The sequence below is a fragment of the Chryseobacterium sp. JV558 genome (assembly GCF_033712365.1).
Taxonomy (GTDB): Bacteria; Bacteroidota; Bacteroidia; order Flavobacteriales; family Weeksellaceae; genus Chryseobacterium.
The window spans coordinates 57,672-173,014 of sequence record NZ_WJHU01000006.1 but is presented as its reverse complement, the minus strand read 5'-3'; the positions used below and the strand labels follow the sequence as shown (position 1 = coordinate 173,014).

106 protein-coding genes and 17 tRNA genes (2 of these 123 cut by a window edge) are annotated in these 115,343 nt (G+C 36.5%); 47 read left to right on the top strand and 76 right to left on the bottom strand.

Features of this window, described 5'->3' with window-relative positions; translation table 11 throughout:
- Window positions 1-324, bottom strand: partial view of a 4-hydroxy-tetrahydrodipicolinate synthase gene (dapA, locus tag GFU89_RS19345; protein WP_318848681.1) — the 5' end (the start) only. 549 nt of this gene lie to the left of the window's left edge; only the first 324 of its 873 coding nucleotides appear in the window; it begins with the start codon at window positions 322-324; its stop codon lies off the left edge, out of view.
- Between the two features lie 107 nt (window positions 325-431).
- Between dapA and GFU89_RS19340 the strand changes: the two genes are divergently transcribed.
- From GFU89_RS19340 to recO, 4 genes are read left to right on the top strand one after another with little or no spacing between them, the layout of a single operon-like run.
- On the top strand, window positions 432-1,190 hold the full coding sequence (locus tag GFU89_RS19340) for a 5'-nucleotidase C-terminal domain-containing protein (protein ID WP_318848680.1): 759 nt from the start codon (window positions 432-434) through the stop codon (window positions 1,188-1,190).
- Window positions 1,190-2,140: a metallophosphatase gene (locus GFU89_RS19335; RefSeq protein WP_318848679.1), complete on the top strand. Its 951-nt coding sequence runs from the start codon at window positions 1,190-1,192 to the stop codon at window positions 2,138-2,140. Before GFU89_RS19340 ends, GFU89_RS19335 begins: the two co-directional genes overlap by 1 nt.
- A gap of 1 nt (window position 2,141) precedes the next feature.
- The gene (locus GFU89_RS19330; RefSeq protein WP_318848678.1) at window positions 2,142-4,397 is read left to right on the top strand and encodes a T9SS type A sorting domain-containing protein; all 2,256 of its coding nucleotides are present in this window, start codon (window positions 2,142-2,144) and stop codon (window positions 4,395-4,397) included.
- A 3-nt stretch (window positions 4,398-4,400) separates the two neighbouring features.
- Window positions 4,401-5,087 (top strand): DNA repair protein RecO, encoded by a 687-nt coding sequence (recO, locus tag GFU89_RS19325; protein WP_318848677.1) that lies wholly within the window; start codon window positions 4,401-4,403, stop codon window positions 5,085-5,087.
- Window positions 5,088-5,113: 26 nt separating this feature from the next.
- Here recO and GFU89_RS19320 read toward each other — a convergent pair whose 3' ends face one another.
- From GFU89_RS19320 to GFU89_RS19305, 4 genes are all read right to left on the bottom strand, one after another.
- Window positions 5,114-7,783 carry an MGH1-like glycoside hydrolase domain-containing protein gene (locus tag GFU89_RS19320; protein ID WP_318848676.1) on the bottom strand — a complete coding sequence of 890 codons (2,670 nt, stop codon included), beginning with the start codon at window positions 7,781-7,783 and terminating at the stop codon, window positions 5,114-5,116.
- Window positions 7,784-7,877: 94 nt separating this feature from the next.
- Window positions 7,878-8,687 carry a glucose 1-dehydrogenase gene (locus GFU89_RS19315; RefSeq protein WP_318848675.1) on the bottom strand — a complete coding sequence of 270 codons (810 nt, stop codon included), beginning with the start codon at window positions 8,685-8,687 and terminating at the stop codon, window positions 7,878-7,880.
- A gap of 73 nt (window positions 8,688-8,760) precedes the next feature.
- Entirely contained in the window at window positions 8,761-9,234 is a 474-nt protein-coding gene (locus GFU89_RS19310) for a GNAT family N-acetyltransferase (protein WP_318848674.1), read from the bottom strand.
- Between the two features lie 4 nt (window positions 9,235-9,238).
- The gene (locus GFU89_RS19305; protein WP_318848673.1) at window positions 9,239-9,856 is read right to left on the bottom strand and encodes a DUF1684 domain-containing protein; all 618 of its coding nucleotides are present in this window, start codon (window positions 9,854-9,856) and stop codon (window positions 9,239-9,241) included.
- 131 nt (window positions 9,857-9,987) lie between these two features.
- Here GFU89_RS19305 and GFU89_RS19300 point away from each other — a divergent pair, with 131 nt between their 5' ends.
- The gene (locus tag GFU89_RS19300) at window positions 9,988-11,568 is read left to right on the top strand and encodes a GMC family oxidoreductase N-terminal domain-containing protein (protein ID WP_318848672.1); all 1,581 of its coding nucleotides are present in this window, start codon (window positions 9,988-9,990) and stop codon (window positions 11,566-11,568) included.
- A gap of 2 nt (window positions 11,569-11,570) precedes the next feature.
- Here GFU89_RS19300 and GFU89_RS19295 read toward each other — a convergent pair whose 3' ends face one another.
- The 3 genes from GFU89_RS19295 to mqo form a co-directional block, all read right to left on the bottom strand.
- Window positions 11,571-12,437 carry an AadS family aminoglycoside 6-adenylyltransferase gene (locus tag GFU89_RS19295; RefSeq protein WP_318848671.1) on the bottom strand — a complete coding sequence of 289 codons (867 nt, stop codon included), beginning with the start codon at window positions 12,435-12,437 and terminating at the stop codon, window positions 11,571-11,573.
- Window positions 12,438-12,443: 6 nt separating this feature from the next.
- Window positions 12,444-12,842: a hypothetical protein gene (locus GFU89_RS19290; protein WP_318848670.1), complete on the bottom strand. Its 399-nt coding sequence runs from the start codon at window positions 12,840-12,842 to the stop codon at window positions 12,444-12,446.
- A gap of 67 nt (window positions 12,843-12,909) precedes the next feature.
- Window positions 12,910-14,415, bottom strand: a complete 1,506-nt coding sequence (gene mqo / locus GFU89_RS19285) for a malate dehydrogenase (quinone) (protein WP_318848669.1) — start codon at window positions 14,413-14,415, stop codon at window positions 12,910-12,912.
- A 510-nt stretch (window positions 14,416-14,925) separates the two neighbouring features.
- Here mqo and GFU89_RS19280 point away from each other — a divergent pair.
- From GFU89_RS19280 to GFU89_RS19270, 3 genes are read left to right on the top strand one after another with little or no spacing between them, the layout of a single operon-like run.
- A complete protein-coding gene (locus GFU89_RS19280; protein WP_318848668.1) occupies window positions 14,926-16,032 on the top strand; it encodes a hypothetical protein in 1,107 nt (368 codons plus the stop codon).
- Between the two features lie 14 nt (window positions 16,033-16,046).
- Window positions 16,047-16,868, top strand: a complete 822-nt coding sequence (locus GFU89_RS19275; protein WP_318848667.1) for a hypothetical protein — start codon at window positions 16,047-16,049, stop codon at window positions 16,866-16,868.
- A gap of 59 nt (window positions 16,869-16,927) precedes the next feature.
- The gene (locus tag GFU89_RS19270; RefSeq protein WP_318848666.1) at window positions 16,928-17,650 is read left to right on the top strand and encodes a hypothetical protein; all 723 of its coding nucleotides are present in this window, start codon (window positions 16,928-16,930) and stop codon (window positions 17,648-17,650) included.
- Window positions 17,651-17,733: 83 nt separating this feature from the next.
- On the opposite strand, the gene GFU89_RS19265 is transcribed toward GFU89_RS19270, so the two are convergent.
- Window positions 17,734-18,774: an NAD(P)H-dependent glycerol-3-phosphate dehydrogenase gene (locus tag GFU89_RS19265; protein WP_318848665.1), complete on the bottom strand. Its 1,041-nt coding sequence runs from the start codon at window positions 18,772-18,774 to the stop codon at window positions 17,734-17,736.
- A gap of 225 nt (window positions 18,775-18,999) precedes the next feature.
- Here GFU89_RS19265 and GFU89_RS19260 point away from each other — a divergent pair, with 225 nt between their 5' ends.
- Window positions 19,000-20,028: a M23 family metallopeptidase gene (locus tag GFU89_RS19260; protein WP_318848664.1), complete on the top strand. Its 1,029-nt coding sequence runs from the start codon at window positions 19,000-19,002 to the stop codon at window positions 20,026-20,028.
- Between the two features lie 57 nt (window positions 20,029-20,085).
- On the opposite strand, the gene GFU89_RS19255 is transcribed toward GFU89_RS19260, so the two are convergent.
- From GFU89_RS19255 to GFU89_RS19230, 6 genes are all read right to left on the bottom strand, one after another.
- Window positions 20,086-20,769: a hypothetical protein gene (locus tag GFU89_RS19255; protein WP_318848663.1), complete on the bottom strand. Its 684-nt coding sequence runs from the start codon at window positions 20,767-20,769 to the stop codon at window positions 20,086-20,088.
- 126 nt (window positions 20,770-20,895) lie between these two features.
- The gene (locus GFU89_RS19250) at window positions 20,896-22,068 is read right to left on the bottom strand and encodes an MBL fold metallo-hydrolase (protein ID WP_318848662.1); all 1,173 of its coding nucleotides are present in this window, start codon (window positions 22,066-22,068) and stop codon (window positions 20,896-20,898) included.
- 17 nt (window positions 22,069-22,085) lie between these two features.
- Window positions 22,086-22,739, bottom strand: a complete 654-nt coding sequence (locus GFU89_RS19245) for an NAD(P)-dependent oxidoreductase (RefSeq protein WP_318848661.1) — start codon at window positions 22,737-22,739, stop codon at window positions 22,086-22,088.
- Window positions 22,740-22,798: 59 nt separating this feature from the next.
- A complete protein-coding gene (locus GFU89_RS19240; RefSeq protein ID WP_318848660.1) occupies window positions 22,799-23,209 on the bottom strand; it encodes an Rrf2 family transcriptional regulator in 411 nt (136 codons plus the stop codon).
- Window positions 23,210-23,273: 64 nt separating this feature from the next.
- Window positions 23,274-24,224, bottom strand: a complete 951-nt coding sequence (locus GFU89_RS19235) for a hypothetical protein (protein ID WP_318848659.1) — start codon at window positions 24,222-24,224, stop codon at window positions 23,274-23,276.
- A 143-nt stretch (window positions 24,225-24,367) separates the two neighbouring features.
- Entirely contained in the window at window positions 24,368-24,802 is a 435-nt protein-coding gene (locus GFU89_RS19230; protein WP_318848658.1) for an FKBP-type peptidyl-prolyl cis-trans isomerase, read from the bottom strand.
- Between the two features lie 226 nt (window positions 24,803-25,028).
- Between GFU89_RS19230 and GFU89_RS19225 the strand changes: the two genes are divergently transcribed.
- Window positions 25,029-26,036 (top strand): catalase, encoded by a 1,008-nt coding sequence (locus GFU89_RS19225; RefSeq protein WP_318848657.1) that lies wholly within the window; start codon window positions 25,029-25,031, stop codon window positions 26,034-26,036.
- A 227-nt stretch (window positions 26,037-26,263) separates the two neighbouring features.
- On the opposite strand, the gene GFU89_RS19220 is transcribed toward GFU89_RS19225, so the two are convergent.
- From GFU89_RS19220 to GFU89_RS19180, 9 genes are all read right to left on the bottom strand, one after another.
- Window positions 26,264-26,677, bottom strand: a complete 414-nt coding sequence (locus GFU89_RS19220) for a nuclear transport factor 2 family protein (RefSeq protein WP_318848656.1) — start codon at window positions 26,675-26,677, stop codon at window positions 26,264-26,266.
- 3 nt (window positions 26,678-26,680) lie between these two features.
- Window positions 26,681-27,208: a TetR/AcrR family transcriptional regulator gene (locus GFU89_RS19215; protein WP_318848655.1), complete on the bottom strand. Its 528-nt coding sequence runs from the start codon at window positions 27,206-27,208 to the stop codon at window positions 26,681-26,683.
- A gap of 355 nt (window positions 27,209-27,563) precedes the next feature.
- The gene (locus GFU89_RS19210) at window positions 27,564-28,607 is read right to left on the bottom strand and encodes a TerC/Alx family metal homeostasis membrane protein (protein WP_318848654.1); all 1,044 of its coding nucleotides are present in this window, start codon (window positions 28,605-28,607) and stop codon (window positions 27,564-27,566) included.
- Window positions 28,608-28,692: 85 nt separating this feature from the next.
- Complete coding sequence (locus GFU89_RS19205) at window positions 28,693-29,301, bottom strand: TerD family protein (protein WP_318848653.1); 609 nt, start codon at window positions 29,299-29,301, stop codon at window positions 28,693-28,695.
- Window positions 29,302-29,374: 73 nt separating this feature from the next.
- Window positions 29,375-30,322: a hypothetical protein gene (locus GFU89_RS19200; RefSeq protein WP_318848652.1), complete on the bottom strand. Its 948-nt coding sequence runs from the start codon at window positions 30,320-30,322 to the stop codon at window positions 29,375-29,377.
- A gap of 16 nt (window positions 30,323-30,338) precedes the next feature.
- Entirely contained in the window at window positions 30,339-31,514 is a 1,176-nt protein-coding gene (locus GFU89_RS19195; protein ID WP_318848651.1) for a toxic anion resistance protein, read from the bottom strand.
- A 2-nt stretch (window positions 31,515-31,516) separates the two neighbouring features.
- A complete protein-coding gene (locus GFU89_RS19190; protein ID WP_047382292.1) occupies window positions 31,517-32,074 on the bottom strand; it encodes a TerD family protein in 558 nt (185 codons plus the stop codon).
- Window positions 32,064-32,888, bottom strand: a complete 825-nt coding sequence (locus GFU89_RS19185) for a phosphoribosyltransferase family protein (protein ID WP_318848650.1) — start codon at window positions 32,886-32,888, stop codon at window positions 32,064-32,066. Before GFU89_RS19185 ends, GFU89_RS19190 begins: the two co-directional genes overlap by 11 nt.
- Window positions 32,889-32,896: 8 nt before the next feature.
- A complete protein-coding gene (locus GFU89_RS19180) occupies window positions 32,897-33,565 on the bottom strand; it encodes an HAD family hydrolase (protein WP_318848649.1) in 669 nt (222 codons plus the stop codon).
- A gap of 616 nt (window positions 33,566-34,181) precedes the next feature.
- Between GFU89_RS19180 and fusA the strand changes: the two genes are divergently transcribed.
- Entirely contained in the window at window positions 34,182-36,248 is a 2,067-nt protein-coding gene (fusA, locus tag GFU89_RS19175; RefSeq protein ID WP_318848648.1) for an elongation factor G, read from the top strand.
- A gap of 130 nt (window positions 36,249-36,378) precedes the next feature.
- Here fusA and GFU89_RS19170 read toward each other — a convergent pair whose 3' ends face one another.
- A complete protein-coding gene (locus GFU89_RS19170; RefSeq protein WP_318848647.1) occupies window positions 36,379-37,917 on the bottom strand; it encodes a SulP family inorganic anion transporter in 1,539 nt (512 codons plus the stop codon).
- 622 nt (window positions 37,918-38,539) lie between these two features.
- Here GFU89_RS19170 and GFU89_RS19165 point away from each other — a divergent pair.
- Entirely contained in the window at window positions 38,540-38,968 is a 429-nt protein-coding gene (locus GFU89_RS19165; RefSeq protein ID WP_318848646.1) for a transposase, read from the top strand.
- 44 nt (window positions 38,969-39,012) lie between these two features.
- Window positions 39,013-39,315 (top strand): helix-turn-helix domain-containing protein, encoded by a 303-nt coding sequence (locus tag GFU89_RS19160; protein WP_318848645.1) that lies wholly within the window; start codon window positions 39,013-39,015, stop codon window positions 39,313-39,315.
- Between the two features lie 434 nt (window positions 39,316-39,749).
- On the opposite strand, the gene GFU89_RS19155 is transcribed toward GFU89_RS19160, so the two are convergent.
- The 3 genes from GFU89_RS19155 to GFU89_RS19145 all read right to left on the bottom strand — a co-directional run bounded on the left by GFU89_RS19155 (window position 39,750) and on the right by GFU89_RS19145 (window position 44,031).
- Entirely contained in the window at window positions 39,750-40,589 is an 840-nt protein-coding gene (locus GFU89_RS19155; RefSeq protein WP_318848644.1) for a hypothetical protein, read from the bottom strand.
- A gap of 1,098 nt (window positions 40,590-41,687) precedes the next feature.
- The gene (locus tag GFU89_RS19150) at window positions 41,688-42,350 is read right to left on the bottom strand and encodes a hypothetical protein (RefSeq protein ID WP_318848643.1); all 663 of its coding nucleotides are present in this window, start codon (window positions 42,348-42,350) and stop codon (window positions 41,688-41,690) included.
- Between the two features lie 163 nt (window positions 42,351-42,513).
- A complete protein-coding gene (locus tag GFU89_RS19145) occupies window positions 42,514-44,031 on the bottom strand; it encodes a TROVE domain-containing protein (RefSeq protein ID WP_318848642.1) in 1,518 nt (505 codons plus the stop codon).
- A gap of 404 nt (window positions 44,032-44,435) precedes the next feature.
- On the opposite strand from GFU89_RS19145, the gene GFU89_RS19140 reads away from it, so the two are divergent.
- Entirely contained in the window at window positions 44,436-44,888 is a 453-nt protein-coding gene (locus GFU89_RS19140) for a VOC family protein (protein WP_318848641.1), read from the top strand.
- A gap of 144 nt (window positions 44,889-45,032) precedes the next feature.
- Here GFU89_RS19140 and GFU89_RS19135 read toward each other — a convergent pair whose 3' ends face one another.
- From GFU89_RS19135 to GFU89_RS18960, 36 genes are all read right to left on the bottom strand, one after another.
- Complete coding sequence (locus GFU89_RS19135) at window positions 45,033-46,376, bottom strand: SWIM zinc finger family protein (protein WP_318848640.1); 1,344 nt, start codon at window positions 46,374-46,376, stop codon at window positions 45,033-45,035.
- A gap of 3 nt (window positions 46,377-46,379) precedes the next feature.
- Entirely contained in the window at window positions 46,380-49,076 is a 2,697-nt protein-coding gene (locus GFU89_RS19130; protein ID WP_318848639.1) for a DUF6493 family protein, read from the bottom strand.
- A gap of 91 nt (window positions 49,077-49,167) precedes the next feature.
- A complete protein-coding gene (locus tag GFU89_RS19125) occupies window positions 49,168-49,962 on the bottom strand; it encodes a DUF6493 family protein (RefSeq protein ID WP_318848638.1) in 795 nt (264 codons plus the stop codon).
- Window positions 49,963-50,473: 511 nt separating this feature from the next.
- Window positions 50,474-51,025 carry a 3'-5' exonuclease gene (locus GFU89_RS19120; protein ID WP_318848637.1) on the bottom strand — a complete coding sequence of 184 codons (552 nt, stop codon included), beginning with the start codon at window positions 51,023-51,025 and terminating at the stop codon, window positions 50,474-50,476.
- Between the two features lie 81 nt (window positions 51,026-51,106).
- Window positions 51,107-51,649, bottom strand: a complete 543-nt coding sequence (locus GFU89_RS19115; protein WP_318848636.1) for a 3'-5' exonuclease — start codon at window positions 51,647-51,649, stop codon at window positions 51,107-51,109.
- 94 nt (window positions 51,650-51,743) lie between these two features.
- Complete coding sequence (locus GFU89_RS19110) at window positions 51,744-52,307, bottom strand: metallophosphoesterase family protein (RefSeq protein ID WP_318848635.1); 564 nt, start codon at window positions 52,305-52,307, stop codon at window positions 51,744-51,746.
- Window positions 52,308-52,474: 167 nt separating this feature from the next.
- Window positions 52,475-53,419, bottom strand: coding sequence for an MBL fold metallo-hydrolase (locus GFU89_RS19105; RefSeq protein WP_318848634.1), 945 nt, complete (start codon window positions 53,417-53,419; stop codon window positions 52,475-52,477).
- Between the two features lie 172 nt (window positions 53,420-53,591).
- On the bottom strand, window positions 53,592-54,608 hold the full coding sequence (locus tag GFU89_RS19100; RefSeq protein WP_318848633.1) for an RNA ligase, Rnl2 family: 1,017 nt from the start codon (window positions 54,606-54,608) through the stop codon (window positions 53,592-53,594).
- 6 nt (window positions 54,609-54,614) lie between these two features.
- Window positions 54,615-54,986: a cyclic-phosphate processing receiver domain-containing protein gene (locus tag GFU89_RS19095; RefSeq protein WP_318848632.1), complete on the bottom strand. Its 372-nt coding sequence runs from the start codon at window positions 54,984-54,986 to the stop codon at window positions 54,615-54,617.
- 54 nt (window positions 54,987-55,040) lie between these two features.
- Window positions 55,041-55,526, bottom strand: a complete 486-nt coding sequence (locus tag GFU89_RS19090) for a ribonuclease H-like YkuK family protein (RefSeq protein ID WP_318848631.1) — start codon at window positions 55,524-55,526, stop codon at window positions 55,041-55,043.
- A gap of 77 nt (window positions 55,527-55,603) precedes the next feature.
- Window positions 55,604-55,674, bottom strand: a tRNA-Trp gene (locus GFU89_RS19085).
- A gap of 97 nt (window positions 55,675-55,771) precedes the next feature.
- Window positions 55,772-55,844: transfer RNA gene (locus GFU89_RS19080), tRNA-Phe, on the bottom strand.
- An 89-nt stretch (window positions 55,845-55,933) separates the two neighbouring features.
- A tRNA-Leu gene (locus GFU89_RS19075) sits at window positions 55,934-56,006 on the bottom strand.
- Window positions 56,007-56,082: 76 nt separating this feature from the next.
- Window positions 56,083-56,156: transfer RNA gene (locus GFU89_RS19070), tRNA-Leu, on the bottom strand.
- 367 nt (window positions 56,157-56,523) lie between these two features.
- A tRNA-Glu gene (locus GFU89_RS19065) sits at window positions 56,524-56,595 on the bottom strand.
- Window positions 56,596-56,676: 81 nt separating this feature from the next.
- Window positions 56,677-56,760 (bottom strand) — tRNA-Tyr (locus GFU89_RS19060).
- 131 nt (window positions 56,761-56,891) lie between these two features.
- Window positions 56,892-56,973 (bottom strand) — tRNA-Cys (locus tag GFU89_RS19055).
- 225 nt (window positions 56,974-57,198) lie between these two features.
- Window positions 57,199-57,270, bottom strand: a tRNA-Asn gene (locus GFU89_RS19050).
- Between the two features lie 4 nt (window positions 57,271-57,274).
- Window positions 57,275-57,348: transfer RNA gene (locus GFU89_RS19045), tRNA-Ile, on the bottom strand.
- A gap of 5 nt (window positions 57,349-57,353) precedes the next feature.
- A tRNA-Glu gene (locus tag GFU89_RS19040) sits at window positions 57,354-57,425 on the bottom strand.
- A 6-nt stretch (window positions 57,426-57,431) separates the two neighbouring features.
- Window positions 57,432-57,503 (bottom strand) — tRNA-Pro (locus GFU89_RS19035).
- Between the two features lie 68 nt (window positions 57,504-57,571).
- A tRNA-Asp gene (locus GFU89_RS19030) sits at window positions 57,572-57,643 on the bottom strand.
- Between the two features lie 5 nt (window positions 57,644-57,648).
- A tRNA-Arg gene (locus GFU89_RS19025) sits at window positions 57,649-57,773 on the bottom strand.
- A 3-nt stretch (window positions 57,774-57,776) separates the two neighbouring features.
- A tRNA-Lys gene (locus GFU89_RS19020) sits at window positions 57,777-57,853 on the bottom strand.
- A 68-nt stretch (window positions 57,854-57,921) separates the two neighbouring features.
- A tRNA-Ile gene (locus GFU89_RS19015) sits at window positions 57,922-57,995 on the bottom strand.
- Between the two features lie 8 nt (window positions 57,996-58,003).
- Window positions 58,004-58,071 (bottom strand) — tRNA-His (locus GFU89_RS19010).
- A gap of 62 nt (window positions 58,072-58,133) precedes the next feature.
- Window positions 58,134-58,259: a hypothetical protein gene (locus tag GFU89_RS19005; RefSeq protein WP_318848630.1), complete on the bottom strand. Its 126-nt coding sequence runs from the start codon at window positions 58,257-58,259 to the stop codon at window positions 58,134-58,136.
- 387 nt (window positions 58,260-58,646) lie between these two features.
- The gene (locus tag GFU89_RS19000) at window positions 58,647-58,775 is read right to left on the bottom strand and encodes a hypothetical protein (RefSeq protein ID WP_047382249.1); all 129 of its coding nucleotides are present in this window, start codon (window positions 58,773-58,775) and stop codon (window positions 58,647-58,649) included.
- Between the two features lie 459 nt (window positions 58,776-59,234).
- On the bottom strand, window positions 59,235-60,263 hold the full coding sequence (locus GFU89_RS18995) for a hypothetical protein (RefSeq protein ID WP_318848629.1): 1,029 nt from the start codon (window positions 60,261-60,263) through the stop codon (window positions 59,235-59,237).
- Window positions 60,250-61,944 carry an APC family permease gene (locus GFU89_RS18990; RefSeq protein WP_318848628.1) on the bottom strand — a complete coding sequence of 565 codons (1,695 nt, stop codon included), beginning with the start codon at window positions 61,942-61,944 and terminating at the stop codon, window positions 60,250-60,252. Before GFU89_RS18990 ends, GFU89_RS18995 begins: the two co-directional genes overlap by 14 nt.
- Window positions 61,934-64,312, bottom strand: coding sequence for a hypothetical protein (locus GFU89_RS18985; RefSeq protein ID WP_318848627.1), 2,379 nt, complete (start codon window positions 64,310-64,312; stop codon window positions 61,934-61,936). Before GFU89_RS18985 ends, GFU89_RS18990 begins: the two co-directional genes overlap by 11 nt.
- Window positions 64,303-65,046 carry a hypothetical protein gene (locus GFU89_RS18980; RefSeq protein WP_318848626.1) on the bottom strand — a complete coding sequence of 248 codons (744 nt, stop codon included), beginning with the start codon at window positions 65,044-65,046 and terminating at the stop codon, window positions 64,303-64,305. Before GFU89_RS18980 ends, GFU89_RS18985 begins: the two co-directional genes overlap by 10 nt.
- Window positions 65,019-66,152 carry an AAA family ATPase gene (locus tag GFU89_RS18975; RefSeq protein ID WP_318848625.1) on the bottom strand — a complete coding sequence of 378 codons (1,134 nt, stop codon included), beginning with the start codon at window positions 66,150-66,152 and terminating at the stop codon, window positions 65,019-65,021. The genes GFU89_RS18980 and GFU89_RS18975 overlap by 28 nt, the downstream gene beginning before the upstream one ends.
- Window positions 66,153-66,164: 12 nt before the next feature.
- Window positions 66,165-66,746: a DUF4919 domain-containing protein gene (locus tag GFU89_RS18970; protein ID WP_318848624.1), complete on the bottom strand. Its 582-nt coding sequence runs from the start codon at window positions 66,744-66,746 to the stop codon at window positions 66,165-66,167.
- Entirely contained in the window at window positions 66,733-67,389 is a 657-nt protein-coding gene (locus GFU89_RS18965; RefSeq protein WP_318848623.1) for a hypothetical protein, read from the bottom strand. Before GFU89_RS18965 ends, GFU89_RS18970 begins: the two co-directional genes overlap by 14 nt.
- A gap of 266 nt (window positions 67,390-67,655) precedes the next feature.
- Window positions 67,656-68,045, bottom strand: coding sequence for a VOC family protein (locus GFU89_RS18960; RefSeq protein WP_318848622.1), 390 nt, complete (start codon window positions 68,043-68,045; stop codon window positions 67,656-67,658).
- A gap of 261 nt (window positions 68,046-68,306) precedes the next feature.
- On the opposite strand from GFU89_RS18960, the gene deoD reads away from it, so the two are divergent.
- On the top strand, window positions 68,307-69,017 hold the full coding sequence (deoD, locus tag GFU89_RS18955) for a purine-nucleoside phosphorylase (protein WP_309434035.1): 711 nt from the start codon (window positions 68,307-68,309) through the stop codon (window positions 69,015-69,017).
- 58 nt (window positions 69,018-69,075) lie between these two features.
- On the opposite strand, the gene GFU89_RS18950 is transcribed toward deoD, so the two are convergent.
- From GFU89_RS18950 to GFU89_RS18940, 3 genes are all read right to left on the bottom strand, one after another.
- Window positions 69,076-69,861 carry a TatD family hydrolase gene (locus tag GFU89_RS18950; RefSeq protein WP_318848621.1) on the bottom strand — a complete coding sequence of 262 codons (786 nt, stop codon included), beginning with the start codon at window positions 69,859-69,861 and terminating at the stop codon, window positions 69,076-69,078.
- Window positions 69,862-70,116: 255 nt separating this feature from the next.
- Window positions 70,117-70,767 (bottom strand): hypothetical protein, encoded by a 651-nt coding sequence (locus GFU89_RS18945; RefSeq protein WP_318848620.1) that lies wholly within the window; start codon window positions 70,765-70,767, stop codon window positions 70,117-70,119.
- Window positions 70,768-70,769: 2 nt separating this feature from the next.
- Window positions 70,770-71,483 (bottom strand): DUF434 domain-containing protein, encoded by a 714-nt coding sequence (locus tag GFU89_RS18940; RefSeq protein WP_318848619.1) that lies wholly within the window; start codon window positions 71,481-71,483, stop codon window positions 70,770-70,772.
- A gap of 268 nt (window positions 71,484-71,751) precedes the next feature.
- Here GFU89_RS18940 and GFU89_RS18935 point away from each other — a divergent pair, with 268 nt between their 5' ends.
- Entirely contained in the window at window positions 71,752-72,591 is an 840-nt protein-coding gene (locus GFU89_RS18935) for a DUF4822 domain-containing protein (RefSeq protein ID WP_318848618.1), read from the top strand.
- 307 nt (window positions 72,592-72,898) lie between these two features.
- On the opposite strand, the gene GFU89_RS18930 is transcribed toward GFU89_RS18935, so the two are convergent.
- The 4 genes from GFU89_RS18930 to GFU89_RS18915 all read right to left on the bottom strand — a co-directional run bounded on the left by GFU89_RS18930 (window position 72,899) and on the right by GFU89_RS18915 (window position 78,243).
- A complete protein-coding gene (locus GFU89_RS18930) occupies window positions 72,899-73,948 on the bottom strand; it encodes an MBL fold metallo-hydrolase (RefSeq protein ID WP_318848617.1) in 1,050 nt (349 codons plus the stop codon).
- Window positions 73,949-73,960: 12 nt separating this feature from the next.
- Window positions 73,961-75,541: a Na+/H+ antiporter gene (locus GFU89_RS18925; protein WP_318848718.1), complete on the bottom strand. Its 1,581-nt coding sequence runs from the start codon at window positions 75,539-75,541 to the stop codon at window positions 73,961-73,963.
- A 133-nt stretch (window positions 75,542-75,674) separates the two neighbouring features.
- Complete coding sequence (locus GFU89_RS18920; RefSeq protein WP_318848616.1) at window positions 75,675-76,238, bottom strand: hypothetical protein; 564 nt, start codon at window positions 76,236-76,238, stop codon at window positions 75,675-75,677.
- 253 nt (window positions 76,239-76,491) lie between these two features.
- Window positions 76,492-78,243 (bottom strand): alkaline phosphatase D family protein, encoded by a 1,752-nt coding sequence (locus GFU89_RS18915; protein ID WP_318848615.1) that lies wholly within the window; start codon window positions 78,241-78,243, stop codon window positions 76,492-76,494.
- 234 nt (window positions 78,244-78,477) lie between these two features.
- Between GFU89_RS18915 and GFU89_RS18910 the strand changes: the two genes are divergently transcribed.
- Entirely contained in the window at window positions 78,478-78,984 is a 507-nt protein-coding gene (locus GFU89_RS18910) for a hypothetical protein (protein WP_318848614.1), read from the top strand.
- Window positions 78,985-79,033: 49 nt separating this feature from the next.
- Here GFU89_RS18910 and GFU89_RS18905 read toward each other — a convergent pair.
- Window positions 79,034-79,107 (bottom strand) — tRNA-Ile (locus GFU89_RS18905).
- 62 nt (window positions 79,108-79,169) lie between these two features.
- Window positions 79,170-79,568, bottom strand: a complete 399-nt coding sequence (gene mce, locus GFU89_RS18900; protein WP_047377770.1) for a methylmalonyl-CoA epimerase — start codon at window positions 79,566-79,568, stop codon at window positions 79,170-79,172.
- A gap of 93 nt (window positions 79,569-79,661) precedes the next feature.
- On the opposite strand from mce, the gene rbfA reads away from it, so the two are divergent.
- From rbfA to GFU89_RS18855, 9 genes are all read left to right on the top strand, one after another.
- Complete coding sequence (gene rbfA, locus GFU89_RS18895) at window positions 79,662-80,021, top strand: 30S ribosome-binding factor RbfA (RefSeq protein ID WP_318848613.1); 360 nt, start codon at window positions 79,662-79,664, stop codon at window positions 80,019-80,021.
- 3 nt (window positions 80,022-80,024) lie between these two features.
- The gene (locus tag GFU89_RS18890) at window positions 80,025-81,230 is read left to right on the top strand and encodes an ABC transporter permease (protein WP_318848612.1); all 1,206 of its coding nucleotides are present in this window, start codon (window positions 80,025-80,027) and stop codon (window positions 81,228-81,230) included.
- Window positions 81,231-81,310: 80 nt separating this feature from the next.
- Window positions 81,311-83,101 (top strand): endonuclease, encoded by a 1,791-nt coding sequence (locus GFU89_RS18885; RefSeq protein ID WP_318848611.1) that lies wholly within the window; start codon window positions 81,311-81,313, stop codon window positions 83,099-83,101.
- A gap of 61 nt (window positions 83,102-83,162) precedes the next feature.
- A complete protein-coding gene (gene aroE, locus GFU89_RS18880) occupies window positions 83,163-83,900 on the top strand; it encodes a shikimate dehydrogenase (protein ID WP_318848610.1) in 738 nt (245 codons plus the stop codon).
- Between the two features lie 74 nt (window positions 83,901-83,974).
- Window positions 83,975-85,777 (top strand): DUF349 domain-containing protein, encoded by a 1,803-nt coding sequence (locus GFU89_RS18875; RefSeq protein WP_318848609.1) that lies wholly within the window; start codon window positions 83,975-83,977, stop codon window positions 85,775-85,777.
- 63 nt (window positions 85,778-85,840) lie between these two features.
- Entirely contained in the window at window positions 85,841-86,866 is a 1,026-nt protein-coding gene (gene ribD / locus GFU89_RS18870) for a bifunctional diaminohydroxyphosphoribosylaminopyrimidine deaminase/5-amino-6-(5-phosphoribosylamino)uracil reductase RibD (protein ID WP_318848608.1), read from the top strand.
- A 60-nt stretch (window positions 86,867-86,926) separates the two neighbouring features.
- Window positions 86,927-87,091: a bacteriocin-like protein gene (locus tag GFU89_RS18865; protein ID WP_318848607.1), complete on the top strand. Its 165-nt coding sequence runs from the start codon at window positions 86,927-86,929 to the stop codon at window positions 87,089-87,091.
- A 33-nt stretch (window positions 87,092-87,124) separates the two neighbouring features.
- Window positions 87,125-87,307, top strand: coding sequence for a bacteriocin-like protein (locus GFU89_RS18860; protein WP_318848606.1), 183 nt, complete (start codon window positions 87,125-87,127; stop codon window positions 87,305-87,307).
- 65 nt (window positions 87,308-87,372) lie between these two features.
- Window positions 87,373-88,032: a YigZ family protein gene (locus tag GFU89_RS18855; protein WP_318848717.1), complete on the top strand. Its 660-nt coding sequence runs from the start codon at window positions 87,373-87,375 to the stop codon at window positions 88,030-88,032.
- Here GFU89_RS18855 and GFU89_RS18850 read toward each other — a convergent pair.
- Window positions 88,029-88,739 (bottom strand): zinc metallopeptidase, encoded by a 711-nt coding sequence (locus GFU89_RS18850; protein WP_318848605.1) that lies wholly within the window; start codon window positions 88,737-88,739, stop codon window positions 88,029-88,031. The genes GFU89_RS18855 and GFU89_RS18850 overlap by 4 nt on opposite strands.
- Before the next feature lie 105 nt (window positions 88,740-88,844).
- Here GFU89_RS18850 and GFU89_RS18845 point away from each other — a divergent pair, with 105 nt between their 5' ends.
- From GFU89_RS18845 to GFU89_RS18755, 19 genes are all read left to right on the top strand, one after another.
- On the top strand, window positions 88,845-89,975 hold the full coding sequence (locus GFU89_RS18845) for a GTP cyclohydrolase (RefSeq protein ID WP_318848604.1): 1,131 nt from the start codon (window positions 88,845-88,847) through the stop codon (window positions 89,973-89,975).
- A 187-nt stretch (window positions 89,976-90,162) separates the two neighbouring features.
- Complete coding sequence (locus GFU89_RS18840) at window positions 90,163-90,339, top strand: hypothetical protein (RefSeq protein WP_318848603.1); 177 nt, start codon at window positions 90,163-90,165, stop codon at window positions 90,337-90,339.
- Between the two features lie 67 nt (window positions 90,340-90,406).
- On the top strand, window positions 90,407-91,453 hold the full coding sequence (locus tag GFU89_RS18835; RefSeq protein ID WP_318848602.1) for a T9SS type A sorting domain-containing protein: 1,047 nt from the start codon (window positions 90,407-90,409) through the stop codon (window positions 91,451-91,453).
- Window positions 91,454-91,568: 115 nt separating this feature from the next.
- Window positions 91,569-91,940, top strand: coding sequence for an NADH-quinone oxidoreductase subunit A (locus GFU89_RS18830; protein ID WP_047377762.1), 372 nt, complete (start codon window positions 91,569-91,571; stop codon window positions 91,938-91,940).
- Between the two features lie 91 nt (window positions 91,941-92,031).
- Window positions 92,032-92,592, top strand: coding sequence for an NADH-quinone oxidoreductase subunit B (locus GFU89_RS18825; protein WP_002983540.1), 561 nt, complete (start codon window positions 92,032-92,034; stop codon window positions 92,590-92,592).
- A gap of 6 nt (window positions 92,593-92,598) precedes the next feature.
- Window positions 92,599-93,093, top strand: coding sequence for an NADH-quinone oxidoreductase subunit C (locus tag GFU89_RS18820; protein ID WP_047424001.1), 495 nt, complete (start codon window positions 92,599-92,601; stop codon window positions 93,091-93,093).
- 60 nt (window positions 93,094-93,153) lie between these two features.
- Window positions 93,154-94,377: an NADH dehydrogenase (quinone) subunit D gene (gene nuoD / locus GFU89_RS18815; RefSeq protein WP_103234090.1), complete on the top strand. Its 1,224-nt coding sequence runs from the start codon at window positions 93,154-93,156 to the stop codon at window positions 94,375-94,377.
- Between the two features lie 104 nt (window positions 94,378-94,481).
- Window positions 94,482-94,991 (top strand): complex I 24 kDa subunit family protein, encoded by a 510-nt coding sequence (gene nuoE, locus GFU89_RS18810; RefSeq protein WP_047377758.1) that lies wholly within the window; start codon window positions 94,482-94,484, stop codon window positions 94,989-94,991.
- Window positions 94,992-95,093: 102 nt separating this feature from the next.
- Window positions 95,094-96,452: an NADH-quinone oxidoreductase subunit NuoF gene (nuoF, locus tag GFU89_RS18805; RefSeq protein ID WP_318848601.1), complete on the top strand. Its 1,359-nt coding sequence runs from the start codon at window positions 95,094-95,096 to the stop codon at window positions 96,450-96,452.
- Window positions 96,453-96,458: 6 nt separating this feature from the next.
- On the top strand, window positions 96,459-97,370 hold the full coding sequence (locus GFU89_RS18800; protein WP_318848600.1) for a hypothetical protein: 912 nt from the start codon (window positions 96,459-96,461) through the stop codon (window positions 97,368-97,370).
- A gap of 41 nt (window positions 97,371-97,411) precedes the next feature.
- Window positions 97,412-98,410 carry a 2Fe-2S iron-sulfur cluster-binding protein gene (locus GFU89_RS18795; RefSeq protein ID WP_318848599.1) on the top strand — a complete coding sequence of 333 codons (999 nt, stop codon included), beginning with the start codon at window positions 97,412-97,414 and terminating at the stop codon, window positions 98,408-98,410.
- An 89-nt stretch (window positions 98,411-98,499) separates the two neighbouring features.
- Window positions 98,500-99,564, top strand: coding sequence for an NADH-quinone oxidoreductase subunit NuoH (gene nuoH / locus GFU89_RS18790; RefSeq protein WP_124530867.1), 1,065 nt, complete (start codon window positions 98,500-98,502; stop codon window positions 99,562-99,564).
- A 153-nt stretch (window positions 99,565-99,717) separates the two neighbouring features.
- The gene (locus tag GFU89_RS18785) at window positions 99,718-100,275 is read left to right on the top strand and encodes a NuoI/complex I 23 kDa subunit family protein (RefSeq protein ID WP_040996950.1); all 558 of its coding nucleotides are present in this window, start codon (window positions 99,718-99,720) and stop codon (window positions 100,273-100,275) included.
- Window positions 100,275-100,772 (top strand): NADH-quinone oxidoreductase subunit J, encoded by a 498-nt coding sequence (locus tag GFU89_RS18780; protein ID WP_318848598.1) that lies wholly within the window; start codon window positions 100,275-100,277, stop codon window positions 100,770-100,772. The genes GFU89_RS18785 and GFU89_RS18780 overlap by 1 nt, the downstream gene beginning before the upstream one ends.
- Before the next feature lie 4 nt (window positions 100,773-100,776).
- On the top strand, window positions 100,777-101,106 hold the full coding sequence (gene nuoK / locus GFU89_RS18775; protein ID WP_047494345.1) for an NADH-quinone oxidoreductase subunit NuoK: 330 nt from the start codon (window positions 100,777-100,779) through the stop codon (window positions 101,104-101,106).
- 2 nt (window positions 101,107-101,108) lie between these two features.
- A complete protein-coding gene (gene nuoL / locus GFU89_RS18770; protein ID WP_318848597.1) occupies window positions 101,109-103,022 on the top strand; it encodes an NADH-quinone oxidoreductase subunit L in 1,914 nt (637 codons plus the stop codon).
- A 2-nt stretch (window positions 103,023-103,024) separates the two neighbouring features.
- On the top strand, window positions 103,025-104,518 hold the full coding sequence (locus GFU89_RS18765; RefSeq protein ID WP_318848596.1) for an NADH-quinone oxidoreductase subunit M: 1,494 nt from the start codon (window positions 103,025-103,027) through the stop codon (window positions 104,516-104,518).
- Between the two features lie 151 nt (window positions 104,519-104,669).
- Window positions 104,670-106,049 carry an NADH-quinone oxidoreductase subunit N gene (locus tag GFU89_RS18760; RefSeq protein WP_318848595.1) on the top strand — a complete coding sequence of 460 codons (1,380 nt, stop codon included), beginning with the start codon at window positions 104,670-104,672 and terminating at the stop codon, window positions 106,047-106,049.
- Window positions 106,050-106,334: 285 nt separating this feature from the next.
- On the top strand, window positions 106,335-108,647 hold the full coding sequence (locus tag GFU89_RS18755) for a GAF domain-containing protein (RefSeq protein WP_318848594.1): 2,313 nt from the start codon (window positions 106,335-106,337) through the stop codon (window positions 108,645-108,647).
- Window positions 108,648-108,656: 9 nt separating this feature from the next.
- Here the strand turns inward: GFU89_RS18755 and GFU89_RS18750 are convergent, their stop codons facing one another.
- Both GFU89_RS18750 and GFU89_RS18745 read right to left on the bottom strand, forming a co-directional pair.
- Window positions 108,657-109,580, bottom strand: a complete 924-nt coding sequence (locus GFU89_RS18750) for a bestrophin family protein (protein WP_318848593.1) — start codon at window positions 109,578-109,580, stop codon at window positions 108,657-108,659.
- A gap of 21 nt (window positions 109,581-109,601) precedes the next feature.
- Entirely contained in the window at window positions 109,602-110,777 is a 1,176-nt protein-coding gene (locus GFU89_RS18745; protein WP_318848592.1) for a Pycsar system effector family protein, read from the bottom strand.
- Between the two features lie 26 nt (window positions 110,778-110,803).
- Here GFU89_RS18745 and GFU89_RS18740 point away from each other — a divergent pair, with 26 nt between their 5' ends.
- Complete coding sequence (locus GFU89_RS18740; RefSeq protein ID WP_318848591.1) at window positions 110,804-114,520, top strand: metallophosphoesterase; 3,717 nt, start codon at window positions 110,804-110,806, stop codon at window positions 114,518-114,520.
- Between the two features lie 311 nt (window positions 114,521-114,831).
- A protein-coding gene (locus tag GFU89_RS18735) for a hypothetical protein (protein WP_318848590.1) crosses the window boundary here: on the top strand, window positions 114,832-115,343 show its 5' portion. It continues 211 nt past the right edge of the window; only the first 512 of its 723 coding nucleotides appear in the window; its start codon is at window positions 114,832-114,834; the stop codon falls past the right edge of the window.

The following is a 115,343-nucleotide window of genomic DNA, read 5'->3' as shown; positions in this document are numbered from 1 at the left end:
GTAAGGAGATACTGAAAGTACTGCTTCAAATGCAGAAAGATCTGCTTCTTCAATCTGTTTCTTGACGTCAAGAGTATCGTTGCCGCCAATTCCCAAAACCAAAGGAAGACGTTTATTATTCACCTTAATGATATGCTCAATTACCTGTTTCTTTTCCTCTGCAGAAAGCGTTGCGGCTTCTGCCGTAGTACCCAATACTACCAAATAATTGGTTCCGTTTTCGATATTGTATTCAACAAGTTTTGTTAAACTGTCGAAGTCAACGGATAAATCTTCATTAAAGGGCGTTACCAATGCAACACCTACTCCTTTTAAAATGCTCATCTGTTAGAATTATTTTTGTCAAATTTAATAATTTACAGTAAGAATTTGTAATAAATAATAATGTTTTATTATACATATAGTTATATTTGCATATACTAAAAGATATTATGAAAAATAAATTCTTGTTAATAGGAATTGCCCTGGTAACCCTTACAGCATGCAAAACAGCTTCTACGCTGCAACTTGCGGATGTAAAGACCCAGAAAAATATTTCTATTAATAATGAGCTAAAAAATGAGGAGGAGTTTGTAAAATTTATTGAGCCTTATAAGCAAAAACTGGATAAAGAAATGAACCAGAAGATCTCTCACACCAATGTGGATCTTACCAAGCAGGGCGACAACAGCAATCTGGGCAATCTTTTAGCTGACTATACGTTTGAAGGAGGTAATGAATGGATAAAAACTCATCTTAAGCAAAATGTAGATGCTGCATTGATCAATATCGGAGGAATCCGTACCACTATCGGAAAGGGGGATATTTTACTCAAAAATGTATTTGAAGTAATGCCTTTTGAAAATGAGGTAGTTATTGTGAAAATGAAAGGAGCAGATTTACAGGGTCTTTTTGAGTATTATGCAAAAACGCAGGTCAACAACCCTGTTTCTCACTTATATATTGAGACTAATAACGGACAGGTAATCAAATCCCTGATCAACGGAAAAACAGTAGATCCCGCTAAAGACTATTATATCGCCACTTCAGACTATCTTGCACTGGGAGGAGACAATATGAAGTTCTTTGCCAAAGGAGAATCTATCTCAACAGGAATTAAAATGAGAGATCTGTTTATTGATTATTTTAAGAAAACTCCTGAAGTTGTAGTAAATTCAGATGTTCGTTTAAATTTTATCGGGAAGAAGTAATGGATAGAAAAAGTTTTTTAAAAGCAATAGGAGGCGGATCTTTGGCAATGGCTTTAGCTCCCAATATGATGATGGCGGAAGAGTTGAAAATTCTTGACTTAAAATCTGCAAATAAACTGACTATTCTCCATACCAATGACCAGCATAGCAGAATAGAACCTTTCGATGCAAGCTATACAAAAAATCCTAACCAGGGAGGCTTTGCAAGAAGGGCAAGCTTAATTCAGCAGATCAGAAATCAGGAAAGTAATGTACTGCTTCTTGATTCAGGAGATATTTTCCAGGGAACTCCTTATTTCAATTTCTTTGGAGGAGAACTGGAGTTTAAATTAATGTCCATGATGAAATATGATGCCTCTACCATGGGAAATCATGATTTTGATAATGGTCTTGATGGATTTTTAAAAGTACTTCCAAATGCGAAGTTTCCTTTTATCTGTTCCAATTATGATTTTAAAAATACGATTCTTGACGGGAAAACTTCCCAGTATAAGATCTTTAACAAGAATGGGATCAAAGTAGGAATTTTCGGGGTGGGAATTCAGCTGGACGGCCTTGTAGGTAAAAAACAGTATGGAGAAACCGTTTATTCCGATCCTATTGAGGTAGCACAGCATTATTCAAATTACCTGAAAAAAGATCAGAAATGTGATCTGGTGATTTGTCTTTCACACATCGGTTATGATTACAAAGATGAACCGAATAAAATAAGTGATAAAATTTTAGCGGCCAGTACAGAGAATATTGATATTATCTTAGGAGGCCATACTCATACATTCTTACCGGAACCTCAATCTTATACCAACAGACAGGGCAAAAATGTACTTGTCAATCAGGTAGGATGGGCAGGTCTTCTTTTGGGTAGAATAGATTTTTATTTTGATACAAACAAAAACGTACAGCATATTTCCTGGAACAATCAGGCAATAGACAGCAGCATAACCGCATAATATGAAAAAACTCTCTATAATTTCTCTTGGTATCTTAGCATCTCTGCAGTTTACAAAAGCACAGGTCATTTCATCAAAAAAATGGGCAGATCTATTTTCCTACAACAAAGTCTTAGCTATGAAAGAAGACAATGGGAAAATCATTGCAGCTACAGAAAACGGAATATTCTATTATACAATATCAACAGGAGAAATTACGAAGTTGTCCAAAGCCAATGGTCTGCATAATATTGGAATAACAGCCTTTGATTATAACCCACAGACTAAGATAGGACTCATAGGGTATGAAAACGGTTCTATGGATGTTATCACTCCACAGGAAATTAAATATATTGTTGATATTCCTATTGCTACCGGCTATAATGGGAATAAAAAAATCAATCATATTTCCATAACAGGAAATCAGGCTGTCATTTCTGTAGGCTATGGACTTTCTATATTTAATCTGAACAATAAAGAGTTTGGAGATTCTACATTTTTCCTTACTGGCGGAGTTTATGAAGCGAGTAATGAAGCTACTATATTCGGGAATAAAGTATATTCTGTAACCAATACAGGACTGAAGAGCCATCAATTGAATACTACCTTCCCAGTGTACTCCACGTGGACAACAGAAGCTCCCGGAGCATTCAAACATATAGATTCAGAATCTGAGCTGGTATATTCATCAGCTACAGCCGCCTATTTTTACAATAACGGTACTCCAACGCAGCTTCCTACAACTTTCGAAAATATCCGTGATCTCGTTATCACATCGAGTAATATTATTGTTACTGACAGCAGAGTGTATACCTACGGAATAAACGGAGTCTCACAAAATGCAGTAAGTCTTGGAGAAGAATGTAACACCGCAATAACCGCTGGTGGAAAAGTCTTTGGAGGAACTGTATTATCAGGGATAAAGGATGAAAACAATAATACCTTTAAACCATCGGGTCCTTACTTCAATTTTGCTTATAATATCAATCTTTTCGAGAATAATCAGCTTTTAGTTTCCTCTGGTGCCAGAGCAAATAACTACAACCATCCGGTTATTCTTCCGCAAGGCCCAGGTTTTTACTATTTCAATGGTACAGAATGGATCTACCCTTCATTCTTTGTGAAAAATCCGCCAACCTTTGTTAATGTTCTGGATGCTATAATAAGCCCTTACAACAATAATGAAGTGTTATTCACCAATTATACAATGTTGGATAATGGAGTTTACAGAATGAAATATAACGCCACAAGCAAAGATTTTGAGCTGGTAAAATATTATAACCTTGGCGCACAGCCTTATTACAGACGTCCTGTAGGTTTTGCTACAGATACTCAGAACAATCTTTTTGTTTCTTTTGGATTCAATGACGGAAATCCTTCTATGGGAATTTATGATAAAGCAGCTGATGATTTTATCATCAAAAAAATCGTTCTTGCCAGTGATGGTATACAAAAGACTGTTTTTCACGAAAATATGTTGTGGACTCCACTGCCGAGATCTAATAACTTTTGGGTATATGACTATAAAAATGCAACCAATCTTTCCGATGACACAGATTATATTCTGGGTACTTCCAATGGATTTAATAGCTCAGGGGGAATCTTATCTGTAGCGTTTGATAAGTCCGGGGATGCATGGATTGGTACAGACGGAGGTTTAAGAATAATGCCTAATGCTGCATCTGAAATAAAAAAACCACAGCCTGAAGTAGAACCTATAGTAATAGAGCAAAACGGACTGGGTGAAGAGCTTTTCAGAGAATCAGCTATTCTTCAGATCGCAGTAGATGAAGGAAATTACAAGTGGGTTTCCATTGATGGTGGTGGTGTCTACTACCTGTCTGCTGACGGCCAGAGAACAATAAAACATTTTACTAAAGAAAATTCACCTCTTCCTACAAACAGTGTTACAGATATAAAAGTTGATAAGAAAACCGGAAAAGTATATTTTGTAACCTATAATGGTATTGTAACCTACCAGGGAGATGTTGCTGATGTAACTTCCAATTTCGGGGATGTTATGGTATATCCTAACCCTGTAGTTTATTCTAATTTTAAAGGAAAAGTTACCATTAAAGGTCTTGCAGAAAAAACAAACATAAGAATTGTAGATGCAGCAGGAAACGTTGTCCATTCTGCAGTAGCAAGAGGAGGTTATTATGAATGGGATCTTAATAATCAGAAAGGGGTAAGAGTAGCATCAGGAATTTATTTTGTACTGATGACCAATGAAGACGGATCTGATAAAGCTACAGCCAAAATAGGAGTAGTCAATTAATTAATGAATTCACAAAACGGTTTTTTACTTTCGTTTATAAAATACGGAGAAAATGATGCTGTACTGCATTGTTTTACAGAAGAAGAGGGTTTTCAAAGCTATTTTCTAAAAGGAATTTATTCTAAAAAGAACAAGAAGAAAGCCCTGCTGCAGCCACTGAACCAGTTAAATTTCTCCATAAATCCGCTCCGTGGCAATGGTATACCTACTGTTTCAAAGTTTGAACTGGTAAAAAACAATGACATCTATACAGATATAAGAGTCAACACCGTTATTTTCTTTGTTTCAGATTTCCTGAGTCATATCCTCAAATATGAGGATAAAAATATTCCTATCTATACCAGTATTGATCATTTTATCAATGAACTGACAAACAGAAATTATCAGGCACATCTGCTCTTTTTACTGGCTGTTTTAAAAATTCAGGGGGTTGCTCCGTTATTGAGTGATGGTAAGTTTTTAGATCCAGAAACCGGAACTTTTTCCTTAGGAATCTGCCATCAGCAATTCAATGAAGAAATCTCTGCATTATGGAAAGAAGCACTCTATGCCGAAAATCTGTATGCTATAAAAATCCGTTCTTCATTAAGAAAAGATTTCCTGGACAGTCTTCTGGTCTACTATCATTACCATATCACAGACTTTAAAACGCCTGCTTCATTGGAAATTATCCAGCAGATATTTGAATAGATATATTCATAACTGTTAGATTTTTTTTAAGTCTCTTTGGTTTTTTCGACATCTTCAGGCATTTCAGTTTCAGATTCTGCTATTTCTTTTTTGGAGAATCTTGGCTGCAGAATCTTGGCAATCAACCCAGTCCAGCCTGTCTGATGGGAAGCTCCTACTCCACGTCCGTTGTCCCCATGAAAATATTCATAGAACAGAATATAATCTTTAAAATCCGGATCGGTCTGAAATCTTTCATACTGCCCGTGAACAGGTCTTTTTCCATTTTCATTCTTTAAAAAAATCTTTGCAAGCCTTTTATTTAAAGCATCTGCTATCTGATCAAGGTTTAAATGGTTTCCACTTCCAGTAGGATATTCCACCAAGAAGTCGGGGCTGTAATAGAAGAAAAAACGCTGAAGACTATCGATAATCAAAAAATTGATGGGAAACCACACCGGCCCGCGCCAGTTGCTATTCCCTCCGAACAGCCCGCTGTCACTTTCTGCCGGAGTATATTTTACACTATAATCCGTTTCATTCAGAGTTAATGTATAAGGATTATTTTCATATTCTTTTGATAATGCTCTTACCCCGTAATCACTTAAAAACTCCTCCGGATTCAACATTCTGTTTAACAATCTTTTCAAACGGTGTCCGCGAAGCAAAGACAAAAGGTGCTTGGAATCCTGACCCTTAACTTCCCATCTTGAAACCAGAGAAGCCAGTTCTGGCTTATTCTCCAATACCCATTTCATCCTTTTCTTAAAATTGGGCAGATTTTCAATCATTTCATCATCTATAACCTCAACGGCAAACATCGGGATCAGCCCTACAATAGTTCTTAATCTTAAATACATATGCGTTCCATCATTAGAAGCTATGGCATCATAGAAAAACTCATCCTGTTCATCCCACAAACTGAACTCTTCATCTCCCATATTATCCAATGAATTGGCAATTGCCAGGAAATGTTCAAAAAACTTCATCGCCATTTCTTCGTACACATTATTATAAAGTGCCAGTTCAAGGGCAATCCGCATCATATTCAGGGCAAACATCGCCATCCAGCTCGTTCCATCTGACTGTTCCAGCTGTTCTCCGTTTGGTAAAACAGAATTCCGGTCGAAAACACCAATATTATCAAGTCCTAAGAAACCTCCTTCAAAAATATTGTTGCCGTTGGTATCTTTTTTATTGACCCACCACGTAAAGTTCATCAATAGTTTCTGGAAAGCACTTTCTAAAAATTCCAGGTCAGGCTTGCCTTTTAAATATTCATCAATTTTAAATACCCTGAAAACCGCCCAGGCATGTACCGGAGGATTCACATCACTAAAATTCCATTCATAGGCGGGAAGCTGCCCGTTAGGATGCATATACCATTCAAACAGGAAAAGCTTCAGCTGATGTTTTGCAAAGTCCGGATCTATCAGGGAAAAACTGATGGTGTGAAACGCCAGATCCCAGGTGGCATACCAAGGATATTCCCATTTGTCCGGCATGGAAATAATATGTTCATTATTAAGGTGCTTCCAGTCGTAGTTTCTTATTTTTTCCCGCGACTTTGGAGGAGGCATTTCAGCTGGATCACCTTTCAGCCATTTTTCAACATTGTAATGGTAAAACATTTTATTCCACAACATTCCTGCAAAAGCCTGTCTTTGCACCAGTTTTTCATCTTCAGAAGTAATTCCTTTCTGGATTTCAGCATAAAACTCGTCTGCTTCTTTCTGTCTTTGATTAAAAAGGGTGTCAAAATCACCGAATGGCTCTCTCAGGTCTTTATCTGATAGTCTGAATTCAAATATTTTGGACTCCCCAGCTTTGAAATCTTCGTCAATGAAAAAAGAGGCTTTGGTTCCAAAATTCTTTGGATTCACTAACTGAGAATTTCCGGTCATCACAAAATTATTGATTCCGTCTTTGCTGTACTTTGATTCATTTGGAGACTGATAGAGCCTTTCATTATTAGTTTCATTGTTACAGAACAGCGTCTTTAAAGATTGTTTTGCATACACATTTTTGATCTCAATATCCTGCTGATTCACTTTAATGCGGTCTGCATCTTCAGCATACAGTTGTGGTTTATAGTCGTCATATCCCCAATTCCACGTATTCCTGAACCAAACCGTCGGCAAAATTACAAGAGAGGCTTCTTTAGCAGATTTGTTGACAATAGTGAGTCTGACCAGAATATCATTTTGGCTTTCTTTTGCATATTCGATAAAGAGGTCAAAATATTCATTGTTATCAAAAATTCCGGTATCGATCAATTCATATTCCGTTTCATCTTTACCTCTTGAAGCATTTGTTTTTACAAGATCTTCATAGGGAAAAGTATTTTGAGGATACTTATACAGCATTTTCATGTAGGAATGCGTAGGTGTAGAATCCAGATAGTAAAAATATTCCTTTACATCTTCACCATGATTTCCCTGTCCGTTGGTCAGTCCAAAGAACCGTTCTTTCACCATTTTATCCTTTTTATTCCAGAATCCGACAGAGAATACTAGCTTCTGAAGGTCATCACAAATTCCACATATCCCTTCCTCGCCCCAACGGTAAGTCTTGGCTTCTGCAGTATCATGACTGGTATAATTCCAGGCATCTCCGTTTTCACTGTAGTCTTCACGAACAAGCCCCCATTCTCGGTTACTTACATAGGGTCCCCATTTTTTCCATGAAATATCTGAAATTCTCTGTTTTTCTGACATAAGCGATAATTATAAGTAATGAATAATAAGCAATGAGTAATACTTGCTCTCGGTGAAAGCTATGAGAACAGCCTCAAAAACTACCTTGAACCTCTTAACCTCCCGTAGAAAAACTCTCAAACGTAGTCATTCCACCATCTACGAAGATGCTGGTTCCTGTGATATAATCAGCAAGATCACTCGCCAGAAAAGCGGCTAAATTCCCGATATCCTCCGGCTGTCCGATTCTGTTATAAGGAATAAGGGTAAGAAGAGAATTGAGTGCTTCAGGAGTATTCCATGCATTTTGATTAATAGGAGTCTGAATCGCTCCAGGACAAATAGAATTGACCCTGATTTTGGCTGCACCATATTCCTGTGCAAGGGTTTGCATCAACATTCTGATGGCTCCTTTGCTTGATGCATAATTGGCATGTCCGGCCCATGGGATAATTTCATGTACAGAACTGATATGAATAATCTTACCACAGGCAACAGAACGTGAAGGATCTATTCCACGCCATAGAAATTCTTTAATGGCTTCTCTGGCACATAGAAACTGTCCCGTCAGGTTGACACCAATGACTGCATTCCATTGGTCCATGGTCATTTCTGTAAATTTCGCATCCTTTTGAATACCTGCATTATTCACCAGAATATCTACAGTTTGAAATTCGGAAACAACATCCTGAAACATTTTGATTACCTGATCTTCTTTGGAAACATCACATGCGTAAGTTATTCCTTTTCCTCCGGCATCCATAATTTCTTTCAAAACAGCTTTGGCTTCTTCTGCAGATCTTTCCGAAGAATGATTGACAATGACTGTTGCTCCTGCTGCAGCTAATGATTTTGCAATTCCTGAACCTATTCCGCTGGATGCTCCTGTAACCACAGCTACCTGATTTCGAAGTGATATTTCCATGTTTTGTAATTTGATGTTACTCAAAGTTATGGAAAGATATCAGCAGATAAAAAATTATGATTTTAAAATTTTATTAAAGTTTTTTGTACATCAGGTATTGTGGGCCACTTCTTCCGATTCTGGTTTTGCCGTCAAAAATATATCCTGACTGAAGATAAATATGGTAAGCGGAATCATTTTTCTGGTTGACGGCCAGTACAATTTCTTTACAATCTCCGAAATGGTTCTTGACAAAATTCCCAACCTCCAACATAGCAATTTTCCCTATTCCTCTCCCCTGCATCTGAGGATTTACAGATAATGAACGCAGTAACACTGAAGTTTCATCATCGGTAAGTTCAAATTTATCTTTCCCAAAATCAAGTACAAAAAAACCAACAACCTGATCATTTTCAAATATTGTCACTGGAAATGCGTCATCATCATCTCGTTCACTGATACTTTGCAAAGCCTGTTGAGCTGTCGCAGTAAAGCGCATCTGATTTTCATCCAAAGCATAACTGACTCCGGAAAGATCTTCTGGTTTAAAAAATTCTAAATGTATCATACTTTTAGTGATGGTAAATATCTTCATACATTACTCCTGCACGGATTTCCACCGGAAGTTTATTCTCCTCAGGAACAACAGGGCAATTGTAATCGTAGGCGTTATAGGCACAAAAAGGATGATATGATTGGTTAAAATCAAGCACAATAGTATTTCCTTTAGGAATCTTCAGATCCATATACTTCCCTCCTCCATAGGTTTCTTTTTCATTGGTAGTATCACGAAACGGAAGGAAAAGATAGTCTTTGTATTTATCCTGTTTAATCAAGGCCAGGCTTTGGTATAAAGTGACCGTATAGGGTTTACCATCCAGGATAAATGTGGCTTTCCCATACTCCTGATACGTTTTTGTTTTCCCTGAAGAAGTGGGAAGTTCAAAGGGTTGTGTATCTTTTGATTTAACAAATTTCGCGGTTACTCTATATTTGGTATCGAAAGGAAAGAAAGGGTGTCCTTTAAAGTTTTTAAAGTTATCTCCCCTTAATGGAGTCTCTTTTGGATTAAAATATTCAGCATTAAGTTCTTTCTGAAATTTCTGTACCTCTTTCTCTTCCTTTGAAACTGTTTTCTGAGAAAAAGCCCACAGTGGAAGGAGTAAAAAGAGTACTATATATTTTTTCATGAGTATAAAATTATAAGTAAAACTATGAATTTTAGAAACAACAAAAGTTAAAATTCTAATAAAAAAATATAATCTGTTTTAAATACAATAAGTACCGGCTGATCTAGCATACTTTTTGAAAAGCAAAGGTCATGGACAGAAAAAATTTCATCAGAACCAGTGCATTGGCGATATCAGGTTTCTATTTTCTTCAATCCGAATTATTCCGGGCTGCAGAAAGAAAAAACAGCCAGATAACAGAAAATACTGATGTCCCTATTGTGATCATTGGCAGCGGATATGGAGGAGCTGTATCGGCATTACGTCTTTGTGAAGCCGGGAAAAAAGTAGTCTTGCTTGAAATGGGTCTTAATTGGGAAAAAGCAGGAATTCCGTTTTCCAATCTTTTGAAACCCGGAAAAAGTTCTGCATGGCTGAAAAAGAAAAGCATTGCACCTTTCATGAATATTTTTTCTTTGACTCCTTTTACCGGAATATTAGACCGTCTGGATTTTGAACATATCAATATCTGGGTAGGAAGAGGCGTTGGCGGAGGTTCTCTTGTGAATGGAGGTATGGCCGTAACTCCAAAAGAAAGCTATTTCAAGGAAGTTTTTCCCGATCTTGATGCTGAAAAATTTTACAATCATTACTTTCCTCTGGTACGGGAAGAACTGAAGGTAAATGTGATTGATGAACAGTTTCTGAAAGACTGCCCTTATTATAAATTCACACGGGTAGGTGAAGAAGAGGCTCATAAAGCTGGTTTTAAAACCATGCGAGTTCCGAATGTGTATGATTTTAAGTATATGGAAAAAGAGTTCCGGAATGAGGTTCCCCGTTCTGCTCTTAATACCGAGGTAATCTATGGCAACAATTATGGAAAAAACAGCTTGGATAAAACTTATCTCAAAAAAGCGCTGGAAACGGGAAATTTAGAAATCCTTGATCTTCATCGTGTACAAACGATAAAACTTAATGATGATAAAAGCTATACATTAAATGTTCAGCAGATTGATACATCAGGTATCTTAGTTGTTGACAAAGTTTTCAACTGTAAAAAGCTGATTCTTTCTGCAGGAACAATGGGAACTTTACAGCTTCTGCTACAATCTCATGCACAAAATAATTTCCCTGTTCATGAAAATGTCGGGAAAAAATGGGGAAATAACGGAAATTTTATGACCGGAAGAAACTGGGTAAAACCTTTGTCTGGCGGTACAGGAGCCAAGCAATCTACTATTCCGGTAGGTGGTATTGACAACTGGGATGATCCTGAACACCCGTTTTTCACAGAGATTGCCCCTTTACCAATGGGAATGGATGTCGCTACTGCTTTATATCTGCTGATCAATAGAGTTGATAAAAAAGGAGAAGTTGCATACAATAAAGCCAGCCAATCCCTGACTTTGAACTGGGATGAAAGCAATACTGTCAAAATGAAAGAAAATGCCCAATATTTTATCCGGAAAATGAATAAAGCCAACGGTGGTACGAGAAGCCATCTGCTTTTCAATAATGGTTTTGGGGCTGATATCTGTTATCACCCGCTTGGAGGATGTGTTTTGGGTGAAGCTACCAATGAATATGGAAAACTAAAAGATCATGAAAACCTGTATGTTCTGGATGGATCATTGATTCCCGGAACTATTGGGGTCAATCCGTTTGTTACTATTACTGCGATTGCAGAATACTGTATTGAAAACCTCATCAAAGAGAATGAATTTGCTTAAAATCAATGCATTGATTGTAGTTCCGTAAGATAGTTGCGGATATCATCTTCCAGCTTCATTGGATAGATAAAATGAAGTTTTTCGGCCAAAGAAGTACCCAGTTCATGTACCAGATCAGCACAGGCAAGCAATGCTTTCCAGTTTTCCTCAATATCATTTCCGGAGAAAGTAGCCTCCACTTTATTCCATAAATCGGAGGATAAATATTGTTTGAAAAGTCTTCCGTGTTTATTGGTCGTAATAGTATTCCAATCATGACTTTCGGCAATATACCATTCAATCAAAGGAACAAGATAATCTGTACGCAGGACATTTTCAGACATAAATTTGGCATAAAAAATATCACCGCGTTTAAGGCATTTTGCCACATAGGTTGTATCCCACCAAAAATCATTAAACAGCTGTTGAAATTCTTTTTCCGTAGGCTGATGGATCATGATTGATTGATACGTTGGCGGTTTCATATTTTTTGTAAGATGATCCTTGTCTATTAAAACCCGATATCCTACATCCCAATCTTCGGGAAGGTTTTCTTCATTGATTTCTTCAATAAATTCCGATACCTGATACAGCTTAAAGTCAACTTTCACATGGTCTTTATACAGAACCATTTTCATGGCATGTTTTCCCTCAAAAACACTGTCATTTTCTTCAATCATGGAAATAGGATCACCAAAAAGCCTGATCCATTCATTTCCGGATTCATAAAATGCTCTGTTTTCAAAAACGAGTTCTACATCCAGATCGCTTAAATCATCTACGGGAGCATAAGGGTTTACCAATGAACTGGTCAGAAGCACAGCACGGATATCAGGATTGCTTTCAGCCCAATAAATAATCTGTTTCAGTTTTTCCTCCCTTACTTTCATCTTTAATTAGGATTCTAAAATTTTTACCCGATATACATCGGAAGAATTTCTTTTGATTGATTCTACAAAAAAGCCGCCTTCTTCAGGAATGACTTCTTTTAAATCAAAACTTTTACAGCCTTTTGGAAGCCCCGAAAATATCAGAGTAAACCAAAAATCCTTCATAAAAGGAACCGGAGTCCAATAGGGAGAAATTGAAATATTTTCCGCATGAATCAATTTGCTTCTATGCTCAGACTGGTTGTCAAAAAGATAGGTTGAATGCCAGATCCTTATCAGGTTTCCTAAAAATGGCGATGCCGGAAAACAACAGTGTATGATTACCTGTTTCTCCTCTTCCGTTTTCGCCTTAAGAGATTCCAGGATTTCCTTTGCAATAACAGGTTTTACAATTACTTCTTCCACCTTTTAATAAGTAATAAATAATGAGCAATGAGTAATAGATGCTGCTACTCATTGCTCATTATTGGTATTAATATTCTAATTCTAATTTTTCTTTTGTATAATTTCTCACTTCATTGGTCAGTTCAGCATTTCCAGCCAGTTTTTGTCCATAGGAAGGAATCATTTCAAGCAGTTTTCCTTTCCACTCGCCATGAAGTTTTTCCGGGAAGCATTTTTCCAGCACATTCAGCATAGCATATACTGCTGTAGACGCTCCTGGTGAAGCTCCCAACAAAGAAGCAATTGTTCCGTTCTTATTCACAACCACTTCAGTTCCGAATTCCAGTTTACCTCCTTCTTTTTCATCTTTTTTGATGACCTGAACCCTTTGGCCGGCTACTTTCAATTCCCAGTCGTCCTCTTTGGCATCCTTGATGAATTCTCTTAAATGCTGCATTCTCTGAGATTTCGTCATTGCAACCTGCTGAATAAGATATTTCGTCAAAGGAATATTATGCCACCATGCTCCAAAAAGTGATTTCAGGTTCTTGGTATTTACACTTTCAGGAAGATCAAGATAACTTCCTTCTCTCAGGAATTTGGTGGAGAACCCTGCAAAAGGGCCAAAAAGAAGAGCCTTCTTACCATCAATAATTCTAAGGTCAAGGTGTGGAACAGACATTGGAGGAGCATCTACCGTAGCCTGTGTATACACTTTAGCCTGGTGTTTTTCTACCAATTCCTGATTATGACTTACCAGCCACTGTCCGGAAACCGGGAAACCTCCGTATCCTTCACTTTCTTTAATATCCGAACTATCTAATAACGGAAGTGCATATCCTCCTGCACCAATAAATACAAAGTCTGCAACCACTTCCTGTTTATGACTGTTGATTCTGTCTTTCACCTTCATTTCCCATTTCCCGTTTTCTCTAGGATCAATATCTTTCACTTCGTGGTATAGGAACACCTCCACATTGGAATCTTCCAGAAGGTGTCTTCCCATTTTTCTTGTCAGTGTTCCGAAGTTCACATCTGTCCCCATATCCATCTTCGTGGCTGCCATTACTTCAGACTGATTTCTTTTGCTCATTACCAAAGGAATCCATTCTCTCAGTTTATCATGATCTGTAGAAAATTCCATTCCCGAGAAAAGTACAGATTCTGCCATTTTATCATGACGTTTTCTAAGGTATTCAGCATCTTTTTCTCCGAATACCAGACTCATATGGGGGCAGGAATTGATAAATTCTTTAGGCTCATGAATATAACCTTTGGTAAGCAGATAAGCCCAGAACTGTTTTGAAATTTCAAACTGCTCTGCAATACTTTCTGCCTTGGTAATATCAATAGATCCGTCTGGTTTTTCCGGGGTATAATTTAGCTCACAAAAAGCGGAGTGCCCTGTTCCGGCATTGTTCCATGCTGCTGTACTTTCTTTGGCAAATCTTCCGAGTCTTTCGAAGATTGCGATTTCGAGATTTGGATCAAATTCATGAAGCAGCGTTGCTAAAGTGGCGCTCATGATTCCGCCGCCTATCAGTACAACGTCATATGTAGGTTTCGGTGTTCTGCTTGTAAGCGATTGTGACATAATTTTAAATTTTACTTCAAATTTCGGGAAAAGTTTTAAAAACAGGAACGCGTTTAACGATTTTAACATGTTATTTTTTGTGGTAAAAACACTTCTTTAGCACACAACAAAAATTCATGGAAAATTTCAATAGACCATCATTGAAATGATTGATAATATAAAACGTTTATTTAAAAAAATATTAAAATTTCATCTTTTTTAATTCACTGAATGGTAAATAATTAAGAGCTTTTTTAATGGTTAAATTTTATAAAAACTTAAGTTTATTTAAGTTCATCAAACAAAATACTGCAATCATAACCTTTTACGTCAATGTCTTTTATCAACAATAAGTGATAAATCATTATATGTAATTTACAAAACATCACTTATTATTGATAAATATATAATTTTATAGATATAATTCTATACATAACATATTTAATTGGCGATTTTTTTACGTACCTTTCAATTGATTTAATACATATTCCAATAAGTATTTAATTAATTATTTCGTAAACATAGTAAAAGATGAAAATTATTAACTTCGTTAGTACATTTTTCGCAACAGTGGCATTTGCCCAAAGCGGAAGTGTAGGAATCAACACGTCCACACCGGACCCCAGTGCTATTCTGCACATTGAGAACTTCAGTGGAACACCGGCCACAGCTACTGCAACCATTTCAGGAGGGGCAGTTACCGGTATTACAATCAGCAATGGAGGCAGCGGTTACACGTCTGCACCCACAATTAATTTCTTTGGAGGAGGATCCATTGTAAACGGAGGCTCAAAAGCCCGTGCTACAGCGGTTATTTCCAGTGGTCAGCTCACCGGCATAACACTCAACAACGGAGGCAGCGGTTATACAACAGCACCTACGGTAACTGTTTCAGGAGGTAATAAAGGGGTATTATTTTCCAATCTGAACATTGCAACTCTGAACAGTACAACGACCCCGGTTGCCTCTCCAGCCAACGGACTTATTGGGTTTAATGGCGGGAGCAACAGCAACAACAAAGCTCTACATTTTTTCAATAGTACAGGCAGCACGTGGCAAAGCACAATTGATGCAGAAAATACACCAAAAGTTGCTTATCTCGATTTTACAGGGTCGTTATCTGCATTGGATAATGCTGTAGCAGGTGCCAGTAATCTGCTTATAGTAAATAACCCTGCTATTTCCGGAGTATCTAATATCAGCGGATTTAAAGTTGTTCAGAATACCGTTTCAGGAGGATATTCACTGATTCTTCCACAGGGAAGTTATCTGGTAGAAGTCAACCTTAATCTAAACTCACCTCAGGAAAGCCCTGCCGGCCAGGGAGGAACTGCTCCGCTTTCCGGAAGTTCCTATTATCTGATGGGATATTTTATAGATTTCATCAACGATACGTACAATAATTCGACGAACTCCTTTACCGGAGGAGGTGCTACCAGAAAGGAAGTTCCTATTGTATCCAAAGTGAGTACCAACCACCTGGCTACCTGGTCCTATTATTATACTGTTCCTGCTAATGCGAATGCGAATATTATTGGAGGGCTAAGATTAAATCTGGGAAGAATGCAGAACAGTACATTCTATGATCTTGTAAATGTGATCCCCACCGGTTCTTACATTAAAATATCTCAGCTATAAAAAACAATCAACATATGAAAAAAAGTTATATCCTGCTATTATTGATTATAGCGCAGACCATATATGCACAGGTTGCGATTGGAAAATCTTCAGTTAACAGTTCTGCTGTTTTGGAAGTATCACAATCAACCAATAAGGGAGTTCTTCTTCCAAGAGTGGATATTGTAGATATACTGAGCAATACATCTCCGGTAAATAATCCGGCAGAAGGACTGGTTGTATACAATAAAGGAAATTCAATCAGTCCGGGTGTTTACATCTGGAAAAACAATAGATGGACGCAGCTGTCTGACACTTATAATCTGGTAAGCTATATGATGCTTCAGCGTACTACGGATTATCCTGTATTAGGAGGATCAGCCAACGGTACTTACAAAAATTTCAATGATGTGGCCTTTACAGTTGTATCTAATGACATCGGAGCATTATACAATACTTCTTCAGGAGTTATCACTCTTCCAGGAAACAGTGGTTATCTGGTGAATGTATGCCTGAATATAAGAACAGCTCTTGAAAGCACAACAGCCGGAATCGGAGGAACTCCCCTTCATCTGCATCAGTATCTTGTAAAACTTGTAGATCCCGTGAGCGGAAACCAGTATGGTAAAACAATCAGCATCAACGCACAATCTATTGCCAGCAATAAAACCCATACGCTGAATATAAGTTTTTCCTTTGTCACCACTTCGGCAAGTCCTATTCTTTTAGTTCCTGCCATTGCTCATGATGCGGGAGGAACATATCAGTCAGGATCCGGAGGAACTGCTCCTAATAACGGAGAGATCATCATTACCAATGCTAAAGTTGATATTCAAAGATCAGCACTTAATCAATAATCAATTGCACAATGAAAACATCTATTTATATTGTCTGTATGATACTATTCAACATTTGCATGAATGCACAAGTTGGTATTAACACAAACACTCCTAATGCAAGCAGTGTCATAGACATCAATTCGTCCAACAAAGGGGTTCTTTTTCCTCAATATGACCTTATTGTTCTCAACAGTACTTCAACTCCTGTTGCTAACCCAGCAGACGGGCTTATTATTTACAACAGCGGAGGAGCTTCCAGTTTCCCAAAAGGCTATTATGTATGGGTCAGAAATCAATGGCAGCGTATTATTGTTTCCGGTTCTGAACCTCAGGCAATGTCTCTGCTTATTACTTCAGGGGTACTGATTCCTACCGGAAGCACGAATAATACTCTAAATAATTTTGCAGTAACATCCAACAAAATTACCGGAGCATCGCTTGCAGCAGATAAGTCTACGATTACCTTACCTGCAGGAACTTATATCGTCCGTTATTCTGTAGACTCCAGTAATGCCAATAACAATAATGGAACTGCTAATACACAGTATCTTTCCCAGAATTTTACGTGTACACGTTCTTATCTGATTAATGCTGCTACCAGCGCAGTTATTACAGAAAACAACAAAATGTGTCAGCTGTCAAGTTCTTTCACATTTTATCAGGGAAGTTATTTCTTAACACTGGCTTCTCCCACAACTATTCGCCAGAAGTTTGAATTTGATACAGGAAATGGTTTTACGGCCAGCAATCTTAATATCAGATCATCATTATCTCTTGTAATCACCAAGATGAGCCAATAAAAAAACTTAAGCATTGAAATGCTTAAGTTTCTTTCGGTTACAATATTTTACAAACAAGGTTTTAGCAATAAAGCCTTGTTTTTTTAATTCAATTTTGCGGTTAGTTTTTTAAACTGTTTTTCAGCATTTTTACCTTCATAAAGGATGGCGTATACTGTATCTATAATTGGTAGTTTAAGATTTTTCTGTTTTGCTGTTTTATAAATAGAATCTGCTGCATAGTATCCTTCTGCCACCATATTCATAGATTGAATGGCAGATCTCACTGTATATCCTTTTCCGATAAGATTTCCAAGGTTTCTGTTTCTTGAGAAAAGTGAATAAGCAGTCACCAGAAGGTCACCCAGATAAGCACTTTCGTTTACATCTCTTGGTGCTTCATAGATTGCTTCCAGGAAAGCTTCCATTTCACGGATTGCATTGGATACAAAAACTGCAGTAAAGTTATCCCCATACCCTAGTCCACTTGCTATTCCCGCTCCTATCGCAAAAATATTTTTAAGAATAGCACTGTATTCATTTCCTAAAATATCCTTACTTGTCTGTACTTTAATAAAGTCTGAGCTGAAGATTCCTTCAAGTTTTTCAGCTGTTTCATCTTCTACTGCCGCAATGGTAAGGTAAGAAAGTCTTTCCATCGCCACCTCTTCTGCATGACAAGGTCCTGCAATAACCGCCTGATTTCTGAACCCTATTTTAAATTCATCACGCAAATAATGAGCTACTACATCATTTACTTTAGGAATAATCCCTTTAATTGCAGAGATAAAGATCTTCTCTGAATAATCACAGGTCATCTTATCAAGTGTATCAGACAGGTAGATAGACGGAGTTGCCAGAACCACAACATCACAGGCAGAAACTAGTTCATTGATATCTGTTGTTAATTTTAAGCTTTTCAGATTAAAGTGAGCGGCTGTAAGATAAGTTGGGTTGTGCCCACGAAGCTCAATGGCTCCTTTTACAAATTCACTTCTTACACACCAGTGTACAACTTTGCAGTTTTCAACAAGCATTTTTACGATCGCGGTTGCAAAACTTCCGCTCCCTACAACTCCTACAGAAATATCCTTTTTATTCTTTTTTGGATTCGAAGATTCTGAAATAATTTTCTTTTTAGCCATAATTGGAATGTGAACTGCAAAGATATTAAAACAAAGACGTAACGAAGGCTTTGAAACTATGATAAACACCATTTTCTGAAAAAATTAACACTTCAACACAATTAAATAGCTAATTAACCGTTAAATACAAAAAAAACTGAATTTTAATTAAAAATAACCCTCAAAGCTTATTTTTAATTAAATTTGCAGCTTCAAAACCGTTTTAAATTTACTAAGAGAAGAAATATGAAAAAATTTCTAAACAGCAAGAAGAACGTAAACATTCTCCTGGGAGGACTTTTGCTAGTAGTTTTTGCACAAGGTGTCTTCATTGCGAAGCTATTTTCTGAAAGAGACGACAAAACCTACGAAGTCAACCTTGTAAAAATAAACACTGAAAAAGACAGTGTAGATTATCTAAAAATGAAAACTGATCTTACACTCGTAGATCAGACAGTGGGCCAACTTAACTCCTTCCTGAAGTCCAAAGACATTACCAACGAAAAACTGATGATGCTCAACCAGGACAGTATCTCAAATTCTATTTATCTTTCCAAACAGGCGAACCGATACAGCCAGTATCTGATGAATCTTCAGAAAAAACTGATGCAGGTTCCCTTAGGTATGCCTACAGACGGATATATTTCCTCTAATTTTGGAGTGAGAAAAAACCCGATTCCATTCAAAACTGTTTTCGCTTCGGTAAAAACAAGTGCAGCAACGGAAGCAAAACCGACAGTGGCTGCAGCTCCAAAACCTGAAGTAAAAGCTGAACCTGTTGAAAAAATTATTGAACTTACAGACAGCTATGGAAATAAAAGGGAAGTGAAAGTAATGGTTACTCCAAAAGCGGCTCCAGTGGCTGCTGCATCAGCTCCATCTACAACAAAAGCTGTGGCTGGGACTACAACTACGACTAAAACTGCTGCTGAAAAAAACAATCCACCTGCTGAAGCTGATCAGATGCAATTCCATAAAGGACTGGACATTGCTGTTGCCTATGGTTCTGATGTAAGAGCTGCGGCTGCCGGAACAATTATTTTTTCCGGACAGAAAGGAGGCTATGGAAACTGCGTGATCGTTTCTCACGGAAATGGACTGGCTACGCTGTACGGACATTTATCTCAACTTGTATCTAAGGTAAATGATAAAGTAAAAGTAGGTCAGGTGATTGCCAAATCCGGAAATTCAGGACGTTCTACAGGTCCTCATCTTCATTATGAAGTACACAAAAACAATACTCCGATTAATCCGAAATTGTTTATGAATCTATAAAAAGAAAAGGCTGTTCACATAGAACGGCCTTTTTTATTTAATCCTGGAGATCTGTTTTTACGGGAATTCAATATTCAACAGTTTTTTTGTCTTTCTGTCAAATGCAAGATTGATAAAAGGAAACAACTGCTTTCTCTGCCCCACTTCTCTTACTAAAATGATATGTCCTAAATTGGAATCTTCAAGAAATTCAAATCCCTGAAACTGTATTTTTGTTATCGGGCCTAATTGAGAATCCATTCCTGAAAGTGTTTCTTTGACTACTTTCTCTTTAGGTTTAAATTTTGAATCAAACATTTCAAAAATTCCGCTGTAGTTTTTATTAATCAAAAATGAATTGATCTTATCAATTTCCGGATATATATTTTTTACTTCCTGCAGTTCTTTTTGAGTGAATGATTTTGTAAAACTGGCCCCGTCAGCTAAAAGTAATTTTGTTTTAATAACATCATAGGCTCCAGGTTTTTGATTCTGAAAAGCTATAAATGCAATATTGGAGGCATTTGATATCGCTCTTTGAGGTTGATTATTGATCAGTTTACTGTCTTTAATCTGTACTTCAAAAAAATCACTGGAATTTCCATTCAGCGTTTCTACACCTTTCATTGTTTCAACATACCCTCCGTAAAACTTAAGAACTTCATCAACAGATTTTTTATCTTCAGATGTAGTTGCCAGTTTACCACAGCTGAATAAAAATAAAGTCAACAACAGATAAGGCAGAATTTTAATTGATTTCATTAGTTATTATTTGATTTTAAAAATAAATTACAGATCCTCTTCTCCTTTTTAAAAGAATGATTTTCTGCAAATCAAATATAACAAAAAGTACATGCAAAAATTTACATGTACTTTTGATTCTTATCATTATTTCAAAATCTTAAGAGTTCCTTTCGGATGGGTGAACGTACCGTCTGGACCTGCAATATTTGAGTAAATAATATTTTTATTATAATCCTGAATATGGGTTACATTGAAACCAAGATGTGGTTCATGCCAATACACCATAAAAACATTCTTCGCGACTTCTACAGCGGTATACTCTACAGTATCTGTACTGTTTTTTGAACTTCCGGCTGTTCCGGTGAAGGTCATTGTTTTATTATCTTTAAAATCAAGAAGGAATTTTACGGTTCCAAAATCAACTTCAACTTTATGGCCTATGGCCGGGTATGGAGATTTCAGATCCCAATCCATTTCTTTAAGATAAACTTTCACTCCCATTTCCAGTTCTTCTTTTCCTGGAAGATTGGGGTATTTTTTAACCATAAAATCCACAATGGCAGATGAAGTCTTATTTGCTGTAACTGCTTGTTTATAGTTTTCCAGATAGTTTTTTACAAAATCCAGAGATTGTGGAGAGGTAGAAAGTTCTGCAAAATGGGAAGGAATTACCTGCTCCGGTTTCAAAGCTTTCATTGCATCAATCTGCCCAATCCATTGATCAATTGCTTTTGCATTCTGCGTGTCTGCCATCCAAACATGTGAACCTACAGAAACTGAAATCCCGCCTGCAATGGTTTTAATGGAAGGAATCCAGAGAAAACTATGTGCAGGATCTTCAGGGTTCTGTCTGATTTCAATTTTGTTTCCTTCAAGGTCTGGAATTGATGCTGCAGCTTCAGGAACAATAATTTCTGATGGAGCATCTGCTTTCAACTGTGGTTTCCATACTGCGAGTTTATCATCTTTGGAAGCCGATATCAAATAGGCTGTCTGAGCTGTGGAAATAATCTTTGCATTAGGAAATGCTTTTCTGATAACATCCAGTCCAAAATAAAAATCAGGATCACTGTGAGAAATAAAAACTGTTTTCAGGTTTTTTCCTGTTGCTTTTATTTCTTTCACAAGCTGCTCTGCATATTGTTTCTGAAATTGAGCATCCACAAGTATGGCATCTTTATCTCCATAAATAATAGTGGAAGTAATTGGGAAAATAGCTTTGGTTCCCGGATTATACACTTTCACTTTAAGGTTTCCCGCAAATATGCTGATAAATCCCAACAGCATCAATAACGACAATAATTTTCTTTGTATCATTTCTGTCTTTTTTATAATTAGTACGCTGCGGTAAAACGTTCTCTGATATGGTTGTTCTGTTCCAGTTCATCTACCAAAACTACGGCTACATCTTCTACAGACAGACGGCTTCTTCCATTTTCATCAAATACAGGAGTTTCTAATGATGTTCTGTATTTTCCTGTTCTTTCTCCTACATTCGCCTGGTTCATTTCCACTGCAGGGCTGAAGAACGTCCAATCCAGAGTATTGTTTTCTTTGATTTTGTTCAGGTAATCTCTTGCTGCTGTAGCACCTGGTTTGTAAGCATCCGGGAAATCTGGAGTATCTACGATTTGTATATTATCCGGAGTATAAAGGCTTCCTGCTCCTCCTACTACAATAAGTCTTTTTACACCAGACTGTTCTACTGCTTTTTGAATATTCTCAGAACCATTCAAAAAATCGTTGTAAAGATTAGGGTTAGTCCATCCTGCATTGAAGGTACTGATGACAGCATCGCTTCCTTTTAATGCTTCAGCCAATTCATCTACATTGTTTACATCAACGCTTTTTGCCGTTACATTTTCCTGTGATTTCACCTTAGATGAATCTCTTACCAATGCTTCAACAGCATATCCTCTGTTTGCTAATTCTGCTACTACGTGTGCTCCTACAAATCCTGTTGCACCAATTACTGCTACTTTTTTCATAATGTCTTATTTTTAATTAAATTGTAATAAATTTTGTTACATTTAAAGTTAAAAAATTTTTATTCGAACTGATCAGCGAATGTCTGTAATGACTTGTCTCCTAAAAACTTTACTACCAAATGGTCTGTTTCTTCAAATAATGTATTTAAATGAACGTTAATTTCCTTTCCAACACTGCATGCCGGATTAGGATTCTGATTTTTCTTACCTAATACTTCAGTATTTTTTACGGCTTTATAGATCTCAGAAATGGTGATCAACTCCGCATTTTTGCCAAGCTGGCTTCCTCCTTCTTTTCCCTGTCGGCTGACAATCAGACCTGCTTCTCGTAATACGCTGATTTCTTTTCGGATAATCACCGGATTTACATTGATACTACCAGCTATCCACTCGGAAGTAAGCCACTCCTGAGGGCTCTTCGCCAATAAGGTCATAATATGTATTGCCGTAGCAAATCTTGTATTGTTCATTGTAATTACTCTGCAAATATACACATTTTCTAAATGTAACAAAATTTATTACAGTTAATTTTTCTTAAAGAATTAATTTATCCAGATCAAGCAGCAAATAATTGATGTTTTGATTGATTGTACGGGTTGCCGACTGCATTTGATTGAGCATAGCAGCACGGTTATTGAGATCATCTGCTCTGTAAAACCCACCATCACTGAAGATCACAGACTTATCTGCGGCTTCTTTCACATCATCAAACTGATAATGGAGCCATCTCTGTTTCATATTTCCTATGATAGAATATTCTTCTTTATTGGAAAATTTTTTCTCGGTGTACATATACCAGATGAAAGGTGGGAAGTTCGGAGACTCCAGTTTTTCTTTCCAGATATCCCTCAAAAGATTTCTCTGATGGATAAATTCTACTTTTTTTCCTTTGGGATTAAGGGTTGCCAAACCAAACCCTGCTCCCAAAATACCTCCTCCGATACCTATTGCATTATCCCAGCCGTCACTTTTCACAATTCCTCCGGCAATGGATGAAGCCGCTCCGGCTATGATAGAGTATAAAATCAGTTTATTATTTCGTGAAGCATTCAGATTATCCACATAGCTTCCGATCTGAGCTACTCTTTCTCCTTCACAATCAAATTCCGCGGCCACAGCATCAAGTTCTGTTAAAGCAATGGTAATTCTGCTGTTGATTTTGGTTTTAAGCTGCAATATTTTCACTTGTGAAGTGAGGGAAGAATCTTTTTTAAGCTCGATGATTTTGTGAACATCATTAAGATTACCCAGTGCATTTAAAATTAAAATACTCTGATCGTTAAACATTCCGTTAAGATCTTTATTGGCTGCTAAAATAGAATCCGAATTATAAGACGGAAGTTTATTATTGTAATTATATTTAAAGGGAGCTTTACAGTAGCTGTCTTTAAGGGTAAGAATATTCTGCTGGATCGCCTGATTTTTCTTGGAAACACAGGACACCAGTAAGCTTGCCACAGCGAGAAGGTAGAAGAGTTTTTTCATTCAGTCATATTTTTGTGTTACCGGACGTATTATAAAACAATCTTTCCTGTCACCTTTGTTTTACAATTTACTACTACGAATATAGTACAAATAAAAAAATTTACCTGAAATTAGGTAAATTTTTAATCTATTTTTAAGAAGGATTATTTAATATCCAGCAATTCAACTTCAAAAACAAGCGTACTGTTTGGCCCAATTTCTTTGCTGATCTCCTGATCTCCATACGCTAAATGTGGTGGAATGATCAGTCTCCATTTGCTTCCAACAGGCATCAACTGAAGTGCTTCTGTCCAACCTGAAATCACTCTGTTTAAAGGGAAAGATGCAGGTGTACCTCTTTTTACAGAGCTGTCAAATACTTTACCGGAAATAGTGGTTCCGTGGTAGTGGCATTTTACAGTAGACTTAGGTCCAGGTTTCTGACCCTCTCCTTCCGTAATGATTTCATACTGTAAGCCGCTTGGTAACTGCACAACGCTTTCTCTCTTACCATACTCTTCCATATATTCTTTACCATCTTTCAGGTTCTTTTCTGCCAATTCTTTTTTACGTTTAAATAACATATCTGCTACTCCCATATTATAAATTTTTTACAAAGATAAGATTTGTTGATGGAAGTAAGAAGTAAGAATTATTAAGCATTAAAATTCAACAACTTAAACAGGTTATCAATTAAAATAAGACAACCATATTTACATACTTTTCGTGATAACAAGTCTCTTTATCAACAAAATTCAAATAATTGTAATACTTACTTAACACAGATTTCGAAACTTGGCGTTATAATTGAATTTTAAAAACTAAATGCCAAATCCATTAAAATATAATAAGAAGTTTGATGAACTGAATGAAGAGGAAAAAAAGCTTCTGGAAATCAATAAAAAAACAATAGCGGATTTTGTTGAACAATCCTCTTCCATCAGTGACGTCAATTATGCTACCCGAAATGCCCATGCTAAAACGTATGCGGTAGCAAAGGGAACATTCTGGACTGAACCCGACATTCCGGAATCACTGCAGCCTTTTTTTGATAAGGAAAAATTTGATCTGACCATTCGGTTTTCCAATGCTCAGCTGAAAATTAAAAACTCTAAAAAGGATATTCCTGCTTATGGGTTTGCTGTACAGATCAAGGATGAAAATGGTGGATTGCTTGCTAATTATCCATTGGTGAATTTTCCTTTGTTCCCGATTAATTCCGTTTCTACTTTTTTGAAACTGTTTACTGCTGTCAATAAGTTTTACAGTAAGAAATGGAGAAGCCTGTTTTCTATGCTTATTCAGGTTATCAAAATGATTCCTTCTTTAGTAACAGGTGATATGGTTCGTAATATCATCAAGTTGATCGGTAGAAGAAATGATTTTATCCTGTCTTTTGATTATTATTCTGTAGGTGCTTACCGATTGGGAGATCAAATTATTAAAATAAAGCTATGTCCTAAGAATGTGGATAAACATACAGGCAGAAAACAGCAGATTAAAGACTCCCTAAAAAATTATCTGGAGACTCATGATTTTACTGCTGATATACTGATACAGCTATGCTACGATCTTCAGGACCAGCCGGTCAATAAACTGAATGTTGAATGGAAAAATTCTCCTTTCATTAAAATAGGTGAGGTAAAAATAACTAAAGATTCATTGCTGGATTCCCGTAATTGTACGAATGAATTACTTTCATTCAATCCTTTTGAAAGTAAGATCTTTTTTCAGCCCGTAGGAAAAATACAGAAGCTGCGTGATGAAGCTTATAAAGTATCTGTACAGACAAGAAGGAAGATTAATAAACTGCTGCATGGGAAGAACAGTTAGATGAATGATAAATTATGAATTATAATTTATTGACCGGATGTTTCAGTTTTAATAAATCTTAAAACTGACGAGATTATCTCAAAAGTCAAATAATTTGCTTTTGTCATTGACTACGTCGAATCTTGGATTTCTGACGAAGGAAGAATCTCATTGATAAACTGAAACATGAGATTCTTCACTACATTTCATTCCGTTCAGAATGACACTTTTGAGACAGCCTCTTTATTTTATCTGAATTTTCTTTCTTCTTCTTTGATCGCCAGGTCATTAATGCTTGCATATCTTTTAGCCATCAAGCCGTTTTCATCAAATTCCCAGTTCTCATTTCCATACGCTCTGAACCAATTTCCGTCTTTCGTTTGATATTCATATTCAAAGCGAACGGCGATGCGGTTATCAGTATGCGCCCAATATTCTTTCTTAAGCTTATAATGAAGCTCCTTATCCCATTTTTTCTGTAGAAATGCTACAATATCCTCTCTTCCATTCACGAAGGTATTTCTGTTTCTCCATTCGCTGTCAATGGTATATGCTTTGGAAACCTTTTCAGGATCCTGACTGTTCCAGGCATCTTCTGCCAGTTGAATTTTTTCCAGTGCCGTTTCTAATGTGAAAGGCGGAAGCGGATGTTTTTGTTCCATAACTTATTGTATTAAATTGGTGGCTATTTTTTTTGATTTTTCAATTAATTCATTAGATTTGAAAAGCTGGCTTTCTATAATACTGCTTTCAAAAAGCATATAGATGTGGTCAGAAAGAGTATCATCACTCAGTAATTCTAAAAAAAAGTTTCTGAGGTCAGCTTTATGGGATTGAATTGCGCTCAGGATTTTAATATTATCCATTGGTATTTCTGATAAAATATTCAGGAAACTGCACCCACGGAAATTTTCTTTTTTATTCATATATACCAGAAAATCGAAAGCTTTGGTCGTTTTAGATTTCGGGTCTTTTTCCTTTGATAAAAAATTGTTGAATTCGTTGAACCAGTATTCATGTCTTACTTTCAGAAATTCCACACATAGGTCTTCTTTGGATTTAAAATACTGATAAAAGCTTGCTTTGGCTACTTCTGCCTCAGAAATGATCTGGTTGATTCCTGTAGAATTATAACCTTGTTTTGCGAACAACTCAAAGGTGGTTTCTACAATTCTTTCTTTTGGAGATTTCATATTGCTTTTCTTTTCTGGAACAAATGTATGAAAAAAAACAAACAGACAGACCAGTATGTCTGTTTATTTTTTTAAATAATTTATTTTTGAAATGTTGGATAACGCAAAGGCGCGAAGTTTTTATGAAAATAATGTGTTGAGGCGCAAGAATTTTATCTTCGATAAAATTTAATACCGCTAATAATATTGTGCCTTGCTGTAAATCTTATATTGAGCGAAGCAGAGATATTCTTGCGTCTTAAAAGCAGGAATTATAATTATCTCTTTGCGTCTTTGCGCTTCCCAACAAAAACTTTATCAATAAAAAAGCCTCAAGAATTAAATTCCAGAGGCTTTATTTTTATTTTAAATATGATTATTTTTCTTCCAGTTCTTCTTTCTTCTCTTCTTCTTTTTCAGGGAAGATAATGGATAAAAGAACAGAAATCACCAATACTCCTCCAACGATTCCCAAAGAAACCGGAGACGAAATATGAATCCATGGCGCAATAAGCATTTTAACTCCAATAAAGGATAGGATAATCGCCAATCCGTATGGAAGTTTGCTGAACATATGGATAAAGTTCGCCAACAGGAAGTATAATGATCTTAATCCTAAAATCGCGAAGATATTTGAGGTATAAAGGATAAATGGATCATTGGAGATCGCAAAAATAGCCGGAATGGAATCTACCGCAAAAAGAACGTCAGTAAACTCAATAACCCCTACTACCACTAAAAGAGGAGTTGCCATTTTGATCCCGTTTTGAATGGTGAAGAATTTATCTCCATCATAGTTATCCGAAACTTTCCAGAAGCTTTTGATCAGCTTTGCACCTGCGGTATTGCTGTAATCTTCATCGTCATCATCACCGCCATCGCCCCAGGATTTGATCCCGGCATATACCAGAAACAATCCGAATAATGCCATCACAATATTGATCTGTACTGCTTTACCAAAAATATTCATTTCAGGAAGATAAGTCAGATTGATCAATCCTACCCCTGCAAAAATAAATATCGCTCTGAAGATCAGTGCACCAATGATTCCCCAGAAAAGAACCTTGTGATGAAGGTATTTCGGAACCTTGAAGAATCCGAAAACCAGAATAAATACAAATAAGTTATCTACAGACAGGGCTTTTTCAATCCAATAGGCCGCCTGATACTGTGTGAATTTCTCTACTGCCAAAGCATGGCTTTCCGGACTTCCATCGGTATTAAATGCCCAATATACCACCCCTGAAAATATCATGGAAAGTGAGATCCATACAATAGACCAGATGGTAGCTTCTTTGGAAGAGACTTCATGACTTTTTTTATTAAATACCCCTAAGTCCAGGAGCAGCATGATAACAACCGTTACCGCGAATCCCCACACCAGGCCTGGGTGCAGTTCTAAAATACTTTGATGTTCCACTTGCGTTATGTTATTATATGATAAAAGCAATAGATGCACAGAGTACAAATATTGCTATTTTATTTATCTTTTGATTTACAATTGATTATAGGTAATTCATCTGAACCGTCTGAACCGTCTGCTCCAGTTTTTTGTCAGCAGTAGGATCTCCGATCGCATTGAATTTCCACTCTCCGTTTCTCTTATAGAAAACACCCATTACCATGGCAACGTGTCCGCTGAAAGAAGCATCATTTGCAATATCATATTTTGCAAAAACTTCTCTTACATTGGTAGGTGATCCCTCATAAATACGGATAGAAGCAAAAGGAATTGTTCCGAAATCCTGTCCTCTGTAGCTGTTCAATACCATTGCAACATGTTCCACATTAGGTTCCAGTTGGCTGAAATCTACAGTGATTACCTCATTATCCAATCCGTCATCTCCGTCTACGTCACCAGTAAGATCATCTCCACTATGTTTTACGGATCCGTTTCTGGATTTAAGATTCCCAAAATAGATTACTTCTGTAACGTTTTTGTTTGAATCGTATAAAATACAGCTTCCATCTAAGTCTACTGCTTCTTTTTTAGTTCCAAAAAATCCTTTCTTTTCAATTGCTCCCCAGTTGATTCCTACACAAGCCTGTGAAAGTTCAGCACCATTTTCTTTTTTAAGGTTGATTCTCTGACCTTTTTGTAAGTTGATAGCCATATTTCTATGTTTAGTTGTTATTTACTTTTTTAGTACAAAAGCCGATTTGCTTGTTATATTGCAATTCTGCCTTTTAGTTATTATTCAAATTCAAATTAAGCATTGCCCGCAGAATATTTGTTTCTTCGTCAAAATCAAATATTTTGCTCATAATATCTATATTTTCCAGGTTTTTAATATAATCTTTCAAAACACCTTCCACTTCAGCCGGTAAAGCACGCTTTCTTTCGTTCATACTATTCTCCAACTGTTCATTTTTATTTCTCAGCTGATCGATAATGGAACTCTGGTTAGACTGATTTTCTGTCATATCCAGCTTATCCAATTCTTTGTCAAAAAGATACATTTTTTTTTCGTCTACACTGAAAATAAAATAATCATCAGACTGAAAGATTTTGAAAAGTTCATAATCATGGGTTCCGAAAAGGTATCCACATACAAAACGGACTTTAAATCCTTGTATATTGAGCCTTCCCAACAGCTTTCTTTCAATGGAATACTCTTTATACTGATAAGCCGGAAAAGAATCGGATTTCAGCAGTGTTTCATCTGCTTCCGTCCTGTAAAATTCCTGGGCATATTTTTTATGAAAGTACAGTACATTATCCCAATTGGCCGTAAAGCTATCTTCCGTAAGGTCTTTATACAAAGTTTTCAAATGCTGGGAAAATACACCGCTGTACATTTTCCTGTCTGTCTGAAAGCTGTCTACCCGTCTTTCTTCAAAACCTGAAATATATTTACTGTTGATATTAATTTCATTGATGACAGCCAGCATATCATTTTCCTTCTGTCTCTTAATTTTAGTCAGAAGTTCTATGAGACTGTCTGTATACTGCAGGTGGAAAAGTTCCAGTTTATTGTAATCTAAAGCCGTATTTTCCTGGAACAGATTGTGGATAATATCTGTTTTGATGTAAATAGATATTATGTCAATATGTTCAAAAAAATTCGCAAGAAGTTTAAGCTTTGTTAATCTTCTTTTGCTTTGCGACAATATGGTTGCTGCATCATCCCCCACCTTAGTATCCTATAAATTAACCTCTGACATTAGCTTTAAGTTCATGCTCCAATGTCTGAAGATCCTGATCCAGTTTTCTTCTGTTATCGGCTCCCTGTTTCTGGATTTGTTTCACTTCATTCAATGTATTGATAAGCATTGATGTTGTTTCTTTCAATGTTTCTACAGATACAATAGTCTGCTCATTAGCTCTAGCAACATTTATTGAGTTCTGCCCAAGACGCTCTGCATTCTTTCTTAAGATCTCTTCTGTAGTGGAAGATACTTTTTGTTGGATTTCAATATTCTGCTGTTGTCTGTACATCGCTACAGCAAGCGAAAGCTGGTTTTTCCATACCGGAAGTGTGGTGGTAAGAATAGTCTGTGCTTTTTCAGCAATAGAAACGTTGTTATTCTGTACCAGCCTGATCTGTGGAAGTGACTGCATCATAATCACACGCACCACTTTAAGATCAGCCATTCTTCTGTCTAATCTAGCAATGAAATCTCTTTTATCAGCAATCTGATAATCCTGAAAATCCTGAGGGCTCGTCTCCATTTGAGCAAGCTCCACTGCAGCTCTTTCCATTCTTATATTTCCTGCAATCACAAGACCTTCAATCTGCTTGATAGAGTTCACATTACTTTCAAAAATAGTCTGCAGTACCGCATTATCTTTTGTAGAAGTGATGATTCCTGCATTTACTTTGTAAGAGATCTGCTCAATATTATTGATGATCTTATCGTATTTTGTAAACAAGTTTTCCACCTGAGTGATCACCTTCTTCATGAATGGCAATTTACTTAGGAAGCTTTTTACTTTATTGCTGTTAAGTTCTTCTACATCTACATAGTTAAGCTCTACCAAAAGATCATTGATAAGCCCTCCTACTTCTCCGGAGTTTGATCTTCTTACATTTCCTAAGAAACTGTCACTCTGGTTGGTTAATGTTTTCTGAAGTTCCGCTCCAAAATTTACAATTGAACCCGGGTTAGCTTCATCAATAGAGTTCGCAAGAACTTCATATTTCTGACGTTCTTCTGACTGCAGCTGAGTCAGATTTACATTTCCTTCTCTGTCCACAAGAACTGCCGGCGCTGCATTTTGTACAGGCTGAGCCGGAGTTGGAGGAACCATTGGAGTAGGTTCAAAGGTTTTAAGAGGTTCTATTGATCCTAGTGGATCTATGGGTTGATTTTCCTGATTGTCCATGATTACTTTTGATAAATTGATACAAATTTGTCAAGGCCGTCTCTCTGCCCTGCTCCTACAGCTTCAAATTTCCACTCTCCGTTTCTGTTGTAGATTCTTCCGAATTCTACGGCGGTTTCGATGGAGAAATCTTCGTCTAATTCATATTTTAAGATTTCTTCATTCGTATCTGTATTGAAAATTCTGATGAAAGAATTTCTTACCTGTCCAAAGTTTTGTTTTCTTGACTCTGCTTCGTGAATAGTTACTACTACAGTAATTTCTTTGATTGCATCATCAATTTTTGTTAGATCAATTTTGATCTGCTCATCGTCACCAGATCCTTCACCTGTAAGGTTATCTCCTGTATGAATCACAGATTTGTCCGGAGACTCAAGGTTGTTATAGAAAATAAAGTGATTATCTGAAACTAATTTTTTGTCGTCTCCAAGCAAAAATAAAGATGCATCAAGGTCAAATCCTGTTCCTGTAGAAGTATTATTGATATCCCATCCTAAACCTACAGTAAATTTAGGTGCGTTAATGTTTTCTCTTTGTCCTTTTTGTAAGTTAATAGCCATAATATAATTCCGTTTGTGTTAAAGTATTGATGTTATTTTCGTATTCTTTTATTAAATGATAATTGTTGCTGATGGCCAGCTCCAAAAGCAGATCCATCTGTTCTCTTTTTACTTTAGACGTAAGATAATCAAAATTACTTGATTCCAGGCCTAAAATATATTTTACAATCCTTGTATTGAACTCAAAACTCTCTTTATTCATCACTTCTGCAACATGTTTTACATTTTTTACGGCATAGTAATTGAAAAAGTTTTCAATCTTAGGATCAAGTTCAAAATTCATCAACTCTGCGTAATACAGGAACATAAAGTCTGCCTCTACGCTGTATTCATTCAGAATTCTGTTGACTGTATATTCATGACTTCCCGTGATTTTTATATCGTCTATAAAAATACAAAGTTTTCCTCTCAAAAAATCCTTATCGATATAATAAGTATCATTTGCGATCAGATTTTTGCGGTCTTCAAAATTAAGGTTCCCATAATCTGTAATATAGGTATGGTTACGATTGATTTTAGATAAAATACTTGACTTTTTTCCTTTTTTAAACAGATAAAAATCCAGATGCTTCTTAAAGAAAAAGCATAAAAAATTGGAGGCCGTAGGAATTGCCATATATGGGCTTGGAAGTACTACAATCTCTTTGTCACTATCTAAAAGTGCTTCATTTCCGGAAATAAATCCTTCGAATAATTCTCTCGCAAATTTTTCAGCATACGACTTATCGCCATACTTGAAATAGCTGTATTCTGCAGGTGAGAATGTAAACTCATCTGCGGAATGAATGTGGTGTAAGCTGTATCTTGTATTCATGTTTATTTTTAGTGTTTAAGTAAATGGGCACTGAAACCAAAGGCTTTGGCTCCCTGATAGTCTGCCACCGGATTGTCCCCGATATGCAGGATCTGATGCAGTGGTAAATCCTGATCTTTGATCTTATTCTTCACTTCCTGAAAAATAAGCGGGTTCGGTTTGGAACAGTTAATTTCATCAGAATAAATATGAAAATCTATGTACTGATCCAGGTTTTCATGAATCAGAAATTTTCTCATTGTTTTTCCTTTGATAAATCCTGTATTGCTCAGAATATTGATTGTTTTGCCTTGATTTTTGATATTCTCAAAAAAATCATGAATATTTTCAAAAATCACCACAGGTCCGTATTCCAGAAACAGGTTTTCACTCTTTGTGTAAAACTCATTGAGTTTTTCTTTACTCAAATCTTTTATATCCACGTTCAGAGAACCAAGAATCATCAGATAAATCTCAAAAGTATCTATATTTCCCCCTGTTACTTCATTAATGGTATTGCAAAGATCATCATAATATTTTACGATTTTCGCAACCTCCTCTATAGGTTTATCTACGTTAAAAAATGAGGAGAACAGCTCAACTCTTTTTGCTTTAAATTCAGGATGAGATTTGATTAAGGTAAGCCACAGGTCAAAGGAAAAATGACAGTGGTTATGAATGTCGATATCTGTTTTCAATAGTTTTAAGTTAAAAGTTTTATCTAGCTTTCTTGAAAAAGATTTAATTATTTTTAATCATCAACAAGTGTTTACAATACTATTCTTCCCAAAGATAAAATTTTTATCATAAATGCATTACGTTCATTATCTGTTTTAAGATATTTTTATGACAATCCACGAGTTTGACGGATTCACAGAAGATGATTTATCAAGCGTTTAAAAAAAATATTTTCAAAAAATTCTTTGGAAATCAAAAAAAAAATTATAATTTCGCAACCGATTAACAATCAACAATGTCAACAAAAATGATAAATATTATAACTTTAATCAACCCTGTCAGAGCTGTGTTCTTTGGCAGCACTGAATATTTATCTGAATAGTTCTATAGATCTTTTATACCCAAAAATATATTGAAGACCTATCTATTCGGATAGGTCTTTTTTGCTGCCCTAATTTCAGACTTTAACAATTCAAACAACTTCTGTTATTTGTTAAGATCTCTGAAAATTTCCCTTTGATACGAAATACAAAAAATGTTTTGCCGGCTTTATAAGACCGGAGAGTATTTTGTGCTCATTTTTTTCAGAACCTTTCTAAATACAGATCTAAAAATCAACAATTTAAACAAAACAAAATGAAATACGACACACGAAATATAGGGATCATAGCACATGTAGATGCAGGAAAAACAACTTTATCCGAAAGACTTTTGTATTACACAGGACTCATTCATAAAATCGGGAATGTAGATGATGGAAATACCACCATGGACAAAGACATCCAGGAAAGAAACAGAGGGATTACTATTTCTTCAGCCGCAGTTTCAACGCAATGGAAAAAAGATCATACCGTTTATAATATCAACATTATTGATACTCCGGGACACATTGATTTTGCAGTGGAAGTAGAACGTTCTCTAAGAGTTCTGGACAGTGTAGTCGCAGTTTTCTGTGCTTCTTCAGGGGTTCAGCCACAGACTGAAAATGTTTGGTTCCAAGCCGAAAAACATGGCACTTCCAAAATTTGTTTCATCAATAAAATGGACAGAATTGGGGCAGACTTCTTTGCTGTTCTTCATGAGATAAAAACCAAACTGAATGCTGTTCCTCTTGCTCTTCAGATTCCAATTGGAGCTGAAGTACATTTTGAAGGCGTTATTGATCTTGTACAGATGAAAGCATTATACTGGGAAGATGAAAACGGAGAAACCATTATTGAAAAGGAAATTCCTTTGGTATCACGTACTGAAGCTGATGAATACAGAATAAAATTACTGGAAACTCTTGCAGAATATGATGAGACATTCTTTGAGATTTTTATGGATACTGAACAAACAGTCACCGTTGAAATGATTACAGAAGCTATACAAAGAGTCTGCAGATCCGGATCAGCTGTTCCCGTTCTTTGTGGCTCTGCGTTTAAAAACAAAGGGATACAGCCTCTTCTTGATGCCGTAGTAAAGTATCTTCCAGCTCCAGATCAGCTTGCTGACCTGCAGGGAAGAGATCCTCAAACAGAAGAAATGGTAACGCTGGAAAGAACTGAAGCTGCTGATTTTTCAGGACTTGTTTTCAAAGTCGTGATTGATAAGCATATGGGAAGGCTGGCCATGCTCCGTATGTATTCCGGAATGATAAAACCCGGAGATACTATACTGAATGTAAGAACAGGTGAAAGCTACAGAATTTCGAGAATTTTACAGATGCAGTCAGATAAAACTTTATCATTGGAGGAAGCTAAAGCGGGAGATATTGTTGCTTTAACAGGAATAAAAGATGCCAAAACCGGAGATTCTTTGTCTTCTGTAGACAAGCCGATATTACTGGAATCAATTACGATCCCGACTCCTGTTATCAGGGTGGCTATTGAACCGAAAACCAATGGTGATGAGAAGTCTTTCGGTTTGGTACTGGCAAAAATCCAGGAAGAAGATCCTTCTTTGGTAGTTGAAAGAGATCAACAGACCGGAGAAACATTATTGAGTGGACTGGGAGAGCTTCATCTTGAGGTTACTTTGGAGAAAATCCGTCTGAATCATGGTATTGAAGTCAATCAGGGAAAACCTAAAGTTTCTTATCGTGAGATCTTAACGGGAACCAAAATCCATAGAGAAAAGCTTTCGAAACAAAACGGAGGAAGCGGTCAGTTCGCTGATATCACTTTTGAAATTGGACCAGGAAATGATAATGAACATGGATTCGAGTTTATCAATACAATCAAAGGAGGAGTTATTCCAACTGAATTTATTCCTTCTGTTGAAAAAGGGTTCAGAGAAGCTATGGAATACGGCCCATTAAAAGGATATCCTCTGGAAAACATGAAGATTACCCTGTTAGATGGCTCATTCCACGCTCAGGATTCTGCGGCTTTTGATTTTGAAATTGCTGCAAGAGAAGGCTTCAAAGCGGCTGCCAAAGATTGCAGTCCTAAACTTATGGAACCTATCATGCAGGTTGAGATTCAAAGCATCGAAGAATATACGGGAGCTGTCACTGCGGATATCAACAGAAGAAGAGGAATCATCACTTCTATTGATGAAAGATCAGGAAGAAAGATTTTTGCAGCGGAAGTTCCGTTAGCTTCAACTTTCGGGTATATTTCTGATCTGAGAACGCTGACAAGTGGACGCGCTTCCATCAGCATGAAATTGTCGCACTATGCTTTAGTGCCTGATTTTATTGCGAATACATTAATCACCTAAACAAGCAGGGACTGTAGATTTTTCTTACAGTCCTTGTTTGGTTATGGAATGTTTGGTGAATGGTCAATCGTCAATCCGCTGCGCTTGTCAATTTTTTCTATACTGCAAAAATTCACTTATTAACTTCTTCCTATTTTTCCGGCATCACTTTATAGGTCGGATCTTCTTCAATATTAATTTCAACTACCGCTTCGGCATTTTTCAATATTCTCCTGCAGTCTTCGCTGAGATGTCGTAAGTGTATTATTTTATTTTGTTCTTTATAACGTTTAGATAATTTGCCCAGTGCTTCTATCGCACTCATATCTACAATACGGCTTTCTTTAAAATCAACAACCACTTGTTCAGGATCATTCATAGGATCAAATTTATCTGTAAATGCCGTTACAGAACCGAAAAACAAAGGTCCATATATTTCGTAATGCTTCACTCCGTTTTCATCAACATGCTTTTTTGCTCTGATTCTTTTGGCATTATCCCATGCAAAAACCAATGCTGAGATGATAACCCCAACCAAAACCGCCAGCGCCAGGTTATGCAGAATCACGGTAATCAATGCTACAGTAACTCCAACAAAGATATCCGACTTCGGCATTTTATTAACAATCCTGATAGATACCCACTGGAACGTACTAATGGCAACCATCATCATGACTCCTACTAAAGCAGCCATAGGAATTTTTTCTATCACAGGTGCTCCACACAGAATAATTATTAAAATCAACAAGGAAGCAATAATTCCGGATAGTCTTGCTCTGGAACCTGCATTAAGATTCACCAATGTCTGTGCTACCATTGCACAGCCACCCATTCCGCCAAAGAAACCGTTGGTAATATTGGCTAATCCCTGAGCTACAGATTCTTTGTTTGTGTTTCCTTTACTATTGGTGATTTCATCCACCATGGATAATGTCAGAAGAGATTCGATAAGACCTACTCCTGCCATAATTAAAGCATAGGGAAAAATAATTTGTAAAGTTTCCAGGGAAAAAGGAATCTGTGGAATGTGAAAACTTGGAAGAGTTCCACTGATATGGGCAATATCCGCTACTGTTTTGGTTGGAATATTAAATCCAAGAACTATAGCAAAGACAATAATTATCGCTACGAGTGAGGCAGGAACTGCTTTCGTTATTTTGGGAAAAAAGTAGACTACGGCAATCGTCAAGGCAGTTAAGCCAGCCATTATGTATAAAGGCATTCCCTGCAGCCAGTTTACAGCCCCGTTGCTGTCCGTAATCTTAAATTGCTCTACCTGCGCCATAAAAATAATAATGGCCAAACCGTTTAAAAATCCGTACATAACCGGCTGCGGAATCAATCTTACAAATTTTCCCAGTTTAAAAATACCCACCAGCATTTGAAGTATTCCGGCCAGTACAACGGCAGCAAAAAGATATTCAATCCCATGAGACTGTATCAGCGCGATCAATACAACGATGGTTGCGCCCGCTCCACCAGAAACCATTCCCGGACGTCCTCCCAACACCGCAGTTACAAGACCCATCATAAAAGCAGCATAAAGTCCTGTAAGCGGGGACAAACCGGCAAGAATAGCAAATGAAAGTGATTCAGGAATCATGGTCATCGCTACAGTAAAACCAGCCAGCAGTTCATTTTTGTAATTTATTTTCTTCGAAAAGTCGAATAAGCTTATAGTATTTTTCATTGATTTTGCAAAGGTATGTACTGTCCGGATGGTATACAATTTTTTCTTTTTATCATTTTTTCATGATGAAGCCCATCACTTTTAAACAATTCACAAATCAATTTTTATAATATGTTAATTTTAATTAAAATAAGCAGATAAAGTATGATTTTTACATTTCTATCTCTTTTTACTTCTTATTTTTGTTTACATTTGAAAGCGAATAAGCAATTATTTGGTACTAATTAAAAATTCAACGCGTAAAAAGCTGTTTATCAATCTATCTACAGCTTCAACTCATAGAATTGCATAAAAACCTTAATAGGTATATATTATTTTACACAAATGGCAGGAAGAGAAGTTTGAAAGAGAAGAAGAAGAAACCCATTGAAATAAAGAATATATCCCAAGTACATTAAGGTGACTCCTACCCACCTGTTTTTAAGTTATTTGGCAGTTACAGATCCGTTTTTTAAGATTCATCATCTTATTAAACGCAATTAAACATTTTTATATCATAATTTCTATTTTTTATCAATTTCAAACTGAAGTGAATTATTTCCCACCACAAGAGATAATATATGTATTCTATTTCCGTTTTTTTGATATATAAGTTTAAACAAAAGAATAATATTCAACAAAAATGTTATATAAAGAAATCCATATTGGAAAGTTTATTAAGGAAAGGGTAGATGAAAATGAAATAACAATAGAAAGGATATGCAAATTTTTAGGCAAAGACGAGGAAACAGTCGAAGTGATGTATGACAGCAAATCGATGGATACAGATCTTCTTCTAAGATGGAGCAAATTATTGGAATATGATTTTTTCAGACTTTACAGCTCACATTTGATTTTATATGCACCTCCTTCTGCCATCAACAAAAACCAGCAGAAATCCGAAAAAACACCATATTTCAGGAAAAATATTTACACCCAGGAAATCAAAGATTTTATTATGAAAAGAATTCTTTCCGGTGAAATGACCCAAAGTGAAGTCATCAAAGAATATTCTATTCCCAAAAGCACCCTTCACAGGTGGCTTCAGAAGAGCGATAATGTAAACGGATAAACAGATAAGACATGCGCCCCAATTACAAAAAAATTTATCAGGATATGCTAAAGATGGAATATCCGGAAAAGCTAAAAGATCCGAAAATCAAAGAACTTCTTGAAAAACTTAACACCAGCGAGGATGTACTGAAGTTCAATGAAAAACTGTTCAAACAGTCCAGAGAAAATCAAAAACTCAAAACATATGACAGGCAGACTATGCTAAAATTGCTTCAGTATCAGAAGAAGCACGGTCATTCCACAAGCTATATGTCCAGAAAATATAAAATAAGCAGAACTACTCTTTCAAAATGGAAACTCATGTTTGAAGAAGATCTTGATACAATGAAAAGTGCCGGTAAATAATCTACCAGCATTTTTTAAAGGTAATGATAAGGAAAAAACAGGGCTGTACGTTTGCCGGAGTCGAACCGGATAACCTTGCCGGAGTGACCGACTTCGCTATTCCTCCCTTAATTGTGTTACGATGAATTTTTTCCTAACGACACTTCATCATAGTACTATAAAGAATCTGGAAGTGGGAAGAAGAAAGGGATTAAAGTCTGAAAATCTATCTGACTTTATAGAAAATTATATACAAAGATATCTTTCAACATCCCACTTCCGGCTTCTGATTTTATGAAAACAAGGCTAAAATCGAATAATGCAGTCGTGCTCTAACCAACTGAGCTACTCTTCCTATATACATCGTGTTTTTTTTGCTGTGGAAGAGACGGGACTCGAACCCGTGACCCCGTCGTGATGAGCTAAGTAACATTTTTCTACGGCACTTGTTTGTTTTATTTTTCTTCTTCAGCAATATATGTTTTGACAATAGGATGAACTCTGGCATTTTCCGGGTGATAACTTAAACCGAAACTACTCCATCCGGAAGACCAGTAAAGAATCATTTCTTTCAGATAAGGAATGTCTTTAGTTTCATCATATTTATAGTTTTCATTAAATATTTGCTGTACTTCATCAATAAGTTCAGGGTAGAACATTTGATCTTCTTCATCAAAAACATCAATGTGAATATCAAGATAACCTCTTAGCTCATTTAATAAATAAGTTCTGAAATCCCATTCCATAATGACAATATCTGAACCTCTTATAGAAAGCACAGGTCTCCAAACAAGATCTACATCACTTATTATATAACGAGTTCCCATGAGTGGTAAAAGTGTTGGAACATGTGAAAACCATTCATCAAAAATTTCTTTTCTCTTTTCCAAGGATGCAGGCTTTATTCCCCATGATTTCAACCAAACTTTATTAACTGAATCAATATCATCCAACATCCAATCATATGGTGTATTCAATATTTTTTTTATTTCCTCTTCATTTTCAAACCAATTATAAAAGAAAGTACATTCTTCTGTAATCAGTTCTCCTTCATCTTCATATTCCACAATTTCTTTTTTGTCGATGGCATGAAGAATTTTTAGAAATTCTCTATGTTCAGAAGTAAAACTGACCTGATATTTTTTCTCAATCTGATTAATCTGTTCTTCAGAAAGACTTTGCCATCTGGCTCCGTAAAATCCTTTGGGACAATTTTCATCATCTATCGACCATAGTTTTTCTGTACGGTCTTTGACCCAGTATAAAAACTCAGTAAGATTAACTGGTATATTCATTGTTATTAATTTAAAAATAAAAAGAGGCAAGATTCGAAAAGACTTATACAAGATCACTTCCATGACCTTCTGGAGTCGAACCAAATTAACCGAAGTAGGCCTTTTCTACGGCACTCTTTTATACAATCAAGGTAAAATTCTCAGAATCTTCCGTGCATTTGCTCTACCAGCTGAGCTACTTCTCCTTTACGAGGGAAAAGGCAGGATTCGAACCTGCGACCCAATGATCAATTCTCGAAGTATGATTCCAAAACGACACTTGATTTTTAGTTTTTTGTTTACTCATGTATCTACAGTACTCCTTTATAGTATCAGGGTAAAAGTGGCGGAATCTTTCTGTGCCATCTGCTCCACCTACTGAGCTACATCCCGTTTACAACAAGAATGACAGGAATTGAACCTGTGACCTGATGGGTGAATCGAAGTATGACTCCAAAACGACACCTGATATAATTCAGCAAGGTAATTGAATCAAACAGAGACTAATACGGGGTGTTGCCATTTCTACTATCTGCTGCTGCAGAACAGGATTCGAACCTGTATTACCGTCCCTAAAGAAGTAACTCTGTTTTACGACACTTGCTTTTTATGGTTATCCATGATTATTAGTTTTATCTTTTGCAAATTTATATCGCTGGTACGCATTCTATTTACGCAGTTGTTTTTTTATTAAAAACCAAGTAACAATGTATAAGAGTTTTTGATTCTAGTCAAATTAAAAGTTTGATGATGGAACTCTTATGAACGACATTGGTTATAGCTACCGGGCAATCTGTCGAAAGACTCTATTTTTGGAATCGAAGGATGTCTTTCTAACGGCACCAGTAATATTAACACTGCAAAATTACATTGCATGTACGCAATCTTTTTACGCAGCTTATTTTTTATTTAAATTTTGTTCGTTTTGCCTTGAAGCAAAAGAACCAAAAGTTCAAGACTTGGAAATTCCGGCTAAAAATAATCTACACTCTCTAAAAATTCTAAAACTTGCGCGAATGTACTATTACTTCTTCGTTTCAATTTCTGTGTCGCGCTTCAAACAATAGAATTTTCTTAACGTTCGCATAGTTTATTTTCTTAACGCCTCCATTTCCTATGTCACTCTTTAATTCCAGCCAATTGTTTTGAAATTTTCTCTGGATATTTACAATTCAGCGTTTTTAGAACAGATACTATTCTGTTTTTTAAATTGATCTGTTGCATGATTACTTTTTCTAACTCAGCTTTGAGTTCGGATTCTTCTACTTCTGCAACAATTTTTATATTTTCAACATCTTCAATATTGGATTCTGTATATTCTGAGAAGCAGATTTTCCCATTTTCCCTTTTGTAAAATACCCATGGATGTCCTATCCAAAGGTCTTTCCATTCCGAAGATGGTGTATTAAAAATATTTTTCCAATCTTCAATATTGCTTATATCACCACAACAGTTAGGTTGTATCAATATTTTATCTTCTATTTTTAATACAATTCCTCCGTCAAAAGCCATGACATACCTATCTTCTTCAGATTCGTCTGGTCCTGTGTCTTCCATTTTGGTTTCTACAATCATCTTCAGATTTTCGTCATCTATTGTTTCGATATCTGTCAAATAAGATCCTTTCTCAATGGCCTCAAAATTAAAATTCAGTTGAGAAACGGCCTCTTCCCATTTTGCAAACCATTCTTCGTGGTCTGGATAATCGGAAATTTCCGGTAACTCAAATTCTTCTTTGGAATATCGTAACGGACTAATTTCAATAGTATTAATAAGTTTCATAATATTCTCGTTTAATTTTCTAGCCCCGATTGCAACGGCATCCTTTTTCTGAATGGCTTGAAAAAAGCTTTGGCGAAAAAGATATAGTGGAAAGCGGGATTAAGCTCCTCAATATATTGATTGTTTTAATAGTTATTCATTCTATTTTTAAAAGCAGTGCCTTTTACAGCACTACTTTCTGAATCATTTCTACGGCTGATTTTTTGTCTTCTAATGCATTTAGCACTTCGAAAATTTTATCTGACCAACCGGCTATAAGATGTACATCATTCTTTCTGATATCAAGCGGCTGTGTACCATAACCTGCCAGGTCAAAGATATACAGCTTTGCATGGGGAGCAATCATTTTGTATCTGTTCCACAGGTCTTCAAAAGAGTTTCTGTTTCCAGTGCTGTTCCACATCTGAGTATCGGTGAATAACATTACTTTGTTCACTTTTTCACTTCTTTTGATCAGATCCTCAATGACCAGATAACCATTAGTAGAATATCCTACTTCACCTTCTCGTTTGTAGAAGGCATCCACATTCCTTAAAATACCATTTTTAGGCATTGGAACCCTCAACCAACGGTCACCGAAGATACCTGTCACCACATTTTTACATTGTGACTGAAGGATCATCGACATCAGCAAGCCGATATCATACAGCAAGATTTTACTTTTATTTGAAACTGCTTTCTGCATTGAACCCGATACATCCGCAGCGATTACCACCGAAGTATCAAAACCAAAGCCCTTGATATTTCTAGCACTCACCACTACAGCATCTTCTAATGCTTCCAACACAGAGGACAAATAAGGAGAATCTATAGTTTTCAATTCTCTATACGCCGCCAGGAATCGGAATGGGAGCTGCTTTGAGTTGGATACCGCTCTTTCATCAGAAAGATATCTGCAGACTTTATTCATTGCATCAGATGACACTCCGGCTTCCAGGATATTCCTCAGGTTTCTCATAGTTGCCATATAACCCAATTTGTTGCTGAAGATCAGTTCTTCCCATTTGTTTTTGAAGGCTAATTTTCTTTCTGCATCATTTGCAAATTTCGTCTGACCTAAAACGGAAAGTTCTACTTCCCATGTATAAGGGGTTTCCAATGTGTTATTGGCAATTTTATTGAAAACAGCTTGTTGATTTTCATCTTTAGCTTTCGGGTGAACCAGGAATAGAGCATCTTTCAGGGTTACTTCTGCCTTTCTGTTGTATTTTGCAAACTGGTATTCATCAAACTTGTTGAAGGACTTTACCAAACCTTTTTGAATCTGCTTTGACAGTTTATTCAGTTTTTTAGTATCTGTTCTTTTATTCGCAAGTTGGTAGTACGCCAGTAATTCTGTGATTTCATCAGCTCTCTGAACGACACCTTCCACCGTTTTGCTTACCAGATCAGTACCGGAAGTCTGTTTTGCCAATTCAGTTGTCAACACCAATGGAATGGAACGCAGGTACATATCTTTTCTTGCATACACCGCCAATTTTGCCACAAACTCAGGGTCATTTTTTTTGATCAGAGACTGAATTCTTTCCAATCTGTCATTTCCTTTTTCATAGTTGGCATCTGACAGTCCTGTTGTAACAACAGCACTATACAATTCTTCTGCAGGTGTCATCGCATAAGCTTTTGCACCTTCGTAGTTCAGTACTACTTTAGTTTCTTTTTTTAAAAAATTAAATTTCATGGTTACTGTTTTTTTGTTAAACATGGGAAGGATTGATACTTCCTCTCTGATTTCTGATGCAAAGTAAAAACAGTATTACGCAACCTTTTTGCGTAGAAAATTTTTCTTAGAATTTTTCTTATTTTTTATTGCGAATGGATTTATTTAAAATGGACCTCAGAGATTACACAGTTTTTAAGGTTTGCCTAAAGCCGTATGAATGGAGTATTGTATAAGGCGGGCTAAAGCCTATCCCTATTGAATTAATATTGAAAACAATTATTGATATTTGATAACAATCTGATTCATCATTTATAATTCCTCATTATAAAATCCTTCTATCATTCATTTCAATTAAAGAAATCACCTATTCTAAGTTTTTCGGAAAGGGTTTTCTAGCTTTGTTTCGTCATTAAAATTAAGCTATGATTAAAGGAATATATGAGACTCATGTTCAGGTGAGCAATCTGGAAAATGCAATACAGTTTTATACGGAAGTGTTGGGATTAAAACTGGCTCACAGAGATGAAACCAGACCTATTGCTTTTTTATGGGTTGGAGAAGGAAAAGAATTTATGTTAGGATTATGGGAGCAGAAGGAGAATCTCCAAACCAGACATTTTGCTTTTTCCAGCAGTAAAGAAGATATTTTAGATTACTCAGTGGAGTTTTTAGAAAATAAAGATTTAAAACCTTACAATTTCCTAAAAAATGGAAGTGTTGAACCAATGGTATTTGCGTGGATGCCTGCACTGGCCATTTATTTTAATGATCCGGATGGAAATCAGCTTGAATTTATCTCTATTCTTGAAGGAGAAAGCAAACCGGAATTAGGTGTTCTTAGCTATGAGGAATGGATGAAGCAGGTGAAAAATTAATAAAAACATCTGTTAGATACTGATATAACGCAGAGGTGCAAGAAAATCAAAGATTTACGGGGATCAAAATTGAATTCTTATTAAACAAAATTTTTGCGCCCCTGCGGCAGTTAACAAAATAATAATATCAGGTAGTAGAAGTTTTTAACTGTTTACCAGTTTTTTAACTGCCAACACGTGTTTACAGGGACCTCTTTCGCCCTGATATTTACTGAACCATTCGCAGGTACAGCGTTCTTTTTCTTCTTCAATGATTACCGTATGATGCACACCGGTTCCTTCTACTCTGGCTTCTGTTCTTTCCTTATTGTTGTTTAAAATTTCTACTTTTCCCGCTTCTATCAGCTTTTCAGCATTTTTTATACGGGGATTGAGCCCGATAATACGGCTTAATTTAAAAGGAAGTCTGCGATAGAAAAATTCATGATCATCAAGGTCGTAGCCTAATAATCCCATTGCGGCAAGCCTTCCTGCAGCATTATGAGTTTTGCTGAAACTCAGATTCTCTTCCAGAGCAAGCATGGTTGGATTAAAGGATTGATTAGCATAGGCATATTTATCCAAAGTGTCAATCCACTCATCTGAAACTTCGGAAACCAAACTATCCAGTAGAGCTCCTTCTCCAGAAAAACCTCTCCAGCATTCTCTTGATAAAGAAAAGCTGAATTTAATATTCCCCATATAAAGCTGCCAGGTGGTAGACTGCATATTAGCATGCGGAAAAACCTGCATAGAATCAATATACGGAAGCAAAGGTTCCAACAGACGAAGCCTGTGAAGCCCTCCTATACAAACAGCATCTGCAGATGCTACCGGAGAAAAGATAGGTTTATTCCCTCTCACAATAAGGTAATAATCAGACTTTACTACTCCTTTCGGCATTCCACGAAATAATTGTTGTGTCTGAATTCTATTAAAAGTATAGCGTTTTTCAGATTCTGATAAATAAACCTGAACTGTTCCCAGACCTTTGATCCATTTTACAGGCAGAGGCACTTTTCTTTCTATTATTTTTTTTTCTTCCTGATAGAGCCCAACTTCTTTTTCACCTACGGAAAGCATAATTTTTTCATTGGGACGGATGCTTCCCAGGGCGGTGATCATAGGCTGATTAAAATCTACATTCGTAGTTCCGCTTTCCAGAAACTCTCCTTCCAGGCCGTCAGGCAGTACTTCTACTCTAGCATAGACTCCGGCACAGTGAGAAAAACCCTCAAAGCGTAATCTTTGATTTCCGGCTGTTACAATCGGATCTTTAAGAAGTGCCATCTGAAACGGAGACAGGTTAAAGCTGGATTTCACAATATTGGAAAGTGTAATCAGGCAGCGCGCTAAAATAAAAGGCTGCCTGACATTTCCCCAGAAAAAACATGGAGCATCTGTATTTTTTTGTATCTCACTGTATTTGGCAAGAAACAGCTCTTCAAGCGCATTTCTCCTTACTAAAGAGGATACTCCTGAATAGTTGTAAATAAGCGTATCCCCCATATTCTATTTTTTCAGAAGAAGATTGCAGATCTTTTTCAGACTCGAATTTTCTTTCCAGCTATTTAATTTCCCAATGATCTCTTTATCGGCTTCTGAATGATTCAAGGCTAATACTTCATGGTAAATTTCCAGGATTTTCTTCAGATTGGTAACCGGAGCATCCATTTGAAGCAATATATTGGAAATCAATTCTTCAAGAGCAGTATTATGGTTCTTACTCACATTCAGCATATGGTGCTGCATAAGATCTGTTAATCTTTTAACGGGTGCCCATTCCAGCTTTTCATGCAGACCAATCACTCTTCCTAGCCATGCATTATCCATCGTTTGGGAAGACACATGTTCCAACCATATTTCAGCTGCTGTACCACGAATGGTTTTATCACTGTCCAGGAAAATAGTTCCTAAGAACAGATATCCTATTTCGTCCAAAGGTTTTTTGACCTGATAAAGCGCATTTGCTGTATTCAAAACCAAGCTTCTCTCATAGACTTCAGCAATTCCTGAAAAGAAAAGACAGTGTTTGATTACTTTTGCCAAAGCATTTGCCGGGGTGTTCGGAAAACACAGCATCAATGCAGGAATTTCGATAAGTTCTTTCTGTTCGGCCACAAAATATTCCACAAATAAAGGGTCTTTCCTTTTTGTAAGATGATATTTAGGAATAACAATCTTCAGCTCTACAGGGTAGTATGAGTTTTTCTTATTGTCAATAGTTTTCCATTTGTAGGCTCCCGAAAAGAATTCTACAGGAATATCGTCATATCCGAAACTGCTGAATTCTTCAAACACGGTTTCCGGTGAACGGGTAATTCCCGCCGTCATCCACCATGAAGGATGTTCAAATTTTCCTTCCGGCTTGGCATTTTTACCAAAGAAGAAAAATAACAGTTCTTTATATTCTCCTTTTAATCTTTTTTCAGCTTCTATTATGGCTTCTGAAGTATTGTCTAAAGCACAACGCTGCAGTGCCAGCTGAATATCCAGATGATGGGGTTCAGTATTACTATTCTGGTAGCTCTCCAATCTTTCCACCAATGTAACAGGGGAAATCCAGCATGGAGCATGGGTAACCGGAAACAATAAAGGAATCTTATCTCCGGATTTTATTTTTTCATAAGCATAGATGGCAAGCTCTTTAAACGCGGTTCTGGCAGGGCAATCTGCACCTACATTTTCAATAGGTCCCAATTTTTTCTGATAATTGGAATAAGATTCTCTTGCTGTTTCCTCTTCTTTGGTCTTATGATAAATTTTTTCCAGATTTTTAAGCTGAATCGGATATTTTTCCAGTAAATCCAAGCCATAATTGATAATGGCATTACACAGTAAAACATTTAGATAGGGAACTTCCCATTTCGCAATTGTTTTACAGGCTTTCAAAAATACCGGTTCTATTAATTTCACAGATTCCGAATTTACATCACCTGCAAAGCGGATAAATCCTGCTAAAGCAATATCACAATGATGGCTGTATGGATCATCCATGGCCAAAGGAAGATAAAACATCAGATCTTCAAAGTTCTGAAGTACTTTTACAGCATTTCCTTCTGTAGTCAGAGATAATTTCTCGGAAGCTATTGCCTCCAGCTCGGGTTGTTTTTCTTCAATATATTTCTTCAGAAGAGGACGTACATTGGTGAGTATATTGTCTGAATAATGGGAGAGAGCCTCTATCATATTTTCTGAAGCCGGAATGTATTTAAGAATGATCTTCGCTGCTTTCGACTGTATGCCATCATCTTTGCTGACAAATGCCGTACTTAAAGCCATTCCCAACATTTCGGGATCTATTTTCTTTCTCTGGAATATTTTTTCGGTAAGAACCAAACTGGAAACAACCACTGTTTTTACTTCCGAACTCAACAGATTCGGAAGGTAGTGGGAAAATTCATCATTTTTAAAATCAGGAACTGCAACAATTTTTTTCAAATGTGACAATATGGTATTCACGGCTTTTGACTGTGAGGAAGCCAGCCCTGCAAGTAGTTCGTCCTGCAGTTCAGACAGCTCATCTTCTGTTGGTTTTAATGATGTAAACGCATCCATAAACCAGCCTGTGACATTTTTATTAAAATTTCTGTTGGAAGCCAAAAGACATTCTTTCAAAAATCTCTTTCTTTCAATCTTTTTTTCTGTGATCAGCTTCTGAACAATAGGAAACCATTCTTTACGGAAGGGTAAAGATTTGGAAGGATATTCACATAAATACCAAAAGTGGGTAGTAAGTGTTTCAGGGTGGCGGTCCAGTTCTGCAGGATAATTGCTCAGATGGTGTCCCAGCAATTCAGGTTTTGGCTGTACATAGCCTTTTTCCGTCCATCCTAAAATATCCTTATAGTTAAATGCTGTAAATTCAGCTTCTACAGATTCATTGATAAAGTCTGAGAACCATTCCGGACATCCCCACTCTAATATCTGCTCTGTTTGTTCTGTATTTCTGAAAAGACTCCAGTAATTTTTACCGAAATTCTTTTTATCCATACATACAAATGAAGCAATATCAATAATGGAATGCTGACTTACAGATCCTGCCGTATGGTAGGAATTTTTAGTCATTACAATCTTGCTGATCTCGCGGTCCATTTTCTTTATTGATGGTACCAATGTCTTTCTTTCCTCTAGGCTAAGCTGTTGTAGAAAAGGGATTATCTCATGTATTTTTTCCTCATTAAGGATCTCATAAAGTCTTTCTTTCATGTGCTTCTAATTTGATGTATAAATTTGTTTCAGGTTATTCATTTTTTTTCCATTCTTCTAGCAGTCCGATAATGGCTTTGCCTGTTCTGCTTTACAAACCATTGCAAAGCTCAAGAGGCTTTTTAACATTAAAAACTGATTTTCCAACGGCTGAAAGAATGGTTATCAGCAGTTTTCTGAAAGTAATATCACAACTGGTAATCAGATTGATACGTTTTAAAATTCTATCTGTAAATCTCTTCACAGACGTCCATTCAAAACTGGTCTTTTTATTGATTATTATTTCCAGTTCCTTTACCTTAAAATCATCCGAAACTGCCTTGTTTAATAAGGCTTCAAAAGCCGTACCAGAGAGTGTTTCGTATTTATTAAACAGTCCCGAAGACAGGAATAAATAATGCATCTGCGGGGAGGGTAAATCTATCTTCATCCAGACATCCGGAAACACCACCTCATCCTCTACACTATACTGATATACAGAACTTAACAAGATTTTATTTTTTCCCATTGAAAAAAAAGATCCTGAAAAGCAGAGTCTCTGAAATAAAATTCTCATCAGCCTATTATGATAAACACTATAATAAGAATTGAATAAAATGTTCAAAAAAGAAGTATTTTCAGGAGGATATTTTTCAGAAAATCCGTCGACAAAACAAGCCGGTATCGCATCATATCCGGATTTGTCTTTGTACTCATTTCCCGCTTTGCAGCAAATCAAAGAAGCCAATACAGAAATTGTATTGCGGCTCAGTTTTTTATTCCTATGTTTTTTTAAAAGAGCAGCAATTTCTTCTTTATCTTTTGGTGTAAGCTTTTTAAGAAAAGGAACAATCTCCTTTATTTTATAGTTTAAATATATTGCCTTAAAACCTTCATCAATAAGCATAAGTTCATTCTTATCAGCTAAAATAACAAAAATTGACTGACAGACAGTAAATTATCCCTTAAATGTGAATTTTTTAACAAAACATTAAGTTAATAAAACCACCTCTACCACGTTCTTTACAGACAACAAAACAATTCCCTGTTTAAAGATATATTGATAAAAAAGAGGATCTAAGGCCGATATTTTAAATATTCTACTTCTCCTATCCTTATTTATTTTTGAATTTATTTTGGTTTAAAAGATCATCACCTTTTCAGCCAGATACGTTAATTTTATTTAAAATAAATGTTCGTGAAGGAATAGCAAATAATGACTGAATTGTGACCTCATTCGGGAAAGTAGTCTTTCCTGTTTCTGCTTTCCCTTCAAAAATACATTTCTGCTGATATGTTCATGTAATTCTGGCATACATCAAATGAATAAAAGTTTTCATTAAAGTTAATTTATAAAAAAAGACTCCCTTTTTCAAGAGAGTCCGTTTGGTTGATAATGCTGAAAATGCAACATTATTTTAATAATTTTTCAGACACCAATGCAAAATCTTTGCAATGTTTTTGGCATCATCTACACCTCTGTGATGGGTGCCTTCCAACGTAAGACCCAATTCACCCAAAGCTCTGTTCATCCCAACACTTTTCCTGATAGTAGGATGAATTTCTCCAAATAATGTTTTCACATTGATATGGTCATCACTCATAGGATAATCTGTGTAGAATCTTCTTGCCTGGTCCTGAAGCATGTTCAGATCGTAATTTCCGTAGCTGGCCCATGTTAGTTCTTCTGAATCGTATTCTGCTCTCAGGATATCGAATGCATCGTCCAGCATGATTCCTTCATTATCCAGCATATTTTGGGTAAGGGTGGTAAGCTCCGTACAGAACGGACTTACTTTTGAATATTGGGGTTTTACCAGAATCCCTTCATTTTTGGAGATCTTACCGGTCTTTGCATTCATGATGCATACGCCGATCTCGATGATCTCACTTTCCTGGCCTCTAGGCGGTCGGTTTTCCCAACACGTTGCCTCAAGGTCTACTATTAATATATTGTCTGTTGTTTTCACTTTTTTAAAATTTGTTTTAAAAGATAGAAGCTCATCGCAGGAACCTGTAATCCCAGCTTCAGGCTTCTATCCGAATTAATTTCACAGAATCTTACTTAAAATTCTGGCTGTATTGTAAGCATCGTCTGCTCCGCTGTGATGAGTACCTTCAAAATCCATCTTCAAATAATCCAAGGCTCTCTTAAGTCCTATTTGTTTATTCAGTCTGAAATGTCTTTTAAATTCATGCATCACATTCATGTAGTTTTCTGAAAATGGATTTGTTATTCCAAGCCAGTCACACTGTTCTATGATCTGCTCTCCATCAAAGTTTCCATATCCTGCCCATGTAAGCGGTACCGAATGGTATTCATTCCTGATCATTTCACAGGCTTCTTCGAAATAGATTCCTTTTTCTTCTATCATTTGAGGAGTAATTCCGGTCAGTTGTGTACAAAATCTGTTGATTTCTGATCTTTCGGGGATTACATAAATGCTTTGTTTTTGGGAAATTGCTTTTGATGTTAAGTTTAATTTGCAAATCCCTATTTCTATAATATCGACTTTCTGCCCGATGGGAATTCTGTCATTTTCCCAGCACGTAGCTTCCAGATCGATAATGATAATCTCATTGGTCGTTTTCATGATTCTTTTTAGAAATTAGAAGCTAGAGGTTAGAGGTTAGAAGGTAGTTAGTTTCTACCACTCTACCCTTCAGCTTCTTTTCCATTGTTAATTGTTAATTTCTAGGAGCAAATGGTGGTGTCCATTTTTTCCTTTTCATCAATTCTTTGACTTCTTCGTAGGAAATCGGATAAAAATCGTGGCAGTCTACCCCTACGTCAAAACTTAATGCCATCTCATCATCCGGCAGTGCTCCGTGTGAATGTCCGTATAACTGCCAGACACCGCGGTGCGAGCCATTCCAGGTACGCATGGCGTAGTGGAAAAGAATGATTTTCTGTTTTCCGTTGCTGTTATCTGCTTCATCAATTTTCAGTTCGTGATAATCTCTGATGGAAGCAAAACGTTTGGGATAAGTTAAAGCCGCTCCCTCGTGGTTACCTTTGATCAAATGGATATTACCATTTAACCTGTCTAAAATCTCTTTTGTAAAATCCGGTTTTCCCAGACTCATATCTCCTAAATGGTAGACCGTATCACCGGGTTGAATTTTCTCGTTCCACCTTTTAATGAGTTCTTCATTCATATGGTCCAGAGACTCAAAAGGTCTTTCTGAAAATTTTATAATATTCTCGTGACCAAAATGATGGTCTGCTGTAAAAAATATATTGGGTTTCATTTTTTTTAATTGTTTGTTTTTAACTACACAATTTTTAACATTTTGTTGTCATTCTGAATGAAACAAAGTGGAATGAAGAATCTCTTTCACTTTAAACAGATTCTTCATTCGTCTGAATGACACATTCAATGTTTAACTTCGTAGTCTTGTTTAATAAATATTTTTAATTAATTCTTACGAAACGCTTTATAAAAAGCTGTTTCAATTTCTTCCTGATCACTTTCCGTATATCTTCTTGAAAAGTGAATCGGAATGGCTTCTTTTACCTGGCACTCATGCATGATTTTTCCTGATGCAGAAGCAAAACTGTGGTAATTGATCTTTGCAAATTCCTGATCGGTATCTTTATAAAAGCTTTCAATATAAACGATATCTGCACGTTCAAATATTGTTCTGATTTTTTCATAATTGCTTTCATCTGCTGCATGATCCATGATTACGCCAAGTTTATAACCTGTATTACGAGTTAACAGATCAAACAAATCAGCTGCTTTGTAAACAGTTTCTTCAATTTCGATTTCTTTATCACCATCATTATTTTCAAAAGCGGTTTTCAGTTCGCTTATCCATTTTCCTTTTTTTAAACCGGAAGCATTTTCATTAAAGGTGACCGAATCTTTTTCTTTAAATAAATAAGCGACAGAATCTGTTTTGTGATCCAGAATAGCAAAATCTACGTTGACATATTCGTCTTCAAACAGGAAGTTCTGAGTCTTTACCAAATCCAGATTCCAATATGACGGACGAAGGGTGTAGATATTAATTTCTTCTTTTGAAACAATCTCCCGAATTTCATATTCAATCGCGTTTTCAGCAATCAGATTCCAGGTGTAAGATTTTAACCTTGCTTCAACCTGTTGATGAATATTTTTTGGTCCGCAGATTACCACCTTTTCTCCACTTCCAATCTGATGTCTGAAAATTCCATCAAAATTGGAAAAGTGATCAATATGGGTATGACTAATGAATACAGCTGATATAGACTGTACTTCTTTCACAGTCAATAAACTTGCTTCTCCACAATCACACAAATAGTGTTTTCCTGAGTTAGGAATTTTAATCAATATACTGATGTCTTCTTTTAAAAGACTTTTTATTTCTGCCTGTAACATGTTTTTTTCTTTTTATTAAACCATAAAAAATATAAACTCTGTTTTCACTTTTAACGGTTGAGATTCCTACGGAATGACAAACTTACTGCATAATGAAAATCAGGTTCTTAAACTCACTTAGCATTTATGGTTAAGTTTATACATAAAAAAGTTTCGGTAAAAAATACCGAAACTAAACTTTAAGAGTCATCAACTCTTCTTTTATAAAATCAATTACTAAAGAATTCAACTTTTTGTTGATTCTTTTCTGCTCTTCTTTTTCAATTGCTGTAAAAGCTGCCGGAAAGTCTTTCTCGAAGTCTTCTAAAATATCCTGTGAAAAAAGTCCAATCACTTTGCCTATCATTTTAGGCTCAAATTCACCAATTTTACTTACCACATTATTTAATCTGTTGACAGTAGCATATTTTTGGATTTCTTCCCAGATCTCCTGAGCTTTTTCACTGAAATGAACCTGTTTCTGAATAGTTTTATCTTCTTTTCTGACCATTTTGGATTTTTCGACCCATTTTTCATTCTTATTTTTCAGAATAATTCTTGCGCCGTTTCCAAAATATTTGGTTTTCAAAGTTTTTACAATGGTTCCTTCACACCTATTGTCCTCCAATTCAGGTAATCCCAGCCAAGCCGGAATTTTTGAATTGAAAACATTGGGGAATTTCAAAGCGTCTTCAAGATTTCCCTGGAACAAGATTTTAGCATAGAAAAATCCTGTTGTCTCAAAAATCTGATTGACAACCTCTGTATCCAAATAGGTAATCCTATTCAATTTGATATCGAAAGCGTAAAATTCGTTGTGAGGGGCATACTCAATGCCTTTCTGTACCTTCACAGCATCTTTTACAGGTTCTACTTCTTTATGTTTGTAACCACCACCAAACAATTCACCGTAGATCACTACAGTTTCTACATCAGGGTGGATGGTTTTCACTTTCTGAAACACTTCTAATACATTTTTTCTGTAGCGTTCCAAAATCTGATGTGCATTGAAAAATTTTTCATCTTTTTCGATGAAAGCAGTTCTCTTCGCGATTTTAATTTCCTCTCCGTCGGTAAAGAAAGAGAAATTAGCTCCGTGAACTTTTTCCTGTACGATGAAAACCTCATCCCCAAAACCCTGCATCCTGATCTGTTCGATCACGCGGGTTTGGTAAGCATTTTCTATAGAGTTATATGTTTTAAAAATCATTTTGTCTTAGTTTTTTTTAAAGTTTTTTAAAAGGGAAAGAATATTTTCCTTTCCTACCGGATTCATGGAATGACAATAGAACTTTGGAAGATCCAAATAATTGTCCATACAATATTCTACCAGCCATTTGGCGCAGTCGTATCCTGTTCTTTCAACGCATTCCTGAGAATCTTGTTTGAGATAATGCTCATCAGCCAGGTCATGGTCAAAAGAAATCATTTCAGGAAGTCCTTTTTCCAAAATCCTGTTGACAAAATGTTCGTAATTCCGAACAATATGCCAGTCGCTTCTGAGGAACATATCCTGTTTGGTATAATGATACGCCTCAATAGGATATCTTATATCATCCAGAAATAATAATCTTTTTGTCTTTTCCATAGCTATCTTTTTAACTCAACCATAGTCATTATGGTTCTCGTTTTATATTTAAGTTTAAACCATCATATCAGCACAATTGGAACTTGCGAAGGCAAAAGGTTTTGCTTTAAACACATATCCCATTCCCAAAATGTATCCCATTGCATCTTTTAATGCGACATTGGATTTAAAGTCGGGGTCAGTATTAATGTCTGCGTGTACCTCCATTTCCACACCATAAGTATCCAAAACAGAGCAGATAGCGTATGCAATTTCAACAGATTTGTTGACCTCATTCAGCATTCGCTCTTTGATACTGATACTCTGTATTTCTCTTTCTTTTCTAATAAAGGTAAACGCTCCTTTTCCCTCACGAATAAATACTACTGCCGTAGCATAATTGATGGCATTTCCATATACATGAGAGTCTGATCCCACGCATACTTTCAGACGATGTCCGTTTGCCTGTTCGCGGATAATGGCTTCTTCTACCAGCTGTGTGATAGAGTTGTGGAAAAATTTTCCGTTCATATTCTGCCATGTTTGTTGTTGCGTTTCCATTTTTTCTACATATTTTAAATTGATAAATGATTGTTGATAATTGATAAATGATAACCCTTCACTGGTTTCATCTTTTGCACTCCGAACTGGACTCGAACCAATACCATCAGTTTTGGAGACTGAGATGCTGCCATTACACTATCAGAGTAATTCATGAGTAATAAGTAATTGGTAATAAGCAATATCAGAAACTAGTCAGGTATCAATGATTACTCATTGCGCATTACTTATCTTTCATATTTTTGTGGAACAGACAGGAATTGAACCTGTACCTTTAGTTTTTCAGACTAACGTGCAGACCTTCTACACCACTCTTCCGGATTTTTATAAGCAATGAGTAATCGGTAATTAGTAATTGCTACCCTATATCATTACTTATCGCTCATTGCTAATCATTTATGTTTTAGTACGGGAAGAGGGAGTCGAACCCCCAAAAGCTTGATCCTAAATCAAGAGTGTCTGCCATTCCACCATTCCCGCGGCGTTTTTATGAATAATGAATAATTTTTTATACTGTTTAATTACTCATTATTCATTGCTTATTACTCATATTCTGTACCTCTCCCCAGATTCGAACTGGGACTTTACGGGGTTTAAAGCCGTTTTCTCTGCCAATTGGAATAGAGAGGCATTTTTTTTATAAGTAATGATTAATAGGTAATTAGTAATATGAAACTCTATTATTACTCACTATTTATTGCTTATTACTCATCATATGACATCTAGGTTTGAGAAAGCTCTGTCTATAAACTATGCCTGCTAGTGCTTGTAAAGATCTTCTGCGCTTGACAAACCTTTCTCATTTCCTAATTCTATTTTGTTTAAAAAAAGTAAAAGGCTGTCTTTATTTTTATTGACTAAAGATCTTCTGCTCTTGACAGTCCTTTTTCTCTTTTCTTCATTTTTTTGTGAATGGTAACTGGCCAATTTTTTAAAAAAAAATCTGAACTTTCATGGTATTATATCAATTCAATATTGACCAGCTATTCACATCCAGTACTCTATAAGGGAATCGAACCCTTATTTTCTGCTCGAAAGGCAGGCGTCCTCACCGTTAGACGAATAGAGCATTAACCCACTGACCAGGAATCGAACCTAAACAACAAGAGTACATTTCCTGCATGCTGCCATTACATTATCAGTGGTTGGGTGGAAGTAGTAGGATTCGAACCTACTCAGCTATGAAGCAACAGATTTACAGTCTGCCCCGACTCTCCAACTTCGGCGTACTTCCGGATTTCATGAGTCATTAATTTCTCATTGGAGTAAATAAAGTTTGTCTTTATTTTTTTGTTTGATATAAGAACTTCTATGCTCGATAAACTTTTATTTTTTCTCCTGAACTAATCTCATTTTAGTTTATTGAGATGGTTATGGGATTCAAACCCACTCAGTTTATACAACGGTTTTGCAGACCGCCCCGACTCTTCCACTTCGGCGAACCATCAGATTATTAAAAAATAAAGTTTGCTCTGTTATATTTGATATAAGAACGTCTGCGCTTAGCAAACTTTATTTTTACCTAAAAATTTATAAATGATATCTTCAATTCTAACTGTCGTTGGAGAGATCAGAAAAAGTTTGTCTGTATTTTCTGTGTTTGGCTTAAGGATCTTCTGCTCTCGACAAACTTTTACTTTTTCTCCTGAAACAATTAACATTTCGTTATCTGCGATTTCGGAAAGATTCGAACTTTCAACTTCCGGTTTAACAGACCAGCGCTCTACCATTGAGCTACAAAATCATTGTAATTCCGGAAGGACTTGAACCTTCAACCTTCGGTGTATCAGACCGACACTCTAACCACTTGAGCTACGAAATCATTTGTATTCCATAAGGGGATCGAACCCTTGTCGTTCGGTAGAAAGCCGAATGCACTTACCATTATGCTAATGGAACAATTTGTCTGGAAAGCAAGATTCGAACTTGCGACCTCCCGCGTCCAAGACGGGTAAACAACCACCGTTATCTTTCCAGTTTTGCAGATTCACTTTAAAAGTCTTTTCCGAGAGACAGTCGGAACCGAAATTTTCTATGAATCTTTGCGGTCTATGCGAGAATCGAACTCGCAGTGCCCAAGAGACAGTCGGGCAGGTTAGCCATTACCTCAATAGACCTTTTGTGATTCCGAGAGGATTGTTCATGAATTTCATACTTTGCTTTATGGCATTCACGAATACTTTATATTTCGAACCTCTAATCCTGGGTTTAGAAAACCCATGCTCTATCCAATTGAGCTACGGAACCGCTTGGTAATCCCAGAAAGATTTGAACTTTCAACCCCCGGTTTAAAAGACCGGTGCTCTAACCATTTGAGCTATGAGATTGTTTTAATTTTTGTGAATAATCAATTCGCTTGCTTGTCAATTTTTAATTTCACAATTCACATTTTTTGTAATCCCAGAAGGAATCGAACCTTCAACCTTCGACGTATCAGGTCGATGCTCTAACCAATTGAGCCATGGGATTTTATATTTTGGGTATCTCCGGGGATCGAACCCTGTTCTCCGGTTCCACAGACCGGCGCTTTACCAAATAAGCTAAAGAAACCATAAAAAAAGCGCCTCTTTTTGGGAGGCGCTTCATATATTTTAACGTAAAAGATCATTAGCTGACCCACGTATATAAGCACCTTTCATCCACAATTTCACTATCAAGAATACACAGAACTCCTGCCGGCTCCTGTCCGAATAGTCTTGAATATTGATTGAATATGTTGTGTAACTGTTTCATTTTATTTTTGTTTGTTTCTAAATTATTTTTAATTGAATCCTGAAAACCTGTTGCTTTCAATTTTCGGTTGCAAAGTAAATATGAATTTTTGGAATCCACAAATAAATTTTCAAATTAAATTATTGATAATCAATTAATTACGTGTTGTTTTTGGAGTAGAGAATTTCTGTCCGCAATATTTTGCAGATATCTTAATTACCTAAATGACTGTCTCTCACTGGGTTGCTTATCACTCTATTTTATCGTATTAAAGTTTCATTGTTAATTAAAAAATTTTCATGTTTATAGTTATTTTTTTTCATTCTAAATAATTTCTGACCTAAAAAACAAAAAACGCCTCGGAAAACCGAGGCGTTTCTGTTGTATTTTGATTAATTTTTTACAAGTTTACAGTAAATAATTTCCAAAGTCAGCACATTTCGCCTCATTCCATATCATCTCATCATACCCGAATAATCCTTTATTAGAAGGACTTTCGCATAGTTCTGCATTGATATGTGCTCTTTGTATTGTCATAATTTTCTGGGGCAAAGATAAATCTTTTTTGGTATTATTTTATAAGATTCACAATCTCTGGAAGATTTTAGATACGCAAAGGCGCAAAATAATATTAAAAAAATCTGCTTTAAGGCATGAGGATTTTATCTCTGATAATATTAAATACTTTATGGGCCTCTCCCAGATTAGTTAAAGATGATGTAGAATACTACTTACTATATATTGTTTACTTGCTGAAGATCTTCGATTTTCTTGCGTCTTAAAAATCATACATTAAATTTATAAACTCTTTGCGTCTTTGCGATTTTCCAACAAAATTGTTATGTTATCTTAAACGCAAGGTTTTTTGTTCTTATAAATGCTTATTTTAAGGGAGCTAAGAGGGAATCAATTATAATTGATTTGATGAAGCGGATGAATTCTTTTTCAAAGAGAAATTTTTCTTTTAATTTTTAAATTCTTCAATCTTTTAATCTTTTAATTTCTAAACATCTTATTCCTTCCAGTCTTAAATCTCGAGATGTCTTTTAGAATCACCTCATCATCAGGGTTAAAATATTTCAGTTCGTTCACAATTTCTGAGCGGGTAGCTACTTTTTCAGCAATGATTTCGTAGGCTATATTTCTTGTGACGGTATGTAATTCCGGATCTTTTTTGAATTCATATTTCAGAGCCTCCAGATAAGTAATCTTTTTGTGAGTCGGAGTTTTCTGATATAAATGCTTTATTTCAAATTCCAGTTTTTTAACATCAAAGATATTGGCAAAATAGTTATTCAAACAATTGAAAGCATCTCTGTCTTCTTCCCATCCTTTCAGCAATACTTTTTGTGCCTCTTCAGCTTTTTCCATTTTTTTACGGTAGACCAAAGAAGCTTTCACCATCTGATTATTAATAGTATAATCATCCGCTACTATTTGATAGTAATGATGGGCATTTTTAAGATCATTGATTTCTTTATAGAGATCACCTACTTTTTCTTTCTGCTCCATTTCTTTATAAAGGTCAATGGCTTTTTTGTATTGTTTTGCTTTTTCATAGCAGGTCGCTGCATCGGATTTATTATTCAGCTTTTTAAGATAGACTACGGCTGCTTCATTGTAGAACCCTCCATTTTCCAGTGTCTTTGCACCTCTGTAATTATCCTGCAGCAGATTCATATAGACTCTTGCTGCTTTTTTATAATCGTTTTCAGCAATATATTTCTCTGCTAATTCTTCGTATTTACTCCGGATTCTGTCAAAAAGGGAATTTTCCAGATAGAAACTGCTGCTTCCACTGCCTTTTCTTCCCGCTGAATTTCTGTTGTTTTGTTCTTTATCTTTTAAAGAAGTGATGACAAGAAGGATGATAAAGGCTACAATTAAGAAAATACCTAATGTTCCAACCACACTCCAAAAGCTTTCATGAAATAACTGGGTAACGATTCCGATGACCTTAAATAGGGCCAACAGCATGAATGCAGCTATAAATTTGTCTATAAATTTCTGTTTATTCATCATCATCGGAGTTTAAAATGGTTTTATCTTCTCTGAACAAACGATAAAGGAGCAGCATCACGCAGATCACCAGAACCCATACAAACCAGTTGTATCCAAACATTTTTACCAACGGATAAAATAGGTACACCAGCATCGCCACAAGGATTCCTATTAAAATAAATTTCATCCAGGCAGGTACATTATCACCGCCAAGGTTTAATGATTTGTTTTTAAATAAGAACAAATACAGACCTACTCCGGCAATCATCAGGATAACCATATACATAATATCTGAAACCGGCGCTTTTTTCTCCAGTGGGGTTCCTTCTGAACCTATTCCTTTCACTTTGGATTTGTCGATGGAGGCAGAAGAAGGGTCTACTATATCCAGTGTTCCGTAAAGTTTTCCCAGAGAATCTGCCATCAAAGCTTTTCTCTTTTTCAGCAGGAATTTTACAACTTCTCCATTTACAGGTTTTCCTTTGGTATACTGCTTTAGAGAATCTGAAATTTTACGTTTCAGTTTTTCAGTCTTTTGTTCAAGGTGTTTTGTGATTTTTTTTGTGTAAATAGTTTTAAGAGAGTCTCTGCTTTGTTTTTCTTTATCAACTAGCTTCCCGATGTCTCTTCCTATTTCACTTACATCTCTTCCACCAGCTTTTTTATAATTTTCTTTGTCTTCTTTTGTTTTAGATTCTATGATCCCGGCGTGAACAAGTTCTTTGGACAATTCTTTTCGCTCCTGATGATACAGAGAGTCTATCTTCAGATCAATTTCCGAGGTTCCGGACTGGAAAGCAATCATATCAGAAGGTGCTTGTACAGCATTGTTTGCAATTTTTCCTGAAGAAACGGTCTTTTCTTCCTGTTCGGGATTTTTATCTGAAGGTAAGGCAATCTTTAAAACTATAGCCACAATAATTACCGCCCAGAATATTCTTCGAAAATTTTTTGTTCCTGCACTCTCTTTCTTTCCATTAGAGCCTCCACCAAATAATGTATCCAGCCATGTGAACTTGCCAAAGCCATCTCCTCTGGAAGTTCCCATAACATCCAGCGAAACACCTAATTCTACTGCTCTTTCGGGATATTTCTCAATATATTGTAAATATTTTTCTATTTCTTTTTTATTCCCGGCCATTACTTTTTTCAGATCAAACGGAAGGTTGTTCATCCATTCTTCTTCGGTTTGCTTTGGCTGTAATGCTTCCATTACTTTTTCATCATCTATTTCAACCGTATAGCTTTCAATTTTTTGAGGAATTGAAACTCCGTTAAGTGGTTTTCTAATGTTTTCATCGATGATACCGGGTTGCTGAATTAATGAAATCCAGTCGATTTCTTCTGATAACTTTACCAGTCCGAATTCAGGATGCATAACCAGAAAGGGAGAATCAAGCTGTGCCCAGTCTTCCGGATTTATTTTGGGATAAAAAGTAGTATTTTCAGGGATGAAAAGCCTGTTATCCACACACTGAAAGTAAGCATTTCTCCCTATTTCCTGCGGGGCTTGGTCATTAAAAACAAGGAAACATCCATACAATACATTAGGACTATTGGCCGGGATCGCATAAGATCTTACCTTGCTTACATTAATTCCAAGCATTTCCATTTCCTGAAGCCATACCACAGGTGAAGAGCCTCGGATCAAAAGCCCCTTTTTGGGATAGTTATTTTTCGGGAAAGGTTTTATTCTAAGCTCCATAATCCAAAATCTGTTCTATAAACGGTTTCAAAAACCTGTCACACATATCATCCATTGTTCTTACTTTCAACAGGGCATGTTCCGGAAGATAATATTCTGATCCTCCAAATTCTGTATAGGTTGCTAAAGAAAGAAAACCGTTAGCTGTGGAAGGAATAAAAAACTCTTCAATACTCTTGTTACTGCTTCGGAAAGTCAGCATTCCCCGTGAGTCTGTAATAATTTCGCTTCCATCAGGGAATGTAAATTTATTTTTATTCTGCTCGGCAAAAATTTTAATTTCATATTTATTCTTGGAAAAATCCAGGGTGTTTTCAGAAGCGCTGTACAATTCATGCCCGGAAATAACCAGATTTTCATACCGATTGATTCCTATTTTCTGAAAATTATTGATAATCCTCAATCCGCTTCCTTTCAGTTTGGCAACCTCTGCTTCGGCTTTTATATTATTTTTTTCAAATTCTTTATCTTTTCCTGTAATAGGTTCTACAGAAATATTTCCGTCCCTGTTTATTTTGTAATGGGTAGAATTGTCCGGGTGGTGCAGGTAAAAACTTCGTCCAAAATAAATCAGTCTGTAGAAATCAGAAATATTCATTCCTGTAAGATTTTGCTCAGAATATTCTCCTGTATTAAGATCAAGCTTCGATATTAATTTCTGATCAGGCTGGTACTGACACAGAATAAAGTGCTGTTGTTTGTTTTTTGCAAGAGCAAACTGTCCTTTTGGTTTTATAGAAATGTTATCAAATAAAACTTCACAGCCATGATGCGTTTTATAGTAATCATAGGAATGCTTGTCATAATAGTTATCAGAAAGATAAGTCTTCAATAGCTGCTTTTTTGAACTCAGAATGAAAAACTCTCCTTCATATAAAAACTTAGCGATCTTATTAACAGGGGTTGGAAATAAGACCGGATAATTTTGCGGAAGGTTTGTTTTCTTGCCGTTGAAATTATGAACAGACTGTTTTTGCTGCGGTGGATTGGCCCACAGCTCCTGTAACGGAAGTTTTATTTTCTGAATATGTTTTCTGGCTCCTTTGTGGTGTTTATAAAAATTAATTTCACCATCTGAAGTTGTAGTCACCAAAAACTTAAGTCTGTCTCTATTCTGATGAACCACCCGCTGAATTTTTTCATCCTCCATATTCTCATGATGGGTAATGAAGAAAACTTCAATATCTTTTTCGGTATATTCCTGGTTAAAAAAACTTTCCAACGCTTCTGAAACTTCCAGAACCGGGCTCACCTGATTAAGGTTTTCAACCACTTCTTCCACCTTGTTGAGGGTAATTGGAACACCTGCCTGCCCTAAAGCAAAAACTTTACATTCAGAATGGGCTTTCGGATGTTTGATGACAGCAATTGCAGAGGCAAAAGCCAATACTTTTGGTGTCCCCCAGTTTCTAAGGGAAGTATCAATCAAAATAATTCTTTCAAAAATATTTTCTTCAGGCGGAATTTCTCTTTGGATATAAAGTGCTTCATTATTGGCTACCCTATTCATAAAGACGTCATCTTCATTGGCAAATTCGGAAAGAAGCATTCTGTGAAAATCACCTTTGTTGGTCATATCAGAAATTCCTCCGATGGGCTGTTCTCCGGGAGAAAGGTGGCGCATCGGAATTTTGAGACCGCTCCAGATTCTTTTGATCAGGCTTCCTACCTGAAATGTTTTGGGTTCTTCAATTAATTCTTTGATAAAATCTTTATCCGTATCCGCTGTTGTTTCTTCTTCTACCACCTCATCATCCAGCTCAGGCTCTTCAATCAAACCCTTCATGGCATCAATGATGGATTGTACAGTAGGAAATTTTTCGTTCAGATCTAACGCTTTTAAATCTTTGTTTAAAACGAATGGAGCAGCATCTTGTTTTTCTGCACTGGAAGCCAGCTCATGGGGTCTTTTATAGTAGATTCTTATATTCGCTTCAGCATTCACTGAAGATATTCTGTTGTGGCTATTATTGAATAAGGTCTGCAGCAGTACAATCCTGTTTTGTTTCTGCTTATAAGCATTGGGAAGTGATTGTACTTTTTGAAGAAATTCAATTTGTTTTTCCACGTTGAATTCAAAGTCTTCTCCACTATAAAACTCAGCAGTATGTCTTAAAGGCCCCACAAAATCAATATAACCGTCCTGCATGGCATACAATACCATGAGCAGCGCTCCAAACGGAGGCCATCCCTGGGGCTGAAGTTCTTTGAGGATCTCCATCACATAAGGCCTGTAAGCAATTGCTCCCACTCCCGGAACCGAGAGGAGATTGTTGTCATGGTACCCGGAATCACCGGGAACATCTTCATCAGTTTTCCATTCCCAGAAATAATTTTCATAGGACTGGAAATAAGCCTTTAATTCCATTCTCTTGATTTTTCTGTAAGACGGAACGAGCTTACGGACAATGGACGGAAATCTGTTTCTTTTATTAAAAGGTAATTTCCATTTTCATCCCAAAGCAACCATCCTTCCGATTCTTTATTATATTTCTGCTGTAATAGTGTACTTAGATTTTTAAATTCAAAATCCAGACCTGCCGGCAGTAGATGTCTGTCTTTTGTCCAATATGTTTTTCCGGGAAAGCTTAATAATGGAATGCCCGTAAACAGGGCTTTATCTCCCATAACTGTCCATTGTATTTTTTCTAGTTTAAACTTCGGTAATGCTGCGATACTTTCTTTAATATCAGCGATATTGCTTAATAAAGCAATTACCGGCTGCTCTTCATTACTTTCTTTTACTCTTACCTGAACCTGTTCCTGAATTCCAAAATAGTTTTGATTGGAAAGTGGAAAAGTAAGCTGTAATGCCTTGTCTATGGATATCCAAAGTAATCCTGTTCTCATTTTTTTACTCGGAACCAAAGCTTCTTTCTTAAACAAAAGACCATCCCGAAGTTCATACAGGATAAAGTCAGGTAACTGCTGTATTTCCGGAGCTGCGGCCTGTTCGTCAGTAAAGCCTTTCAGCCAGATTGTTTCTTCATCCACTGCAATCTGAACGTTTTTCCAGTCTCTGATAGAGCCCAGAAAGTCTTCATCAGCACGGGGAAGCTCTGCCCAGAATTCTTTTAAACGCTTTGAAGGATCTTCTGCCATAAGCTTTCAATTTCTTGCTGGATATATTGCTTCTGTTCCGGATTTCTGATCCAGTCGCAACGGGTCTGCAGGTATCTCAGTTTATCTTTAATCACATTCTGTTCTTCAAAACTCAGTATTCCGCCATTCCATTTTTCCACAAGAATTGTCACATCTTTCATGACTTCTTCAGGATTGGGAGTTTTGTTGTGCATCGCCTGTGGATGGGAATCCGGATGATTATCTTTCTCAATGGTCCTGTTGATAATCCCTTCCAGAATTTCAATCTGTTCTTCTGTATCCCAGATATGCTTCAGTACCCAAAGATCGGAAAGCACCGCTTCTTTTCTTCCGCAGATCAGGGCACTCGCAGCAATCAGGTTCTGAAGTTTCACCGCTCTACGGTCTGAAATAGCAATTCCTGTATTCCGAAGGCTCATAATAGTGTTCAGATAGATTTCATAGATTGGTTTAAGGTCTATGGTTCTGCACAGATTCTGAAGCTGCCTGATTCCATCGGCATGAATTTCCGGAATTTCAGTTTCTTCTTCATTTTCGAGCTTTCTTCCGGCTAAAAGTACCTGCTGTAATAGTTCAGGTTTTACATAATCTACATTGATTCTCACCAGAAAACGGTCAAATAATGCGTTCAGTGCTTCATCTTCGGGAAGAACGTTACTTGCCCCTACGAACATCAATGCTGGTAAATGCTTGGTTTCTTTTCCTCTTTTAAAAATTTTCTCGTTAAGTGCCATCAGAAGTGAATTCAGAATAGCAGAGTTGGCGTTAAAAATTTCATCCAGGAAAACCATGGAAGCCTCGGGCATCATTCCTTCTGTATTGGTCAGAAGTTCTCCTTCTTTCAGTTTCCTGATATCAAAAGGGCCGAAGATCTCGTTCGGTTCTGTAAAACGGGTTAACAAGTATTCGAAATTTTTCCCGTCTTTTACTGTTTTTGCAAGGGTTCTGACAATAGCCGATTTTGCCGTACCCGGAGGTCCATACAAAAAGGCATTTTCTCTTGCCAAAAGGCATATTCCCAACAGATCTACGACATCATTTTTACCTACAAAGGTTTCTTTTACGTAGTTAAGAACTGTATTAAGCTGATTTATATTCTGATTCATTGATTTAAAAAATTAAAATTTCCACCATTTTTTCTTCTGGAGTTTCTCTTCATCTTTATTTTCTGCCTGTTCATTTCTTTTGCTGAATGAAAAAGCCAGTCTCTGATAAGGATCTTTAATATCAAAGTACAATTGCGTTCCATCATCGAGTGTAAGAGCATCCATGATCTTATCTCCGTCCTTGACCAGGTTTTGTGATACATCCTGTTTATTCAAGTGATGTCTGACTAAATCTCTTTCATCAGAAATTCTTGTAATAATATAGGGAAATTCTTTGGTTCCGTCTCCGGTTTTTTCAAGGCACTCAAAAATAATCTGAGCGATTGTCATTTCAATATTCCTTCCTTTTTCATCTCCCAATTCCTTGTAGGCAAAATATTTATAGATATGAGCTCTTGGGCTCAGTAGAATATTGACATTTACATATTGTATAACCTCTTCAAATTTTCCTTCATTGAGTAAATCCTGGAGGTCTTCAATATCTTCGGAATAAGGATCATATTCAGGATCATTGATTACCAGTTCACGGCATTTCAGGAAGGTTTCTTTGGTGGGGTCTGTTAAAAATTCAAATACTTTCTCATATGTTTTCATTTTCGTCTTTGGTTATCGTTTTTAGTTCTCGCCAGAATGCGTCTTTGTGAATTCCGAATTCGGCTGTTATTAGTTTATTGATGAACGGAATTTCCGCCAGTTTATAATCTTTTTTTTCAACAATTCTTTCCAGATAGAGTTTTCTGTAGGTTTTATCTTTCAATTCTTCCTGCCAATTCACATTTTTAAGATCGAGATCATACCCGATTCCGGAATAGTGAAACTGCATCAGAATATCTTCAAGCATGGAAATCAAAGGATCTTCAGAATCTACAACGTTTAAAGCAGTAATTACCTGTGGTAAAAACCTCAGTGATAAATCTGCGGATAAGATAGAAGAGATATCCCGGCTTCCTTTAAATGCGGGAATAAGATTTTCAATATTTTTCTGTGTATTTTCTCTGATCAGATACAGCTGTGCGCTGTGATAGAGAATTTTTGCGGACCATACGGCAGTTTCTTTGTTACAAGTAAGTTGGTCAGATAGAAACTCCAGTCTTTCTTTTTCAAATTCTGTTTCAAAATAATCTCCTGCTTCCGCCTCTTCCTGAGGGGAAATTTGCTGTAAGCTTGAGAAGAGCGTAATACATTCTTCCTTACGAAGCAAAAAGATCGTGTCTAAAAACGGTGACTTGGTTTCCATGATCTAACAAAAATAAAATTATTTCGTTGAGAATAAAATTTTTATGAAGAAGATTCATGTTAAATATGGAATTATAGTGTTGGAAAACGCGAAGGCGCAAGTAAATCTGAGATTTTCAGCAAGGGTGCTTTCTAATGGGTTATCTTATCAGAATTTAGTATTAATTTTTATCGGAGATAGAATCTTTGCGCCTTAAAACACGGCATTGATTAAGTTTTGCGCCTTTGCGTTTTCCAACCTATTAAAAAGCTACTCGTAATAACGGATTAGGCTACGATTTCAATAATATTGTTTTCCGGGTCAAGAATTACGCTTTCATAATAGCCGTCTCCGGTGGTACGAGGTTCTCCGGCCACTGTGTATCCGTCTTTTCTCAACATCTCTGTAAGTTCATCTACTTTTTCTTTACTGTCTACTGAAAATGCAAGATGGATGATTCCATATTCTTGTGATTCGTAGGAGTTTTGAGGTTCTCTGAGATCTGGTTTCGTCATTATTTCAAGCCTGCAGCCATTATCAAAGCTTAAAAAGTAAGACTGAAAATTTTTGACAGGATTGTGGTATTTTTCATTGGAGACAGCTCCGAAATATTTCTGATAAAATGCTCTGGATTTTTCAAGGTCTCTAACCCAGATGGCAATATGCTCAATTTTCATTATTAAAAATTTTATTGTTTTACTTTTGCAAAACTAGCCGTACTCCTTTCATCATACCTGCTCCATACTATTCTTTTATTGTTCTGTATTTACCAGATTACGTTTTGAATTATACAAAAGACTTCATATATCGTATTATTTAAAGCATTTATTGATAACATCTTATATATTGTATTGATATGAGAGGGCTTCCTTGTTTCCATTATCGTAATCATGGAGACAATCTAAAAGTTATTATCTTTGTCCATTCAAAATAACATTATGAGTATTCACATCAGTGCAAAAAAAGGAGAAATTGCCAAAGTAGTATTGCAGCCGGGGGATCCGCTTCGTGCACAGTATATCGCTGAAAATTATTTAGAAAATGCCAAACTGGTAAGTAAAACCAGAGGAATTCTTTATTATACAGGTCTTTACAAAGGAAAAGAGATCACTGTAGGAGCTAGTGGAATGGGTTTCCCAAGTATCGGGATCTATTCTTTTGAGTTATTCACAGAATATGAGGTAGAGACGATTATCAGAATCGGGACTTGTGGTGCTTACAATACGGATCTTAAGCTTTTTGATATTTTAAATATTGAAAATGCTGCCAGCGAAAGTACTTATGCCAAATATGCATGGGGAATTGAAGATGAAATCCTTCCTCACCAGGGAAATATCTTTGGTACCATCAATGAAACGGCTAAAGAATTATCATTAAATGCTAAAGCAATCAACATCCACAGTAGTGATATTTTCTACAGAAAAGATCCTGCTACTCCTGAAATTGCTACAAAATACAACTGTCCTGCAGTAGAAATGGAAGCATTCGGTTTATTTGCCAATGCTCAACATTTAGGAAAAAATGCAGCGACTATTCTTACGGTAACGGATATCATTCCTACTCATGAAAAAATCTCTGCTGACGAAAGAGAAAAAGCTTTGAATCCAATGATGGAACTTGCTTTGGAATCAGCAATAAAGAGTTTGTAAAAAGAAAGACAATTTTGTTTATAAAAAAAGAGCTTTACTTTATCAGTAGAGCTCTTTTTTATAGTCTGAAAAAATTTCTGGCCGTTTCTGTGGTCTCATCTGCAACCTCGGAAATACTGATCCTCTTCAGATGGGCAATTGTTTGTGCTACATAAGGTAAAAATGATGGTTCATTTCGCCTGTTCTGCATTCTGGGCATATTTTTCGGCAGCATAAAAGGAGCATCTGTTTCAATCATCATTCGGTCAAGAGGAACATATTTTATAACGTCTTCGAGATGCTTAAATCTTTTTTCATCACTGATGGCTCCGGTAAATCCTAAATAAAAGCCTTTGTCCAGATAGCTCTTCGCCTCATCCAATGTTCCGGTAAAGCAATGTACAACGGCTTCGGGCAATTGGGAAAGGTATTCATCTGTGATCTCATTAAATCTTTTAAATGCGGATCTTTCATGAAGAAAAAGTGGTTTATTGACTTCTATTGCAAGCTCCAGCTGTGCTTTGTAGCATTTTTCCTGAACAGGTCTGGGAGAGAAATCCCTGTCAAAATCCAGACCGCACTCGCCTACTGAAATCACATGATCCTGTTTTAATAATTTCCTAAGTTCAGCGATGCTTTCTCCATTAAAAGATTTGGCATCATGAGGGTGAATTCCGGCTGTTGAGAATAAAATTTCCGGATATTCTTCTGCAATCTCTGCGGATTCTTTACTTCCTCTTACGCTCGTACCTGTGAGAATCATATGTTCAATACCATGATCCAGAGCACGGTTGATAATTTCTTCGTGTTCATTATAGAACTGTTTATTGGTCAGATTAATGCCAATATCAATGTATGTGTTCATTTTTTTTTAAAATTTTTATTATGTGTTATTTTCAAATATAAAAATGGAAGCTGGTAAAAATTTATGACTCCTGTTTTATGGCTGTAAAAATAGAAGTTTAGTACGCAATGTTTTTACGTAGTGCAAAAAACACTAAAAAATGAAGAGGTAAAATCGCTAATCCGGCCTGTGAATATAGAATCTGCTTATTGCAAATCTGCGAGAGTTTTTATTTTCCCACAGATTTCGCAGATGATACAGATGTTTATGCTTTATTTATTCGTTGATGAATTTTTCCAGAAAGCCGATTAATTTTGTTCCTCCATGGCTCCATCGGATTCCGTGGCCTTCTTTTTCCCTGACTTCAAAAACCAGTTCATGTTTGTAATGGAAGAAAATATTCCACCAGGTTCTGTTGTCAAGGATATCATGAATTTTCGCCATTACTTTTTCCTGTTTCTGCTGATTGTTTCCTTTTATTTCTCCCCAGAAATCGTCATCCATTCTTCCAATATGTTTTTCCCAGGCTCTCTGTGCAATGGTAATTTCACTATTGAAGGGTTTCTGACATGCCTTGATCAGCATTGTTTTCAAGGGTGGAATCCCATTTTCATCACGAATGCTCGCGGAGGTTAATCTTTGTCCTAAGATATTCAGCCAATGTTCAAACGGAATTGTTTCCAAAAGTTGTGTTTTCACCTCATCTGAATTGTTACTTTCAATAATGGCGGTAAATTTTTCAAAGCTTTCTTTCCTGTCAATAATTATTTCTTCATTAAAATAAGGTAGGTGAAGTTCTAATGTACTCACTTTATATCTATGAATATTTTTCTCCAGAACTTTTAGATGTTCTTCTGCTAAAACAGCTTTATATTTGCTTTTCCATATTTCTGAAAACAGAGGAACATAAGGTTGAAACAGATTCATACTTACTTCGTTTTGATGAGATTAACAGAAAGATTTTCTTCCTGGATCAGATAAGCAATCAGATTAAACCATTTTTTACAGTGATCAAGAATCCAGGCGTCAGAAGAAATAATGATTTCTGAACTTTCAGCCAGAAATTTATCCGGATTAAACTGCAGATCAGCTTCCCAATTGAGTTGGTGCTGTTCTGCGAATTCAAGAATAATCTGTTTAATTCGTCCACTGTTGGAAACCGGTTTGTCAAATATCCAGACAAGCTTCTGAATCTGGTTTTTCTGGTAAAAAGCAGCCGTCAATTCTACTGCTCTTACCGTCTGATTGACTCTTTTATAGGTTCCATGAACTCCGGAAAGGTCTCTGAAGCAACCATCCAATCCTTCAAATATATAGGCTTCGGAAAGCAGACTTTCCAATAGAATCAGGACATTAAAACCATCGAGGTATACCGTTTTTCCTTTTAAATCTAAAGTTTCCACGTGTTTCGATTGCCTGTTAAAAAGTTGGGAATCTGATGCTGATGCTCCCCTTAAAGCTTGTATTTGGCGGGTTTTCAATCTATATCGGTTACCAACAAGGTCAGAAGCCGCTTTTTCCGGATACTCTCTGGTCAGAAGATACCGCATATCCTCAACACCCAGTTTCAGTTTACTGATCTGTTTCTCTGAACTGAACAAGGTATCATCACCCGTATTTTTTCCGCGGTTTCTGCTATTCATACTCAAAAATAGAATTTTTGGTGAATTTTTATGGTAAGATATTGTTTTTATCTTAGGATATTAAACCACCCCGTCAAAAATTCTTTGAATTTTCGCCACCCCTCCAAAGGAGGGGAATTTGTTACTTCGGTTAGTAATATTTGTCAAAAATATTGTTTTTCTCATTCTAATCTAAAATCTGTTATGTTTTCTACAACAAAAGAGATATTCTGTACAACGTTTTGATATTTATTAGAAATAAGTTTGCAAAGACTTAAAAAATACCCATATGAATACACTGAAAAAATTATGTTATCTGTCTGCAGCGGCACTGTTATCAGCATCTTTCGTTGCATGTTCAAGTGATGACAATGAAATTATTATTGAACAGCAGACTCCCTCACAGGTACTTTCATCTACTCCATGGGAAACTACAGGAGCTAAAGATAAAAACGGAAATAGTGTAGCACTTACAGATGCCAGCGTATCCGGATATGTAGGTTTTGCTTACTTCAAGGCAGACGGAAAGTTTGCCATTTATAACCTGACTGATGTATTAAGATCTATGGGAACATGGTCTGTAGATGCACAAGGAAAAACAAGAACAATTGCCGCACTGAACCCGGATGGAACTACTATTTTCACCCGTGATGTTGAAATTCTTGTTTTGAACAGAAATGAATTCACGTACAGAATCCGTCCTAACTCAAGTGATCCTTCTGTGTATTATGACATCATCCACACAAGAACTTCTCATGCAGAACCTTCTAACGGTCAGCTTACGTTAGCTTCTACTCCATGGGAAACAACTGGTGCGAAGGATAAAAGTGGAAATAATGTTGCATTAAATGATGCCAGTGTTGCCGGATTTGTAGGATATTCTTACTTCAAAGCGAACGGAACTTTTAAAATTTTCGGATTAAATGATATGTTGAGATCTGAAGGGACATGGTCTATTTCTCCTGACGGGAAGAAGAGAACTCTTACCACTCCAACTTTTACACGTGTTGTGGATATTCTGCTTCTGAACGAAACTACGTTTACTTACAGAATTACTCCTGATGCAACCAATCCAACTGTATTTTACGACATCATTCATACTAAGGTAAACCATAAGGAGCCTTTGTAGTAATTATTTTTTTGATAAGAAGGAAGAAACCTGCTCAGCAATGGGCAGGTTTTTATATTAAAATTTCGCAAAACCACAAAAGTCACAACAGCTTCCATTTTAAAATACTTTAATGAGTTTAAAAATGATTCCGCAGAGAAGCTCACATAAGATGAAAATCAAAGATTTTCATAAAACTTAGGGGTACTTATCAAGCACGAGGCTTCGTTCTAAAAAACTTTTGTGTTTAAAACTTTTGTGTCTTTTGCGGTTAAAAATAATCAATGTAAAAGTTTAGATAGCTATAAAAAATTAATCTCCTTATTCATTACCAACAGTCCTCCCACCATTTTTTCCAGTTTATGGTTCCTAACTGATCCAGATCTACTTTTTCTCCGATCATAGGAAGGGTAATTGGTACATTGTTTTCTTCCGCATGTTTTGAGGCCAGTTCCAGAGGTTCATACCATGTGTGCTGTGCCAGCTTGAATTTGGAATTGTGGACAGGAATAAAGTTCTTAGCTTTCAGTTCTTTTATTTCTGTCATCAGCTGATCTGGCAAGGTATGAATGTAGGGCCACTTTTCGTTATACTGTCCGTTTTCCATGATGGCCAGATCAAACGGGCCATATTTATCTCCAATTTCTGTAAAATGATTTCCATAACCGCTGTCTCCGCCCAAAAATAGTTTTTTCGTAGGTGTTTTTAAAACAAAGGAAGTCCAGAGTGAGATATTGCGGTTCAGCAATCTTCCTGAAAAGTGTCTTGCAGGGGTAAGCGTAATTCTGAAACCTTCTGCGATGTCTATGCTTTCCCACCAGTTTTTTTCGATGATTTTGTCAAAACTCCAGCCCCAGTATTCAAAATGCTGGCCGGTTCCCAAACCACAAATCACTTTTCCTACTTTATCTTTTAATTCCTGAACAGTTTTATAATCCAGATGATCCCAGTGGTCATGTGAGATAAGCAGGAAATCAATATCCGGTATATGTTCCGGTTTGTAATAATCGGCGCCCTGAAAAGCTTTTATGGATCCTGGCATCGGGGAAGCGTTTCCACTGAAAACAGGGTCTATCAGAAATTTTTTGCCATCTACCTGTATGAAATAAGAACTGTGCCCAAACCATATTAAAACGTTTTCTTCCGGCTGAAGGTTCTTTAGATCAGTTACTACAAATGGAAGTTCTGTCTTTGGTGAAGTATTCTCTACTTTACACAGGGTATGAAAAAGTACCTTGGTCATACTTTCTCCTTCCAGTAAAGAAGGTGTTGTCAATATATTCTGAAATCTCCCATTAAGATAATTGGGAAGTGTATTGAAATATTCTTTTCTTTTTTCATCGGGAAACTGCCCGAGCTGCTTTTTTAAATTTTTCATTCCCTTTATTTTTTACATTCTGAGCCTTTCTTCTTCAAGGTCCAGTCTTGTTAGATAATGTCTTATATATTCTTCGTCAATATTTGGGTTGCGTCTGTTTTCTTCCCGAAGCCAGATTCTTTGCTGTTCGAGGGTTTCAAAATAGATTGCTTTAGCTTCTTCAGACAGCTTATGAATAGAGTCTTCTTTATCTTCCTGTTCCCAGCGGTCCATCAATTTGCTAAAATATTCATTTTCGCTTCTTCTTTCTTTATAATTTTCATCCAGATATTTAAAGGCTACCCTCCGCATTTCCCTTCTTAAGAAATGTTCAGATTCTTCCTCTGACAAATATCCTCCTCCGATATCTGATAAATTGAGCTTTTTGATCAAAGCAGGTAATGTAAGTCCCTGGATAATCAAAGTAGCAAGAATTACAATAAAGGTAATGAAGAGAATGAGATCACGGTGTGGGAAAGGCTGCCCGTTTTCCATCACTACCGGAATAGATAATGCCGCTGCAAGAGAAACCACCCCGCGCATTCCCGTCCAACCCATCAGTATTGGAGCTTTCATTCCGGGGTTTCTATCGGCTACATTAATAAAGTTTCTCATAATCAATGTTACAAAAACGGCACCGAAAGAAGAAAGCAAACGAACAATGATCAGTACAACTGTAATCAGCAGTCCGTAACCAACAGCATCGGATAGACTTATTCCTTCTTTGTTTAAACCTACCATAATTTCCGGAAGATCCAATCCGATGAGTAAGAACACGATTCCATTGATCAGAAATACAAAACTTTCCCAGACATTGGAACCTTTTAACCTGGATTGTGAAGTTCTGAAAATTTCATGTCTTCTCACAGAAAGAAATAGCCCTCCGCTCACTACAGCGAGTACTCCCGAAGAATGAACTTCTTCCGCAGCAATGTACATCACATAAGGAGCTACCAGACTTAGTATAGCATCCATATTAACATCGGTAGGAAATATTTTTTCAATTTTAAGGAATACAAAAGCCAATACAACTCCAATTCCCAGACCTCCGAAGACCATCCATCCAAAACTAGTGGCAGCATCCTGCCATATAAACTGTCCTGTAGCCACTGCTACCATTGCAAACCTGAAAATGATCAGCGAGGAAGCATCGTTGAACAGGCTTTCCCCTTCCAGAACGGTTGATAGATTTTTAGGAACTTTTACAAATTTTAAAATAGCTCCGGCACTCACAGCATCTGGTGGTGATACAATGCCGCCCAATACAAAGCCTAATGCCAATGAAAATCCGGGAATGTATGAATTCGCTACAAAAGCCACAGTTATTGCGGTAAGAAAAACCACAATGAAGGCAAAACTGGTGATAATCCTCCTCATTTTCCATATTTCCTTCCAGGAAACGGCGAAAGCTGCTTCGTATAAAAGCGGAGGCAGGAAAATAATAAAGATCAGTTCGGGATCAATTTTTAACACCGGCAGTCCGGGGATAAAACTGATAAGAAGTCCCGCAATAACCAGTATGATCGGATAGGCTACTTTCAGCCGATTAGCCAGCATAATGGCCCCGATAATGACAAGGACCAGTCCTAAATAATAAATAAAATTTTCCACCATTGCTTTTTCAATTAATTTTAAACCATGTCCGTGTTTACCAAATAACAAAATTTAAAAGAAAAATAAATATAAGCATAAGATTTTGAGATGTGAAAATAAATTTGATTGGGGGAAATTTTTAACAGATAGATTTTTAATGTAAATAAACATGATCTTTAGAAAGCCATTTGACCAATCCCAGCATAATACATCCTAATATAGAGCATAATAGAATCATTACCGCTAAAGTCTTCGCAAACGCTGTCCAATATTCCTTTTTATCAAATGTAAAATCTACAGGATTGATATTGTATGTAGTATAAACGGAAGGATTGATACGCAAATCCGATCTGAAGTAAACAATTCCCTGAATATATTTTCTCCGCAAAGCTTTGAGATTGACAATATAGCTGCTGTAACCCGCATCCACTCCATCAAAATCTACGTTTGTTACAGAATCATTATGTTTTACTTTTAATACATAGATTTTATTTCTGGGGCTAAGATCTACATCATACTCATCCGCAAGGTTATATTTTTCCAGATCCTGGTAAAGAATATGATCAATTGTACCATCATTTCTTTCATAATGAACTCCCTTATCATCAACTATAATCTTTTTAACTTCTCTTTTTCTGACTGTCTTCTGATAAAGAATAAAACGGTATAAACCAAAACCTAAGGCCGGATAGAACAATATTGATACTACAAAAAGCATTGCAGTATTTTTACAAATGATAACGGGCAATATCAATAACACTAAAAACATCACCAATAATAAAAGTACGGCCGACGTTCTGGTCAGCCACGTCATAAACCTCCATGACTTAGAAACTAACGGCAAAAAATCTTTTCTTACATCCTCTTGCATCTGTTCAAGATACAAAAAAAGTCAATAACATAAAAGAGCCACAGTGGCACACCATGACTCTTTTTACTCAAATTGAAAATAAGATATGATTAAATTGAAACTATAAGATCGTATATGTTTTTTCCGTAGTTGTAGTGTAAGTATCAGAGATCACATTGTCTACAAATCTCCATTCTGCCATAGAACTTCCCATTGTAAATTTCACATGCAGATACCCTCTTTTATAGAGATTGGCATAATCAAGATCATCAATCAGTAATGAAAAAGCCTGCGCCAGTTCTATTGCTTTTGTAGGATCAGACGTAATTCCCAAGTAGCCTTCTAATCCCGAAGAAGAAACAGAGCTGCATGCCAGTTCGGTTCCGATAAATTTGCCTTGAGCATCAGTTAACTTTCCTAGCCACGCATTGTGGGTATCTCCTGCCAGTACCACTACATTTTTCCCTGCAAGAAGGGAATACAGCTGTTCTCTTTCCATGAAATATCCATCCCACGCATCCAAATTATACGGCAAAGTAGTTGTGATTCTTGCAATTTCCTGTGGTGTTAATGTCGGATCCTGCTGTTGGTGTCTTGTCTTAAGAATAATCAATTGTGTGATGGTATTCTGAAGGGCCTGCATGGTTGCCGGCTGTGCACTTCCGTGCTGTTTTATTTCTGCTAAAATCTGATTCAGTAACATCAGAAGTTCTGCAGGAACCATCATTTTGGTCATTAAAATCTGCTGTCCAAGCACCTTCCATTTTGCAGTATCCCCATTAATCTGAGAACCCAGCCATGACATCTGTTCGTTCCCGATCAGTTTTCTGCTGGTACTCAGGAAATCTGTTTTAAATTGCACCTGATTGAAATTCCCTGCATTATCCAGATAATCAGAATATTCCATTTGTTTATCTCTTGCAATCACCCTTGTATCCATCATATAAAGAGAAACGATATTTCCGAAGTTGAAACTTCTGTAAATTCTCATATCTTTCCCTGTCTTAAGAGGAATATATTCACTGTACGCCTGGAAAGCTGCCATTTTTCTGGCCTGGAAATCTCCTTCGTTGGGTTGATGGTTTTCTGCCCCGGATTTATAGGTATCATTGGCAAATTCATGGTCATCCCAAACACAGATAAATGGTTTTTTCTGGTGAAGAAGCTGAAGGTTTTTGTCGCCTCTGTACTGCCTGTATCGTTCTCTATAATCACTGAGGTTAAGAATTTCCTTAGCCGGCTGATGGGCTCTTCCTAATTGATTGGTATAAGGGTTTGTTCCGTATTGTCCCGGAGCATATTCATAGATGTAATCTCCAAGATGTACCACTACATCGGCTTCAGATTTAGCAATCGCTCCATAGACATTGAAAAGTCCTGCAGGAAAATTGGAACATGACACAACAGCCATTTTCACTTCATTTACGGCATCTGATTTTGAAGGCAAAGTAAGGGTTTCTCCTGTTACACTTGCTTCTTTAGTTTTGATATTATAGAATCTGTAGTAATATTTGGTATTGGAAGAGATATTCTGTACATCTACGGCTACCGTAAAGTCATTTACTACTGTAGCATTGGCCTGGCCTCTTCTTACCACTTCTGTAAAGTTGCTGTTCTTACTGATCTCCCATGTAATTTCCGCATCTGTACCTTTAGAATATCTTGTCCAGATGATGATTCCCGCTGCACTTGGATCAAAGCTTGCTACTCCGGATTCAAATCCTCCGTTTTTAAGATCATCAGGGGCATTACCGTTTTCAGTAAAATCGTCGCTGCAGCTTTCAATTAAAGGAGCTATGAAAATTCCTCCGGCTGCTAAAAGTGAATTTTTAAGAAATCTTCTTCTGTTGAATTGGTTATTGTTTTCCATCATTACTTTTTTTGCAAAGCAACGGTATCTGTGGAAGAAGGCTGTTAACTGAATTTTAAATGTATTTTATGGTTTTTTAAACAAATGTTTAATGTTATGCATAATAGATTTAAAGGAATAAAATGTCTCTTTTTAAGAAAATAAAGGTTGTAATCGATATCTATTTTTGAATAGCTATTCTCTTTTTTCTTACATTCACAACCTTGAAAATTATATAAAAACTAATAACAAAATTACATGGCGAAAAAAATAATTCTCCTGTTGTTAATTGTATCGATAGGATATTTTTTCTATAACCCAATGATTCTATCACTAGCAGACATAAAAGATCCCGAACCTTTTAATCTTATACCTGGTCAGACATTTAAATTAAAAGATATTCCGGAACTGAAAAACGCTCAAAATACAGTTGTATATATTGTTTTAGACCATGAGGATAGAAAAGACATAAGTCCCAAAATTTCAAAATGGAAAATTTTAACATCAAGCAACTCAACTCTGGTAAATGGTTTATTTAATTGTGAGTTCAAATACTCCGGATCGGATGTATCAACAGTACAGAATATGATGTACATTTACTCAAATAATACGCTAATTTTTGAAAGTGAAATTTCCCTGGATTCAGGTAGTTTGGGAATTCAAAATAGAGCTACAGGCTGGGTAACTCCTGTTGAAAACAATCATTTCATCAGCATTATAGGCCAGTTTGACAGATATAATCTACCAGTTTTGATTATTAAATAGTATGCTTTATAAAAAAACCGCTCACATTACGTAAGCGGTTGATTTTCTGTGGTCCCACCTGGGCTCGAACCAGGGACCACCTGATTATGAGTCAGGTGCTCTAACCAACTGAGCTATAGGACCTCAAAACTTGGTTAAATTTTGTGTTTGCAAAAATAGTAAAATTTCTTTTACTACAAAATTTTTTATTGCTTTTCTTGGCAAAGTTCTACCAGCACGCCGTTTGTAGACTTTGGGTGAAGGAAGACAACTAATTTATTATCAGCACCTTCTTTCGGTTCTTCGGAGATAAACTGAAATCCTTCTTTTTTTAGTCTTTTCACTTCTTCCACAATATTTTCAACGCCAAATGCCAGATGATGGATGCCTTCCCCCTTTTTATCGATGAATTTTGAGATCGGACTTTCAGGATTACTGGCTTCCAACAGCTCAATTTTACTTTCTCCTGTTTCATAGAAAGAAGTTACAACCCCTTCCCTTTCTACAGATTCTTTTTTATAGGATTCTTTTCCTAGTAGTTTAGCAAAAAGCTCGTCAGAAACTCCTAAAGACTTTACGGCAATACCAATATGTTCTAGCTTCATAAATACTAATAAATATAATTAAATCGTAAATTTGATACTACAGTGTAATTTCAAAGTATCAATTCAAACAAAAGTACTAAATTTGCAGAAATTATGGAAAGTAACAGACAAAGAAAAGTAGCACAGATTATTCAGGAAGACTTCGCAGAGCTTTTCCGCAAACAGGCTTCAGAAAGTAAACAGAGCATTTTAGTATCTGTTTCAGATGTAAAAGTAACTGCTGACTTAGGAATTGCTAAGATTTATTTAAGCATTTTCCCACAGGAATTTCGTACCGCAGTGATGAAGGAGATTGAAGAAAACAAACCTCAATACAGAAAATTCATCGGACAGAAAATGTCAAAACAGGTACGTATTATTCCACAGCTTAACTTCTACCTTGATACTGCTCTGGATGATGTTGAAAAACTGGAAAGAGAATTAAGAGGCGAAGGCGACAATCCTGTTTTATAAATCTTGAAGAATATTGCATTTTACATAGCATCCAGATACCTTTTGGCTAAAAAAGGCAGCACCGCGGTTACATTCATTACGTGGCTGTCTGTGGGTGCCATGACGGTTGCTGTGACTGCAATGTTCGTCATTATTTCTGTTTTTTCAGGCCTTGAGGACCTGAACAAAGACCTTATTTCTAATCTTCATGCAGATCTTACTATAAAAAGCACTTCCGGAAAAACTATTAAAAATCTGGACACTGTCAATAAGGTGCTAGGTTCGCAAAAAGAAATCAGCAGCTTCTCCCGTGTTATTGAAGAAAAAGTATACATCAGTTTCAACGGAAAAGGAGATATTGCTTATTTAAGAGGTGTTGATTCTGCATACACCAAAGTGAACCCTATCAATAAAGACGTTTTCTACGGAACTTATCCAAGCTTCAAATATTCCAATGAAGTATTGATGGAAAATAGTCTGGACAACAGACTTTCTATTCCTGTGGATTCTTCCAACCATTATGCAACAGTCTTTATGCCTAAACCCGGAACAGGGATCATCAATAAAGAAGAAGACATTTATAACAAAAGAGATATCTCGGTAACCGGTGTTTTCCCCGGAAAAGATCAGCTGGACAGCTATATTATCTCCCCCATTGAGCTTGCGGAAGAATTACTTAACCTTCCCAAAAAATCTGCTTACCAGATTGTCATTAAACTAAAAAATCCGGAAAATGCAGATGCTGTAAAACAAAGTCTGCTTTCTTCTCTCGGAAAAAATATTGAGATCAACACTAAGGAAGAAGAAAATGCAGCTTTCTGGAAGATGATCAACACTGAAAAACTTTTCATCTACCTGATTTTTGCACTGGTTATCTTCATTACCACTTTTAATCTTGCAGGAGCGATTATTATCCTTCAGATTGATAAAAAGGAGCAGGCAAAATCACTTATTTCATTCGGCTTTCCTTTAAGCCACTTGAGATTGACCTATTTCTACACCGGCCTCCTGATTGTTGTTTCCGGAGTGATTACCGGATTGATTCTTGGAACTGCACTTTGCTACTTCCAACTCTACACAGAATTCTTCAGAGCCAATGAAGTGCTTCCTTTCCCTGTAAAAATTGTAGGCAAAAATTATCTTATTGTTGCCCTTACAGCTTCCCTTTTCGGAATCACTATTTCATGGTTTTTCTCAAAAATCAGCAAAGAATATATTACTAAGAACTAATCTCCCAGGTTTGTATATTACATTAAGTTAATATACTTCGGTTTCATTTTTTCGTACCTTTACGCCCCAATTTTAAATAAATGAAACGAATTTTATCTTTTTTACTGTTAAGTATGACATTTATCGGCGGTTTTGCACAAGCTCCCGCAGGATATTATAATCAATCACCAACCTTAACAGGTGCTGCTCTTAAAACAGCTCTTAAAACCATTATCAGCAATGGACATGTTGACCATGGATATGGTGGTTTATGGACAGGCTATGCCACTACAGACCGTGATTATTTTTATGAAAATGACGGAACCATACTGGATATTTATTCTGAAAATCCAAATGGACCGGATCAGTATAATTTCATCCTGGGAACCAACCAATGTGGATCTAATGGTTATGCTAATGAAGGTGACTGCTACAACAGAGAGCACGTAATTCCTCAGAGTTTATTCAACAGCGCTTCTCCTATGGTAGCTGATATTCATTTTATCCGTGCTACAGACGGAAAAGTAAACGGAATGAGATCCAACTACCCTTTCGGAGTTGTTGGTGCGACTTCTTTCATCTCTAAAAACGGATCAAAATTAGGTACATCCGTATCAGCGGGATACGCAGGTACTGTATTTGAGCCTATTGATGCTTTTAAAGGAGATATTGCCAGAATGTTCTTTTATTTTGTGACAAGATATGAAGACAAACTTTCTAATTTCACTACCGGTGATATGCTTGGTAACACAGCATTCCCGGGACTGCAGCCTTGGGCATTGAATCAATATTTAGCATGGAATGCAATGGATCCTGTATCTGCGGAAGAAATTGCAAGAAACAATGCTTCTTATACCTACCAGGGAAACAGAAACCCTTTCATTGATCACCCTGAGTATGTTACTCAAATCTGGGGATCTCCGGTAATTGATAACCAAGCACCTACAGCAGCAACCAACGTTGTCGCTAACAACCCAACTTCAAACTCTGTTGCAGTAAGCTGGACTGCCGCTACAGATAATGTAGGAGTAACTTCTTACCAGGTTTATGCTAACGGTACTTTAAAAGCTAATGTTTCCGGTACAACAACATCTACTATTGTATCAGGATTAGCTCCACTTACTCAATATACTTTCTATGTAATTGCTAAAGATGCTTTCGGAAACTCTTCTCCGCAAAGTACAACCGCTACAGAAACTACTCTTGACACTCCTGCAGGAGGCGGAAGTTGTAGTACTGAAGATTTTGAAATGATCACAGGAGCAGCAAATACTTATCTGACAGCAACCTGGACAAACAACGGAATTTCATGGACTGCTACAGACGCAAGAGTTGACCAAACCATCAACAATAAAGCAATCACAATCAGAAATGGTTCTTTAACAAGTTCAACACTTTCAAGCGGAATCCAGAATTTAACTTTAACAACACAGTTAAAATTCTCCGGAAACGCAGGATATTTCAATGTTTTTGTAAACGATGTTAATGTAGGAACTATTCCTTACAGTAATGTTGCAACTACAACTACCATTAACAATATAAACGTAAGTGGAAATGTTGTTATAAAGCTGACAAATTCTTCTACTTCCAACAGAGTTGCTCTTGATGACCTTAGCTGGGCATGTTTCGGTACATTAGGAGCTGCTGAAACTCAAAAAGACAAATCAGAATTCACGATCTATCCTAACCCGGTAAAAAACAATGAATTATTTGTAAAAGGAGAAAACCTTAGCAAAATTTCAAAAGCCGATATCTATGACCTTTCAGGAAAATTAATTGAAACGATCACTAACCCGTTCAAACATTCAAATAAAATTAACCTTAAAGGTGCTGTAAAAGGAACTTACATCCTTAAAACAGATAATTTCTCTACAAAATTTATCGTAGATTAATTATTAAAAAATATTTCTAACCAAGGCCGGATTTATCCGGTCTTTTTTTTACTTTTGATCTATGGATTCCAATAAAAAATTAGGATTGATAGGAAAAAATATTTCCTATTCTTTTTCTAAAAAATTCTTCGAAAATAAGTTCCAGAAGCTCATGCTGAAGAACTTCTCCTATGATATTTTTGATCTGAACGAAATCAATGAAGTGGAAAACCTTTTTTCTTCTCCAGACCTTTTAGGATTCAATGTTACCATTCCCTACAAAGAGAAAATCATTGATTATCTTGATGAATTAAGCGATGAAGCAGAGAAAATAGGTGCCGTAAACTGTGTTCTTATCCAGAATGGCAAAAAAACAGGTTATAATACGGATGCTTTCGGATTTGAAAAGACCCTTCTTTTACACAAAACCTCTTCGCAGGATAAAGCATTGATCTTAGGAAACGGCGGCGCTGCAAAAGCAGTCAAATATGCGCTAGATAAACATAACATTCCTTCTATAACCATTTCCAGAAGTACAGAAATCAATTTTGAAAACCTTGATAGAGAAACCGTTGCGGAACACAAAATAATCATTCAGTGTACACCGGTAGGTACTTTCCCGAATGTTAAAGACTGTCTGAATTTCCCTTTTGATGGACTTTCTTCTGAACACCTGATCATCGATCTTATCTACAATCCCAACTATACCCAATTCATCATCAATGCCTCTGAAAAAGGAGCAAAGACCGTGAATGGATATTATATGCTTGAACAGCAAGCAGAAAAAGCTTGGGAAATTTGGAATTTTCAAAAAAAATAACATAAATTAGTGCTTTAATTGGCCTTAAAGCTATATTTAAAGGATATAAACGCCATTCACATAAAAGATTTGCTATGACTACAGAAAACAATCTTTCTGAAAACGAAGAAAAGAACAATCCTAACGAAGTATCTCAGGACACATCAGAAAACCCGGTTTCTCATGATGCAAACCGACATGAAGATGATGCAGAGCACCTGGAAGAACATGAAGAGGTAGAAATTTCTCTGACTGATGCTTTAAAGGAAATGGAAAAAATCATCAACACTCCCAACGCCGGTGAGAATTTCAAAAGATTCAGCCAGCTGAAGGAAAAAGCAAGTCATTATATCCATGATGAAGTGGAAGACAAAAAGCATGAATATGTAGAAGCCGGAAATCCTGCTGAAAATTTCAGCTATGAGCATCCTTCTCAGACTAAATATTCTGCATTGGTGAATATTTTCAAGGAAAAACATGACAACTTCCAGAAAGGACAGGAAGAGGAGCAAAAGAAAAACCTTGAACACCGTCAAAGCATTATTGAAAGACTTAAAAATCTATATACCAATTCTGAACCGGGAGTCAATCTTTTCAAATCCATCCGCGAAATTAAAGAAGAGTGGTCAAAAGCCGGACAGGTTGCAAAATCTGAATTCAAAATTCTTAACAATAATTACTTCCACCACCTGAATCAGTTTTATCAGATGCTGGATCTTAATAAAGAATTTCTTGAGCAGGAATATAGCCACAACCTGGAAAAAAGAGAGCACATTATTGCCCGCGCTAAAGAGCTGGAAAACGAACCGGTGATCCAGAAGGCTTTAAATGAGCTTCAATACCTTCATAAACTTTGGAAAGAAGAGGCTGAGCCTGTTGCAGAGGAGTTTCGTGAAAAAACATGGGAGGAATTCAAAGAAATTTCCAACAAAATTCATGAGAGAAAATCTGAGCTTTCTGCTTCTATTGAAAAAGAACAGACTGTAAATCTTGAAAAGAAAAACGAGATCATTGCTGAAATCAAGAAACTTTCTGAGCCATCAGAAACTCCTAACCACAACTACTGGCAAAACGCCATCAAAAGAGTTGAAGATCTACGTTCTGACTTCTTAAAAACCGGAAGCGTTCCAAGAAAATTATCCAACCAAAACTGGAATGATTTCAAAACAACACTGAGAGGGTTTAATACAACGAAAAATAACTATTATAAATCGTTGAAAGGTTCACAGCAAGCGAATCTTGAAGAAAAATTAAAACTAATCCAGACTGCACAGGACAATATGAACAATGAAGAATGGGATATTGTAGTTCCATTATTCAAAAAACTGCAGGAAGACTGGAAAAAAGTAGGCCACGTTCCAAAGAGCATGACCAATAAAATCTGGGATGAATTCCGTGATGCTTGTAATGCATTCTTCAACAACTACAGAGAGAAAAGCAATACTTCCACCGACAACTGGAAAGAAAACTATAAAAACAAAAAAGCGCTTCTTGATGAGTTGAAATTGGTTTCCAATGAGGAAGGCAGCATCGAAAAAATTGAGCAGATCAAAACTTCATGGAATAATATCGGTAAAGTTCCAAGAGATAAAATTTCAATTAATTCTGAATTCAACAAAACATTGAGAGAGAAATTGAAAATAAACAAAATCAACGAACTTGAACTGAAAGAAGAAGGGCTGTCTGAAAACCAACTTACTGACAAAGCAAGAAAGATCAAAAACCAGATTTCTGATCTTGAAGGTGAAATTGTAAAACTGGAAAACAACCTTTCTTTCTTCAACAAACCATCTAGAGAAAATCCTCTTTTAAGAGACACTTACAACACCATTGATGAGAAAAAAGCTCATTTGGAAACATTAAAGCAGAATCTTCACAGCATCATTAGCGGAGATTAATAAATAACAAAATAAATAAAGGCGGAGCAAAGCAATTTGTCTTCGCTTTTTCTTTTTATAAACATGAACAACGACGAACTATATATCAAAAGATGTATCGAACTGGCGCAAAAAGCCCTTGGCAAAACCTACCCCAACCCTCTTGTAGGCAGTGTGATTGTACACAACGGAGAGATCATTGGTGAAGGCTACCATCATAAAGCAGGAGAAAACCATGCTGAGATCAATGCCATCAATTCCGTTAAAAATAAAGACCTTATTCCGGAATCTACCATCTACGTATCCTTGGAACCCTGTGCGCATTATGGAAAAACTCCGCCTTGCGCTTTAAAGATTAAAGAATTAGGATTTAAAAAAGTGGTTATTGGCGCTATGGATTCCCACGATAAAGTCAATGGCAAAGGAAAGAAAATCATCCAGGATGCAGGAATTGAAGCTATTTCAGGAGTCCTGGAAGAAGAGTGTATTGAGCTTAATAAGAGATTTTTCACTTACCATGAAAAGAAAAGACCCTATATTATCTTAAAATGGGCAGAATCTGGTGACGGATTTTTAGATAAAGACTTTAGACCAACGGCTGTTTCCAATACTCTGGTGAATCAGTTTGTTCATCAGTTAAGAGCTGACGAGCATGCTATTTTAGTAGGAACCCAAACTGCTTTAAATGACAATCCAAGTCTTACGGTAAGAAATGCTGAAGGAACAAACCCTGTCAGAATTCTGATCGACTTTGACTTAAAAGTTCCAGCCAATTTCAATATTTACAATAATGAAGCAAGGACATTGGTTTTAAATGCTGTAAAAGAAGGCATGGAAGGACCTATTCAATTTATTAAAATCAATAAGGATAATTTTCTTTCTGAACTTATGGCAGCATTGTATAAAGAGCAGATACAGTCTGTCATTATTGAAGGCGGCCGTTTTACACTGCAGCAGTTTATTGATGCTGATCTTTGGGACGAAGCTATTGTCATCAAAAATGAAAATTTAAAGCTTGAAAACGGAACAAAAGTGCCTGAATTCAATCACACAGCAGCTAAAATTGAAAATTTAAGAGATAATACCGTTTCATTCTTTAGAATAAAATAAAGGCATTTTATCACCAGCAAATGAAATAATTTCTTTACATTAGTTTACAAAAAAATTACTATGAAAAATTTAAAGAAAGTTTCAAGACAAAATTTAAAGAAAGTAAATGGAGGAAGCGCTCCTGAATGCTGCTCATTTTATCCACCTTCATTACAACACTGCTGTGCAACGCCTTCAAGTATGAGCTGCCCACCACCTTGGGCAGATGGAACATTCTCATGTTAATATTATTGAATTAATCAAACAAAAAATATTACCATGAAAAACTTAAAAAAAGTATCCCGAACCAGCATGAAGACCATCAAGGGAGGTATTTTCGTAACATGCATATTACCTAATGGACAGTCTACAAGATGCAGAGATCACTGTCCTCAGGATTTTTGCGGCCCAACAAGTTACATGTGCCTGATTCCAATGGATCTGTGTGGAGATGTGATGTAAGATCATAATTTTTACATTTAAAATATATAAGCCGTCAAAATTTGACGGCTTAATTTATGATCATGATGCAAAATACTAAAGCATTTAATATTTTTGTATCATTAAAGCCGGAATATACCATGACGTTTGAATACAAAACCATAGAAAAACCCATAGAAAATACTCTTTTAAAGGAAAAAGGGAGCAAGTTTATCGGATTTGCTTTCCCGGTAACCCATGAAAGAGAACTGAAGAATGCACTGGAGAAAATAAGGGAAGAGCATCCCAAAGCTACTCATCACTGCTATGCCTTCAGAATGGGATTAAATGGTGAAAACTATCGCGCCAATGATGATGGTGAGCCTTCCGGAAGTGCAGGATTACCTATTTACAATCAGCTGTTAGCTAACGAGGTCACCAATATTCTTGTGATTGTAGTCCGGTATTATGGAGGAACCAAACTAGGAGTTTCAGGATTGGTAAAAGCCTATAAAGAATCTGCCAAGGTCACATTGGAAGAAGCCCAAATCATTACCCGTGAACTGGAAACAGAGGTAGAGATTCAGTTTAATTTCAATCAACAGAATACAATATTCACTCTGCTTTCAAAATTCGATGCCAAGGTTTTGAATTTTGATGCTAACGAAAACTGTATTCTTACAGCCTCATTGAAACTGGCACAAAAAGAAAACATCTCGGAAAAACTCTCCGAGATGCAATATGTTTCATTTGAATTTAATGATTAATCTCTCCTTCCGCTAAGAAGTAATGATCCCCAGTAAAGAAGCTGTGCCAGAGATCCTAAAGCCGCTACTACATAAGTTCTAGCCGCCCACTTCAGACTATCCTGTACTCCTACAAATTCTTCTGCGGTTACAGTTCCCGTATCTTTAAGCCATTTCATAGCTCTGTTACTTGCATCATATTCCACAGGAAGCGTTACAAAAGCAAAGAGTGTTGTCACAGCAAACATGGCAACTCCAATAGCAAGAACAGTTGTATTCCCATTGGGGTTTTCCATCGTTCTTGATGCAGCCATTACCGCAATACCTGCTATAAGGACAAATTGCATCAGAGTGGAACTTATATTAACAATAGGAACCAGTTTTGAGCGTAAATTCAACATAGAGTATCCTACAGCATGCTGTACAGCGTGTCCGCATTCATGAGCTGCTACTGCGGCTGCAGCGGCATTTCTTTGCATGTAAACCCCTTCAGAAAGGTTCACTGTTTTATCTGCCGGATTATAGTGGTCCGTCAACTGCCCGGGAACAGATATTACCTGAACATCATTTATCCCGTTATCTCTCAACATTTTTTCCGCTACTTCTTTCCCCGAAAGGCCATTTCGAAGGTGTACATTGGAATAATATTCAAATTTAGATTTCAACCTGGACGAAACCCACCAGCTCACCAGCATTGAAATACCAATAATGATATAATAACCCGCCATTTTATATAGATTTTGTGTTTAATTTTTATCCATAATGATATAAAAACTGTGCCAAAGTATAAGATATTATTATTTATATTTGTCCTTAAATTACCATCAAAAGTTATGTCTAAGGTTTCAATTATTGAAGTAAAAACAGCCGGTCAACTCAAGCAATTCGTAAAATTTCCGATGGATCTGTACAAAAATAATCCGTACTATGTTCCATCCTTTATTAAAGACGAAATGAAAATATGGGATGCAAAAGAAAATCCGGCATTCCTCTATTCCGAATCCAAGCAGTTTCTGGCACTAAAAGACAGTAAAGTAGTGGGAAGAATTGCTGTAATTATCAATCATAAAGAGGAAAAAGAACTGGACATCAAAAAAGTACGCTTTGGGTGGATCGATTTCATTGATGATGCAGAAGTTTCTAAAGCGTTGATCCAAACAACTATTGATTACGCCAAAGAACATAACATCAATAAGATTGAAGGACCTATGGGATTTACCAATCTTGACAAAGCAGGTATGCTGACAATGGGATTTGATAAACTGGCAACAATGATTGGAATTTACAATCATGCCTATTATCCTAAACATCTTGAAAATCTTGGATTAACCAAAGAAAAAGAATGGGTAGAATATGAGATGAATTTCCCGAAAGTACTTCCTGAAAAAGTAGAGAAATTCAGTGGATTAATTGCTCAGAAATACAAACTCAGCGTTCTTGCATTCAAATCAAAGGAAGAAATTCTCCCGTATGTAGAACCTATGTTCAAACTATTGGACGAAACTTATAAACACCTTTCTACGTATACTCCAATTTCTGATGAACAGATCAAGACATACAAAGAAAAATATTTTCCATTCATTGATAAAAATTATGTGATCTGTGTAGTGGATGAAAACAAACAGCTGGTTTCTTTCGCTATTACGATGCCTTCTTACTCTAAAGCTTTACAAAAATCAAAAGGGAAACTATTTCCTTTTGGATGGTGGCATTTTTTACAAGCCGGTAAAAAGAATGACAGAGCCAATTTTTACCTTATTGGAATTCACCCTGAATATCAAAGACGTGGCGTAACGGCTATTATCTTTAAAGAAATTTTTGTAAGATTTACCAGTATGGGAATTAATTTTGCTGAAACCAACCCTGAACTGGAAGAAAATAAAAGTGTACAGGTCTTATGGCAGGATTACAATCCGGTAAATCATAAGAGAAGAAGAACCTATTCGATGGAGGTGAATAAGTAATATTGTATTTTGTAAAAATAATGTACAATGTAAAAAGTGCATTATAGGGTGCAGGAATAAGAAAGGTTAAATAATATCCGGATAATTTATAATCTAAACGAGTTTTAAATCTTCAGTCCTGCATCCCCGAAAACACTACACCCTCTCACCCATTATCTGCTAGCTAAAACCTATAAATCTTTACTCTATGAAACCGCAGCTTATTATTTTCGCTATTTTAATCGCTGGATTTATCAGTTATAACTTATTTTTCCAGTCACAGGATGACAGGACAAATACGGTGATTAATATTGCTTTTGCCAGTATTCTTTTTGGATACATCTCTTTTATAGCTTACACTCTTTTGAAAAAAATAAAAAAATAAAAAATATTAAATCATAATCAGATTCTATGAAATAAATCTATATTTACTCTTGCTAATAACCACCTTCATGAACAAAATATTACTATTCTTCGGAATATTCCTTATTCCGACATCAATATATTCTCAGGAATTTTACGTCAACACTTTTTCGGTAAGCAATTATATTAACTTTATCAATAATGTATACAGATTTGACGTTTCCGGTCCTTCAGAAGTTGTGGAATCATACTGTACTCCCAATGTTATAGCCAATGAAATCTACACAGACATTGCCATTGACAGCAATAACAATATGTACTACCTTACCGGTTCAGGTTTATTATACAGAAAAAAGAATACAGATTCCAGTTGTGAATTTCTAGGTGATTTTACTACTGGTAATACTACAGCCAATTCATTAGTAGCCGATTCCGGAAACTATCTTTATGCTGCAGGAAATAATCCTAATGCATTATACAGATATGATATGAATACCGGTATTTTCACAGAGATTGGCAATCTGTCTGATGGGCAAACCCCTTCGGGAGATCTGTTTTTCTATGAAGGCAGACTTTTTCTAACCATCATCGGCGGTATTGTTGAGATTAATATGGAAAATCCTTCACAGAGCTGTCCTTTTATGGCAATCAATACACAGAATCCATACGCCGCTTTTTCTATTGATTACGGAACATATTCAAAAGCATACCTTATAACGTATGAAAACAATAAATCTACCTTCTCTGAAATTGATATGATCAACAAACAGATAGGAGATCCAATACGTACTTATAATCATCTTATCTACGGTGCAGCAGCCCGCTATACTTTAACATCCACCAATTCCACCTGTACTCTGACCCCATTGAGCACCAAGGAAAATCTTTCACAAAAAACATATTTTAGCGTAAGCAATCCTTCTACCCATAAAATTGTATACAAAACCAATATTGAAAGCAACCAGATTATCTCCATCCAGCTGTTTGACAACTCCGGAAGACTTATCAAAGACTTCTCTAATCAAAACAATATTGGAACTCTGGATATCTCCAATATCCCTGATGGCCTATATCTTTTGACAGTTACTACAAAAAATGGGGAAAAACACACTAAAAAAATAATCACTAAAAGCTAATTTTTATTGATTCTAAATTACTGATTTCACTCATTTTCATCCGACTTTTAAGCTTATTAATTTCATGCTTTCTTGTTTATTCGCTAAATTTGCAAATTGAGATAATAATGCAAAAATGAATTTACCTGAAAGTTATATTCCAATCCTTATCCAGGCTGGTGTAGCAGTAGGATTTGTAGCTGTTTCTTTACTTGGGGCACATTTCTTGGGGCCACAACAGAAAAAAGGAAACTCTGTAAAAAACCAAAGCTGGGAATGCGGGATTCCTGTAGAAGGAAATGCGAGAACACCGTTTTCTATCAAGTACTTCCTGACTGCGGTATTGTTCGTACTATTCGATATTGAAATCGTATTCTTTTATCCTTACGCAGTAAACTTTAGAGAATTCGGCATGGAAGGATTCCTTGCTGTGCTTACGTTCGTTGCGATCTTCTTCGTAGCGTTTTTCTATGTTTGGAAACGCGGTGCGCTGGATTGGGATAAATAAATTTTAACATTAAAAGATTGAACAATTTAATCATTGAAATGAGAAATGATAATTTTTAAATGCTTAATCTTTAAATATTTAACAAAAGAAAATGTCAGATAAAAAACCAGTAATAAGAACAGATGCACCTGCTCCCGAAGGATATGAAGGAGAAGGGTTTTTCGCAACAAAACTGAGCAGTGTAATCGGGATGGCAAGAAAGTTTTCACTTTGGCCGTTACCATTTGCTACCTCTTGTTGTGGTATTGAGTTTATGGCTACCCTAAACCCAACGTATGATGCTTCAAGATTTGGTATGGAAAGAAACTCTTTCTCTCCAAGACAAGCAGATATGCTGATGGTTTGCGGAACTATATCAAAGAAATTAGGACCAGTCCTGAAAGAAGTTTACACTCAGATGGCAGAGCCGAAATGGGTAGTAGCAGTTGGAGCTTGTGCTTCCAGCGGTGGTATTTTTGATACGTATTCTGTACTTCAGGGAATTGATAAAATTATTCCGGTAGACGTTTATGTTCCTGGATGTCCTCCAAGACCTGAACAGATCATTGAAGGTGTAATGCAGGTACAGGCTCTGGCTGAAAGCGAAAGCATCAGAAGAAGAGATATGCCTGAATATCAGAAATTATTAGATTCTTACAACATAAGCAACTAAACGGAAATGACAAACGAATTTGTATTAGAAGCAATCACAAGAGAATTTCCGGAATCTGTTATTTCAAGTTCAGAACCTTATGGGATGCTGACCATTGAAGTGAAGAAAGAAGATATCAAGAAGATCATTCACTATCTTAAAGATTCATCTTTGGAATTTAATTTCCTTACGGATATCTGTGGTATTCACTATCCTGAATTCCCTGAAAAGGAAATAGGTGTTGTCTACCATTTGCATAATATGATGGCCAATTTCAGATTACGTCTGAAAATATTCATGTCCAGAGAAAATATCGAAGTAGATTCCCTTACGGAGTTATATGCCGGAGCGAACTGGATGGAAAGAGAAACGTATGATTTCTATGGGATTAAATTTAAAGGACACCCGGATCTTAGACCTATTTTGAATATGGAAGATCTTGGATACCACCCAATGTTGAAAGAATATCGCCTTGAAGACGGTACCAGAACCGATAAGGATGATAATATGTTCGGAAGATAAAAATAATGCAATAAGCAATAAGCAACAAGCTTAAAGCCCATAGCCTAAAGCATTTAAATTATGAAAGATAACTCATTATCTAATATACTAAACCAGTACGAAAGTAAGGAACAGATTGACGGGCAGTTGTACACCCTCAACTTAGGACCTACCCACCCTGCTACTCACGGGATTTTCCAGAATATCTTAACGATGGACGGAGAGAGAATTCTGCATGCTGAGCAAACGGTAGGATATATCCACAGAGCATTTGAGAAAATTTCTGAAAGAAGAAATTACTCTCAGATCACTACCCTTACAGACCGTATGAATTACTGTTCTGCACCCATCAACAATTTAGGTTGGCACATGACAGTAGAGAAACTGATTGGCGTTAAAGTTCCAAAGCGTGTAGACTATATGCGTGTTATCTTAATGGAGCTGGCAAGAATTGGTGACCACCTGATCTGTAACGGGGTAACCGGAATGGACTCAGGAGCTATTACAGGTCTTACTTATATGTTCATCGAAAGAGAACGTATTTATGATATGTACGAGCAGATCTGCGGAGCAAGGATGACAACCAATATGGGAAGAATTGGAGGATTTGAAAGAGATTTCACTCCTAAGTTCCATGAGTTACTGAAGGATTTCTTAAAAACCTTCCCGGCAAGATTCAAAGAATTCGGTACTTTATTAGAAAGAAACAGAATTTTTATGGACAGAACCATCGGTACAGGAGCTATTTCTGCCGAAAGAGCATTGAGCTATGGTTTCACGGGTCCCAACTTACGTGCAGCAGGTGTAGATTATGATGTAAGAGTTGCACAGCCTTATTCTTCATACGAAGATTTCGACTTTATTATTCCTGTAGGAACTTCAGGAGATACTTACGACCGTTTCATGGTTCGTCAACAGGAAATCTGGGAATCCCTTAAAATCATCAACCAAGCATACGACAACCTTCCGGAAGGACCATTCCACGCGGATGTTCCTGATTTCTATTTACCTGAAAAGGCAGATGTTTACAGCAAAATGGAGGCATTGATCTACCACTTCAAAATTGTAATGGGAGAAACAGATGTACCGAAAGGAGAAGTTTATCATGCTGTAGAAGGTGGAAACGGAGAATTAGGATTCTATCTTGTGAGCGATGGAGGAAGAAGCCCTTACAGACTTCACTTCAGAAGACCATGTTTCATCTACTACCAGGCATATCCTGAAATGATTACAGGTTCTGTAATTTCAGATGCCATTGTAACGATGTGTAGTATGAATATTATTGCGGGAGAATTAGACGCATAAAAAGAAGAGGTCAGACATCAGATTTCAGATGTTAGACTCTTCGCTTTACATATAAATTTAAAATCTGATGTCTGAAATCTGGCATCTGAAATCTTAGATAAAAAATGAGCGAAACAATAGCTTTTAAACCGGAAAGTTTAGCACAGGTACATAAAATTATCGCAAGATATCCTGAAGGAAGACAGAAATCTGCTCTTCTTCCTGTACTTCACTTAGCACAGAAAGAATTCGGAGGATGGTTAGATGTTCCTGTGATGGATTATGTTGCCGAACTATTAAGTATCCAGCCGATTGAAGTATATGAGGTGGCTACTTTCTATACCATGTTTAATATGAAACCTGTAGGGAAATATGTATTGGAAGTTTGCAGAACAGGACCTTGCATGGTTTGTGGAAGCGAAAAAATCCTTGATCATATCAGAACCAAGCTGAATATTAAAGATGGGGAAACTACCGAAGACGGCATGTTTACACTAAAACCTGCTGAATGTCTTGGAGCATGTGGATATGCGCCAATGCTGCAGTTAGGGAAATTCTTTCATGAAAATTTGACAATAGAAAAAGTAGATGAGATCCTTGAGCTTTGCAGACAGGGACAACTTGCTTTAGACTAATAGAAATTCTGAATCTTAGATTTAGATTTTTACATTATTCACTTAACGTTTAATAATAATTAATGCAGGAAGCCAAAAGCCGATTGCAATAAGCAAATAACAATGAGTAAAAAACTTTTACTTAAAGACGCACATATAGAAGGTATTCGCTACTTTGAAACGTACCGTAAACAGGGAGGTTATACAGCAGCTGAAAAAGCCTTGAAGATGACTCCTGACGAAATTCTTGAAGAAGTAAAAGCTTCAGGACTAAGAGGACGTGGTGGAGCTGGATTCCCAACAGGAATGAAATGGAGCTTTTTGGCTAAGCCTGAAGGCGTTCCAAGACACCTTGTTGTGAATGCTGATGAATCTGAGCCTGGAACATTCAAAGACAGATACCTAATGGAATTCCTTCCTCATTTATTGATCGAAGGAATGCTTATTTCATCTTATACTTTAGGTTCTAATGTTTCATATATTTACATCCGTGGAGAATATTCTTGGATTCCGGATATTTTAGAAGAAGCTATTGAAGAAGCTAAAGCTGCAGGATTTTTAGGTAAAAACATTCTAGGAACTGGTTTCGATTGTGAAATTTATGTTCAGAGAGGAGGTGGAGCTTATATTTGTGGTGAAGAAACTGCATTGCTTGAATCTCTTGAAGGAAAGAGAGGTAATCCAAGACTAAAACCACCATTCCCAGCTGTAAAAGGACTTTGGGAAAGACCAACGGTAGTAAACAACGTTGAATCTATTGCAGCGATTGTTCCAATTATTGATATTACAGGAGCTGAATATGCTAAAATTGGAGTAGGAAGATCTACAGGTACAAAATTGATTTCTGCTTGTGGGAACATCAACAAACCGGGTGTATATGAAATCGATATGACCATCACTGTAGAAGAATTTATTTACTCTGATGAATATTGCGGTGGTATTAAAGACGGAAAAAAATTAAAGGCTTGTATTCCGGGAGGAAGTTCTGTTCCAATCGTTCCAGCAAATTTATTGTTGAGAACCGTGAATGGAGAGCCAAGATATATGAACTATGAATCATTGTCAGATGGTGGTTTTGCTACCGGAACAATGATGGGTTCAGGAGGTTTCATCGTTTTAGATGAAGACCAGTGTATTGTAGAACATACCATGACATTGGCGAGATTTTATCACCATGAAAGTTGTGGACAATGTACACCTTGCCGTGAAGGAACGGGATGGATGCACAAGATTTTGAAGAAAATCGAGAAAGGAGAAGGAAAAATGGAGGATATCGATTTACTTTGGGATATCCAGAGAAAAATCGAAGGAAATACCATTTGCCCATTAGGTGATGCAGCAGCCTGGCCGGTTGCAGCAGCAATCCGTCACTTCAGAGATGAATTTGAGTGGCACGTGAAAAACCCTGAGTTGGCACAAACTCAAAATTATGGATTGGCACATTATGCAGATCCTATTCCGGCTGTTGAAAAAAATGCTTAGTTTAAAATGAAGAAGTTATTAGTTGTTGGCTTAATGATGTCGAATTTTGTATTTGCACAGAATAAGAAAACAGATACTGCAAACTATAATAGATCCGTTGAAGAGGATTTGTCATATGTAGCAAGTGAGAAACAACAGATTAAAGCTGAAAGAAAGGAAAAGCCTTTACCATTAAGCAAGAAAGGTCAGGTTTTCGTATTTTATGGATGGAACAGAGCGGCTTATAGCAATTCTGATATCCATTTTACCGGAAACGGATATGATTTTCAACTGAATAATGTAACAGCACAGGACAGACCTACAAAATTCGGAATTGTCTATTTTGATCCAAGCTGGTTTACTGTAACGCAGTATAATTTCAGAATAGGATATTTCATTAAAGACAATTTAGCTTTGGTACTTGGGATAGACCATATGAAGTATGTAATGGATCAGAACCAGACTGTAGGTTTCAAAGGTCATATTTCAGATCCTGAATATGCAGCAATGGTTCAAAACGGGCAGGTTAATCTTGCAGATGAGAAGTTCCTTACTTTCGAACATACAGATGGACTTAACTACGAAAACTTAGGTCTTGAGAAATACAAAAATCTTGTTCATAAGAAAAATATAGATTTAGTATGGTCTTATGGAGCAGGAATCGGGTTTATGTTTCCGAAAAGTAATGTAAAACTTTTTGGAAATGAAAGAAGTGACCGTTTTCACGTTGCAGGGATGGGAACCGATATCAGATCCAGTATTAACTTAGTTTTCTGGAAAAACTGGATGCTGAGAGTAGAAGGAAAAGCCGGTTATATTAATATGTGGGATATTAAAACTACATTAAATAACAAACCTGATAAAGCACGCCAGGATTTTGTTTTCGGACAGGTTCTGGGAGGAATTGGATATACATTTAATACGAAGAAATATAAATAACAAAGCCTATTGCTTAACGCATAAAGCTTAAAGCATATCATATGAGCGAAGAAGTTAAAAAATTCAAAATAACTATAGACGGACAAACTGCTGAAGTGATGCCTGGTACTTCCATTCTGGAAGCTGCAAGACAAATCGGTGGAAAATCTGTACCTCCTGCTATGTGCTACTACAGCAAGTTAGAGACCAGTGGAGGGAGATGTAGAACATGTCTTGTAGAAGTTTCTAAAGGGTCTGAAGCAGATCCTCGTCCTATGCCAAAATTAGTAGCAAGCTGCAGAACTAATGTAATGGATGGGATGGAAGTAAAAAACCTTACTTCTGAGAAAGCGCAGGAAGGAAGAAAAGCCGTTACCGAGTTCTTATTGGTCAACCACCCGCTGGACTGCCCTGTTTGTGATCAGGCTGGAGAATGTCATCTTCAGGATTTGGGTTATGAGCACGGAAATCTTCAGACAAGAACTGAATTTGAAAGAAATACTTACGAAGCTGATGATCTTGGACCGAACATCAAATTGAATATGAACCGTTGTATTCTTTGTGCAAGATGCGTATTAACAGCTAATCAACTTACAGAAACAAGAGAGCACGGTATCCTTTTCAGAGGAGACCACGCGGAAATTTCTACTTATTTAAATAAAGCTTTAGACAATGACTTCATCGGAAACGTTATCGACGTGTGTCCGGTAGGAGCATTAACAGACAGAACAGCACGTTTTACAAGCAGAGTTTGGTTCACAAAACCAATGAATGCTACTTGTAAATGTGATAAGTGTTCTGGAAAAGCTGTAGTATGGATGAAAGGTGACGAAATCGTAAGAGTAACTGCAAGAAAAGACCAGTGGGGTGAAGTGGAAGAATTCATCTGTGATACATGCCGTTTCGAAAGAAAAGCATTATCAGACTGGAACATCGAAGGTCCTAGACATATTGACAGACACTCTGTAATTTCATTGAACCACTACGAAAAACCTAAGGATGAGCTAAGAGTTTTAGACAATCCTATGGCTAAAGAAATCAGTGAAAAAGACGAAAAATAATTAATAAGACATCAGATTTCAGATACCAGACTTCAGACAACAAATTAAATCTGACATCTATTATCTGACATCTTAATATCTAAATAAAAATGGATTTACTTACATTTAAACTTATACTTGTACTAGCACTTTTCCTGCTATCGTTAACGATTGCAGCCTACTCTACCTGGGCAGAAAGAAAAGTTGCCTCTATCATGCAGGATAGAATTGGTCCTAACAGAGCCGGACCTTTCGGATTACTGCAGCCTCTTGCTGATGGTGGAAAGTTTTTCTTCAAAGAAGACTTTACACCGGCCAACGCAGAAAGATTCCTTTTCGTATTAGGGCCAGCATTGGTGATGTTTATTTCATTGATTACAGGAGCTGTTATTCCTTGGGGTAAAAGTTTAAATATTGCAGGTACTTCTTTTGATCTTCAGGTAGCTAACATTGATGTTGGTGTACTTTTCATCATCGGAATGGCTTCAATTGGGGTTTACGGAATTATGATCGGAGGTTGGGCTTCCAACAATAAATATTCACTATTAGGTGCTATCCGTGCTTCTTCTCAGATGATTTCTTACGAATTGGCAATGGGATTAGCACTTCTTTCTATCATTATGATGACAGGAAGTTTAGATTTAAAAGAAATTACTGAAAGCCAGACTACTGGAAAATTATGGGGCGTGATTCCTTGGGTTTCCGGTATGAACTGGAATATTTTCTACCAGCCGATCGCTTTCCTTGTTTTCTTTGTAGCAGCATTGGCAGAAACCAACAGACACCCTTTCGATTTACCTGAATGTGAATCTGAATTGGTAACAGGATACTCTACAGAATATTCTTCCATGAAATTAGGTTTATATATGTTCGGGGAATACGTGAACATGTTTATTTCCAATGCTTTCATGGTGGTTCTTTTCTTCGGAGGATACAACTATCCTGGTATTGAATGGGTAACTCAGAACTGGGGTGAAAACGCAGCAGGAATCCTGAGCGTTGTAGCATTCCTTACGAAAACTGTAATCGGAATTCTGATCTTCATGTGGATCAGATGGACGCTTCCAAGATTCAGATACGATCAGTTAATGCACTTAGGATGGAAAACATTAATCCCAATGGCATTGGTAAACCTATTAATTACAGGAGCTGTAATTTTAGCATTTGCAAACTAAGAAATTTGAAAATGAGCTGATTTGAAAAGTTGATAATAAAAAATCAAAGCTTTATCTTTAGCCTATCATATTCAATCATCAATATTAAATAATTAAGATAACAGACAAGATTAGTCTAAAATCTAATGTCTCACATCTAATATCTATAATTAAATGAAACTTACAAACAGATCAAAAGTTGTTTCCAACAAAGAAATGACCCTTGCTGAAAAAATCTACCTTCCTGCCATCTTTACAGGGATGGGGATTACATTTAAGCATGCTGTAAGAACCGTGATAAAGGGTGCTCCCGCAGTATATTCGTATCCGGAAGTACAGAAGCCGAGAACAACCATCTGGAGAGGCCAGCACGTTTTGAAAAGAGACGAGGAAGGCAGAGAAAGATGTACAGCTTGCGGACTTTGTGCGGTAGCTTGTCCTGCAGAAGCCATTACGATGACCGCTGCTGAAAGAACTAAAGAGGAAAAAGGCCTTTACAGAGAAGAAAAGTACGCTTCAGTATATGAAATCAATATGCTAAGATGTATTTTCTGCGGTATGTGTGAAGAAGCTTGTCCTAAATCTGCCATCTATCTTACAGACAGATTGGTAGATGTGGAAACCAACAGAGGTTCTTTCATCTATGGAAAAGATAAATTAGTTGAAAAAATAAATGAAAGGATTGATATCACGACAAGACAATCCGAGAAACAAAAAAATGCGGTAAAATAATGGATCAGTTTTTATTTTTCTTGGTGGCGTTTTTAGCAGTGGCAAGTGCAGTTTACTTTGTATTTGCAAGAAATCCTCTCTATGCTATTTTGTCATTGATTGTTACGATGTTTTCAATTGCAGGTATGTACGTTCTTCTGAATGCACAGTTCCTGGCAATTATCCAGATCATAGTGTACGCAGGTGCTATCATGGTACTTTTCCTTTACATCCTGATGATGCTTAACCTTAATAAAGGAGACGAAAGTAAGAAGAACAATACTTTAAAGTTTGTTGGAGTTTTTACAGCAGGTATTCTTTTAGTAGGTGTACTTGGAGTTTTCAGAGGCGTACAGGACAACCACATTGTTGTTGAGAATGTAGACAGAGGTATTGGTCTTACAAAAAATCTGGGTAGACTTTTGTTTAATGAATATGTTTTACCGTTTGAGCTTGCTTCCATCCTAATTTTGGCAGGTATTGTAGGCGCGGTATTAATCGGTAAAAAAGATTTATAAAATTATGGGAGAAGTAAATACATTTATACAAAGCATCCCTTTGGAGTACTTCATCATTCTTTCATCAGTATTGTTCTGTTTGGGAGTAATGGGAGTATTGCTTAGAAAAAATGCTATTGTGATTCTGGGCTGTGTAGAGCTTATGCTGAATTCTGTAAACCTTTTATTGGCAGCTTTTTCAGCGTATAAAGGCAACGGCGACGGACAGCTTTTAGTTTTCTTCATTATGGTAGTGGCTGCTGCTGAAGTAGCAGTAGGTTTGGCAATTATTGCTATGCTATATAGAAATACCCGTTCTGTAGATGTGAGTATATTTAATAAATTAAGAGGATAAGAATGGAGAATTTAGTATATGCAATAGTACTTTTACCACTTTTAGGGTTTCTTATTAACGGTTTATTCGGGAAAAATCTTCCAAAAATATTGGTTGGATCTTTGGCTACAGCAATGGTTTTCGGGTCATTCTGTATCGCTGTAAGTCTTTTTATGAATTTCAATTCTGAAAGCCAGCCTGTAATCGTAAAAGCTTTTGAATGGTTTAGAGTCAATGGAATTCAAATCAATTTTGGATTTCAGATTGATCAGCTTTCTTTAATGATGGTGATGATCATTACAGGTATCGGTTCACTGATTCACTTATACTCTATCGGATATATGAGTCATGACAAAGGATTCTATAAGTTCTTTACTTATCTGAATCTTTTCATCTTCTCTATGTTACTTTTAGTAATGGGAAGCAACTACCTTATCTTATTCATCGGATGGGAAGGAGTAGGTCTTTGTTCTTACCTGTTGATCGGATTCTGGTATACCAACGAAGAATACGGTAAAGCAGCAAGAAAAGCTTTCATCATGAACAGAATTGGTGACCTTGCGTTATTGATCGGTATCTTCATGATCGCTTCTCAGACCAATGCTGTAGATTATCTTTCTGTAGCAGAAAACGCTTCAAAATTTGAATTAGACGGAACAGTGATTATCTTTATCACAGCGAGTTTATTCATCGGTGCTACCGGTAAATCTGCTCAGGTTCCATTATATACATGGTTACCGGATGCGATGGCTGGGCCAACTCCTGTATCAGCGTTGATCCACGCGGCAACGATGGTAACTGCTGGTATCTATTTGGTAGTAAGATCAAACTTCTTATTTACCTTAGCACCTACAGTACAGGGAGGAATATTATTGATCGGATTCTTAACTGCTGCTTTGGCAGGATTCTATGCACTTCGTCAGAACGACATCAAAAAAGTATTGGCTTACTCTACCGTTTCACAGCTTGGATTCATGTTCATTGCTTTAGGTCTTGGAGCATATACTACAGCGATGTTCCACGTAATGACGCACGCATTCTTCAAGGCTTTATTATTCTTGGGTGCCGGTTCTGTAATCCACGCAATGAGCAACGAGCAAGATATGCGTTTCATGGGAGGTCTTAAAAAATATATTCCTCTTACCCACGCTACATTCCTTATCGGGACATTAGCCATCTCAGGTTTCCCTTTACTATCAGGGATGATCTCTAAAGACGAAATTTTAGTAGCAGCTTTCGCTAAAAACCCTATTTACTGGGTCATCTTATTTGCTTTAGCGGCAATGACTGCAACCTATATGTTCAGACTGTATTATTTGACATTCCACGGAGAGTTCAGAGGTACTGAAGAACAGAAACACCACTTACATGAAAGCCCGTCAAATATGACATTACCATTGATCGTATTGGCTATTCTTTCTGTAATCGGAGGTTTCATCAACTTGCCACACTTCATCGGGCACGGGCATTATGCCAAACTGATGGAATGGTTAAAGCCTGTTCTTACGGAACAAAGCTACAGCCAGATGGAAGCTACTCTTTCAGGAGTACCTTTCAATACTGAAATGATCTTATTAGCAGCTACAGTGATTATGTTCTTCTCTGTATGGTTCATCGTTAGAAATACCTATCTGGGTAAGAAAAAGATGGCTGTTGCAGAAGAAAACTATACCGGATGGGAAAAGCTTTCTGCTAAAAAATTATACGTTGACGAACTTTACAACGCATTGATTGTAAAAACTGTTGAAGGATTAGGACGCGGAGGAAAGATGTTTGATAAGGGGATCTTAGACCGTTTTGTAAACTTTGTAGGTGATGGTGCTGAAGACAGCGGAAAAGCTATGAAGCGTGTTCAAAACGGAAATGTAGAGACGTATATCCTTATCATGTCTTTAGCTGTGGGAATTATATTAATTGTTAACTTTTTATTACAATAATAATGTCTTGTTTATTATTAACATTATTACTATTACCTCTAGTAGGTTCGGGATTAGTTTTTGCATGGAAGAGTAATTCCAGCAAATATTTGGCACTGGGAATTGCTTTGATTCAAATGCTTCTTACATTTTATATACTTTCGGATTTCGATTTTACTCCGACAGTAGATAGTGTATTGCAGCATGAGATCAATTATCCTTGGTCACAATTTATGAAGAGTTCTCTTCACTTCGGTATCGATGGGATGAGTATGCTTCTTTTATTATTGACCAATATTCTGGCTCCAATTATTATTTTATCATCTTTCAACGAAAATGTAAACTATAGAAATACATTCTACGGACTGATTCTATTGATGCAATTCGGTCTTGTAGGAGTGTTCACTTCTTTAGACGGATTGTTATTCTACATTTTCTGGGAAGTAACTTTGATTCCAATTTGGTTTATTGCCGGACTTTGGGGACAAGAGAATAAAAGGTTTGAATTCACTACGAAATTCTTCGTATATACATTCGTTGGATCTTTGTTTATGTTAGCCGGATTGATCTATGTGTACAACCACTCTGCATCATTCGCTTTAACAGATTTATATAATGCCCAACTGAACGAAGTACAGCAGACTGTGGTATTCTGGTTTATTTTCTTTGCTTTTGCAGTGAAATTACCGGTATTCCCTTTCCATACATGGCAGCCTGATACCTATACCTACTCTCCTACTCAGGGATCGATGTTGTTATCAGGGATCATGCTTAAAATGGCAGTATACGGTGTAATGCGTTATTTACTACCCATCACTCCGCTTCCGATAGCAGGAATTTCAGGACAGATTGTGATCATCCTTGCCATTGTAGGAATTGTTCATGGTGCGTTGATCGCTATTATCCAGACGGATATGAAGAGAATCATTGCGTATTCATCTTTCTCTCACGTAGGATTGATGGTCGCTGGTATCTTTGCTTCAGCAGTAGTTACCCTTAGAGGAACTTTCACTGTTGAAGGTGCAGAAGGAGCTTTGGTACAGACTTTCGCTCACGGTATCAACGTAGTGGGATTATTCTACTGTTGTGATATTTTATACAAGAGATTTAAATCAAGAGACATCAGACAAATGGGTGGGTTAGCTAAAGTAGCTCCCAAATTTGCTGTATTGTTCCTGATCATTATATTAGGGTCAATGGGAGTTCCATTAACGAATGGATTCATCGGAGAATTTATTTTGTTGAAATCTGTTTATGATTTTAACGGAACAGCAGCAGTAATTGCTGGTCTTACGGTAATTCTTTGTGCGGTGTATTTATTGAGATTCTACGGAAAAGCAATGTTTGGAGAAGGAGATGAAGCCGTTTTAAGTACAGCAAAAGATGTATCGGCTGTGGAATTTTCAGTACTGGCAAGTTTAGCGGTTTTTGTGATCTTACTAGGTATTTTCCCACAACCGGTAATCGACATGGTGAGTAGTTCAGTGAAGTTTATCTACACGGCGATGGCTAACTAAAAAATTAAAAGATTTAAAAATTAAAAAATTAAGAGATTCGAGAGAATAAAGATAAAAGGCGAAGAGATAATAGACAGGAACTTTTGAACTGAAAATTATAACTCTAAACATTGAACTTTAAACTTCAAATCTCACATCTCAAATCTATATTATGAGTGTTTTAATTATTGTTTTCCTAACGGCAGTTATTGCGTTATTTTCAGGAGTTTTTGAACAAGGAAAATTCGCAAGATACATTGGGATTTTGGGATTAATCATTGCATTGTACGTAAGTTTTATGCCGGAATGTTCGTTCTTCGACCATTACAAGCATATGTATGAGTACAGTGATAATACAGCGTTATTCACTAAAATATCAATTGTAACAACATTATTATTGTTCTTCCTGGGAGGTTTTGCATTCAGCAACCACAGAAGCCACCAGTCAGAATTATATGCATTAATGCTATTTGCATTATGTGGAGGGATCATCCTTTTCGGATATCAGAACCTTGTGACGATGTTCCTGGGAATTGAAATCCTTTCCATTCCATTATATGTAATGGCTGGAGCTAACAAAACTGATCTTAGATCTAACGAAGCTTCTATCAAATATTTCCTTATGGGTGCATTCGCAACAGGTTTCTTACTGTTCGGGATTGCGTTCATCTACGGAAGTACAGGAAGTTTTGACCTTTACAAGATTCATGATTTTGGAGTAGCTAATTCAGGGAATGTAATGTTCATCTTAGGAGTATTACTGATTCTTTGTGCATTGGCATTCAAAGTAGCTTTAGCGCCTTTCCACATGTGGAGTCCTGATGTATATGCAGGTTCTCCTTCATTGATTACAGCTTTCATGGCGAGTGTAGTAAAGATCTCAGGATTCTTTGCGCTGTTCAGATTGATGACTCTTGGTTTCACTGGAGTTACTCATGAATGGATAAATGTTTTAGGAGTATTCTTAATCATTACTTTACTTTTAGCAAACGTTATGGGTCTTGCTCAGACAAACGCAAAAAGAATGTTAGCGTACTCTTCAGTATCTCACGCAGGATATATCGGATTGGTATTCTTCGGAATGACCAGCCTTTCTACTTATAACCTTGCCTTTTATTTATTTGCTTATTCTTTATCTACAGTAGGAGTTTTCATGTGTCTGATCTGGGTAGAGAAATTAAAGAGAGAGACTTCTTTCGGAGCATTCAAAGGATTGGCAAAAACTGAACCTTTACTAGCAACAGCAGCAGCAATCTCTATGCTTTCAATGGCAGGAGTTCCGTTAACAGCTGGTTTCATGGGGAAATTTGCTTTATTCTCCCAGGCTATGAACGGTGCAGCTTTCTTAGTATTAGTAGCTGTGTTAGGTTCTGCCCTATCTATCGCTTATTATTTAAGACTGATCATTGCCATGTTCTTCTTTAAAGAATCTACATTCAAATCTTCAGAAAAAGTAACACTTACTTACAATATCATTGCCGTAATTATAATTGCTTTGATTATTGTCCTTGGGGTTTTCCCTGATTTATTTGCAAGAATGTTCGGGTTGTAAAATCTGAATTTTAAATATACTAAGCACAACTTTTCAGTTGTGCTTTTTATTATAGTAATTGTAATATGAAATGAAACCAGAATAGTAAAAATGATCTGATTCATATAAAAATCAATAAAATTTATTAATCAGTAATGCTATGATACCTCTTCTCAAAAAAGAGCAATGAATGATAAAATACCTTGCACAATTTCTGAAGGCATAATTGAATTTTATACAATAAAATAAAACTTTCACCCTGCCAATATTCTGCTTTTTTCATAACTTTACTCTAAATTTCAGCTTTTGGCTAATCTCTATAAAAAAGACTCTCCTTTTCAGGTTTATATATCATTCAAAAAATATTTGGATGTCCTGGAACATATCCGATATAATGACAGATTGGAATACAGAGTCAATTATGCAGAATCTTTAATAGAGAGTATCAGAAATTTTAAAGAGCTCAGAGAAGGGTTTCAGGATACTGCACTTCTCGAAAAATATGAAGACCTCATCAGGATGCTTCTTGCTGATCTTTTTCCAACCGGTCTTACCAGAAATGAGATAAAAGCAGCAAGTATTCCTCTTTCTAACATTACATTCAACTATACTGAAAGGTTTAAAGATATCCTTAAAGATGCCGGAAAAGACTTCGAAATAGAACTCAGAAATATTTCAGATAATGAGTTTTATGTATTCTGCTGCTGCCTTATTCTCCAGAGCTATTTCAAAAAAGATATTAAAAGTATAATCCCGTTCTATTATGACATCCCCAACAAACAGGGGATTATGAAGCATTATAAGATTACAGTCAACTCAGATTTTACGGAAATTACCCCTACAGAAGAAGCTAAAATCCCATCTGATGATGTTCTGGATATGCTGCTGGAAAATCTGGATGATTTTAAACTGTGGAAAAAACATTTCCCATCAGAATCATGGATACTGAAAGGATTTACCATTATCTCACTGGTAGATTGCACCTCTGAAGTAGCACTTTCTGACCTGAAATCCAGCATGATTGAAATTGATCCCGAAGATTTGAATCCCAACGAAAATCTGACTGAAATTTTCAAATCTTATTTTGATGTTCCGGAACTCAGTTTCGGATTGATGACTTTCAACAAAAAAGAACAGAAGCTTGATAAACTTCCCATTTATGAAAGTCTTCTCACCAATCATATACTCGATTTCTGGATCAATACTTTTGATGAAGAAACCCGTAAGAATACTTTTAATAATTTAAATCATAATTCAAAACCCGTTGTTGTTTCTAATGTAGACAACCTGGATGAAAATGTCAAACAGCTTCCTTCCTTCAGTATTTTAAAGGATAATAATATCAACAGCTTCATGGTAATCCCTATCATGAAAGACGGTGACCTCCTTGCGATCATGGAATTCACCTCTCCTATTGCTGGCAGCTTCAATGGTTTAAAACTCAAAAAACTGGAGTTTTTTACCGATATGATTCTTTTCTCTCTAAGCAGATTCTACTTTGAGAAAAATTATCAGATAGAAGCCATTATCCAGCGTGAATATACTACCATCCATGACAGTGTAGTCTGGAAGTTCAGAAATGAAGCTGAAAAATACTTTACCGCATCACTAGGAAAGAAAATATATACATTAAAGCAAATTTCTTTTAAAAACCTTACTCCGCTGTTTGGGGTTTCGGATATCCGTTCTTCTTCGGAAAAACGTTTTAATCTGATGCTTCAGGATCTTAATCAGCAGATTGAATGGCTGAATGAGATTTTTATACTCACTAATTCCGATTCAGAAAAATTCCTGCTGGCACTGGATATTTTTGAAAATGAACTGAACAATGAAATCAAAGCTGATACAGAGCAGCGTTTTCAAAGATTATTAAGGGAAGAAATTCATCCTTTTTTACAGGGAAAACTGGAAGTAAAAACCTCCAGAGAAATAAAGGCAAAAATTAAAGACTACTTTTCACATATCTTTACCCCTACTGACCTGTTTTATCATCACAGAAAAAACCTGGATGACTCTATCACTCTGGTCAACCGGAAACTGGCAGATTTGCTGGATGAAAGTCAGATAAAAGCACAGGAAATTTTCCCGCACTACTATGAAAGATTTAAGTCTGATGGTGTGGAACATAACCTGTATATTGGTCATACCATTGCTCCTGATCTTCACTATACCTCAAAAGTTGTTCACAAACTGAGATACATGCAGCTGAAAACCATCTGTAAAATGGAACTCGAATTTCAATCGTTCAAAAAACAACTTCCTGTACAGCTGGATATTGCCTCATTAATCTTTGTTTATAATGAAAAAATAGACATCCGTTTCCGAATGGATGAAAAGCGCTTTGATGTAGACGGCGCCTATAATTCTTATTACGAGATTATCAAAAAACGTCTGGATAAAGCCCATGTGAAAGATTCTGCAGAACGCATCACTGCTCCCGGAAAAATCACTATCGTCTATTTCGGAATGGAAAACCAAAAGGAATACCTCGATTACATTTCCAGGCTTCAGAAAAAAGGCGTATTACAGCATGACGTGGAGTTTCTTAAGGTAGAAGATCTTCAGGGAATTACAGGCTTGCTGGCACTGAGGGTTTCTTTTATGCTTCCACAGGAATAGAAAATAAATTTAATCTATAAAATAAGTATCCGGCTTCTTCAATTTCCCCTGAGGAATTCCTGCCTGTTCAAAAATAGAAAACTCAATGGTACGACAGATACTGTTCAAAGCAAGATCATTTTCTTCCTCTCCAAAAGGTTCTCCAATCTCCTGGATAATGGCATCAAGAGCGATGAAGGTATAACTGATGAGCAGAACAATCAAAGGCATCATCCACCCTAAAGAATCTACCAGTCCGAAAGGAAGCCAAAAGCAATACAGGTACACGGTACGGTGCAGCAAAACACTATAGGCAAAAGGTAACGGAGTATTGTAAATTCTCTCACAGCCACCGGAAATATTAGAAAACTGGTTCAGCTGATGATCCATAGATGTCATCACGATGGTATCAATATTTCCTTTTTTATTCTGTTCGTTGAGCCAGTCAGCAATAAATCCCAGAATAATATTAGGAATGAATTTTTTATCTTTTACCTGCTCCAGCTCTTCATGAGAAAGTAATCTTGAAAGATGCTCAGTACCTGTTTTATCTCTCAATTGAAAGTTCAGAGACCAGCAGAATGCAGAGATTAGCCTGATGATTCTTTCTTTGTCTTCTTTAGCTTCAGGAGAAGAATCGTTCACTAATGATAAGATCTGCCTCGTCAGAGATCTGGTTTCAATCACAAGTAATCCCCAAAGTTTCCGACCTTCCCAGAAACGGTCATAGCTCGCGGAATTACAGAAACCCATAAAAATGGCCAATGCCAATCCTATCAATGTAAAAATGGTAGGGTTAAGATGTACTTTATAATCAAATACTTTTCCTTTGAAATAGTAGATAGATACAGAAAACAGCGTAATGATCGTAAGCTGAACAATAATTTTCTTCAACACAGAACCTCTCCATATAAATAACATTTTCAGCCAATTTGTACGCTGTCTGACTATCATTTGTGCATGTATATCTTTTAATTAAATACTAAGAAAAGCAACCCCGAAGGACAAAACAGAGATAATAATCCCTGCCATAAAGATCTTATAGGTAATTGATAAAAGCTTGTACTTTCTGTCCAGAACTTTCCCCAGATAATACAGATCTTTTACCATAGAATCATAAATATAGTCTCTGTCTTTGATAAGGTCTTTCATCGCATTGTGATAATCATCAAACAACATCTGCTGAAAGTTTCCGAAGAACAGCAGGTTTACTTTTCTGTTCGCAATATCCTGAGGGGTAAAAGTTGTTTTGGTCACATTCGGTTTTGTAGACAGGATAGCAAATATGATTGTCATTACGCTGGACAATAACAATATAAAACTCGGAAGAATCAAATGTGAATTTTTAGGAGCATCCAGCTTAGGAATCAACACAGAAAGACAAACCGAAATAATGATTGCATTTACAGATAAGAGGATATTGGCCTTGCTGTCTGCAATATCACTTAGTCTGGTATGATTGTTAAGTGTTACTCTGAATAAAGTATCTACACTTCTGTCTGATTTTTCTTTTTCTTTTTTCCCTTCAGAGCTTTCCTTCTTTTCCTCTTTCTTCTCTTCTTCTTTTCCCAGCTTCTTTTCGATCTTTTTAATATTCTTCTTTTTCAGAGGTTCCCAGTTTTCTTTGGCATAATCTGTATAGAAAGTATGCTTATTTTTCAGCATATCAAGATTTCCGGCATTCCATTCTTCATTAGAAAAACATCTTACATTAGTCAGTTCCCATTCTTTTCTCAAAGCATCGGAAATATCGTTATAATCATGACCTGCAAAATGACTGAAATCAGCATCTTTTACGATTTTTTCCAGTAAATTCTGGGGTTCATAATATATCTTCGTAGCCAGAATCAGTTTCTCAACATCCGCTATATAATTTTCCTGATAATTTTCCTGCTGTAAAAAGGCTTTCATCACCTCTACACTCCTCTCTTCATGGTTCAGAGCACATTCTATATACCCCGTATCATGAAACCATAATGCTACAAGTACTTTCTCCTGATCCTCTTCAGAAACAGGGGTATTTTTCATGATTTCCTCAGCCTTATTCACCGTATAGGCAGTATGGATAAAATTATGATAAAAATATACTGAAGATAACTTATCTTTGAATAAGATTTCAACATAATTTTTGGCTTTTTGTAGAATGCTCATTCCTGAATTTTTGTTAATGTAAATTTATGAATTTATCCTTTAAAACTCATCTAAAAAATACTTCTATTGTTCTTCGAACTGTAATGTCCGCAGGAGCCCTTTATTCCTGTGCTACCTATAACGTACAAAAGGGCAAAAACTTATTTGAAGTAAAAGATTCTGAGATAAAATCTGAAAATGATTTTAAACTTTTTCTGATTGGAGACGCAGGAAACGCAGATGAACCTCAGGCACAAAAGACACTGAGTTTACTGAAAAACAAACTGGATTCTGCCGACAGCAATTCTATGCTGATCTTTTTGGGAGACAATATCTATCCAAATGGGATGCCCAAAGAAACAGATAAAGAGTATGAATCAGCTAAAAATAAACTGGAAAATCAACTTGCCATAACCAAAAATTTCAAGGGTAAAACATTGGTAATTCCCGGAAATCACGATTGGTACAACGGAATAGAAGGATTGAATACTCAGGAGGGATTGGTAAAAAAATACCTCGACGACAAAAAAGCTTTTCTACCTAAAAACGGATGCCCTATTGATGACATCAACATTTCTAAAGACATTAAGCTTATTGCTGTTGATTCGGAATGGGTGATTGCAAACTGGGACAATTACCCCGGAATCAATAAAAACTGTAATATCAAAACCCGTGAGAATTTTTTTGATGAATTTAAAGATCTCATTATCAAAAATCAGGGTAAAAAAATCATTGTTGCTTTACACCATCCCATTATCAGCAGTGGAACCCATGCAGGCTTTAATTCTGCAAAGTCACATCTTTTTCCTTTAAAAAGTAAGGTTCCTGTTCCTGGTGTTGCGAGCTTAATCAATATTTTAAGAAGTTCCTCAGGAGCCAGTCCTGAAGATATCAATAACCAGCATTATGCGGATCTGGCCAACAGACTGAAAAGTATCGTTCAGGATAAGGAAAATATTATTTTTGTTTCCGGACATGATCATAATCTTCAATATCATGAGGATGAAAACATAAGACAAATCATCAGTGGTGCTGGTTCTAAAACAGATCCGTCTACCATTATAGAAAAAACTGACTTTTCCTATGGAGGCAGCGGTTTTGCTGTTTTAAATTTCAGAAAAGATGAAAGTACTGATGTTGAATATTTTTCTACAAAAGATGCACAGCTTCAAAAACTGACTCATATTTCAGTAATTTCCAAGCCGGATGTATTTATCAATAATTTTCCCAATTCATTTCCGCAGACCTTCTCTTCCACTATTTACCCTGTACAGCTTACTCAAAAAAGAAAATTTTATCGCTGGCTTTGGGGAGATCACTACAGAAATTATTACGGAATTCCGATTGAGGCTCCAACGGCCAATCTTTCAGAATTAAATGGCGGATATATCCCTTTCAGAGAAGGTGGAGGAAACCAATCCAACAGCTTACGATTGAAATCTGCTGACGGGCAGGAATTCGTCATGCGTGGAGTGAAAAAAAGTGCCATCCGTTTTCTTAACAACATGGCTTTCACAAAAAGTACATTAGGAGAAGAACTTACGGATACTTTCCCTGAAAAATTTCTATTGGATTTTTATACTACCAATCACCCTTTTACTCCGTTTACGATTGGAAATATGTCAGAGAAACTGAATATTCTGCACAGCAATCCAAAACTGTATTATATTCCTAAACAACAAGCTTTGGGAAGATATAATGAGAATTACGGAGATGAAATGTATATGATTGAAGAACGTTTTTCTTCTGATCCTAAAACACTGGCCTATCTCGGAAATGCAAAAGATATTGTTTCTACAGATGATGTATTAAAGAACCTCAGCAAAAGCAATAAATATTCTGTTGACAGAGAGTCTTACATCAGAGCAAGATTATTTGATATGCTTATTGGCGACTGGGACAGACACTCAGATCAGTGGAAATGGGCAGAATATGAAGTGGGTGACAAGGTAGTTTACAAACCAATCCCTAAAGACAGAGATCAGGCATTCAGTAAATATGACGGAGCTGCATTTAGGCTTATTATGAATGTTCCGGCAATCCGCCATATGAAAACCTTTACAGAAGATATCAGCAGTGTAAAGTGGCTTGCTATGGAACCTTACCCAATGGATTTGGTCTTTTTAAAAGGGGCTGATCAGACAGAATGGGAAACACAGGCAAAATATATTCAGGAACATCTCACTGATGCGGATATTGATGATGCTTTCCATAATCTTCCTAAAGAAGTACAAGACAGCACCATTGCTGAGATCCAGAGAAAACTGAAAGTAAGAAAAACAAAACTTCAAAGCTACGCTGCTCAATATTATGATGTATTGCAGAAAAAAGTACCGCTGGCAGGAACTGTAAATCCTGATAAGTTTATCATTACCAAAGACGGGCACTCAGTACTTGTACAGCAATATAAACTGGGCAAAAATAAGGATCAGAACGAACTGGTTTTTGAAAAGACCTATCATGATTCTAAAACAAAAGAACTCTGGATCTACGGACTGGAAGATGATGATACCTATGAAGTAAAAGGCACCGGAAATCCTAAAATGAACATCAGACTGATTGGTGGATATAATCATGATACGTATACTGTTGCTGATGGAAGAAAAGTGAAGATTTATGATTTTAAATCTCAGAAGAATACCTATAATGCTGGTAATGCAACCAAAAACATCACTGATGATTATGACATCAACAGTTATAATTATAAACACCCGAAATACAATTCTTTTGCAGGATATCCAAACCTGGACTACAACCCGGATGATGGTGTTATTGTAGGTGTTCTGGCCAATTATACCGTTAATAATTTCATCCGTGATCCTTATACACAAAGACACAGCTTAAAAGCTAATTTTTATACTGCGACAGCAGGATTTAGCCTTACCTATAAAGGAGTATTTAAAAAAGCAATCTCAGGTTGGGATTTCAATCTGGATGCATTTTATACGACTCCAAGGTTTTCTCAAAACTTCTTCGGACTGTCTAATGAAAGTGAATATGACAAAGAAAGTACAGAAAGAGAATACAACAGAGCCAGAATTTCAAAATTCAACTTTGCACCTTCTATCTCTCAGAAGAGCTGGATGAATCTGAGCCATCAGTTTCAATTGACTTTTGAAGATAATAAAGTACAGAGAAAAGCTGACCGCTTTATCAACCAGTCACCGGACGTAAGACCTGGCGTATTTAACAGCCAGCAGTTTGTAGGAGCCAATTATACATTTGGTTATAAAAATGCGGATAATGCAGCCTTCCCTACTCTTGGGCTGGAATTTATGCTTAATGCCGATTGGAAAGCAACTCTTTCTGATTTTAATAAAAATTTCCTGACTGTAAAAGGAAAGCTCGCTGTTGATCACAGAATTGATAAGAAAGGAAAATTTGTTTTTGCCAATGCCAGTAATGTTATGTGGATGAATAACAATAATTTTGAATTCTATCAGGCAGCGACTATTGGAGGTAACAATGGAATGAGAGCTTTCAGAAACGAGAGATTCTCAGGAAGATCCTATTTTACCAATAACTCAGAAATACGATGGGATTTTGGGAGAGTAAGAAACAATATTATTCCTGCAAATATGGGAATCCTTATCGGATATGATATCGGCCGTGTATGGAATGACAATGAAAATTCCAGAAAATGGCACCAGTCTGCCGGCGCCGGTGTTTGGCTGAGTATTGTAGAAATGATGTCTGCAAGACTGAATTATTTTTATGGTTCAGACGGCGGAAGACTTTCGGCAGGGATAGGAATGAAGTTTTAAGTGATTTCGTTATAAAAGAAATTAACTCAGATCTACAGCACAACAATTAAAAAGGAAATTCAAAACTCTGGTTGTCAATTAATTAAATTAACTATTATTGAACATTCAAAAAAAAATCAATTTTAATTAAATTTAATAATTCTAATTTTCAGCTTACATTTTTCACTAATAAAACAAATATGGCTTTTAAATAAAAGCCATATTTTCAGCTATATAAGTCAATGCAACACATAGCACTATATGTTTATCAATTCTTTAAAAAAAGGACATTTTAAAAACATTTTATATTTGCTGCAACAAAAAATCAACAGATGATGAAAAAAAAGCTATTATATATGGCACTATTTGTCATGTTCATTCATTTAAATGCACAGATAGGGATTAAGACTTCAACACCTCAACATACATTACATGTCAATGGTTCACTGCAGGTAGTTAAAGACCTAAATGTAGGCGGTGATGATAGAACAAAAGGTAATTCAGGAAACAAAGGGGAAGTTCTGATGTCAAACGGAGCTGGAAATACTCCGGTATGGAAAACGATAGAATCTGAAAACTTCTTAAAAGTGGTCTACGTTGGAAATAAAACAGACATCAGCCCATCCAGCGGTAGTTATACAGGAACACATTCTACTCCAGTCAGCACACATGAAAGTTATTCACAAACCTATGTTTTCAATGTGAGCAATAAGATTGATACAGCTTATTTGACTTATAACTCATCAACAGGGCTTTTCACAGTAGTAAAACCTGGGTTTTATAATATTGTTCCTTATGCAACCTATGATTTGAATTTAAATCCATCAGGACACACTGCAGGAAC

Excerpts from the sequence above, each read along its gene's own strand:
- rbfA (WP_318848613.1), top strand. The coding sequence starts at position 79,662 with ATGGAAAGTAACAGACAAAGAAAAGTAGCACAGATTATTCAGGAAGAC.
- GFU89_RS19340 (WP_318848680.1), top strand. The coding sequence starts at position 432 with ATGAAAAATAAATTCTTGTTAATAGGAATTGCCCTGGTAACCCTTACA.
- GFU89_RS19275 (WP_318848667.1), top strand. The coding sequence starts at position 16,047 with ATGAAAAAAAGTTATATCCTGCTATTATTGATTATAGCGCAGACCATA.
- GFU89_RS18740 (WP_318848591.1), top strand. The coding sequence starts at position 110,804 with ATGAATTTATCCTTTAAAACTCATCTAAAAAATACTTCTATTGTTCTT.
- GFU89_RS19170 (WP_318848647.1), bottom strand. The coding sequence starts at position 37,917 with ATGAAAAATACTATAAGCTTATTCGACTTTTCGAAGAAAATAAATTAC.
- GFU89_RS19190 (WP_047382292.1), bottom strand. The coding sequence starts at position 32,074 with ATGGCTATTAACTTACAAAAAGGACAAAGAGAAAACATTAACGCACCT.
- recO (WP_318848677.1), top strand. The coding sequence starts at position 4,401 with ATGAATTCACAAAACGGTTTTTTACTTTCGTTTATAAAATACGGAGAA.
- GFU89_RS19005 (WP_318848630.1), bottom strand. The coding sequence starts at position 58,259 with ATGAAACAGTTACACAACATATTCAATCAATATTCAAGACTATTCGGA.
- GFU89_RS18990 (WP_318848628.1), bottom strand. The coding sequence starts at position 61,944 with ATGGAGCTTAGAATAAAACCTTTCCCGAAAAATAACTATCCCAAAAAG.
- ribD (WP_318848608.1), top strand. The coding sequence starts at position 85,841 with ATGAACAACGACGAACTATATATCAAAAGATGTATCGAACTGGCGCAA.
- GFU89_RS19305 (WP_318848673.1), bottom strand. The coding sequence starts at position 9,856 with ATGAAAAAATATATAGTACTCTTTTTACTCCTTCCACTGTGGGCTTTT.
- GFU89_RS19240 (WP_318848660.1), bottom strand. The coding sequence starts at position 23,209 with ATGAACAATACAAGATTTGCTACGGCAATACATATTATGACCTTATTG.
- GFU89_RS19195 (WP_318848651.1), bottom strand. The coding sequence starts at position 31,514 with ATGGACAATCAGGAAAATCAACCCATAGATCCACTAGGATCAATAGAA.
- GFU89_RS19260 (WP_318848664.1), top strand. The coding sequence starts at position 19,000 with ATGAAAAAATTTCTAAACAGCAAGAAGAACGTAAACATTCTCCTGGGA.
- GFU89_RS18915 (WP_318848615.1), bottom strand. The coding sequence starts at position 78,243 with ATGATGGAAAACAATAACCAATTCAACAGAAGAAGATTTCTTAAAAAT.
- GFU89_RS18825 (WP_002983540.1), top strand. The coding sequence starts at position 92,032 with ATGTCAGATAAAAAACCAGTAATAAGAACAGATGCACCTGCTCCCGAA.
- GFU89_RS19155 (WP_318848644.1), bottom strand. The coding sequence starts at position 40,589 with ATGAATATACCAGTTAATCTTACTGAGTTTTTATACTGGGTCAAAGAC.
- GFU89_RS19110 (WP_318848635.1), bottom strand. The coding sequence starts at position 52,307 with ATGAAACCCAATATATTTTTTACAGCAGACCATCATTTTGGTCACGAG.
- GFU89_RS19130 (WP_318848639.1), bottom strand. The coding sequence starts at position 49,076 with ATGAAAGAAAGACTTTATGAGATCCTTAATGAGGAAAAAATACATGAG.
- GFU89_RS19215 (WP_318848655.1), bottom strand. The coding sequence starts at position 27,208 with ATGAAATCTCCAAAAGAAAGAATTGTAGAAACCACCTTTGAGTTGTTC.
- nuoH (WP_124530867.1), top strand. The coding sequence starts at position 98,500 with ATGGATTTACTTACATTTAAACTTATACTTGTACTAGCACTTTTCCTG.
- deoD (WP_309434035.1), top strand. The coding sequence starts at position 68,307 with ATGAGTATTCACATCAGTGCAAAAAAAGGAGAAATTGCCAAAGTAGTA.
- GFU89_RS18760 (WP_318848595.1), top strand. The coding sequence starts at position 104,670 with ATGAGTGTTTTAATTATTGTTTTCCTAACGGCAGTTATTGCGTTATTT.
- GFU89_RS18960 (WP_318848622.1), bottom strand. The coding sequence starts at position 68,045 with ATGAAAATTGAGCATATTGCCATCTGGGTTAGAGACCTTGAAAAATCC.
- GFU89_RS18920 (WP_318848616.1), bottom strand. The coding sequence starts at position 76,238 with ATGCTTTTTGTAGTATCAATATTGTTCTATCCGGCCTTAGGTTTTGGT.
- GFU89_RS18780 (WP_318848598.1), top strand. The coding sequence starts at position 100,275 with ATGGATCAGTTTTTATTTTTCTTGGTGGCGTTTTTAGCAGTGGCAAGT.
- GFU89_RS19220 (WP_318848656.1), bottom strand. The coding sequence starts at position 26,677 with ATGGAACAAAAACATCCGCTTCCGCCTTTCACATTAGAAACGGCACTG.
- GFU89_RS18830 (WP_047377762.1), top strand. The coding sequence starts at position 91,569 with ATGAATTTACCTGAAAGTTATATTCCAATCCTTATCCAGGCTGGTGTA.
- GFU89_RS19230 (WP_318848658.1), bottom strand. The coding sequence starts at position 24,802 with ATGGGAGTAGCAGATATGTTATTTAAACGTAAAAAAGAATTGGCAGAA.
- nuoL (WP_318848597.1), top strand. The coding sequence starts at position 101,109 with ATGGAGAATTTAGTATATGCAATAGTACTTTTACCACTTTTAGGGTTT.
- GFU89_RS18925 (WP_318848718.1), bottom strand. The coding sequence starts at position 75,541 with ATGGTGGAAAATTTTATTTATTATTTAGGACTGGTCCTTGTCATTATC.
- nuoD (WP_103234090.1), top strand. The coding sequence starts at position 93,154 with ATGAAAGATAACTCATTATCTAATATACTAAACCAGTACGAAAGTAAG.
- GFU89_RS19140 (WP_318848641.1), top strand. The coding sequence starts at position 44,436 with ATGATTAAAGGAATATATGAGACTCATGTTCAGGTGAGCAATCTGGAA.
- GFU89_RS19310 (WP_318848674.1), bottom strand. The coding sequence starts at position 9,234 with ATGATACATTTAGAATTTTTTAAACCAGAAGATCTTTCCGGAGTCAGT.
- GFU89_RS19265 (WP_318848665.1), bottom strand. The coding sequence starts at position 18,774 with ATGGCTAAAAAGAAAATTATTTCAGAATCTTCGAATCCAAAAAAGAAT.
- GFU89_RS19235 (WP_318848659.1), bottom strand. The coding sequence starts at position 24,224 with ATGAAAAAACTCTTCTACCTTCTCGCTGTGGCAAGCTTACTGGTGTCC.
- GFU89_RS19160 (WP_318848645.1), top strand. The coding sequence starts at position 39,013 with ATGCTAAAGATGGAATATCCGGAAAAGCTAAAAGATCCGAAAATCAAA.
- GFU89_RS19330 (WP_318848678.1), top strand. The coding sequence starts at position 2,142 with ATGAAAAAACTCTCTATAATTTCTCTTGGTATCTTAGCATCTCTGCAG.
- GFU89_RS19255 (WP_318848663.1), bottom strand. The coding sequence starts at position 20,769 with ATGAAATCAATTAAAATTCTGCCTTATCTGTTGTTGACTTTATTTTTA.
- GFU89_RS18940 (WP_318848619.1), bottom strand. The coding sequence starts at position 71,483 with ATGAATAGCAGAAACCGCGGAAAAAATACGGGTGATGATACCTTGTTC.
- GFU89_RS19095 (WP_318848632.1), bottom strand. The coding sequence starts at position 54,986 with ATGGAAAAGACAAAAAGATTATTATTTCTGGATGATATAAGATATCCT.
- GFU89_RS19300 (WP_318848672.1), top strand. The coding sequence starts at position 9,988 with ATGGACAGAAAAAATTTCATCAGAACCAGTGCATTGGCGATATCAGGT.
- GFU89_RS19125 (WP_318848638.1), bottom strand. The coding sequence starts at position 49,962 with ATGCTTATTGATGAAGGTTTTAAGGCAATATATTTAAACTATAAAATA.
- GFU89_RS18845 (WP_318848604.1), top strand. The coding sequence starts at position 88,845 with ATGTCTAAGGTTTCAATTATTGAAGTAAAAACAGCCGGTCAACTCAAG.
- GFU89_RS19225 (WP_318848657.1), top strand. The coding sequence starts at position 25,029 with ATGCCAAATCCATTAAAATATAATAAGAAGTTTGATGAACTGAATGAA.
- GFU89_RS18745 (WP_318848592.1), bottom strand. The coding sequence starts at position 110,777 with ATGAGCATTCTACAAAAAGCCAAAAATTATGTTGAAATCTTATTCAAA.
- GFU89_RS18850 (WP_318848605.1), bottom strand. The coding sequence starts at position 88,739 with ATGGCGGGTTATTATATCATTATTGGTATTTCAATGCTGGTGAGCTGG.
- GFU89_RS18935 (WP_318848618.1), top strand. The coding sequence starts at position 71,752 with ATGAATACACTGAAAAAATTATGTTATCTGTCTGCAGCGGCACTGTTA.
- GFU89_RS19100 (WP_318848633.1), bottom strand. The coding sequence starts at position 54,608 with ATGATTTTTAAAACATATAACTCTATAGAAAATGCTTACCAAACCCGC.
- GFU89_RS19105 (WP_318848634.1), bottom strand. The coding sequence starts at position 53,419 with ATGTTACAGGCAGAAATAAAAAGTCTTTTAAAAGAAGACATCAGTATA.
- GFU89_RS19335 (WP_318848679.1), top strand. The coding sequence starts at position 1,190 with ATGGATAGAAAAAGTTTTTTAAAAGCAATAGGAGGCGGATCTTTGGCA.
- mce (WP_047377770.1), bottom strand. The coding sequence starts at position 79,568 with ATGAAGCTAGAACATATTGGTATTGCCGTAAAGTCTTTAGGAGTTTCT.
- GFU89_RS19295 (WP_318848671.1), bottom strand. The coding sequence starts at position 12,437 with ATGAAAGTAAGGGAGGAAAAACTGAAACAGATTATTTATTGGGCTGAA.
- GFU89_RS18835 (WP_318848602.1), top strand. The coding sequence starts at position 90,407 with ATGAACAAAATATTACTATTCTTCGGAATATTCCTTATTCCGACATCA.
- nuoF (WP_318848601.1), top strand. The coding sequence starts at position 95,094 with ATGAGTAAAAAACTTTTACTTAAAGACGCACATATAGAAGGTATTCGC.
- GFU89_RS18930 (WP_318848617.1), bottom strand. The coding sequence starts at position 73,948 with ATGAAAAATTTAAAAAAGCAGCTCGGGCAGTTTCCCGATGAAAAAAGA.
- GFU89_RS19115 (WP_318848636.1), bottom strand. The coding sequence starts at position 51,649 with ATGAAAACGACCAATGAGATTATCATTATCGATCTGGAAGCTACGTGC.
- GFU89_RS18995 (WP_318848629.1), bottom strand. The coding sequence starts at position 60,263 with ATGATGATGAATAAACAGAAATTTATAGACAAATTTATAGCTGCATTC.
- GFU89_RS19205 (WP_318848653.1), bottom strand. The coding sequence starts at position 29,301 with ATGGCTATCAACTTACAAAAAGGTCAGAGAATCAACCTTAAAAAAGAA.
- nuoE (WP_047377758.1), top strand. The coding sequence starts at position 94,482 with ATGAGCGAAACAATAGCTTTTAAACCGGAAAGTTTAGCACAGGTACAT.
- GFU89_RS19315 (WP_318848675.1), bottom strand. The coding sequence starts at position 8,687 with ATGGAAATATCACTTCGAAATCAGGTAGCTGTGGTTACAGGAGCATCC.
- GFU89_RS18855 (WP_318848717.1), top strand. The coding sequence starts at position 87,373 with ATGCAAAATACTAAAGCATTTAATATTTTTGTATCATTAAAGCCGGAA.
- GFU89_RS18950 (WP_318848621.1), bottom strand. The coding sequence starts at position 69,861 with ATGAACACATACATTGATATTGGCATTAATCTGACCAATAAACAGTTC.
- GFU89_RS18820 (WP_047424001.1), top strand. The coding sequence starts at position 92,599 with ATGACAAACGAATTTGTATTAGAAGCAATCACAAGAGAATTTCCGGAA.
- GFU89_RS18980 (WP_318848626.1), bottom strand. The coding sequence starts at position 65,046 with ATGGCAGAAGATCCTTCAAAGCGTTTAAAAGAATTCTGGGCAGAGCTT.
- GFU89_RS18985 (WP_318848627.1), bottom strand. The coding sequence starts at position 64,312 with ATGGAATTAAAGGCTTATTTCCAGTCCTATGAAAATTATTTCTGGGAA.
- GFU89_RS19165 (WP_318848646.1), top strand. The coding sequence starts at position 38,540 with ATGTTATATAAAGAAATCCATATTGGAAAGTTTATTAAGGAAAGGGTA.
- GFU89_RS18750 (WP_318848593.1), bottom strand. The coding sequence starts at position 109,580 with ATGATAGTCAGACAGCGTACAAATTGGCTGAAAATGTTATTTATATGG.
- fusA (WP_318848648.1), top strand. The coding sequence starts at position 34,182 with ATGAAATACGACACACGAAATATAGGGATCATAGCACATGTAGATGCA.
- GFU89_RS18765 (WP_318848596.1), top strand. The coding sequence starts at position 103,025 with ATGTCTTGTTTATTATTAACATTATTACTATTACCTCTAGTAGGTTCG.
- GFU89_RS18910 (WP_318848614.1), top strand. The coding sequence starts at position 78,478 with ATGGCGAAAAAAATAATTCTCCTGTTGTTAATTGTATCGATAGGATAT.
- GFU89_RS19270 (WP_318848666.1), top strand. The coding sequence starts at position 16,928 with ATGAATGCACAAGTTGGTATTAACACAAACACTCCTAATGCAAGCAGT.
- GFU89_RS18975 (WP_318848625.1), bottom strand. The coding sequence starts at position 66,152 with ATGAATCAGAATATAAATCAGCTTAATACAGTTCTTAACTACGTAAAA.
- GFU89_RS18970 (WP_318848624.1), bottom strand. The coding sequence starts at position 66,746 with ATGAAAACATATGAGAAAGTATTTGAATTTTTAACAGACCCCACCAAA.
- GFU89_RS18865 (WP_318848607.1), top strand. The coding sequence starts at position 86,927 with ATGAAAAATTTAAAGAAAGTTTCAAGACAAAATTTAAAGAAAGTAAAT.
- GFU89_RS18885 (WP_318848611.1), top strand. The coding sequence starts at position 81,311 with ATGAAACGAATTTTATCTTTTTTACTGTTAAGTATGACATTTATCGGC.
- GFU89_RS18795 (WP_318848599.1), top strand. The coding sequence starts at position 97,412 with ATGAGCGAAGAAGTTAAAAAATTCAAAATAACTATAGACGGACAAACT.
- GFU89_RS19000 (WP_047382249.1), bottom strand. The coding sequence starts at position 58,775 with ATGACAATACAAAGAGCACATATCAATGCAGAACTATGCGAAAGTCCT.
- GFU89_RS19280 (WP_318848668.1), top strand. The coding sequence starts at position 14,926 with ATGAAAATTATTAACTTCGTTAGTACATTTTTCGCAACAGTGGCATTT.
- GFU89_RS18945 (WP_318848620.1), bottom strand. The coding sequence starts at position 70,767 with ATGAATCTGTTTCAACCTTATGTTCCTCTGTTTTCAGAAATATGGAAA.
- GFU89_RS19150 (WP_318848643.1), bottom strand. The coding sequence starts at position 42,350 with ATGAAACTTATTAATACTATTGAAATTAGTCCGTTACGATATTCCAAA.
- GFU89_RS19090 (WP_318848631.1), bottom strand. The coding sequence starts at position 55,526 with ATGGAAACGCAACAACAAACATGGCAGAATATGAACGGAAAATTTTTC.
- GFU89_RS19245 (WP_318848661.1), bottom strand. The coding sequence starts at position 22,739 with ATGAAAAAAGTAGCAGTAATTGGTGCAACAGGATTTGTAGGAGCACAC.
- GFU89_RS18800 (WP_318848600.1), top strand. The coding sequence starts at position 96,459 with ATGAAGAAGTTATTAGTTGTTGGCTTAATGATGTCGAATTTTGTATTT.
- GFU89_RS19320 (WP_318848676.1), bottom strand. The coding sequence starts at position 7,783 with ATGTCAGAAAAACAGAGAATTTCAGATATTTCATGGAAAAAATGGGGA.
- GFU89_RS19135 (WP_318848640.1), bottom strand. The coding sequence starts at position 46,376 with ATGGGGGATACGCTTATTTACAACTATTCAGGAGTATCCTCTTTAGTA.
- nuoK (WP_047494345.1), top strand. The coding sequence starts at position 100,777 with ATGGGAGAAGTAAATACATTTATACAAAGCATCCCTTTGGAGTACTTC.
- aroE (WP_318848610.1), top strand. The coding sequence starts at position 83,163 with ATGGATTCCAATAAAAAATTAGGATTGATAGGAAAAAATATTTCCTAT.
- GFU89_RS19250 (WP_318848662.1), bottom strand. The coding sequence starts at position 22,068 with ATGATACAAAGAAAATTATTGTCGTTATTGATGCTGTTGGGATTTATC.
- mqo (WP_318848669.1), bottom strand. The coding sequence starts at position 14,415 with ATGTCACAATCGCTTACAAGCAGAACACCGAAACCTACATATGACGTT.
- GFU89_RS18860 (WP_318848606.1), top strand. The coding sequence starts at position 87,125 with ATGAAAAACTTAAAAAAAGTATCCCGAACCAGCATGAAGACCATCAAG.
- GFU89_RS19145 (WP_318848642.1), bottom strand. The coding sequence starts at position 44,031 with ATGAAATTTAATTTTTTAAAAAAAGAAACTAAAGTAGTACTGAACTAC.
- GFU89_RS18840 (WP_318848603.1), top strand. The coding sequence starts at position 90,163 with ATGAAACCGCAGCTTATTATTTTCGCTATTTTAATCGCTGGATTTATC.
- GFU89_RS18785 (WP_040996950.1), top strand. The coding sequence starts at position 99,718 with ATGAAACTTACAAACAGATCAAAAGTTGTTTCCAACAAAGAAATGACC.
- GFU89_RS19185 (WP_318848650.1), bottom strand. The coding sequence starts at position 32,888 with ATGAATACAAGATACAGCTTACACCACATTCATTCCGCAGATGAGTTT.
- GFU89_RS18875 (WP_318848609.1), top strand. The coding sequence starts at position 83,975 with ATGACTACAGAAAACAATCTTTCTGAAAACGAAGAAAAGAACAATCCT.
- GFU89_RS18965 (WP_318848623.1), bottom strand. The coding sequence starts at position 67,389 with ATGGAAACCAAGTCACCGTTTTTAGACACGATCTTTTTGCTTCGTAAG.